This is a genomic window from Colwellia ponticola (assembly GCF_005885605.1).
In the GTDB taxonomy this organism is placed as follows: Bacteria; Pseudomonadota; Gammaproteobacteria; order Enterobacterales; family Alteromonadaceae; genus Colwellia; species Colwellia ponticola.
Genome location: NZ_SZVP01000014.1, coordinates 1 through 100298, shown reverse-complemented (window position 1 = coordinate 100298; position 100298 = coordinate 1). Strand labels below are relative to the sequence as shown.

The 100298-nt window shown below is 38.4% G+C and carries 90 protein-coding genes, 4 tRNA genes and 1 pseudogene; 54 read left to right on the top strand and 41 right to left on the bottom strand.

The genetic code is table 11. The features are described from left to right. The first annotated feature begins 9 nt into the window (after positions 1-9). The 3 genes from FCS21_RS13205 to FCS21_RS13195 all read left to right on the top strand — a co-directional run bounded on the left by FCS21_RS13205 (position 10) and on the right by FCS21_RS13195 (position 2815). Positions 10-86 (top strand) — tRNA-Asp (locus FCS21_RS13205). A 66-nt stretch (positions 87-152) separates the two neighbouring features. Beyond that, positions 153-229 (top strand) — tRNA-Asp (locus tag FCS21_RS13200). A gap of 765 nt (positions 230-994) precedes the next feature. After that, positions 995-2815, top strand: coding sequence for an acyl-CoA dehydrogenase C-terminal domain-containing protein (locus tag FCS21_RS13195; RefSeq protein WP_138624012.1), 1821 nt, complete (start codon positions 995-997; stop codon positions 2813-2815). Positions 2816-3154: 339 nt separating this feature from the next. On the opposite strand, the gene fadE is transcribed toward FCS21_RS13195, so the two are convergent. Next, entirely contained in the window at positions 3155-5584 is a 2430-nt protein-coding gene (gene fadE, locus FCS21_RS13190) for an acyl-CoA dehydrogenase FadE (RefSeq protein ID WP_138624011.1), read from the bottom strand. 244 nt (positions 5585-5828) lie between these two features. Here fadE and FCS21_RS13185 point away from each other — a divergent pair, with 244 nt between their 5' ends. Next, complete coding sequence (locus tag FCS21_RS13185; RefSeq protein ID WP_138624010.1) at positions 5829-6641, top strand: class II glutamine amidotransferase; 813 nt, start codon at positions 5829-5831, stop codon at positions 6639-6641. A gap of 38 nt (positions 6642-6679) precedes the next feature. Here the strand turns inward: FCS21_RS13185 and rlmF are convergent, their stop codons facing one another. From rlmF to dinG, 4 genes are all read right to left on the bottom strand, one after another. Next, entirely contained in the window at positions 6680-7636 is a 957-nt protein-coding gene (rlmF, locus tag FCS21_RS13180; protein ID WP_138624009.1) for a 23S rRNA (adenine(1618)-N(6))-methyltransferase RlmF, read from the bottom strand. Positions 7637-7719: 83 nt separating this feature from the next. Continuing rightward, positions 7720-8202 carry a DUF2947 domain-containing protein gene (locus FCS21_RS13175; RefSeq protein WP_118056091.1) on the bottom strand — a complete coding sequence of 161 codons (483 nt, stop codon included), beginning with the start codon at positions 8200-8202 and terminating at the stop codon, positions 7720-7722. A 152-nt stretch (positions 8203-8354) separates the two neighbouring features. Continuing rightward, positions 8355-8708 carry a hypothetical protein gene (locus tag FCS21_RS13170; protein WP_138624008.1) on the bottom strand — a complete coding sequence of 118 codons (354 nt, stop codon included), beginning with the start codon at positions 8706-8708 and terminating at the stop codon, positions 8355-8357. A gap of 34 nt (positions 8709-8742) precedes the next feature. Further along, positions 8743-10887, bottom strand: coding sequence for an ATP-dependent DNA helicase DinG (dinG, locus tag FCS21_RS13165; RefSeq protein ID WP_138624007.1), 2145 nt, complete (start codon positions 10885-10887; stop codon positions 8743-8745). 90 nt (positions 10888-10977) lie between these two features. Here dinG and FCS21_RS13160 point away from each other — a divergent pair, with 90 nt between their 5' ends. Together FCS21_RS13160 and FCS21_RS13155 are read left to right on the top strand one after the other, a co-directional pair. Beyond that, positions 10978-13440: a DNA polymerase II gene (locus FCS21_RS13160; RefSeq protein ID WP_138624019.1), complete on the top strand. Its 2463-nt coding sequence runs from the start codon at positions 10978-10980 to the stop codon at positions 13438-13440. Between the two features lie 225 nt (positions 13441-13665). Beyond that, on the top strand, positions 13666-14847 hold the full coding sequence (locus FCS21_RS13155; RefSeq protein WP_138624006.1) for a cystathionine beta-lyase: 1182 nt from the start codon (positions 13666-13668) through the stop codon (positions 14845-14847). A gap of 146 nt (positions 14848-14993) precedes the next feature. Here FCS21_RS13155 and FCS21_RS13150 read toward each other — a convergent pair whose 3' ends face one another. Continuing rightward, complete coding sequence (locus tag FCS21_RS13150; RefSeq protein ID WP_246047243.1) at positions 14994-16313, bottom strand: alkaline phosphatase; 1320 nt, start codon at positions 16311-16313, stop codon at positions 14994-14996. 287 nt (positions 16314-16600) lie between these two features. Then, entirely contained in the window at positions 16601-17683 is a 1083-nt protein-coding gene (locus tag FCS21_RS13145) for a M14 family metallopeptidase (RefSeq protein WP_138624005.1), read from the bottom strand. 232 nt (positions 17684-17915) lie between these two features. Here FCS21_RS13145 and FCS21_RS13140 point away from each other — a divergent pair, with 232 nt between their 5' ends. From FCS21_RS13140 to FCS21_RS13130, 3 genes are all read left to right on the top strand, one after another. After that, on the top strand, positions 17916-18266 hold the full coding sequence (locus FCS21_RS13140; protein WP_138624004.1) for an HIT domain-containing protein: 351 nt from the start codon (positions 17916-17918) through the stop codon (positions 18264-18266). Positions 18267-18378: 112 nt separating this feature from the next. Further along, positions 18379-19455 (top strand): sensor histidine kinase, encoded by a 1077-nt coding sequence (locus FCS21_RS13135; RefSeq protein ID WP_138624003.1) that lies wholly within the window; start codon positions 18379-18381, stop codon positions 19453-19455. A gap of 63 nt (positions 19456-19518) precedes the next feature. After that, on the top strand, positions 19519-20361 hold the full coding sequence (locus FCS21_RS13130) for a LytR/AlgR family response regulator transcription factor (RefSeq protein WP_138624002.1): 843 nt from the start codon (positions 19519-19521) through the stop codon (positions 20359-20361). Positions 20362-20456: 95 nt separating this feature from the next. Here FCS21_RS13130 and pyk read toward each other — a convergent pair whose 3' ends face one another. Next, on the bottom strand, positions 20457-21908 hold the full coding sequence (pyk, locus tag FCS21_RS13125; RefSeq protein WP_138624001.1) for a pyruvate kinase: 1452 nt from the start codon (positions 21906-21908) through the stop codon (positions 20457-20459). A 121-nt stretch (positions 21909-22029) separates the two neighbouring features. Further along, entirely contained in the window at positions 22030-22878 is an 849-nt protein-coding gene (locus FCS21_RS13120; protein ID WP_138624000.1) for a MurR/RpiR family transcriptional regulator, read from the bottom strand. A gap of 469 nt (positions 22879-23347) precedes the next feature. Between FCS21_RS13120 and zwf the strand changes: the two genes are divergently transcribed. Continuing rightward, a complete protein-coding gene (gene zwf / locus FCS21_RS13115; RefSeq protein ID WP_138623999.1) occupies positions 23348-24817 on the top strand; it encodes a glucose-6-phosphate dehydrogenase in 1470 nt (489 codons plus the stop codon). Then, on the top strand, positions 24817-25512 hold the full coding sequence (pgl, locus tag FCS21_RS13110; protein ID WP_138623998.1) for a 6-phosphogluconolactonase: 696 nt from the start codon (positions 24817-24819) through the stop codon (positions 25510-25512). The genes zwf and pgl overlap by 1 nt, the downstream gene beginning before the upstream one ends. A gap of 47 nt (positions 25513-25559) precedes the next feature. Here the strand turns inward: pgl and FCS21_RS13105 are convergent, their stop codons facing one another. Next, positions 25560-25793 (bottom strand): hypothetical protein, encoded by a 234-nt coding sequence (locus FCS21_RS13105; protein ID WP_138623997.1) that lies wholly within the window; start codon positions 25791-25793, stop codon positions 25560-25562. Between FCS21_RS13105 and FCS21_RS13100 the strand changes: the two genes are divergently transcribed. After that, entirely contained in the window at positions 25792-26433 is a 642-nt protein-coding gene (locus FCS21_RS13100; protein ID WP_138624017.1) for a bifunctional 4-hydroxy-2-oxoglutarate aldolase/2-dehydro-3-deoxy-phosphogluconate aldolase, read from the top strand. The genes FCS21_RS13105 and FCS21_RS13100 overlap by 2 nt on opposite strands. A gap of 80 nt (positions 26434-26513) precedes the next feature. Here FCS21_RS13100 and rne read toward each other — a convergent pair whose 3' ends face one another. Continuing rightward, entirely contained in the window at positions 26514-29678 is a 3165-nt protein-coding gene (gene rne, locus FCS21_RS13095; protein ID WP_138623996.1) for a ribonuclease E, read from the bottom strand. A 750-nt stretch (positions 29679-30428) separates the two neighbouring features. Between rne and rluC the strand changes: the two genes are divergently transcribed. Continuing rightward, positions 30429-31529: a 23S rRNA pseudouridine(955/2504/2580) synthase RluC gene (rluC, locus tag FCS21_RS13090; protein ID WP_138623995.1), complete on the top strand. Its 1101-nt coding sequence runs from the start codon at positions 30429-30431 to the stop codon at positions 31527-31529. A gap of 2 nt (positions 31530-31531) precedes the next feature. Next, positions 31532-32200, top strand: coding sequence for an HAD-IA family hydrolase (locus FCS21_RS13085; protein ID WP_138623994.1), 669 nt, complete (start codon positions 31532-31534; stop codon positions 32198-32200). Here the strand turns inward: FCS21_RS13085 and FCS21_RS13080 are convergent. Next, positions 32190-32795, bottom strand: a complete 606-nt coding sequence (locus tag FCS21_RS13080) for a Maf family protein (RefSeq protein WP_138623993.1) — start codon at positions 32793-32795, stop codon at positions 32190-32192. The genes FCS21_RS13085 and FCS21_RS13080 overlap by 11 nt on opposite strands. A gap of 293 nt (positions 32796-33088) precedes the next feature. Between FCS21_RS13080 and yceD the strand changes: the two genes are divergently transcribed. From yceD to FCS21_RS13015, 13 genes are all read left to right on the top strand, one after another. Beyond that, entirely contained in the window at positions 33089-33601 is a 513-nt protein-coding gene (gene yceD / locus FCS21_RS13075) for a 23S rRNA accumulation protein YceD (RefSeq protein ID WP_138623992.1), read from the top strand. A gap of 48 nt (positions 33602-33649) precedes the next feature. Then, the gene (gene rpmF / locus FCS21_RS13070) at positions 33650-33820 is read left to right on the top strand and encodes a 50S ribosomal protein L32 (RefSeq protein ID WP_033094454.1); all 171 of its coding nucleotides are present in this window, start codon (positions 33650-33652) and stop codon (positions 33818-33820) included. Between the two features lie 42 nt (positions 33821-33862). Next, positions 33863-34912, top strand: a complete 1050-nt coding sequence (gene plsX, locus FCS21_RS13065; RefSeq protein WP_138623991.1) for a phosphate acyltransferase PlsX — start codon at positions 33863-33865, stop codon at positions 34910-34912. Positions 34913-35061: 149 nt separating this feature from the next. Continuing rightward, complete coding sequence (fabD, locus tag FCS21_RS13060; protein WP_138623990.1) at positions 35062-36000, top strand: ACP S-malonyltransferase; 939 nt, start codon at positions 35062-35064, stop codon at positions 35998-36000. 117 nt (positions 36001-36117) lie between these two features. Next, positions 36118-36864, top strand: a complete 747-nt coding sequence (gene fabG / locus FCS21_RS13055; protein WP_138623989.1) for a 3-oxoacyl-ACP reductase FabG — start codon at positions 36118-36120, stop codon at positions 36862-36864. Between the two features lie 159 nt (positions 36865-37023). Beyond that, complete coding sequence (gene acpP / locus FCS21_RS13050; protein ID WP_011043112.1) at positions 37024-37257, top strand: acyl carrier protein; 234 nt, start codon at positions 37024-37026, stop codon at positions 37255-37257. Between the two features lie 209 nt (positions 37258-37466). Then, positions 37467-38705, top strand: a complete 1239-nt coding sequence (gene fabF / locus FCS21_RS13045) for a beta-ketoacyl-ACP synthase II (protein WP_138623988.1) — start codon at positions 37467-37469, stop codon at positions 38703-38705. Positions 38706-38909: 204 nt separating this feature from the next. Continuing rightward, positions 38910-39728, top strand: a complete 819-nt coding sequence (gene pabC / locus FCS21_RS13040; RefSeq protein ID WP_138623987.1) for an aminodeoxychorismate lyase — start codon at positions 38910-38912, stop codon at positions 39726-39728. Between the two features lie 66 nt (positions 39729-39794). Next, positions 39795-40799, top strand: coding sequence for an endolytic transglycosylase MltG (gene mltG, locus FCS21_RS13035; protein WP_138623986.1), 1005 nt, complete (start codon positions 39795-39797; stop codon positions 40797-40799). A 68-nt stretch (positions 40800-40867) separates the two neighbouring features. Next, positions 40868-41506, top strand: coding sequence for a dTMP kinase (tmk, locus tag FCS21_RS13030; RefSeq protein WP_138623985.1), 639 nt, complete (start codon positions 40868-40870; stop codon positions 41504-41506). 9 nt (positions 41507-41515) lie between these two features. Continuing rightward, positions 41516-42529, top strand: coding sequence for a DNA polymerase III delta subunit-related protein (locus FCS21_RS13025; protein ID WP_138623984.1), 1014 nt, complete (start codon positions 41516-41518; stop codon positions 42527-42529). 41 nt (positions 42530-42570) lie between these two features. Then, positions 42571-42897: a PilZ domain-containing protein gene (locus FCS21_RS13020; protein ID WP_138623983.1), complete on the top strand. Its 327-nt coding sequence runs from the start codon at positions 42571-42573 to the stop codon at positions 42895-42897. Between the two features lie 114 nt (positions 42898-43011). Beyond that, a complete protein-coding gene (locus FCS21_RS13015) occupies positions 43012-43779 on the top strand; it encodes a TatD family hydrolase (RefSeq protein WP_138623982.1) in 768 nt (255 codons plus the stop codon). 72 nt (positions 43780-43851) lie between these two features. On the opposite strand, the gene FCS21_RS13010 is transcribed toward FCS21_RS13015, so the two are convergent. Beyond that, positions 43852-45423, bottom strand: a complete 1572-nt coding sequence (locus FCS21_RS13010) for a cation:proton antiporter domain-containing protein (RefSeq protein WP_138623981.1) — start codon at positions 45421-45423, stop codon at positions 43852-43854. 457 nt (positions 45424-45880) lie between these two features. Next, a complete protein-coding gene (locus tag FCS21_RS13005) occupies positions 45881-46501 on the bottom strand; it encodes an arylesterase (RefSeq protein WP_138623980.1) in 621 nt (206 codons plus the stop codon). Between FCS21_RS13005 and FCS21_RS13000 the strand changes: the two genes are divergently transcribed. The 3 genes from FCS21_RS13000 (at position 46500) to FCS21_RS12990 (ending at position 51105) form a co-directional block, all read left to right on the top strand. Then, complete coding sequence (locus FCS21_RS13000) at positions 46500-47213, top strand: ABC transporter ATP-binding protein (RefSeq protein ID WP_138623979.1); 714 nt, start codon at positions 46500-46502, stop codon at positions 47211-47213. The two genes, FCS21_RS13005 and FCS21_RS13000, sit on opposite strands and share 2 nt — an antisense overlap. Further along, positions 47203-49716: an ABC transporter permease gene (locus FCS21_RS12995; RefSeq protein ID WP_138623978.1), complete on the top strand. Its 2514-nt coding sequence runs from the start codon at positions 47203-47205 to the stop codon at positions 49714-49716. Before FCS21_RS13000 ends, FCS21_RS12995 begins: the two co-directional genes overlap by 11 nt. Before the next feature lie 309 nt (positions 49717-50025). After that, a complete protein-coding gene (locus FCS21_RS12990) occupies positions 50026-51105 on the top strand; it encodes an AI-2E family transporter (RefSeq protein WP_138623977.1) in 1080 nt (359 codons plus the stop codon). 299 nt (positions 51106-51404) lie between these two features. Here FCS21_RS12990 and FCS21_RS12985 read toward each other — a convergent pair whose 3' ends face one another. The 3 genes from FCS21_RS12985 to FCS21_RS12975 all read right to left on the bottom strand — a co-directional run bounded on the left by FCS21_RS12985 (position 51405) and on the right by FCS21_RS12975 (position 53839). Further along, entirely contained in the window at positions 51405-51836 is a 432-nt protein-coding gene (locus FCS21_RS12985; RefSeq protein ID WP_138623976.1) for a lysozyme inhibitor LprI family protein, read from the bottom strand. Positions 51837-51876: 40 nt separating this feature from the next. Next, positions 51877-52179: a YciI family protein gene (locus FCS21_RS12980; RefSeq protein WP_138623975.1), complete on the bottom strand. Its 303-nt coding sequence runs from the start codon at positions 52177-52179 to the stop codon at positions 51877-51879. Positions 52180-52435: 256 nt separating this feature from the next. Continuing rightward, positions 52436-53839, bottom strand: a complete 1404-nt coding sequence (locus FCS21_RS12975; RefSeq protein ID WP_138623974.1) for a class II fumarate hydratase — start codon at positions 53837-53839, stop codon at positions 52436-52438. A gap of 261 nt (positions 53840-54100) precedes the next feature. On the opposite strand from FCS21_RS12975, the gene katG reads away from it, so the two are divergent. Next, positions 54101-56275, top strand: coding sequence for a catalase/peroxidase HPI (katG, locus tag FCS21_RS12970; RefSeq protein WP_138623973.1), 2175 nt, complete (start codon positions 54101-54103; stop codon positions 56273-56275). A gap of 176 nt (positions 56276-56451) precedes the next feature. Next, positions 56452-56667 (top strand): hypothetical protein, encoded by a 216-nt coding sequence (locus tag FCS21_RS12965; RefSeq protein WP_138623972.1) that lies wholly within the window; start codon positions 56452-56454, stop codon positions 56665-56667. Positions 56668-56776: 109 nt separating this feature from the next. Here the strand turns inward: FCS21_RS12965 and FCS21_RS12960 are convergent, their stop codons facing one another. The 9 genes from FCS21_RS12960 to FCS21_RS12920 form a co-directional block, all read right to left on the bottom strand. Beyond that, complete coding sequence (locus tag FCS21_RS12960; protein ID WP_138623971.1) at positions 56777-56983, bottom strand: YgaP family membrane protein; 207 nt, start codon at positions 56981-56983, stop codon at positions 56777-56779. Between the two features lie 287 nt (positions 56984-57270). Further along, positions 57271-57855 carry a DnaJ domain-containing protein gene (locus FCS21_RS12955; RefSeq protein ID WP_138623970.1) on the bottom strand — a complete coding sequence of 195 codons (585 nt, stop codon included), beginning with the start codon at positions 57853-57855 and terminating at the stop codon, positions 57271-57273. A 183-nt stretch (positions 57856-58038) separates the two neighbouring features. Further along, positions 58039-58737, bottom strand: coding sequence for a VWA domain-containing protein (locus FCS21_RS12950; protein WP_138623969.1), 699 nt, complete (start codon positions 58735-58737; stop codon positions 58039-58041). 1 nt (position 58738) lies between these two features. Then, entirely contained in the window at positions 58739-61492 is a 2754-nt protein-coding gene (gene acnA / locus FCS21_RS12945; RefSeq protein ID WP_138623968.1) for an aconitate hydratase AcnA, read from the bottom strand. Between the two features lie 132 nt (positions 61493-61624). Further along, the gene (locus FCS21_RS12940; protein ID WP_138623967.1) at positions 61625-62530 is read right to left on the bottom strand and encodes a cation diffusion facilitator family transporter; all 906 of its coding nucleotides are present in this window, start codon (positions 62528-62530) and stop codon (positions 61625-61627) included. A 52-nt stretch (positions 62531-62582) separates the two neighbouring features. Next, complete coding sequence (locus FCS21_RS12935) at positions 62583-63302, bottom strand: cytochrome b/b6 domain-containing protein (RefSeq protein WP_138623966.1); 720 nt, start codon at positions 63300-63302, stop codon at positions 62583-62585. A gap of 434 nt (positions 63303-63736) precedes the next feature. Then, positions 63737-64690: a patatin-like phospholipase family protein gene (locus FCS21_RS12930; protein ID WP_138623965.1), complete on the bottom strand. Its 954-nt coding sequence runs from the start codon at positions 64688-64690 to the stop codon at positions 63737-63739. Between the two features lie 185 nt (positions 64691-64875). Further along, positions 64876-65661 (bottom strand): endonuclease/exonuclease/phosphatase family protein, encoded by a 786-nt coding sequence (locus FCS21_RS12925; RefSeq protein ID WP_138624016.1) that lies wholly within the window; start codon positions 65659-65661, stop codon positions 64876-64878. Positions 65662-65775: 114 nt separating this feature from the next. After that, positions 65776-67257, bottom strand: coding sequence for a phospholipase D-like domain-containing protein (locus tag FCS21_RS12920; protein ID WP_138623964.1), 1482 nt, complete (start codon positions 67255-67257; stop codon positions 65776-65778). A 78-nt stretch (positions 67258-67335) separates the two neighbouring features. On the opposite strand from FCS21_RS12920, the gene FCS21_RS12915 reads away from it, so the two are divergent. Beyond that, positions 67336-67833: a hypothetical protein gene (locus tag FCS21_RS12915; protein WP_118056237.1), complete on the top strand. Its 498-nt coding sequence runs from the start codon at positions 67336-67338 to the stop codon at positions 67831-67833. Between the two features lie 257 nt (positions 67834-68090). On the opposite strand, the gene FCS21_RS12910 is transcribed toward FCS21_RS12915, so the two are convergent. Continuing rightward, positions 68091-68999: an OmpA family protein gene (locus FCS21_RS12910; RefSeq protein ID WP_138623963.1), complete on the bottom strand. Its 909-nt coding sequence runs from the start codon at positions 68997-68999 to the stop codon at positions 68091-68093. A 25-nt stretch (positions 69000-69024) separates the two neighbouring features. Here FCS21_RS12910 and FCS21_RS16820 point away from each other — a divergent pair, with 25 nt between their 5' ends. Next, positions 69025-69186, top strand: a complete 162-nt coding sequence (locus FCS21_RS16820; RefSeq protein WP_171035705.1) for a hypothetical protein — start codon at positions 69025-69027, stop codon at positions 69184-69186. Here FCS21_RS16820 and FCS21_RS12905 read toward each other — a convergent pair. From FCS21_RS12905 to FCS21_RS12895, 3 genes are all read right to left on the bottom strand, one after another. Next, positions 69167-69511 (bottom strand): DUF4398 domain-containing protein, encoded by a 345-nt coding sequence (locus FCS21_RS12905; protein WP_138623962.1) that lies wholly within the window; start codon positions 69509-69511, stop codon positions 69167-69169. The genes FCS21_RS16820 and FCS21_RS12905 overlap by 20 nt on opposite strands. 308 nt (positions 69512-69819) lie before the next feature. Then, positions 69820-70059 (bottom strand): CsbD family protein, encoded by a 240-nt coding sequence (locus tag FCS21_RS12900; protein WP_222927971.1) that lies wholly within the window; start codon positions 70057-70059, stop codon positions 69820-69822. Between the two features lie 239 nt (positions 70060-70298). Next, the gene (locus FCS21_RS12895; RefSeq protein ID WP_138623961.1) at positions 70299-70745 is read right to left on the bottom strand and encodes a cytochrome C; all 447 of its coding nucleotides are present in this window, start codon (positions 70743-70745) and stop codon (positions 70299-70301) included. A 426-nt stretch (positions 70746-71171) separates the two neighbouring features. On the opposite strand from FCS21_RS12895, the gene FCS21_RS12890 reads away from it, so the two are divergent. Both FCS21_RS12890 and FCS21_RS12885 read left to right on the top strand, forming a co-directional pair. Then, positions 71172-72125, top strand: a complete 954-nt coding sequence (locus FCS21_RS12890; RefSeq protein ID WP_138623960.1) for a DnaJ C-terminal domain-containing protein — start codon at positions 71172-71174, stop codon at positions 72123-72125. 4 nt (positions 72126-72129) lie between these two features. Further along, positions 72130-72471, top strand: coding sequence for a chaperone modulator CbpM (locus FCS21_RS12885; RefSeq protein WP_138623959.1), 342 nt, complete (start codon positions 72130-72132; stop codon positions 72469-72471). A 178-nt stretch (positions 72472-72649) separates the two neighbouring features. On the opposite strand, the gene yfaE is transcribed toward FCS21_RS12885, so the two are convergent. From yfaE to ubiG, 4 genes are all read right to left on the bottom strand, one after another. Beyond that, positions 72650-72967 (bottom strand): class I ribonucleotide reductase maintenance protein YfaE, encoded by a 318-nt coding sequence (yfaE, locus tag FCS21_RS12880; protein WP_220399255.1) that lies wholly within the window; start codon positions 72965-72967, stop codon positions 72650-72652. A 97-nt stretch (positions 72968-73064) separates the two neighbouring features. After that, complete coding sequence (nrdB, locus tag FCS21_RS12875; protein WP_138623958.1) at positions 73065-74195, bottom strand: class Ia ribonucleoside-diphosphate reductase subunit beta; 1131 nt, start codon at positions 74193-74195, stop codon at positions 73065-73067. A 313-nt stretch (positions 74196-74508) separates the two neighbouring features. Then, entirely contained in the window at positions 74509-76779 is a 2271-nt protein-coding gene (gene nrdA, locus FCS21_RS12870; RefSeq protein WP_138623957.1) for a class 1a ribonucleoside-diphosphate reductase subunit alpha, read from the bottom strand. A 665-nt stretch (positions 76780-77444) separates the two neighbouring features. Then, complete coding sequence (gene ubiG, locus FCS21_RS12865; RefSeq protein WP_138623956.1) at positions 77445-78185, bottom strand: bifunctional 2-polyprenyl-6-hydroxyphenol methylase/3-demethylubiquinol 3-O-methyltransferase UbiG; 741 nt, start codon at positions 78183-78185, stop codon at positions 77445-77447. Positions 78186-78556: 371 nt separating this feature from the next. Here ubiG and gyrA point away from each other — a divergent pair, with 371 nt between their 5' ends. The 13 genes from gyrA (at position 78557) to FCS21_RS12800 (ending at position 93430) form a co-directional block, all read left to right on the top strand. Then, on the top strand, positions 78557-81271 hold the full coding sequence (gyrA, locus tag FCS21_RS12860; RefSeq protein ID WP_138623955.1) for a DNA topoisomerase (ATP-hydrolyzing) subunit A: 2715 nt from the start codon (positions 78557-78559) through the stop codon (positions 81269-81271). Positions 81272-81410: 139 nt separating this feature from the next. Next, positions 81411-82496, top strand: coding sequence for a 3-phosphoserine/phosphohydroxythreonine transaminase (gene serC, locus FCS21_RS12855; RefSeq protein WP_138623954.1), 1086 nt, complete (start codon positions 81411-81413; stop codon positions 82494-82496). Between the two features lies 1 nt (position 82497). Then, positions 82498-83778: a 3-phosphoshikimate 1-carboxyvinyltransferase gene (gene aroA / locus FCS21_RS12850; RefSeq protein ID WP_138623953.1), complete on the top strand. Its 1281-nt coding sequence runs from the start codon at positions 82498-82500 to the stop codon at positions 83776-83778. A 111-nt stretch (positions 83779-83889) separates the two neighbouring features. After that, positions 83890-84570: a (d)CMP kinase gene (gene cmk, locus FCS21_RS12845; RefSeq protein ID WP_138623952.1), complete on the top strand. Its 681-nt coding sequence runs from the start codon at positions 83890-83892 to the stop codon at positions 84568-84570. Positions 84571-84718: 148 nt separating this feature from the next. Beyond that, the gene (gene rpsA, locus FCS21_RS12840; RefSeq protein ID WP_138623951.1) at positions 84719-86380 is read left to right on the top strand and encodes a 30S ribosomal protein S1; all 1662 of its coding nucleotides are present in this window, start codon (positions 84719-84721) and stop codon (positions 86378-86380) included. A 190-nt stretch (positions 86381-86570) separates the two neighbouring features. Next, complete coding sequence (gene ihfB / locus FCS21_RS12835) at positions 86571-86858, top strand: integration host factor subunit beta (RefSeq protein WP_138623950.1); 288 nt, start codon at positions 86571-86573, stop codon at positions 86856-86858. A gap of 88 nt (positions 86859-86946) precedes the next feature. After that, on the top strand, positions 86947-87192 hold the full coding sequence (locus FCS21_RS12830) for a lipopolysaccharide assembly protein LapA domain-containing protein (protein ID WP_138623949.1): 246 nt from the start codon (positions 86947-86949) through the stop codon (positions 87190-87192). Between the two features lie 67 nt (positions 87193-87259). Next, positions 87260-88429, top strand: a complete 1170-nt coding sequence (gene lapB / locus FCS21_RS12825; protein WP_138623948.1) for a lipopolysaccharide assembly protein LapB — start codon at positions 87260-87262, stop codon at positions 88427-88429. Between the two features lie 225 nt (positions 88430-88654). Next, positions 88655-89350 (top strand): orotidine-5'-phosphate decarboxylase, encoded by a 696-nt coding sequence (pyrF, locus tag FCS21_RS12820; RefSeq protein WP_138623947.1) that lies wholly within the window; start codon positions 88655-88657, stop codon positions 89348-89350. Positions 89351-89458: 108 nt separating this feature from the next. Next, positions 89459-91015: an NADP-dependent phosphogluconate dehydrogenase gene (gene gnd / locus FCS21_RS12815; RefSeq protein WP_138623946.1), complete on the top strand. Its 1557-nt coding sequence runs from the start codon at positions 89459-89461 to the stop codon at positions 91013-91015. After that, a complete protein-coding gene (gene msrB, locus FCS21_RS12810; RefSeq protein ID WP_138623945.1) occupies positions 91015-91392 on the top strand; it encodes a peptide-methionine (R)-S-oxide reductase MsrB in 378 nt (125 codons plus the stop codon). Before gnd ends, msrB begins: the two co-directional genes overlap by 1 nt. A 221-nt stretch (positions 91393-91613) precedes the next feature. Continuing rightward, positions 91614-93065, top strand: coding sequence for a glyceraldehyde-3-phosphate dehydrogenase (locus FCS21_RS12805; RefSeq protein ID WP_138623944.1), 1452 nt, complete (start codon positions 91614-91616; stop codon positions 93063-93065). Positions 93066-93217: 152 nt separating this feature from the next. Continuing rightward, positions 93218-93430, top strand: a complete 213-nt coding sequence (locus FCS21_RS12800) for a hypothetical protein (protein ID WP_222927970.1) — start codon at positions 93218-93220, stop codon at positions 93428-93430. A 54-nt stretch (positions 93431-93484) separates the two neighbouring features. On the opposite strand, the gene FCS21_RS12795 is transcribed toward FCS21_RS12800, so the two are convergent. The 6 genes from FCS21_RS12795 to FCS21_RS12770 form a co-directional block, all read right to left on the bottom strand. Beyond that, positions 93485-93823, bottom strand: a complete 339-nt coding sequence (locus tag FCS21_RS12795) for a TusE/DsrC/DsvC family sulfur relay protein (RefSeq protein WP_138623943.1) — start codon at positions 93821-93823, stop codon at positions 93485-93487. Next, positions 93814-94110: a sulfurtransferase complex subunit TusB gene (gene tusB / locus FCS21_RS12790; RefSeq protein WP_138623942.1), complete on the bottom strand. Its 297-nt coding sequence runs from the start codon at positions 94108-94110 to the stop codon at positions 93814-93816. The genes FCS21_RS12795 and tusB overlap by 10 nt, the downstream gene beginning before the upstream one ends. 43 nt (positions 94111-94153) lie before the next feature. Continuing rightward, positions 94154-94564, bottom strand: coding sequence for a sulfurtransferase complex subunit TusC (tusC, locus tag FCS21_RS12785; RefSeq protein ID WP_246047239.1), 411 nt, complete (start codon positions 94562-94564; stop codon positions 94154-94156). After that, on the bottom strand, positions 94564-94932 hold the full coding sequence (gene tusD, locus FCS21_RS12780) for a sulfurtransferase complex subunit TusD (RefSeq protein ID WP_138623941.1): 369 nt from the start codon (positions 94930-94932) through the stop codon (positions 94564-94566). Before tusD ends, tusC begins: the two co-directional genes overlap by 1 nt. A gap of 141 nt (positions 94933-95073) precedes the next feature. Beyond that, positions 95074-95742, bottom strand: a complete 669-nt coding sequence (locus tag FCS21_RS12775) for a Bax inhibitor-1/YccA family protein (protein WP_138623940.1) — start codon at positions 95740-95742, stop codon at positions 95074-95076. Between the two features lie 303 nt (positions 95743-96045). Then, entirely contained in the window at positions 96046-96657 is a 612-nt protein-coding gene (locus FCS21_RS12770) for a DNA-3-methyladenine glycosylase I (RefSeq protein WP_138623939.1), read from the bottom strand. A 183-nt stretch (positions 96658-96840) separates the two neighbouring features. Here FCS21_RS12770 and FCS21_RS12765 point away from each other — a divergent pair. The 5 genes from FCS21_RS12765 (at position 96841) to FCS21_RS12745 (ending at position 99612) form a co-directional block, all read left to right on the top strand. Next, a tRNA-Ser gene (locus tag FCS21_RS12765) sits at positions 96841-96931 on the top strand. Between the two features lie 280 nt (positions 96932-97211). Then, positions 97212-97302: transfer RNA gene (locus tag FCS21_RS12760), tRNA-Ser, on the top strand. A 745-nt stretch (positions 97303-98047) separates the two neighbouring features. Next, positions 98048-98662: a LysE family translocator gene (locus FCS21_RS12755; protein WP_138623938.1), complete on the top strand. Its 615-nt coding sequence runs from the start codon at positions 98048-98050 to the stop codon at positions 98660-98662. Positions 98663-98770: 108 nt separating this feature from the next. After that, positions 98771-99238, top strand: coding sequence for a hypothetical protein (locus tag FCS21_RS12750; RefSeq protein ID WP_138623937.1), 468 nt, complete (start codon positions 98771-98773; stop codon positions 99236-99238). A 101-nt stretch (positions 99239-99339) separates the two neighbouring features. Then, on the top strand, positions 99340-99612 hold the full coding sequence (locus tag FCS21_RS12745) for a hypothetical protein (protein ID WP_138623936.1): 273 nt from the start codon (positions 99340-99342) through the stop codon (positions 99610-99612). 347 nt (positions 99613-99959) lie between these two features. Here the strand turns inward: FCS21_RS12745 and FCS21_RS12740 are convergent. Then, positions 99960-100157, bottom strand: a pseudogene (locus tag FCS21_RS12740) (IS110 family transposase); the annotation flags it as partial. Positions 100158-100298 lie beyond the last annotated feature (141 nt).

Here is a 100298-nt window from a genome sequence, read left to right as displayed (position 1 = left end):
AAAAACAGCGGAGTGGTAGTTCAGTTGGTTAGAATACCGGCCTGTCACGCCGGGGGTCGCGGGTTCGAGTCCCGTCCACTCCGCCAATTTTGTTAACATCATCATAATTGATGCGATTTGATACTCGTAAAAATATCACAGCAAAAAACAGCGGAGTGGTAGTTCAGTTGGTTAGAATACCGGCCTGTCACGCCGGGGGTCGCGGGTTCGAGTCCCGTCCACTCCGCCAATTTTGTTAATATTTACAGTAGCAATACTATAAATACATCTATTAGATAAATCCTAAAAATCCTAAAAATCCTAAAAATCCTAAAAATCCTAAAAATCCTAAAAATCCTAAAAATCCTAAAAATCCTAAAAATCCTAAAAATCCTAAAATCCTAAAACAAAATAGCTATTTACCATTATACCTTTCAGCACCTTGCTAATATTAGTTATACCAATGCATTAATTAGCTGAACATTTCTGCTGCTTACTATAAAAGTCCCTACGGTGTTATTTATTTACTCATTAACACGACACGTATGCAGCTTAGTAGACAATGCCGCAGTGAATTGCCTAGAACAACTCATTATAAAAATAAAAGCCTTGAATTTGATCACTTCTACTGGGTAAAACAACCAACCATAGAATTCATCAGTAAATAGATTAGAACTATTTTTCGAGTGACAAGCATTTGAATCACCGTGAATAGGAAATCGCCTAGTCATGCGAGATAAATAATATGAGTTCGGTTTCAGAGCTCACTTAAGTAACTGATAACTAAAAATTACATATATTATATTACGCTAACTTTATGGTGTTGTTCAATTAAAGGCAACTTCATGTATCTGATCCCAACAAAAAATAAAAAATAAAAAACCTATAATATTAATGGCTTACATTATTTTTTTACCGTATCTAATGAGTAGAACAAAAAACAACTTGTATAGTGGTACGACCAGTGTTTTAATCAAGGTATATAAATATAACGCACACGTTGTTGGAGAGAGTAATGCTAAGTTATAAAGCACCTATCGCAGATATAAAATTTTTGATTGAAGATGTTTTTAAATATTATGATCATTATAAAAAATATGCTGAGTTTGAAGAAGCTAGCCCAGATTTAATTGATGCTATTATGCAAGAGTGCGCCAAGTTTTGTGAAAATGAATTATTACCTTTATATCAAAGTGGTGATAAAGAAGGTTGTCAATTTGATAATGGTAAAGTCACTACACCCAAAGGCTTTAAAAAAGCGTATAAACAATATGTTGATGGTGGCTGGTCAGCATTATCACATCCTGTAGAACATGGCGGGCAGGGTTTACCACCGTCTTTAGGTTTAGTGCAATCAGAAATGGTAGGCACAGCTAACTGGTCTTGGGCAATGTATCCAGGTCTTAGTCATGGTGCTATGAATACTATTAATGCTCATGGTAATAATAAGCAAAAAGAATTATATTTAACACGCTTAATTGAAGGGACTTGGACAGGTACTATGTGCTTAACTGAGCCGCAATGTGGTACTGATTTAGGGCAAGTGACTACCAAAGCAGAGCCTAACGGTGATGGTACTTATAACCTGACCGGAACTAAGATATTCATCTCTGCTGGAGAGCATGACTTAACGGATAATATTATTCATATTGTATTAGCAAGATTACCGGATGCGCCAAAAGGTACTCGCGGCATTTCACTTTTTATCGTACCAAAAGTTAAAACCAGTCAAGACGGTACACTAGGCGATGCAAACAATGTTGTTTGTGGCTCTATAGAAGATAAAATGGGGATTAAAGCTTCAGCAACTGCCGTACTTAACTTTGATAATGCCGTAGGTGAACTTATTGGGCCTGAAAATAAAGGCTTAGAATGTATGTTTACTTTTATGAATACAGCCCGACTTGGTACCGCATTACAAGGTGTGTGTTCAGCAGAGCTTGCCTTTCAAAACTCGTTAATTTATGCAAAAGAACGTTTATCTATGCGTTCGTTAACCGGTAAAAAACATCCTGAAAAAGTAGCTGATCCTATTATAGTGCACCCTGATGTACGTAAAATGTTGATGACTCAAAAAGCTATTTCAGAAGGCGGTAGAGCGATGATTTATTACACCGCCAAAATCGTTGATGATATCTCAATGGCGAAAACTGAAAAAGAACGCCAAGCAGCAGATGACCGTTTAGGTTTTATCACTCCCATCTTAAAAGCTTTTTTAACAGAGTTAGGCTCTGAAAGTGCTAACCATGGCTTGCAAATATTTGGCGGTCACGGTTTTATCAAAGAGTGGGGTATGGAGCAAATAGTTCGTGATGCAAGAATAGCGACGCTTTATGAAGGCACTACAGGGATACAAGCACTTGATTTATTAGGTCGTAAGATATTACTAACGCGTGGTAAGTCGTTAAATGATTTCTCTAAAGAAGTCCTTGTTTTTTGTAAGAACCATAGTCTAATTTCGAGTAACCCGCATAAGCGTCAAATGAATCGTTTTATTTGGCCACTAAGTAAGTCTATCGCTAACTGGCAACAATACACGGTACGTTTAGGACTTAAAGCGAAATCAAATAGAGATATTGTTGGTTCAGCATCAGTAGATTTTTTAATGTATTCAGGTTATGTGGTCATGGCCTATTTCTGGGCACAAATGGCACAATCTGCTTATGAAAAATTAGCTGAAGGTGTTGAAAATCGTGATTTTTATCGTGCAAAAATTAAAACGGCAGAGTTTTATTTTGAACGTATGCTACCAAGAACTAAGTCGTTGGCGAAAACTATGATGGCAGATCCAAAAACGTTAATGCAACTTGATCAAGAACTGATGTCTTTTTTATAAGTTAGTTCAATAGCTCAGGTTAAGTAGATAACAAAGCACAGCATTCGCTGTGCTTTGTTGTCTATAATCATGCTATAAAATCCATGCCTTGCCTCTAAGTCTTTAAACTTTCCTCTCTAAGTCTTTAAACTTTCCTAAGAGAGCACTTTCTTATACTGATTGTTATAAAATAACTTTATGTGCGTAGAATCATAGCTGAAAACACATAAAGCTATGTACGCTCAGGTAGATATGCAAGCTTGTATTAGTTAATTCAATATCGCTTAGTGGTAAGGGCTTTGTGGTAGTCCTTATGTCAATTTATATTAACTTGCCATAAGGACTATAATTTACAGAGGGTTAGTGAGCGGGGTTAGATGCGGTTAATGCTTTACTGTCAAAATCATCAACGTCAATGACCCATTTTCGACCCACTTCAGCATTGGTTAATAGCTCAGCTTCAGCGGCAGAAATAATATTATTGCTAAGACCAAGCTCTGCTACCTCGTTTAAACGATAAAAAGGTAACTTCTTATTCAAAGCACTACATACTTTGTCATAGATAGGCTCACAAGCAAGAATATCTTCAAGCACCTGCTCTAATCGACCAAAAATATTACGACCGTCACGGGTTAAGTATTGTCCTTGACCTAATCGTGTACGAGAAGGGTTTGGACTTTGTAGTAACTGCGCGACTTTATGTGCTAATTCATCACTGGGTTTACTTAACCAGGTTCCTAGTGGAAAAATTATTACCCTGAGCAACTTGGCAACGACTCTGTTAGGGAAGTTACTGATCAGCTCATCAATAGCATGTTGCATATCGTATAGGCAGTTTTCCACAGCAAATTGAACGAAAGGAAGATCTGCGGTGTTTCTTCCTTCATCGTTATAACGTTTTAAGGTAGCACTAGCTAAATACAAGTTACTTAAAATATCACCTAGTCTTGCTGAAATACGTTCTTTTCTTTTTAAATCAGCACCTAATGATAACATAGCAATATCTGAAAGCATCGCTAAGTTGGCACTAAAACGGGTGAGTAATTGATAATAGCGTTTAGTGTCATCATTATATGGACTACCTAAAAAGCGTGAACCGGTAAGTGAGCACCATAAACTGCGGCTTATATTACTGATACTAAAACCAATATGACCAAAAAGAGCATGATCAAAATCATCAAGTGCTTGGTCATGATCACTGTTATTGGCGGCAGCTAATTCTGCTAAGACGTAAGGGTGACAGCGAATCGCGCCTTGACCATAAATAATCATACTGCGGGTTAGAATATTAGCGCCTTCTACGGTTACTGCAATAGGAGCACCTTGATAGCCACGTGCTAGATAGTTATTTGGTCCCATGCATATACCTTTACCACCATGAATATCCATAGCGTCAATAATAGATGAACGCATTTTTTCAGTAAGATGGTATTTAGCGATGGCTGAAATAACAGAAGGTTTTTCACCTAAATCAATAGCGCCGGTTGACATTGTTGTTACTGCATCCATTAAATAGGCGTTAGCACCTATACGCGCTAACGGCTCTTCAATACCTTCCATTTTACCAATAGGCATTTTAAATTGACGTCTAATACGGCTGTAAGCACCTGTTGCTAAAGCAGCGGTTTTAATACCACCAGCACTATTTGACGGTAAGGTGATAGCTCGACCTACTGAAAGACATTCAACCAACATCCGCCAGCCTTGACCAGCCATATCAGCACCACCAATAATAAAGTCTAGGGGGACAAAAACTTCATCACCTTGTGTTGGACCATTTTGAAAAGGCACATTAAGTGGAAAATGTCTTCTACCAATAGTGATACCTGGTAAATCCGTTGGAATAAGCGCACAAGTAATACCTAAATCTTCTTGCTCTGAAAGTAGCTTGTCAGGGTCTTGTAACTTAAAAGCTAAGCCTAATACTGTCGCTATAGGCGCAAGGGTGATGTAACGTTTATCCCATGTTAGTTTCATGCCCAATACTTCTTTACCATCAAACTGGCCGTGACAAATAATACCAAAATCAGGAATAGAACCAGCGTCAGATCCTGCTTCTGGACTTGTCAGTGCAAAGCAGGGAATTTCTTCACCAGAAGCTAAACGAGGTAAATAGTAATCTTGTTGTGCTTTAGTACCATATTCTTGTAATAACTCGCCTGGACCTAACGAGTTTGGAACACCTACGGTACTAGCAAGTACTGAGCTAGCGCCGGTCAGTTTTTGTAATACCCGAGATTGTGCATAGGCTGAGAACTCTAAACCACCGAATTGCTTTTTAATGATCATGGCAAAGAATTTTTTTTCTTTTAAAAACTGCCATATTTGTGGTGGTAGATCAGCGATTTCATGTGTAATATGCCAATCATTAACCATGGCACAAACTTCTTCTACAGGACCATCTAAAAAGGCTTGTTCCTCAGTACTTAACCGTGGTTTAGGGTAGTTGTGAAGTTTTTTCCAATCAGGATCACCGCGAAATAAATCTGCATCAAACCAAGTAGTGCCAGCGTCTATAGCTTCTTGCTCAGTTGAGGACATTTGTGGCATTATTTTTTTAAATAGCGCCAATAAAGGCATACTAATAAACTGTTGACGAATATTATTTATATTCAGTGGTAATGCTATAACAGCAAATAGCAGCCAAGAAACAAAGCCAATGAGGTTGGAAAAGGTGCCTAGTGCCATCAACACGGCAAAGCTTAGGGTATAACTTGATAATGAAGCTCTAGAATAGCTCATAAACCAAGTTAACGATATTGCGACAAGTAGCCAAATAATCATATCCACAAAGATTCCTTTAAAGTATTTTAGGTGAAGTTAATAATACCAAGTTGATTAAATTTATTCACTAGTCAATAACTTAATTAACTTTTTATAAACTAAAGAGCAGTTTTTAAGATAAAAGTAATTGAATTTAAATAATTTTTAGTCAATTTTTTAGTCAATGATATACTCTACTTATAGAGTATATTGTCGGTTTAGCCAAGCATATTTTATGTTTAAGTGCTTGTTTTTTTGAAGAGGTCAAACAATGTGTGAATTATTAGCAATGAGCGCCAATGTGCCAACAGATATTTGCTTTAGTTTTAGTGGTTTAATGCAACGTGGTGGGAATACTGGTCCACACAGTGACGGTTGGGGTGTTACCTTTTATGAAGGCAAGGGTTGTCGTAGCTTTAAAGACCCTATGCCGAGCGCACATTCTCCCATTGCTGAGCTTGTGACTAAGTACCCAATGAAAAGTGAAGCGGTTATTTGTCATATTCGCCAAGCTAATTCAGGCGAAGTTTGCCTTGAAAATACTCATCCTTTTGTTAGGCAAATGTGGGGAAGAAATTGGACCTATGCACATAATGGTCAATTAAAAGATTTTGAGCGTGAATTACCCATTGAATTTCATTTACCTATTGGTACCACTGATAGTGAACATGCTTTTTGCTGGATACTCGATCAACTTCACCTTGAGTTTGGTACTAAGGAAGTTGAGGCAAAACATATTTTTACCTTTATTGCTTCACTTGCAGCAAAAATCGATGTGCTAGGAGTGGCTAATATAATCATCACTAATGGTGAATATTTATTCGCTTATTGCTCTAATAACTTACATTGGTTAACGCGAAAAGCTCCTTTTGGGCAAGCGAGTTTAATTGATGCTGAAATGGCTGTCGATTTCCAAAAAGAAACCACCAGTAATGATATTGTCACGGTAATTGCGACAAAACCATTAACTGATAATGAAACCTGGCATAAAATGCAAGCAGGGCAATGGCAACTATTTTGCTTAGGTGAACTTGTTTTTGGTGATTTAGTACAAGTACAAACAGCGCAAGAAACGCATGTTTAAATGACTCATTGAAAGCTAATTATGTCATAAGCGCAGCACTAATTGACTTGATAAAAGCTCCAGGCAATAAAGCGACTGATTTTATGTCCTTGAGCCATGTTAATCACTTTAATCTGCTTTGCATGCGCCTTTTTTAAAGTCAGCTTAAGCTTAGATAAGTGATCTTTTTTTGAAACCAAGCAGGTAAACCAAAGTACTTGTTTTTGATAAACTTTACTTTCATTAATCATGTTACTAATAAAAGCTAATTCACCACCTGGGCACCAAAGCTCAGCTTTTTGACCGCCAAAGTTAAGTATTTTTTCAGGCGGAGACGCCGCTGTTTTAGCACTTTTAACATACGTGCTATTTAGCTTATCTTTATTTAAATTCTTTAGCTTTCTGGTTGTCCCTTGACTCGCTTCAGTTAATGAACGATGAAAGGGAGGATTACATACCGTTAAGTGATAAAATTCATCACTGGCGATTATGCCGTTAAAGATGTTATTGCTATTGGACTGTAAGCGGCAATTAATGTTTTTACTTAATGACTTATCCGATGAAATAATTTGTTTTGCTATCTTTATTGACACAGGATCAATATCTGAAGCAACAAAGTGCCAACCATATTCTCTTTGACCTAAAATAGGGTAAATACAACTTGCTCCTGTACCAATATCAAGTACAGTTATAGGCTTATTAGCTGGTATATTCGCTGATACTTCAGAGGGTAATGTTCTTGTTGTGTTTGCTAGCAGTTCATGTAGATGATGAATATAGTCAACTCTACCAGGGATAGCTGGGCACAAGTAGCCGTTGGGGATATCCCAAAAAGTAATATTATAGTCACTTTTTAATAAAGAATAATTAAGCGCTTTAACGGCTAAAGGATCAGAAAAATCTATGGTATCTTGACCATTAAATTTATTTTTTATAATAAAAGCGGATAACGCTGGATTAGCTTTTATCAAGTTAGCAAAGTTATAGCCTTGTTTGTGGCGATTATTTTTATGCAAAGTAGTACCGTTGTAACATAGGTGATAAGGGAAGAGGTGAGTGAATAGCTATTTTTTAATAACTAACTTTACCCTAGCGATTACTAATTAGTTGCTGGCTTTTGGCCTACTTTGAAATAACCATTACTGGTAAATTGTACGGTTTGCTGGCGTTTTTTACCGACTAAAATTGGCCCGTCATCAATAAATAAAAAGTTCTTCCAACAGCGGGTAAACACTAGCCAGCTTGTTTCTATGACATTATCTCGAGAGCTACAGTAATAGACGACCGTGTTTTGATCCCAATCTAAATGTTTTGTAATCAATTCAGGTAATGCAGGTTCATTACTGTCCCACAGACCTTCCCACTTACCTTGCTCTAACCAATTATTTTTATCGGCAGGCCAATCACCTTTTTTGAAAAAGTCTGGATGGTCTACTTGGCGAGAAATAAAGGTATCCCATACGATATTTGCGCGCTCGACACTCATGGGTTTTATTTTACTGAGGTCTTTTTCTGCAATAGGTAAACTTTTGTGCTTAAATATCCAAGCATTTTTTAAACTTTCTAACGGTAAGTAATTCATTCATATTGCTCTACAAGGGAAACCACTTAATTATACGCAGCTATAGCTAAATAAAAAAGCGCTAGATAAATTAAGCCATTAGTTTGAACAGAAAAATAGAAAAACAGGTCACGTAAGTTACTTAATTACGTTGTGCTTATTGTTCGGTCAAGTTATTTATCCACTAGGTGGTTAATTTTGTTATTGGCAATTCTATAGGCGTCAACCGCAGCAACAAGCCAAATAGCAACGAGTAGATAACTAAGGGTAGTCAAGTGTGCGTTTTCTAACGCGCCTTGCTCTATTAATGCTTGGCGAATCGCCGATAGTTCAATAGCGACTTTACCGCTGAGTATCTGAGTATATAACGGATGGATTTTATCAGATATTTCATTAATCAAGCTTAACAATAAATAAGCAAAGCTAGCAAAAAAGCCTAACGCTAAGACATACTTTTTTAACGCTAAATGACCAACACCAGGAAAAACTAATAGAGATAACAGGGTAACTTGGATGGTTTTTTTCATGATTTTATCGCTAGTAATGTAAGTAAAATACAGGTTATTTTTCAAATACGCGGTTAAAAGGCGGTAATGAATCCAGTAATTGCTTACCATAGCGTTTAGTGACCACGCGTTTATCTAATAAAGTGATCACCCCTTCATCTTTTTCATTGCGCAGTAATCGACCACAAGCTTGGACTAACTTTTTTGAGGTATCAGGTACAGATAACGTCATAAATGGATTTCCACCTTTTGCGGTAACATATTCTGCTTGTGCTTGCTCAACAGGTGAGGTTGGCACTGAAAAAGGCAACTTTGTAATAATTAAGTTATTAAGGTAATCGCCAGGTAAGTCTAAACCTTCAGAAAAACTTTGTGTGCCAAAAATAATACTTACCTTGTTATTATCACAACGTTTTTTATGTTGCTCTATGATTTGTTGACGCGATAACTCACCTTGTACCATGATATCAATGTCGCTATTAGCGCGCAAAGCTTCGGCAACCTTGTTCATTTGCCAATAAGAAGAGAACAACACCAAACTAGCACTACCTTGCTCAAGATAGTGCGGTAATTTAGTAATTATTTCGTCAGTAAAGGCTGGTGCACTGGCTTCATTGACCATGTTCGCCACTACTAATTGAGCGTTGTTTTGATAATCAAAAGGGGAATCTACTTGTTGATATTGGGTGCCATCATTATCTTTTAAACCGACTTGGAAACGGAAATGGTCAAAAGAGTTTAACGCGCGTAAGGTTGCTGAGCACAATACGGCGCCTTCGCATTGGCTCCATAGCATATTTTCTAAGGTAAAGCCCACTTCAATGGGTGAAGCGCTGATAAGGTAATCTTGGCGTTTATGGTGTGTTTTCTCTAGCCAGCGGGCCATTGGCGCGCCTTTGTCACTGTCTGTTTTGGCATACATAAACCACAGTGCTTGTAAATTCTCTAGACGCTGTAACATAAAACCTGCTTCTGCAAGTAATGGCTCAGCCAAATACATTTGCGTATCACCATCTTTAACCGCTTCAATAAGACCGTTATAAAGCTTATTTAAGTGGCTTATTAATTTTTTACTGAGGCTATGTAAATCTTCAGCCCAGTTTTTTAACGTTTGCGGAATAATACCATTTTCAAATCGATAAACCTGTGAGTCTTGCGAAGATTTCTTGGTAAAATTGTTGCCTTGTCCTGACGTTGATAAGTCATGGTCGAGAAAATAAACATTGGCATTAGCTTCAACAAAAGTAAGTACCTTTTGCATTTCCAGTAATAAATCTTGGCAATCATCACCTAGTTTTAAGGCGGATGATATTGTATTACGTGATTTAATCAACGCAGACATTTTATCACCAGTATCTCTAAGCTTTGTTAACCACTCAATTGACCCTTTTAAGGTAACACTGGCACTGGAAAAATCGCGGGTTACTTTGGGAAGGTGATGAGCCTCGTCAATAATATAAATAGTATCTTCAGGCGGTGACAGTATTCTACCGCCACCGAGCTCAAGATCAGCCAATAATAAGCTGTGGTTAATCACTAAGACATGGGCTTGATCCATAGTGTCTCGCGCTTTATGAAACGGGCAATGCGTGTGCTCTGATAAGTTTTTTAAGCAGCTGTGTTTATCGCTTTGTACTTGCTGCCAAATATGCGTGGGTAAATGGTTTTCCCATGAATCTATATCACCTAGCCAACTACCGTCGAGTAACGCTTTGTGCATAGCGTTTAACGTACGTACATCTTTAGCATCGGGTTTTTCTGCAAAGGTAAAACCTACTTGTGTTGGTTCATCGCCTGAACTGCTTGTAACTGCTTGGGTAAGCTTTTGACGACAAACGTAGCGTTGCCTACCTTTAACTAAGGTAAAGTTAAAATCTATCCCCGCGTACTGTTTTAAAAAGGGTAGGTCTTTATCGACTAATTGCTCTTGCAGCGCAACGGTAGCGGTGGAAATACAAACCTTTTTATCACGCGCTAGCGCTAGTGGAATAGCACCTAAGCAATAAGCTAGTGATTTACCTGTACCTGTACCTGCTTCGATAGTAATTATTTTTCTATCGTTGTCGTATTCGCCCGCCAAGGTCTTTGCTATTTCAGCAATCAGTAGGGCTTGCTGTTTACGCGGATTAAAATGCGTTAAATTTTCACCAATAGCTTTATAAGCTTGGCGAATAGCGTGTTTTAACTTGTCAGAGAGCATGGGTACTAGTTTCCAAAAAACAGGATATCGGTTACACTGCTGTATATATTAACAGGTTTGGTCGTGTTGCACGAAAAATTTAACGATAAAATGAAAAATTTTAACACAGCAGATATTGGTGAGGGCTTTTTACTAACACGACAAGTGCAAGACACCGCCCAAGGCTTGCAAATAACCTTATGGCTAAAAAGCGATTCAGGCGTTATTAAATTACAAGTGGAGAATGAATTAGCGGTGTTTTTTATTGAGCATCAGTATTTATCAATAGCCGAGCAGCTATTGATTGACCAAGGTATTCCACTTAAAAAATCTCAACAGTTATCATTAAAGAACTTTGCCCAAAAAACAGTAGCCGCTTTGTATTTCACTTCGATGCGTAGTTTTTACCGAGCAAGAGAGGTATTGAAAAGCCACCAAATAAAATGTTATGAAGATGATATTCGCCCAGATGATCGCTTTTTGATGGAGCGTCATATTACGGCTGATATCAGCTATGTTGGCGAGCAGCCTTATTTACACAATGACCAGCAAGGCTATCAATTAGTAAAGCAAGCCAAGTGCAAACGCGCTGATAAGCAACATCATAACAATCTCACCATGCTATCCATTGATATAGAGTGCTCTATGCAAGGTGAGCTCTTTTCCATTGGTTTATATGCGTTTAACCATAACACGCAGCATAAAAATAAAGAATTTAAACGCGTGTTAATGATTGGTGAGCCACAAACTGGGTGTGAGTCTTATATTCATTGGCACACTGATGAAAGGCAACTATTACTGCACTTTATTGATGAAATTAATGTATTTGATGCTGATATTCTTATTGGTTGGAATGTGATTAACTTTGATTTTAAGTTACTGCAAAAGCGTTGCGATCTTCATGGTATTCGTTTTTCCATAGGACGCGATGGCGCTGTGCCTTACTGGCGTAAAAATGCTAATAACCCAGAACAAAATTTTATTGAAATAGCAGGGCGTGTTGTACTTGATGGCATTGACTTACTTAAAACCGCTACTTATAACTTTACGAGTTTCTCACTGGACAATGTCGCGCATAGTTTACTGGGGCGTGGTAAGAAAGTGGTTGATGTTGACAACAGAATACAAGAAATAGTCGATAATTTTGCGCATAATAAGCCGGCATTAGCGGCCTATAATTTAGAAGATTGTCGTTTAGTATGGCTTATTTTTGAAAAAACGCAGTTACTTGCTTTTGCGCAATTAAGATCGCAACTTACCGGTCTTGCCATCGATAGAGTAGGTGGCTCAGTAGCTGCATTTACCAATCTTTACTTACCCAAACTACACCGTAGCGGCTATATAGCGCCTAATATGGGCGATGGTGTTTCGGGGCTAATATCCCCCGGTGGTTATGTTATGGACTCGGTTCCGGGCTTATATGACAATGTATTAGTATTGGATTTTAAATCGTTGTATCCCAGTATTATTCGTACCTTCAAAGTAGACCCTATGGGGTTGATTGAAGGTTTATTAACGGTTAAGGCTAATGACTCGGTTAGTGTTGATAATAGGGATTATGTGATTAGCGGCTTTGATGGCGCATATTTTTCGCGTGAAGCGCATTTTTTACCCGATATTATTGAATCGCTTTGGTTAGAGCGTGACAAAGCTAAACAACAGAAAAATGCCGCTTTGTCACAAGCGATAAAAATTATTATGAACAGTTTTTATGGTGTATTGGGTTCAACGGGTTGTCGTTTTTTTGACCCTCGCCTTTCAGGCTCTATTACTAAGCGTAGTCATCAGATTTTAAAACAGACCAGTCATTGGATTGAAAAGAAAGGCTTTAAAGTGATTTATGGCGATACCGATTCTATTTTTGTTGTTATCGGCGCTGATAAATCAACGCAGCAGGCAAGTGAGTTAGGGGTTGAATTACAAAACTTTATTAATGATAAGTGGCAACTTACCTTAGCGACAGACTTTAAAATAATCAGTCAATTAGAAATTGAATTTGAAACGCACTTTACTAAATTTTTAATGCCAAAAATACGAGGTATTAATCCTAGTAAAGATCAAAAGGTGGTTGGCACCAAAAAACGCTACGCTGGTTTGTCAAAAGGGGTGATTACGTTTAAAGGCTTAGAGACGGTGCGCAGCGATTGGACTGAATTAAGTAAAGACTTTCAACAAGAATTATATAGATTAGTCTTTAATGATAAGCCGGTTGATGACTACATTAAAAATATTGTCGACGCATTAAAACAAGGTTGTTACGACGATAAATTAATTTATCAAAAAAGAATTCAACGTAAGTTAACTGACTATGTTAATACACCACCGCATATTAAAGCGGCTTTAATTGCTAATGCCAAGTTAAAAGCGCAGGGTGTTCAACAAAAATATCAACACCGAAGCACCATTCGCTATGTTATCACCCTTGATGGCGTACAACCGGTAGACTTTAACGAAAGTATCCTCGATTATGATTTTTATGTTGAGAAACAACTTAAGCCAATAGCGGATGATATTTTACCTTTCATAGGTAAAGATTTTCAGTCAATTACCGGCGATCAAATGGGACTTTTTTAATGAGCACTATCTATACAAGGTATGAAATATAGACTAATAAAAAATAATAGCCTTAGCATTTTTTATTAACAGCCCCTAGCCAGCTCAGCTTATTCAGGTTATAACTACAGATAAATATTTTAGATGGCTAGATAGCTGAAAAAGATAGTTGTAATTGATAACAAAACACAAGGCTATCTGTTAACTCTCACCGCTAAAATTAACGCGACTTAATGGAAAATAACGATGAAACAAGATACTAAAATAATCAATGCTGGCCGTAGTGCAAAATGGACTAATGGCGTGGTTAACCCACCAATAACTCGTGCATCGACTGTGGTATTTAATAGCGTTGCTGAAATGAATAATGCTGTCGCTAATCGCCATAATCAAACAATGGTGTATGGCCGTCGCGGTACGACTACCGCTTTTGCTTTTAGTGAGGCAATGACTGAATTAGAAGGTGGTGCAGGGTGTGCCTTGTATCCATCAGGTACCGCCGCAATTACCAATGCTATTTTGGCGTTTGTGAAGCAAGGCGATCACGTATTAATGGTTGATAGTGCTTATGAGCCTACTCGTGATTATTGTGAAAAAATATTAACTAAAATGGGCGTTGCTACCACTTATTATGATCCTATGATAGGTGCAGGTATTGAAGCCTTGATTCAAGATAACACGGTACTTGTTTTTTTAGAGTCTCCTGGCTCTATCACTATGGAAGTACAAGACGTGCCGACTATTAGCGCTATTGCTCATCAACATGATTGTATTGTTATGCTTGACAATACTTGGGGGGCAGGCATTAACTTTAAACCGTTTGATTATGGCGTTGATGTCAGTGTGCAAGCGGCCACTAAATATATTGTTGGTCACTCTGATGTGATGTTAGGTACGGCAACGGCGGTAGAAAAGTATTGGCCGCAACTGCGTGATTACAGCTATTTAATGGGGCAATGTACCTCACCTGATGATTTATATTTAGCATTACGCGGTATTCGTACGCTTGGCATAAGATTAAAGCAGCATCAGCAAAGTGCGATTAAGGTCGCACAATGGTTACAACAACGTCCAGAAGTCGCTAAAATATTACACCCCGCGTTTGAGTCTTGTCCTGGACATGAATTTTTCAAGCGAGACTTTAACGGCTCTAACGGTTTATTCTCGTTTGTCTTTAATTGTGGCAATAAAGCGGCATTAACGGCCTTTTTAGATGGTTTACATCATTTTAAAATGGGCTATTCGTGGGGTGGTTTTGAAAGTTTAATTTTGGGTATTACTAATGTAAATTCAATTCGTAGTGCAACCACCTTTGATTGTGAGTTCCCATTAATTCGTCTGCATATCGGTTTAGAGGATGTTGACGATTTAATTGATGATCTATCAAAAGGCTTTGAACGCTATAATCAGGTACTTGCAAACTCATAAGTGATAGTCGATAGTCGATAGCTTTTTATTTAGATAGTAAGTGCTAAGCGCAACATAGTAATGCATTTATTGTAGTGCATAGTATTAGCGCGCTTAGCTACACAGTTGCCCAACAGTAACGCAGCAATAACACTACATCGGTGATGTTACTTACCTAATAAACTGAAAATTTTATTGGCAATATCAGTATTATCTAACTGACCACTAAATTGCTCACTATGTTTACCAAAGGCAAATACCGGTACGTCAATAGCAGTATGACCTGATGTTGTCCAACCGGTGTTTGTGCGCTTATCAATAATACTAAGCAGCGCTCGGCGGTAGCTATTTTTTAATGATGGTGGGCTTTGCTGTTCTTTTAAGCGTTTATCAAGTAACGCATAGTGTTGTGTTTGCGCGTGAAATAATGGTTCAACTTGTTGTAGTTGCTCAATCTCTGTCGTGCTTAAGGGAAAGTTTAACCACTGGCTTATTTGATCGCCTTTTATTGGTCGCTTTAGTTGAGTATTTGCTTGATGACTTGCGGCATCATTAAGTTTATCTTGGGCGATAATTTTTTCAGCAATAGTCGTGATTGAATGCTTCATACTACGTAACACTTGCGGCTCCCATCGATAATCTTTATTAGCTGCTAAGGTAAAACCTCCAGTGCTATGATCCGCGGTTAGGACTACTAAGGTATCGGGGTTTTGTGCAACAAAAGATTCTAGATATAACATCACGTTAGCTAAGTCATCCATTTCATGCATTGCTGCGGCAATATCATTATCATGACCACCCCAATCAATTTGACTTGCTTCAACCAACATAAAAAAGCCTGCCTGGTTTGTTAATTGTTTTATTGCGGTTTGCGTTAAAGGTGTTAGCCTATGCTTGTTACTGTCATCAAGTGCCCAAGGCAAACTGGTTTTGGCAAATAAACCTAATACTGGTTGATTGGCTTTCAAGGTATTTAATTGTGAATAACGGTCAATGTATTGAAAGCCGGCTTGGGTAAATTCCGCTACGATATTACGATCGTCTCGGATATAGTTTTTCCAGCCGCCACCAAAATATACATCCGCTTGAATACCATTATCAATATAGCTGTTAGCAAGTTCATTGTAGTTTTTACGACTCTCATTGTGAGATAAATACGATGCTGGCGTTGCATGGTTTATGCGAGAGGTAACTACCACACCTGTTTTCTTACCTTGTTGCTTTGCCCATTGAAGCACGGTAAGTAAAGGTTTTTTATCCACATCAACACTAATAGCGCCATTATAGGTTTTAATCCCTGTTGCTAATGCCGTCGCTGCAGCAGCAGAGTCAGTAACATAGCCTGAGATGGCCTCAGGGTAAGTACTCGATAAGCCTTTTAAGTGTCTTTCAAAAACAGTTTGTTCTATTTCAACGGTAGTCGGATCATCATTAAAGTAGCGATAAGCAGAAGTGTAGGCTGGCCCCATGCCATCAGCAACAACCATAATAATGTTTTTAGGTAAATCTTGTTGGCTAACAACAGTCTGTTTATTTACATCGATAGTGGCTGCACAACTATACGTTGAAAGGCTAATGCCGTTAAAAATAATCAGTGTTGAAAAGAGCGTTGTCGTTAATTTAGAAATAAACATAAGATGCTCGATAAGGTGAAAGTCGCGTAATTCTAAAGAGTGACTATTACTTTGTCTACCTAATGACAATCGCTACGCTATATTTGATGGCGATAAAGCGATATATCTTCATATGAGGCTTAAGAGGGTTGTTAACTTCGTTAGCATAGTGCATTTTGTCCCATATAAGCATAAGGCAACTTAACCACATAAAAAAGACAGTCATTAGTAGCGGTATCTTTATGAGTTGTTGCTTTAAATAATCGTAGGTTATATCGACAAACTAGTTGGTTTTCACGGGCATAAAAATAATCATGCAGTACATTTTTACCACTCTTATCAACAAGTGTTAAATTATCAAGACCATTACCGTCAAGCCAACCAAGCATTTCATCTTGGTGAGCACTACCAAAATTAAAGCACTCAATATTGTTTTTCAAGGTGACGCCTGCATAGCCTTCATCATGTTGTGCGTATGATAGTGCAATGTTGTCTTTTAATTGTAGTCGTAAAGGGCGGTGCATAACTTCTACGGTTTTTTCTGGTTGCATGTAAGCAATATTTTGACATTGAGCAACCTTAGAAATACCTGCAAAAGCAATTTCATGGGCTTGTTCATCTTGACTACCACCACATTCAATGGTGATAAATGGACAGTGAAAGCTTTGTTCTATAATTGAACCCATGGTTAAATCAGACAACACTAAGGTCTGGCAAAATAATGAAGCAAGGGCTAAGGTTTCAGTGGTTATCACTGCACTTATCGCAAAGGTTGGTGTTGGGCTAGCAGTATTGTGAAGATCGATCACCATTTCAGGGTTAACCTCTCTGATCGCTTGCTCAATTAAAAATGCTCGTTGGCAATAGCCTCGTTGACCATCGTTACAGTCAAATGAACATTGCTTACCAAAAAAACGATTGAGATCCATACCACCGTCAACAAAGCGCTTGCTAAATAAGGGTTTACTCGCGGCAGCTTCTACTGAGCAGATTATAAAACGCATATTAGTACAAGGGGGTTTTTGTGTTAACACCTCGGTTAAGTAGCGGTGTATGGCTATTAAACCAGAGGGTTCATTACCATGTAGTAAGGTAGTAAACACACGAAATTTTGTCTCATCGCTACCTGAAATATCAATCACGGTAGGGCCCGTCATGGATAAAAGAAACTGTTCGTAATCAGCATGTAAGTCCTGCCATTTGGGATCTTTTAAATAGTTGATTTCACTAAAGTCTATATCCATAAGTGTTACCTAGTCATTGTAGTTGTTATGCGTATCTTTCATGTTTGTTAAGCATGTCACAGTTGTAGCCACTGGCATGTTGATTAAGGTCAATAAATTGCAGTAAATAGATGATTTATATTTATTTAGCGGTAAACTAGTCGTCCATGTGCACTAATACCATTTGCATAAATTCTGGTTAAGAGATCACGGTCTTATACGGATTGTTATAAACTTATATAGAGGTACTGTTATGAATGAAGAAACCATTTTTTCTAAAATTATTCGTCAAGAAATTCCTACGCCACTGTTGTATCAAGATGACTTAGTGACCGCCTTTAGAGATATTAGCCCTCGTGTTGATAGTCATATTTTAATTGTGCCTAATAAACATATCGCCACCATTAATGATGTAACCCATGACGATGAACTCACCCTGGGTCGTATGATTACTGTTGCTAAAAAACTTGCTAAAGAAGAAGGTATTGATGAAAAAGGGTACCGATTAATTATTAATTGTAATCAAGATGGCGGCCAAGAAGTGTATCATATTCATATGCATTTATTAGGCGGCCAGCCATTAGGCGCTATGTTGTCTTTGTAAAAAAAACACACGGGTTAAGTAGGTAAGTATGCGATAAGCCGCTGTATTCCTAAGGCAAAAGACAATGTAATCATTTAATGATTAGCGCATAATTTGTTATAGCATTCCTTAAATGGTTATTTTTGTGAACTGGAAAGACTTATTAGAAAATAGAAATCGCTTATTCTGGCTAGCCCATACAGTGGGCTGGTTCGGTTTTGCTTTTGTGCATTACCTTGGTTCACTGCAACTTGATTTACGTGATATTTTTGTCATTATTATTTTTCTTAATGCTTATGCAGGCTGGTTGCTTACCGCACCACTGCGTTATATTTATCGAAAAGCATGGAACCTCCCACCTATTAAAATAGCCTTGGTCGTTATTTTAACGTCCTATTTTACTGGTGTATTGTGGCAAATTGTTAAAAATATTAATTATTGGGAAATATATAAGCATGGCTATCAACCTGAGTTTTGGTATATGTACACCCAATCTACTTTAGGATCTTTTTATATTATTTTAAGCTGGAGCGGTTTATATTTTGGTAGTAAATACTATCAAATGTTAGAGATTGAAAAGCAAAATGTGTTAAAAGCGAATGCAGTTGCCCATCAAGCACAATTAAAAATGCTACGTTATCAGCTCAATCCGCATTTTTTATTTAATACCCTTAATGCTATCTCGACCCTTATTTTGATAGAAGAAAATAAAATCGCTAATACTATGGTGACTAAACTCAGTGAATTTTTACGTTATTCACTTGATAAAGATCCGATGAAAAAAGTCACCTTAGAATCTGAAATTCAGGCATTGCAACTTTACTTATCAATAGAGAAAGTTCGCTTTGAAGACAGGTTAGACCTTAATTTTAAGGTCAGTGACAATTGCCAACACGCATTAGTCCCTAGTATGATTTTACAACCTTTAGCAGAAAACGCGATAAAACATGCTATTGCAGTACAAGAGCAGGGCGGTAGTATTACCATTGTAGTTAATCGTTTTGCCGATGATTTACTTATTGAAGTGGCAGATAACGGCCCAGGCGCTGATATTATAGAAGGGAATTTACATCGAGAAAGTGGCGTTGGTTTAGTGAATACTCGCGAGCGATTACAAGCATTATATAATGGAAAATTTTCATTAGTTGTTGCCCATAACCAGCCATCAGGTGTTAAAGTGAATCTACGTTTACCATTTCAGGTAAGCTAATGAAAAAATTATTATCTGTAGGCATCTCTGCTGCTTATCAATATCAATTATTTAGGAATTTTTATGTCACTATCAACCCTAATCGTTGATGATGAACCACTGGCTCGCAAAGGCTTAGCAATTCGATTAAAAGCTCATAATGATATTAACGTGATTGAGCAATGCTGCAACGGTAGAGAAGCATTAGCAGCAATAAAGGCTTATCAGATAGATGTTATGTTTCTTGATATTCAAATGCCAGGACTTAATGGATTTGAGGTGTTAGAGCATATAATCGAACAAGGTTTGGCTATGCCAGTCGTGGTCTTTGTGACCGCCTTTGATCACTATGCATTAAAAGCATTTGAAGTACATGCATTAGATTATTTATTAAAGCCTGCCGATGAAGAACGTTTAGCTCAATCCATTGATAAAATTAGACATTATTTTAAAACTAATGCGGATAGCGCTCATAAATCGAAGTTAGTGCGTTTAGTAAGTGATGTTACGGGTAATGATTATCAGCAAATTTTAACGGAATTAGACAATGACCAAGAGTTAACGCTATCGAGCTACTCTGACGTATTAGCGATTAAAGATGCTGGTGAAGTTAATCGTGTACCGGTAAAGGATATACTTTGGATTGATGCAGCGGGCGATTATATGTGTGTACATACCTTATCAGACAAACACCAGAGTAATGAGGTAAGTACCCATATTTTAAGAAAAACAATGAAAGAGCTCGAGGCGTGTTTAGATCCCAAAACATTTATTCGCAATCATAGATCAACGATAGTTAACAAACACGTTATCGATAAGTTTTGCAGCCAAGTTAATGGTGAATATATTTTAGTGTTAACAAATGGTAAAGAATTAAAAGTAAGTCGTAGTTATAAAGATAAAGTAAAACAGGCAGTTAATAGTTAACGAGTGGCTTTTTTATTTTTATTAATAAAAATAAAAAAGCCATATATCAATAATATATGGCTTTTAAGTAGAGACATTACAAAATGAAATATCAGTTATTTAAGGTGTTTCTTAGTTATCGTTAAAATTTTCAAGATATTTGAAGCACCAACAGTTTCCATCATATCACCATGGGTTAATATGATCTTATCACCTATTACTAAATCAAGTTTACTGCGGACTACTTTTACCATTTCATCAGATAAGTTGTCATTATTAATAGGCAGTGAATCAAACTCAATCGGATAAACACCACGGTATATTGCGGTTTTAGTTAATGTCTTCAGATGGCGAGATAACGAGAATATAGGTAAACCTGAGGTAATGCGTGACATTAACTTACTGGTTTGGCCTGATTCGGTTAACGATATAATCGCTTTAACACCTTCTAAGTGATTTGCTGCGTACATAGCTGATAGTGCTATAGTTTCTGACACTTCACTAAAGGTAAGTTCCATTCTATGGTTAGAAATATTAACAGAGCTATGCTGCTCAGCACCGACACAGACATTAGCCATAGCAGTCACAGTTTCAACCGGGTATTTACCCGCGGCAGTTTCTGCCGATAACATTACCGCATCAGTACCATCTAATACGGCGTTGGCAACATCCATAACTTCAGCACGTGTTGGCATAGGTTGCTCAATCATGGTTTCCATCATTTGAGTTGCTGTGATCACCACACGATTTAATTGGCGAGAGCGGTTAATAATATGTTTTTGCTTGCCTACCAGTGCGGCATCACCAATTTCAACGCCTAAATCACCACGGGCAACCATGACAACATCAGAAGCTAAAATAATACCGTCAAGAATTTTGTCATCGTTTACTGCTTCTGCACGTTCAATTTTAGACACTAAACGGGCATCACAGCCAGCTTCTTGTGCCAGTAAGCGTGCTTCACGCATATCTGCTGCATCACGAGGAAATGAAACCGCTAGAAAATCAACATCAATTTCTGCTGCAAGTTTAATGTCTTCTTTATCTTTAGCTGTTAACGCAGGCGCTGTTAAACCCCCACCTTGGCGATTAATACCTTTGTTATTTGATAACGGACCACCAACAGTCACTATCGTAAAGACTGAGTTGTCAGAAGTTGATAGTACTTTCAATTGTACGCGACCATCGTCGAGCAATAAAATATCACCTGTGTTAACATCCTGTACTAATTTTTTATAATCAATCCCTATTTTTTCTTGATAGCCTTGACCTTTTTCCAAGGTAGCATCTAACTCAAATTTATCACCAATAGCTAATTTGATTGGGCCGTCTTTAAAGGTAGAAATACGGATTTTAGGACCTTGTAAATCCCCTAATATACCCACATAAATACCGAGCTCTTTGGCTATTTTTCTAACATTGTTGGCTCTATCAATATGATCTTGTGGTATACCGTGCGAAAAGTTAAGCCTAACAACATTAACCCCTGCGGCTAATACTTTTCTTAATACTTCTATATCATCGGTTGCTGGGCCTAAGGTGGCAACAATTTTAGTTCTTCTAGACATTATAATCCTCTTACTTTTTTAGTGTCGTATTTAACGCCGCGTTCGTGATTTTACTAGGCAGGCATCAAATAAGTTCATCCGTTATTTTTAGCTAATATGAGTAATATTTATGGTGTCATCATTACTCATTTTTATCAAAGCGTGAGCTTTTTAAACTATCTTTTACTTTTTTCAAATTATCTATAAATTTACTACCGCGACGTAAAGTAAAGCCGGTCGCTAGCACATCAATAAGCACCAGCTGGGCAATGCGTGACGACATGGGCATATAAAGATCAGTATCTTCACTTACATCGACTGATAGTACAATACTACATTCTTTAGCCAAGGGTGAATCTGTGGTGGTAATGCCGATAACAGTAGCATCATTTTCTTTTGCTAAACTAGCGACCTCAACCAGTGATTTTGTGCGTCCTGTATGAGATATAAGTACAACTACATCACCTTGGCAGCTATTTATAGCACTCATACGTTGCATTAATATGTCATCAAAATAAACCACGGGCACATTAAAGCGAAAAAACTTATTTTGCGCATCATGCGCGACAATAGCTGATGCACCTAAACCAAAAAAAGAGATTTTATTCGCTTGTGTTAACACATCAACAGCACGATTAATATCATAGCTATCTAAACTTTTACGCGTCACCTCAAGACTTGCCATGGTTGATTCAAATATTTTTGAGGTATATTGATCAGCAGTATCACTCTCATCAACATGGCGGTTAACGTAGGGTGTGCCATTGGCTAAGCTTTGCGCTAAATGTAATTTAAAATCAGGATAACCTTTAGTATTTAAGCGACGGCAAAAACGATTAACGGTTGGTTCACTGATGTTAGCTTGTTTAGCAAGTGCGGCAATACTTAAGTGAATAACGGTACTTGGTGATGCTAGAATAACTTCAGCGACTTTTCGTTCTGATTTACTCAGTATATCAAGTTCGTTAGTGATCTTTTCTAATATATTCATTGTGTTCTGATCCTAGATCATTTTATCTATGATTAAAATAGAGGATAAAGCTATATTTCAACCACTTTGCTTATACTGTAATTTATTTTCGTTCTAAGCAACAGAAAAAGTGAAATATTATTTCATGATGTAGTATTAACAGTATAAAAACTATCAAGCGAGGTTAGTGAAGTCATTTAGCTGTCTATAACCCTTAACGAAGTGATAGTGCTATTAAGCCAGCAGTTAGGCTATTAATTATCGACCAAAGTGATATATTTGTTCGAGTTAAAATACGTTTAAATCCTTGGAAAGACGATGGGATCTTGCTCATTAACTATCCGCGTAATATTAATAATACCCTGTGTAATAAAGTTACAAAGTAATCTTTACTCATCATTAAATAAACGCTAAATTAGCATTGTGTGTCATATTCCACTTAGTTTATTAAAGGATAAAGCGCAATACATTTTTATATAAGAGAAACGCTATGAGTAATGTAGATTATCAATCCGTAAATGACATTGTTATTTTTGGCGCTTTAGGTGATTTATCTCACCGTAAGTTAATTCCCGCATTATATCAACTAGACGTTCTAGGTCTAATTAATAAAGGCAGTCGTATTGTCGGGGTAGCAAGAAAAACCCTCAGTGTTGATGAATTTAAACACTTTGTTGTCGACAGTTTAGATAGTTTTGTTAACGAATCTATCGATGACGTTGTCCTAGCGCGTTTTATTAATCGATTAATTTACCAAGCACTCGATTTTCAAGCGTATAGCACCTTTGATCAGTTAGCTACACTCCTTTCAAATCAACAAAATATACGGGTATATTATTTTTCTACGCCCGCGGCTATTTATGGTGATATTTGTAAAGGCTTGAATCATGCCAAGTTAATTAGTGATGTTGACCGAGTAGTTATAGAAAAACCCATTGGTCACTCTCTTGAATCCTCTATTGAAATAAATAATCAAGTATCAAAATACTTTCAAGAAAAACAAACTTACCGTATTGATCATTATTTAGGTAAAGAAACCGTATTAAACCTATTAGTATTACGTTTTGCGAATTCATTATTTACTAATAATTGGGATCGTAACTGCATTGATCATGTACAAATTACCGTGGCAGAAAGTGTTGGTATTGAAGGTCGTTGGGGCTTTTATGATGATGCAGGGCAAATGCGTGATATGGTACAAAATCATTTATTGCAAATATTATCACTGTTGGCGATGGAGCCACCGGCTGATTTAAGTGCGACAAGCGTGCGAGCAGAAAAACTTAAAGTTGTTAAAGCATTAAAACCAATTAACCGAGAAAACATTAAAGAGAAAACTGTTCGTGGTCAGTATACTGACGGTTTTTTAAATGGTGTTGCTGTTTCTGGTTATGTTAATGAAAAAGATGCCAACGCGAAGAGCAATACTGAAACGTTTGTTGCGATAAAAGCTGAAATTGATAACTGGCGTTGGAAAGGTGTGCCATTTTATCTTCGCACAGGTAAACGTATGCCTAAAAAACATAGTGAAATAGTGGTGCATTTTAAGCCCCAACCCCACAATATTTTTCAAGAAAGCCACAGTGACTTACCAGCCAATAAATTAACGATACGTTTACAACCCGATGAAGGTGTTGAATTACAAATCATGAATAAGATACCGGGTATCGCGTCACAAATGCTTATTCAAGAAAATAAATTAGATTTAAGTTTTTCAGATACTTACCACAATGAACGTGTTGTTGATGCGTATGAACGCTTAATGTTAGAAATTTTAAATGGTAATCAATCATTATTTGTTAGTCGACATGAAGTTGAAGCCGCTTGGGTTTGGGCTGATAGCATCATCGCCGCGTGGCAAACAACGAATGAAGCACCTAAACCTTATGCAGCAGGTTCTTGGGGCCCCGTATCCTCTATTGCTTTAATCGCTCGTGATGATCGCCAGTGGGTTGAATAATGCAACAATTAACAACATTCTCAACACGTAACAAGTTAGATATTTGTTTAGCTGAGTCCGTAAGTAAGCTCCTTGAGCAAGCGATTAACCTTAAAGGGCAAGCCAGTATTGCAGTTTCAGGCGGTTCAACGCCCCAAGGTTTTTTTAAACTGTTATCACACTGTGATATTCAATGGTCAAAAGTCACGATTACCTTAGCTGATGAGCGCTGGGTAGCTATTGACAGTAAAGACAGTAATACCCGCTTAGTTTATGAAAATTTACTACAAAATAAAGCGTCAGCGGCACATTTTTTTCATTTAAAGCAAGGTGAATCACTTAATGATAAAACGCTCAATGAATTAAATATCGCCGTTAATAAGGGCTTATTACCGTTAGATGTGTTGATTTTGGGGATGGGGGAAGATGGTCATACCGCTTCTCTTTTTCCTTGTAGCGAGCAAATATCACAAGGCTTAGCCAGCGATAATAACAATGCGCTATTAAGTGTATTACCCAAAACAGCACCTTATCAACGCATTAGCTTTAGTTTCTCAGCATTAAGTCAAAGTAAGCATATTTTTTTACATTTGTGTGGCGAGCAAAAGCAGCAGGTATTAACCAAAGCCTTACAAGGCAATGATGTATTTACTATGCCTATTAGAGCCTTCTTACACCATGACACAGTCAAGACGCAAGTTTACTGGGCCCCTTAATCTTTTTATGAAGCATGATGAGTTGATCGTGTTGGTTTATCGTGTCGTCATTTAACGCATGGTTTTTCAGCTTGTGTATCAGAGACGATAAAAATGATTAACGCTTTACACAAGCTACTGACTAAGAGTGCAATTATGTAAGCATATAATAACATGCTCATTGCTCGCCAATCATGCTCAACCATAACCATAACCATAACCATAACTATAACCATGACAAAGGCGTGATACTTATTACAAGGTAAGGCTCGCCATATTTGATGAAGAAAATTTATGACCATATCAAAACCTTGGCAGATTATGCCCAAAGATCTTTTTAACATGGGGCCCATTGTGCCGGTCCTAGTACTTAACCAGGTTGAAGAAGCATTACCTGTTGCAGAAGCGTTATTGACTGGTGGTATTAAGGTATTAGAAGTGACCTTACGTACACCTGCGGCACTTGATATTATCAGTGTTATTGCTAAAGAGTTCCCTGAAGCCATTGTTGGCTCAGGCACTGTTATTAATCGTCAGTTGATACAACAATCGTATGATGCAGGAGCAAAATTTGCCATTAGTCCAGGAGTAACAACCGATTTATTACAGGCGGGGAATAGTAGTAATATCGCATTGATCCCTGGTGTATCGTCTATTTCTGATATTATGAAGTGTGCTGATCATGGTTATGATCACTTGAAGTTTTTCCCAGCAGAAGTCTCTGGCGGGGTGAATGCGATTAAAGCGATGAGTGGGCCTTTCCCTCAAGTGCGTTTTTGTCCAACAGGGGGCATTAATTTAACTAATATTCGCGATTATTTAGCGTTAGCTAATGTGACTTGCTGTGGTGGATCATGGTTGGTATCAAGTGACATTGTTCAGTTTAAACATTGGTCTGAAATCACTCGCTTAGCCAAGCAAGTGTTAACACAGGTTAATTAGTCGTTATATCCACTAGGCAAAAAAAAACCAGTTATAAACATTATAACTGGTTTTTTTACGCGTAACGTTAAGCTACGACTTTACTGAGGCTTAGTCGCTGGTGCGCTACTACGGCTAATGACATCTGCAATGATGGCGGTTTTCCCTGATGACTGATGAGCGTGACGCTCACTATCTGCCATAAACTTTGTTGGGAGTGCGTTCATTGTGGTGATTGTTTCCGTTTTTGTCATCGGCGCTGTTGCATGACCAGACAGGTTATTAGCTTTCTTAATTTGTCTTGCTAATTTTTTATCCTTCGGTACTGCCTTTTTAGCTGCAGGTGCCGGCTTTTTAGTTTGTTTCGCTTTCGCCTTAACATCAACTTTCGCTTGTTGCTCCTTGCTAGTCTCATTATCAGTGTCAACATCGGTTTTAACGTCAGTATTAACTGGGTCAATCGCTTTAGCTTTTTGTTGTTTTACCGGTTTAGTCGCTTCAGTAGTCACTTCAGGCGTTACCTTTGTTTCAACATCCGATTTTTTCACAACGTCTTTAGCTTTCTTCTGAACATCCTTTTTAACGACTTCAGGAGCGATGTCAGTAGAAGCTTTAGTTGTCGTAGCAGGCTCGTCTGTTTGCGCTAACGGCATCGGTTGTTGCGTTTTTGTCACTGTCGGCGTTACTGCTTGAGTTACTGGTTCAGCAATATTAGTTGTTCCAGCATCATTCTTAGCTTGTTGCGCATCTACCGCGATGGCTTTTTCTGACGGTGCTTCAACTTTTTCTTCAATAGGCGCTTTAACAGCTGGTTTTTCAACGGGCACGTTAACTGGTGCAGCTTCACTTGTTTCAACAACATTTGTAGTAACGTCTTTCGTTACTACTTTGTCTTTGTCTAAAGAAGGTGCAACATTATTGTGCTCGCTGTTATTAGCAGCGACAGTCTCAGCAGAGCTAGGGTAACGAGCGGCTACAGACTCATCAACAACATTTTCACTTGTTACTGTTTGCGTTGTCGCTTCAGTACCATTGTTGTTACGACGACGTCGTTGACCGTTAGCTCTTAAGTGTCTAGGAGAACGTCTATTACGTGGTTTGTCATCATTTTGCGCCACGGTATCAACAACAGGGCTATCTACTACTGTTTCACTGTCAACCGCTTTGGCAACTACAGAGGCTTCAGCTGCTTTACTACTCGTATTGCTTTGGGTATTAGCCACTTTATCTGTTGATTTAATACGTACGGTTTTGCGTTTAGCTCTACGTTGACGACGTTCAACAACTTTGTCTTCTTTAACAACTTTGTCTTTATCTACATTTACATTGTTGTCATTTTTACGAGGTTGTCTTTTAGGTTTGTTTGCTTCTTCATCACGTGGAGTGCGATTAGCCGTGTCTTCACTAGTATGACGACTAGTATTGCCATTACGATTACCATTACGGTTGTTACGACGTTTGGCTTGTTGGTTTCTTGATCTTTCTTGTGGACGTCTAGGTTTTTGTTGCGTAGTGTCTTCTTTATTTTCTTCTTTACTCGTTTCAACAACTTTTTCTTCTGTAACAAATAAGCTTTTTAACCAGCCAAAGAAGCCACTAGGTTTAGTTTGTGTTGCTACGACCGATACTGTGTTTGCACTTGATACTTCAGCTTTTGGAGCACGTGCTGGTGATGTCATACCTTGAATTAATGGTTCGTCAGGTTTGTTTATCACTTTATCGAATTTAGGCATTTTAGCTTCTTCAAGTTCCGCTTGTTTTACCGGTAATTCATAACTTGCTTCTTCAACCGTTTCATCATTTTTAACGCGTACCACTTCATATTGTGGCGTATCCATATGTGGATTAGGAATGATTAACACTCTGACATTATGATGTTTTTCAATATGCATAACAGAGCGACGTTTTTCATTCAGTAGATAAGTGGCAACAGGTACTGGCACTTGTGCTTGTACATGTAGAGTATTATCTTTTATTGCTTCTTCTTCCATTAAACGCAAGATAGATAGAGCAAGAGATTCAACACCACGTACATGGCCCGTACCACTACAACGTGGACAAACACCTTGGCTTGTTTCACCAATAGAAGGACGTAAACGTTGGCGAGACATTTCTAGCAAGCCAAAACGAGAGATTTTACCCAGTTGAATACGGGCTCTATCTTGGTGAACTGAATCACGCATTCTGTTTTCAACTTCACGTTGATGACGCACAGGTGTCATATCAATAAAATCGATAACAACTAAACCACCTAAGTCACGTAAACGTAATTGGCGAGCAATCTCTTCAGCTGCTTCTAAGTTGGTATTAAAAGCAGTTTCTTCAATGTCGCTACCTTTAGTTGCTCGTGCTGAGTTAATATCAATGGAGGTTAACGCTTCAGTAGGGTCAATAACGATGGAACCACCAGAAGGTAAGCGTACTTCACGTTGAAAGGCCGTTTCAATTTGCGTTTCAATTTGATAATGCGTAAATAAAGGCACGTCGCTGTTATACAGTTTTATTTTACTTAAAAAGTCAGGACGAACGACTTCAATGTGCTTTTTAACACTTTCAAAAGTTTTAGGACGGTCAATTAATACTTCGCCAATATCACGACGTAAATAGTCACGAATTGCACGTAAAATTAGGTTGGTTTCTTGATGAATTAAGAAAGGAGCAGGGCGGCTTTTTCCCGCATCTGTAATAGCTTGCCAATGATGTAAAAGAACACTTAAATCCCACTTTAGTTCATCATAATCTTTGCCAACTCCGGCAGTTCTTACAATTAAACCCATGCCTTTAGGTAAATCTAATTTACTCAATGAGGCTTTTAAATCAGTGCGTTCATCACCTTCAATACGGCGAGAAATACCACCAGCACGAGGATTATTAGGCATTAACACTAAATAACTGCCTGCAAGGCTAATAAAAGTAGTTAATGCGGCACCTTTTTGACCTCGTTCTTCTTTATCAATTTGAACGATAACTTCTTGGCCTTCGTGCAACACTTCTTTAATGTTAGGTCGACCTTGGAAGGTGTAGCCTTTAGGAAAGTATTCACGGGCAATTTCTTTCATTGGTAAAAAACCATGGCGATCTGCACCATAGTCAACAAAAGCAGCTTCTAAAGAAGGTTCAATACGAGTGATTTTTGCTTTGTAAATATTAGATTTTTTTTGTTCATGACCAGGGCTTTCAATGTCTAGATCGTAAAGCTTTTGGCCATCTACTAGTGCTACGCGCAATTCTTCTGATTGGGTAGCGTTAATTAACATACGTTTCATAGTTTGTCGGACTCATTTTAGTCACAACACAACGCTTGCTTAGTACACAAAGCAATCTGTTTTTCTGGTAACAGCAATTTGTCAACCTCACGGTTGTCATGGTTAACCTGCCATAAAATCAGGTTAAGCTATTATAAGTTCGGATTGTTTTTTATATCATCGCCTTTAATCATTAAGGTAGGCAATGTTAAGTTATTTCTTTATGTGCTCAGCGGATGTGCTGTGCAAAATACCAGCGTATATGCGGTGGTATTATTTTTTATAATAATTGCTTTATGGTGCTGGACTGATAACAGATTAAAATCAAAATGTTAAAACTGTTTATGCTTTGTTAACAAGCTACAATGAGTAAACCATCAATAAGGGTGATTTACTGTGTTAACAAATACAATAGGCCGTACTATCACTATGTCTTTTTTTTAGGTAAACACGCTAAAATGAGCAGTTCATTACATAAAATATCGCATAGGGATGTGGCCGCAGTTTGCCTCTTACGTCTCTCTTTAAAGCATCTAGGGTTAAATTGTTACGTTGATTAGCCGTGTATGAATTATTAATATGACTTATTCATATACCTTCATACTTGTTTATATATCTTCATATACACTGCATCATTAAGTAGTTAGCTAAGCAGTTAGCGTTAAATATCAACTAATAACCTCCATATTATCCCACTATCTTTATCATTTAGCCAACAAAAAAGCAGCTTAATTGCATTATTAGCTAAATAAAGTGTGTTAAACTCTGGCCATGAAAGAAATTAACACCAAAAAAGCCAATCACGTGCCTAAAATTAAATTAAAGAGCCAATCCCGCATTGTTGGGAAAAACAGTCAACCGAAAAAAGTTACGCCAAAAAAAGTTGTGCTAGAGAAAAAGCCTATTGAGCCGGCGATCGAGCCCGCGTTAGAAAAAGCGAAAGTACGCTTTATTACTATCGATAGTGAAGATGCAGGGCAACGCATTGACAACTTCTTATTAAGAACGCTAAAAGGTGTACCTAAAAGCCACCTTTACCGTTTATTGCGCAAGGGTGAAATTAGAGTTAATAAAAAGCGCATTAAACCTGTGTATAAATTAGTTATCAACGATGAATTACGTATTGCGCCTATTCGCGTGTCAGAAGATAAAGACACCGTCTCTACGGGGTTAAATGTTGTTGCTAGTTTAGAAAAGCAAATTTTGTTTGAAGATGATCGATTAATCGTTATTAATAAACCGTCTGGCATGGCAGTTCATGGGGGTAGTGGTTTAAGTTTTGGTTTAATTGAAGCATTACGTGCCTTAAGACCTGAAGCGAGAATGTTAGAGTTGGTGCACCGTTTAGACAGAGATACTTCAGGTTGTTTACTGGTGGCTAAAAAGCGTTCTACGTTACGTCATTTACATGAACAGTTTCGTGAAAAAAACGTGCAAAAATTTTATCATGCATTGGTTAAAGGCCATTGGCCTAGTAAATTGACCAAAGTAACCGCTGCACTTAAGAAAAACGATTTAAAATCAGGTGAACGCGTTGTTATTGTTGATAACCAGCTTGGTAAAGAGTCTGAAACTCGCTTTAGAGTATTAGAGCGTTATCGCGGCGCTACCTTAGTGAGAGCTTTTCCTGTCACAGGTCGCACTCATCAAATACGTGTACATTGTCAAACCAGTGGTCACTCAATTGCTATGGATGCAAAGTATGGTCATGAAGAATTTGACGAGCAAATGAAAAGCAAAGGCTTAAAAAGGCTGTTCTTACATGCGGCTAGTATTGAGTTTACTCACCCACACACAGAACAGCGCTTAAAAATTGAAGCGCCACTAGAAGCAAGTTTAGAGAAACTGTTAACTAAGTTGGTAAAAGAATAACGATGAACTATAAATTAGTTATTTTTGATTGGGATGGCACCCTGATGGACTCTATTGCTCGCATTGTTTCCTCAATACAGGCTTCAGCACAGTATTGCCAATTAACGATACCGACAGTACAAAGCGTCAAAGATATTATTGGTTTAAGTTTACCCAAGGCGCTTAATATCTTATTTCCAGGTGCTTCTCAAACGGATATGGCTGTGTTGCGTGAGCAATATAAATATCACTATGTGGAAGCCGATTTAACGCCTTCACCTTTATTTGAACATGCCTTAACGTTATTAAAAGCACTGAAGGATGAGGATAAATTATTAGCGGTAGCGACTGGCAAAGGCCGAGAAGGTTTACAGCGGGTTTTTTCAGCGACACAAACAGAGCATTTTTTCCATGCCTCACGTTGTGCCGATGAAGCGCGCTCTAAGCCTGATCCGCAAATGTTATTAAGCTTAATTGCAGAGTTAGGGGTTAGTGCTGAACAAGCGGTGATGATTGGTGATACTAGTCACGATATGAAAATGGCGCAAGCAGCGGGTATTGATAGCATAGGTATTACTCTAGGTGTACACGACAGAGAAATATTAACGCAATACCAACCCGTTGCGATTGTTGATTCATTGGCGCAATTACAACAATTACTATTGCCTAGTCGGGTTTTAGCTAAGGCTTAGTCAGTTTGCCTTGCTCGGCTAATACATCGAGACCATGTTGCTTTAATAGCGAAACAAGTTTAATTAATGGTAGCCCGATCAAGGTATTAGGATCATCACCTTCAAGCTTACTAAATAAACAAATACCTAAACCTTCACTTTTAAAACTACCCGCACAGTTATAAGGTTGCTCTGCATGCAGGTAGTTTTGTATTTCTTCTATACTGAGTTGGTTAAAGTGTACGGTAAAAGGTTCAACCAAGGCAGTCGCCTTATCTTTTTCACTGTCATAAACACATAAGCCGGTGTAGAAGGTAATGCTTTTGCCACTAAATTTAGTTAATTGAAGCACGCCGTTCTCAAAATTATGAGGTTTTCCTAGTATTTCACCCTCACATACCGCCACCTGATCTGAGCCGATGATTAACGCGTTGGGGTAGTGTGCTTTAACCGCTTTAGCTTTTTCTATGGCAAGACGTTCAACTAAAGCTTGCGGAGATTCTCCTGCTTTTTCTGTTTCATCAATATCAGGTTTTGCACAATCAAAAGGCAGTTGTAGCTTTTCTAAAATAGATTTACGAAATGGGGAGGTAGAGCCTAATACTAAGGTTTTCATAAGGAGCCTTTTTTGTGATGATATTTTATAGGCAGACTGACATAGCTATATTAAGTCTATCTTTATAAAATCTGTCTATATAATTTTTTTCATTGAATAATATAAGATTATTGTAAAGTCCTATAACTATCAATAGCGATAGCTAACTGGACTTTTATTAACGGTATGATTGTTGTCAAAATAAGCAATTAATCAACGATTACTATTAATATTGGGACTATCTTGGGCTTTTAAACAAAATAGTGCAATTTTCTTTTGACACTTGCCTGTAGGAAATATAATATGCGCGCCTTATGCAGAATCTTAAACTTCCAGTAACAATTAGCCCATCACGTAGCGCGCAACGCAGACTCGTGTGCGAAGGTGTGTTTAAATTGTCTGATATGACTAGATTGCTTGCTGAATGCGAAAGCAGAAGCGAGTATGTTCAAGTTAGTGTGAAGTTTGATGTCGATGAGCTTGGTTTGACAGTTATGTCAGGGTCAAGTTCGACATTAGTTGCATTAACTTGTCAGCGGTGTAACGAAAGTTTTGATAAGGCACTTGAAGTAGATTTTACTTTTAGTCCGGCCAAAAATGAGGAAGCCGCTGAGAAAATACCGTCATATTATGACGTAGTCGAATTAGATGAAAATGGCGAAGTAAACTTGCGTGAATTAGTGGAGGAAGAGTTAATGCTTGCTATCCCGTTAATTCCACGGCACAACATTCAAGATTGTTCAGCTGATGCTGATTCAGTTTGGGGTGAATTGCCAGAAGAGCTTGAGAAGCCAAATCCATTTGATTTATTAAAACAACTCAAATAGTTGATAGGCATAAAGTCTTTTAACTTATAACCTGTTCAGGAGTAACTCATGGCAGTACAAAAAAGTAAAAAATCTCGTTCAAGACGTGGCATGCGCCGTTCACATGATGCATTAACAGTAGAAAACTTATCAGTAGATCCAGTATCTGGTGAAACGCATCGTCGTCACCATGTTACCGCTGATGGTTTTTACAAAGGCGTTAAAGTAATCGCTAAATAAGCGGTTACTTCGTTATTGTAAAATAGTTTAGGCTTACGTAGTTTGAGCTTAAATAGTGATCTAACCATAGTGTTAGATGTTATGGGGGGCGACCATGGCCCCTCTATAACAATTTCTGCAGCAATAATGGCTATTAAAAAACAGCCTAACTTGCACCTTATTCTTTGTGGTGATGCAGACATCATTACAAAAAACCTCGCTCGTTTAAAAATCTCCCCAGAACAATTAGCTAATCATAAACAGTTAAGTATTTTTCCGACCACAGAAGTTGTTTTAATGTCGGATAAACCTATTGTTGCTTTGAGAAACAAAAAAGACTCATCGATGCGCAAAGCGCTTGACCTTGTTAATGAAGGACGAGCACAAGCTTGTGTAAGCGCGGGTAATACGGGTGCATTATTTTCAATGGCACACTTTGTCTTAAAGAATATACCCGGGGTAGAGCGTCCAGCGCTTATTTCTTCTTTACCTACTCACGACGCTAAAAAACGCGTATTTATGCTTGATTTAGGCGCAAACGTTTTTTGTGATTCACATGTGTTATATCAATTTGGTGTAATGGGCTCAGTGATGGCCGAGCAGGTTGATGGTATTACTAAGCCGCGTATTGCTCTACTTAACATGGGTGAAGAAGCCATTAAAGGTAGCGACCATATAAAAATGGCGGCACTTGAACTAAGTGAGAATAAAGATATTAACTATGTAGGCTTTATTGAAGGCTGTGATATCTTTTCTAATAAAGCTGATGTTATTGTTTGTGATGGTTTTGTTGGCAATGTGGCATTAAAAACCTGTGAGGGTGTGGCACGCTTAGTCTATCAAAAATCTAAAACCGCCTTCAGTGCGAGCTTATTAGCTAAATTATTTGGTTCATTGATTAAACCAAGCTTTAAAAAACTCTTCAAAACCATGAACCCCGACCAGTATAACGGCGCAAGTTTGATAGGATTACGCGGTATAGTGGTTAAGAGTCATGGTAATGCAAATGCGAGTGCTTTTTTATCTGCCATAGAAGAGGCGATAAAGGAAGTTGAAAGGCAGGTTCCTGAGAAAATTAAAAATTCATTTGAACATAATTTTACCGTTCGATAATTACTTTTCCCGTTACACTTATAGAGTAAATAAACTAAATTACTTATTTTTTCAGCGACTTAATATTAACGTATTATCCATAAAAATTTAATTTGAACTTACTATAGACTTTACATAAAACCTAAACAGAACTTAAATAGAGTATCAATATGCACAATAAATTAGCATTCGTTTTTCCAGGACAAGGATCACAAACTGTTGCCATGCTCAGTGACTTTGCAGAGCACAGTATCGTACAAGATACTTTTAAAGAAGCATCAGCAGCGCTAGGTTATGACTTATGGCAATTAGTTGCTCAAGGTCCAGCAGAAAAACTTAATCAAACTAATTTTACTCAACCCGCTTTATTAACGGCCAGTGTTGCTTTATGGCGCGTGTGGCAAGCAGAATCGACAGTAATGCCTGATGTCATGGCAGGTCACAGTTTAGGTGAGTACTCAGCGCTAGTCTGTGCTGGCGTTTTCTCGTTAAGTGACGCCGTTGTTTTAGTTGAAAAGCGTGGTGAGTTTATGCAAGCTTGCGTGCCTGCAGGTGTTGGCGCGATGGCCGCTATTATTGGTTTAGACGATGATAAAATTATTAGCGCTTGTGAAAGTGCCAAGCAAGAGCAAGTGGTCTCAGCGGTGAATTTTAACTCGCCTGGTCAGGTAGTTATTGCCGGTCACAAAGAAGCCGTTGAACGTGCTGGAGAACTATGTAAAGCCGCTGGAGCTAAACGAGTACTACCATTACCGGTAAGCGTACCATCACATTGTGCGTTAATGAGCGATGCTGCTGATAAATTAGCTGTTGAGTTAGATAAAGTTACCTTTAATACACCTGTTATTAGTGTTATTAATAATGTTGATGTGGTTAGTGAAACAACCAGCACAGCAATAAAATCTGCACTAGTTAAGCAACTTTATTCACCCGTACGTTGGAGTGAAACCATTACTATCTTAGCTCAGCAAGGCATTGAAAAAGTTGTTGAAGTTGGTCCAGGTAAAGTTTTACAAGGGTTAAATAAGCGTATAGATAAATCATTACGCAGTGTCAGTTTTAATACTACAGACTCGTTACAACAAACCAAAGACTTAATGGACAGCTAATATTAATGTTACTTATGTTAATAAGCGATTAAAATTAATATTATCAAATACATATAAATAATGCGTTACTTTGAATTAGCAGGCTAACGCTATAAAATAAAAATAGTGAGTAAAAATATGTTTTCTTTAGAAGGTAAGGTCGCTTTAGTGACAGGTGCAAGCCGTGGTATTGGTAAAGCAATAGCCAAACAATTACAGTCACTTGGTGCAACTGTCATTGGTACGGCCACATCAGAAAAAGGTGCTAATCAAATAGCAGAGTACTTAACTGCTCAAAGTGGTACCGGTATGGGCTTAGTACTTAACGTGACCAATGATGAGTCTATTGCTGATATGTTCACTGCAATTAAAGAGGCACACGGCGCTATTGATATTTTAGTCAATAATGCCGGTATTACGCGCGATAACTTGTTTATGCGTATGAAAGAAGATGAATGGTCAGACATTATTGAGACTAACCTAACGTCAGTTTTCAAAGTAAGTAAAGCAGCTATTCGCCCAATGATGAAAAAACGTACTGGTCGTATTATCAACATCGGTTCAGTTGTTGGCACTATGGGGAACGCCGGTCAAGTCAATTATGCTACCGCTAAAGCAGGCTTACTTGGCTTTACTAAAGCATTAGCGCGTGAAGTTGCTTCTCGCGGTATTACCGTTAACACCGTTTCTCCAGGCTTTATCGATACCGATATGACCAAAGAGCTAACCGATGAGCAAAAAGAAGCGATTTTCTCACAAGTACCGGCTAACCGTTTAGGTAAACCAGAAGAAATTGCATCAACAGTCGCCTTTTTAGCGTCAGATGCTGCAGCTTATATTACTGGTGAAACTATCCATGTTAACGGTGGTATGTATATGGTGTAAGCCTTTATTATTATGGCTTACACGTTTTTTTGTAATATTTTTCAATAGTTCAACAGGTTAGACCAGAATAAAAAATTGAATTAGATGCTTGCATGGCAGGCTATTGGCGAATACACTACACACAATTTGAAAAAATGAACTTTCAGTAAAGGAAATAAAATGAGTAATATCGAAGAACGCGTAAAGAAAATTACAGTTGAACAATTAGGTGTTAGTGAAGCAGAAGTAAAAATTGATTCATCATTCGTTGATGACTTAGGTGCTGACTCATTAGACACTGTTGAATTAGTTATGGCGTTAGAAGAAGAATTTGATACTGAAATTCCTGACGAAGAAGCTGAGAAAATTACTACAGTTCAAGCAGCAATCGATTACGTTACTGCTAATCAGTAATTGTTAATAAGTTCGATTTTATCGGGCTTAATAAAATAATAAAAGCGGTATACTTCATTGTAAGTGACCGCTTTTTTTTTATCTTTAACATAACGATATACTCATTACCGTACAAAATGCAGTGCATACATATGCTGCTTACTTGGTAACGAGTGTATACGCAATGGTATAATTGAGTCATACCTTTAATTTTCAGAGGCAACGCTATTATGAGACGTGTAGTCGTTACTGGCATGGGCATGCTTAGCCCACTAGCCAACACAGCAGAAGAAACATGGCAAAACCTACTACTTGGTAAAAGTGGTATAGGCAGTATTGATCATTTTGATACCTCCGATTATCCTACTAAATTTGCTGGCTTAGTTAAAAACTTTGATGCCCAAAATTATATGGAACGAAAAGAAGCCAAAAAAATGGATCTTTTTATTCAATATGGTATTGCTGCTGGTGTGCAAGCTTTCAAAGATTCAGGTCTTGAAGTGACCGAGCAAAATGCTCCGCGTATTGGCGTAGCTATTGGCTCAGGTATTGGTGGTTTAGGCTTAATTGAAGAAAATCATCAAAAGTTACTACAAGCGGGTGGTAATCCACGTAAGTTATCACCTTTTTTTGTGCCTTCAACCATCATTAACATGATCGCGGGTAATTTATCTATTATGTTTGGTTTGCAAGGGCCTAACATTGCTATTACTACAGCTTGTACTAGTGGCGTTCATAACATTGGTCATGCCGCACGTATGATTGCTTACGGCGATGCTGATGCTGTTGTTGCTGGTGGCGCTGAAAAAGCGTCAACAACACTGGGTATGGGTGGTTTTGGTGCTGCGCGTGCGCTATCTCGTCGTAATGACGACCCTCAAGCTGCTTCTCGTCCTTGGGATAAAGACCGTGATGGTTTTGTACTGGGTGACGGCGCCGGTGTTATTGTGGTTGAAGAATATGAACACGCAAAAGCGCGTGGGGCAAAAATTTATGCTGAGCTTGTAGGCTTTGGTATGAGTGGCGATGCTTATCATATGACGTCACCGCCTGAAAATGGTGATGGCGCTGCGCGTGCTATGCAAAATGCGATTAATGATGCCAAAGTAGATGTTAGCAAAATTGGTTATATCAATGCTCATGGTACCTCAACACCAGCAGGTGATATTGCAGAAACCAATGCTGTAAAAACGGTGTTTGGTGATAGTGCACAAAATGTCATGATGGGCTCTACTAAGTCTATGACAGGGCATTTATTAGGCGCAGCAGGCTCTGTTGAAGCTATTTTTAGCATTCAAGCACTGATGAACAACCAAGTACCACCAACAATCAACCTAGATAACCCAGGCGCGGGTTGTGACCTTGATTACATTGCGGGTGCAGCACGTGATGTTGAGCTTGAGTATGTACTGTGTAATTCATTTGGTTTTGGCGGTACTAATGGCTCGTTAATCTTTAAAAAGATTTAAGCTGTAAAAGGCTTATCACTTTAAAAGTGCGGTCTTAATAAAGTTATTCGAGCACATTAACCGTCTCAGTAATTAGCCATAACGTTAGATAATAGAGAAGCCTGAATACTCAGCTCATTATTGAGTTGGTGTTCAGGCTTTTTTATAATCGAGCTTTAATAATATTATTTTACTTATTACTTTTAACTATTAGCGTAGCCTCTGATGAAATATTGCTCTGTAAATGGTCAACAACAAACTACAATAGCCCTAACCGATAGGGGTTTAGCCTATGGTGATGGTTTATTTACTACCGCTAAAATTGTCAATGGTCAGGTGATATTATTAGCTAAGCATATTGAACGCTTGGTCGTTGGTTGTCAGCGATTAAAGCTTCCTTTAGCGTTTATTCAGCATTTACATACCCAGTTAAGCCAACAATTACCCAACGTTGCTAGTACTTTTTCGTTAGCGGTATTAAAAGTTATGATAACTACGGGTAGTGGCGGCAGAGGCTATTCTAGAATAGGGCTTAATGATAATGCGATGAATATTATTATTACGGTGTCTGATTTTCCTGAGCATTACCCTGAACTCGCGCAAAAAGGTATTACCCTTGGCGATAGCGAGCAACAACTTGGCACCAGTACTATGCTGGCAGGGCTTAAGCACCTAAATAGGCTTGAGCAAGTATTATTAAGAGCGGAACTTGATGAGCGTATCGAAGATGATCTCGTGGTGACGAATAACCAAGGTTATGTAGTCGAGGCGACGAGTGCTAATGTGTTTTATTGGTTAGATGATCAACTGTCTACCCCTGATCTATCAATGTCAGGCGTTAATGGTATTATTCGACAAACTATTATCGCGCAAAATCCAAAGATAAAAATATGTCAAAGTAAGCTAAGTGACTTAAAAGAAGTTCAAGGTATGTTTATCTGTAATGCGTTAATGGGTATTATACCGGTCAAAACATATAATAATCGTCACCTTGCTGTTGAAGCTGTGCAACAAATTCAGCAGCGAATGCAAGGTATGATCTAAATTAGCTCATTGAGTTAAACAATCGAAGTAAAGCAAGCTGCCATTTATTAGCCTTAAGGGAAATTTGTGCTCAAAAAATTTATTATTATTATATTATTATTATCGCTCGGCTGTGTTAGTGCTGTCGTTTATCAATTTGATCAAGCGTTAAAAGCGCCACTAGTGATTGAAAAAAATAACTTTATAACAATAAAACCAGGTAGCTCTATTAGCTCCTTTGCTAAACAATTAGTACAAATGCAATGGATACCAACGTATTTTTGGCTAAGAAATTACGGGCGATTATTACCTGAAAAAGCTAATATTAAAGCGGGTACGTACCAAATCACAAAAGGGACTACGTTAGCGCAATTATTAACTCAGCTTGTTGAAGGTAAAGAGCACCAGTTTTCTATTACCTTTATTGAAGGAACACGCTTTGAAGATGCTTTAGCGATAGTCGCTGAGCATCCTTATATTAAGCACAGTATTGCTGATGTAGGGGTCAGTGAGGTGGCAGCTCGTCTAGGTATTCATTATGAAAACCCAGAAGGGTGGTTATTTCCTGATACCTACGCTTTTACTGCCAATACGCAAGATATTACACTGTTGAAGCGCGCTTATGCCAATATGCAAAGTACATTAACGGACTTATGGCAAAATAGAGCCGAAAATTTGCCTTATAAAACACCTTATCAAGCGTTAATTATGGCCTCGATTATTGAAAAAGAAACCAGTTATATTGCTGAGCAACCTCTTATCTCTTCAGTATTTGTTAACCGTTTACGTAAAAGAATGCGTTTACAAACCGATCCAACAGTGATTTATGGCTTAGGTAAACGTTATCAAGGTGATATTACCCGTGCACATTTACGTGAAAAAACAGCTTACAATACTTATAGAATTAATGGTCTACCGCCAACACCTATTGCCTTAACCGGTTTATCTGCGCTCGAAGCAACGCTAAAACCAGCGACGAGTGATTACTATTATTTTGTCAGTGGTGGTGATGGCAAACATGTATTTAGTAAAACGCTAGCTGAGCATAATCTGGCGGTAAAACGTTATTTAGCAAAGCAAAGACAAAAATAGCAAGCATATATAACCAATACAATTGATTATATAGCACGAAATCACTGATAAAAGGTCAAATATTAACTATGTCTACAGGTAAGTTTATCGTCATTGAGGGTATGGAAGGCGCAGGAAAGTCTTCAGCCATCACTGTCATTGAAAATATTTTAATTGAGCAAGGTATCGATTATGTTAATACCAGAGAGCCTGGCGGTACGCCTTTAGCTGAAGCGTTACGTGATATGGTCAAATCAGTAGACCATCAAGAAAAACTCACCGTCGAAACAGAGTTATTATTGATGTATGCGAGTCGTAGCCAGTTATTGGCCAATAAAATATTACCCACTTTAGCTGCTGGAAAATGGGTAATAGGCGATCGCCATGATTTAAGCTCGCGTGCCTATCAAGGTGGTGGTCGAGGTTTTGACGAAGCAACCATGAATACGATTAGAGAAATTACCTTAAAAGGTTTTTGTCCTGATATCACCATTTATTTAGATATAGACCCGCATATTGGCTTATCACGTGCGCAAGCTCGTGGTGATTTAGATCGTATAGAGTTAGAGAAAATGGATTTTTTTATGCGTGTCCATGATAAATATCGAGAATTAGCAGCACAAGATACCACTATTATTACCGTTGATGCCGCGCAGCCTATGTTAAAAGTACATCAGGATATAGCGACGACTGTCAGTGAATTTATCGCTAAAGCAACCGTGGATTAGAAAGCAAATATGTTACCCATTTGCCGTGAAAAACAACGACAATTAAGTCGACAGTTTCAACAAAAAAGCTTAGCTCATGCCATTATTATCCAAGGTATTGAAGGCTCTGGTAAAGGTGTTTTAGCACAGTGGTTAATTGCCTTGTTAATTTGTCAACAGCCCTTAGCAAGTCAAGATTCGTCTGAATCGGAGACTATTAATCATGCCTGCGGACAATGCAAAGCCTGTTTATTAAGAAAAAGTAATAATTATCCCGATCACCTATTATTGGACAGCGACAATAAAACCTTAGGGGTTGACGACATTCGCCGTGGTAATGCCTTTTTAGAAAAAACGGCTCATTTAGGTAAAGTCAAAACGATATATATTCCACAAGCACAACGAATGACAGTAGCGGCCGCTAACGCTTTATTAAAAACGTTAGAAGAGCCAAGCCCTAATAGCTATATTGTGCTCACAACCGAGGATATTGAAAGCTTATTACCCACCATTATCAGTCGCTGCGCTGTTTACATTATTAGACCTAAGATCGGTGCCGCTTTGTTAGCGCAACTTAGCTCATCAAATGCTTCGTTAACCTCTATGGATAATGACGTGCGATCACCAGATAACGCAATGATAACGGAAACGCTTAACGAACATGCTTTTGTTAATTTATCGCACTTAGCAGAGTTAACGGACGAGGATGTTTTTCAGCAATGTAAAGTGTTTACCCAGCACGTTATTAATTATATTTATAACGGTCAAAATGAAGGTGAGTTACTTAGCCAACTTGTTGATAATAAACATGGCTTGCGTTGGTTAGAAAAAATAACGGCTAACCTGATGAGACAGCATTACCTCGCTAACCAAGAACAGCAAGCGGCACTAAACGCTCAGCGTAAAATACCGGCAGCAGTGCTTAACCAACTGTATCAAGCTATCATCAGTAGTAATAAACTGATAAAATCGTATAGTCAAACGAATAGACAATTAGCTGTTGAGCAGCTACTGATGACGATAGATTGCATCGTTAGACCATAACGATAAATAAATCGTTAGACTATCAAAATAGGGGGCGCATCTTGGTACCATTAACGGTAGAGTTTCATTCAGAGCGTGATTTATATCTTGCTTTTATGCCCTTTCTTAACAAAGGCGGTGTTTTTGTTCGAACGCCACGCCAATATGAACTCGGTGACAATGTTGAGTTAAAAATATTATTACCTGATGCGTTAGAGGAATCGATTGTTCATGGTCAGGTGTGTTGGTTAACCCCTATTGGCGCACAAAATGGTACACCGCCAGGTGTGGGTATTAACTTTGTTAAAGACCCCGATAAAGTACGCTATCAAATTGAACAAATTATTGCTCGACAATTAAACTCTTCAGAGCCAACATTGACCATGTAAAGTGCTTTGTTTAGATGTGGTAAGCATTTGTGCTTTATATTTATGCGCGCCATTTCTTATCACTTATTCACATTCTTTTTAATCAATCAACTAGTTAAGTACAGGAGCTCCTCGTTGTTTATAGATTCTCATTGCCATTTAGACCGCCTTAACTTATCGCTTTATGATAATAGCCTCGATAATGTTATTGATGCCGCCCAAGCGGCAAAAGTAGATAAACTGCTTTGTGTTAGCGTCACTTTAGCCGACTTTCCTGCCATGGCAGAAAAAACGACCCATTATGATAATGTGTTTTTAACTTGTGGCGCTCATCCACTAAACCAAGACGATGAAATTATTCCTGAGCAATTATTAACGTTAAGTCGCCATGAGCGTGTTATTGCTATTGGTGAAACTGGACTTGATTATCATTACGCACCTGAAACTAAAGCACTGCAACTGGACTCCTTTAAAAAGCATATTCAGGTTGCTAAACAATTAAATAAACCACTTATTATTCATACTCGCGCCGCACAAGAAGATACCTTATCGTTATTGCGTAGTGAAGGGGCAGATCAAGTTGGCGGTATTCTGCATTGTTTTACTGAAAGTTGGGAGATGGCAGAGCAGGCAATAGCGTTAGGCTTTTATATTTCTTTTTCAGGTATTGTTACTTTTAAAAATGCCCATGAGTTAAGAGAAGTAGCAGCACTAGTGCCAGATGATAAATTTTTGATTGAAACCGATGCACCTTACCTTGCACCTGTGCCGCATCGCGGTAAAGAGAATCAACCGGCTTATGTGGTCGAAGTTGCTAAGCATTTAGCCAGCATTCGTGGTCAGTCAGTTGAAGAAATTGCGAAACTTTCAACGGATAACTTTAATCGATTATTTAAACTTTAAATATTGATGGCAATAAAGCCCAACCCTGAGTTTGGGCTTTATTATTAGCTAAAGCGCTGAGCTATTTGCTCATTATGCCGGTTTAGGAATTAATGCTAAACTTTCCTCGGCAAAACCAACCCCAGCTTCAGTATAGAAGTTAAATACTTTATCAATACCAAATTCTTCAAGTTGCACTCGTTCATCGTCAAAGCGAGCAACAGCGGCAATTCTTCCTTTATAATTAGCGGCATTTAATTGCGTGGTAATAGAAATAGCATCTTGAACTGAAGGTAGTGTAAGTAGTACCAATTCCAGTTTAGAAAGATCTAAGCTTTCCCAAAAATGTATGTCTTCGGCATCGCCATAGTAGGCATCTATGCCTTGCTCAGCCAGCGAGGTGATTTTTTCTTTATCGGCATCTAAGCCCCAAGCCAAGTCACCGCTATGACTATTGATAGCACGATAAGCACCCATACCAACGCGACCCATACCAATAATAACAATCGGTCGCTGTTCAGGTTGCGCGAAAATATCTTCTTCGAGTTTTTCTTGTCGTTCAAAGCGAGATAAAAAATCCCTATGTTTGGCGAACAAGGTATGGGCAAAACGATAAATAATATTGGTAAATATAAAAGATACTGCCATGGTTAATGCCAAAATCACTAACCAATCATTACTTAACCAACCCGCGGCAACACATAGCGCACCGACAATTAACCCAAATTCACTAAAGTTACTTAATGATAAAGCACTAAGAAAGGCACTACGACAACGTACTTTTAGTAAGGTAAAAATACCATAGAACATGGCAAACTTAACAGGAATTAACAATACTAACAATGTGGCTAAACCGAGCATCTCAAAGGTGGGTATCGCAGTAAAACCAATAGAGAGGAAAAAGCCAATTAAGAAAATATCTTTAAAGCTCATTAACGCTTTATTAATTTCAGTCGCTTTAGTGTGAGAAGCGAGGAGCATACCGACAAGTAGCGCACCTAAATCACCTTTAATATTGACTAACTCAAATAACTCATAGCTACCCAATGCCAAGAAAAAGCCAATTAAAGGGATTAATTCACCGTGACCAACATGATTAATCAATTTATTAATCAGTGGCTTTATTAGGAATAAACCAAGTAGGGCAAATGCCCAAACTGAAGGGACTTTACCGGTTGCCGCGACTAAAAAAGCAACGGCAATAATATCTTGAATAACCAGAATGCTTACCGCTAATTTACCATGGCGAGTACGCATTTCACCATTTTCTTCAAGTAACTTTATCACGCAAACCGTACTACTAAAACTTAACGCAAAAGCGATTAAGGTTGCGGTCATTAAGTCTAAATCACTGAAATAGTTTACCGACATCAGCGCGAGTATCTTAACAAAGGTTATCGTGACAATAATCCACAGTAGGGTATGCAAAGAGCAGCCTAGCCAAACTTCTGTTTTAAATAGGTTAGTTATATTTAGCTTTAAGCCGATGGTAAATAACATGATGGTAATACCCAGATTACTTAATAAGCTTAAGCTTGCATCTGCTTGATAACCAGCAATATTAAGAATAAACCCTGCGGCTAGAAACCCAATGGATGGTGGAAGTGATATTTTTTTTGCAGCTAAACCACAGGTAAAAGCGAAAAGTATCCAGATAAAGTCCATAGTATTACTCTAATTTACGTTGATTTATTAAATAGATAGGAGTATTGCTGTCGCAATAAAGTGATGAAGATAGCGCTCATTTTGATAGTGATAACGGTGAACAGTTACTTAGTATAATGGTAAATATAACCGTAGTAGAACGTATTTTATTCCAATATGTTATAACAATATTACCCATGTTATCCTAACTTTATCTCAATGTTATCCTAACTTTATCTCCATGTTATACCGATAACCCCCTCACAGTAAACTAACGGTATCAGAAAAAAGTTCACATTAAAAACAATCTCTTATACTAATTAAGTAAATAATGCAGTGGTAATGATTAGATAAAATGGTATTGAATAATCTATTTGGTCAGAAATAGCACAAAATAGGTAAACTTTTTGTGCTCAATCACGTATAACACGATAGGTAAGTTAATTATCTATCGTGTGTTTTCAGTATAAATAAGCCATTACTCTTGTAACCATTTATCAATTTCTTTTGCCATAAAATCACGAATCATTGGCTGTGCTTTGGCATTAGGGTGTAAGTTATCATCGAACATGAGGGAGGGAACAATGGCAATGTCAGCCATAAAAAATGGCATAAGATAAGCGCCAGTTTTTTTGGCAACCTTGTGATAACTATCGGTAAACATTTTACTATACCGTGGGCCCAAGTTGGGTGGTATGCTAATTTCCATTAAAGCAACCTTTGCACCGTACTGCTGGCTTATAGTCACTAGTTGGCTTAAATGTTTTTGTAGTAACTTAACAGGAAAGCCTCTAATACCATCATTACCACCAAGCTCAATTAATACGTGGCTTGGCTGATGTGCTGCTAACCAAGCATCAATTTTTAATAATGCGTTATCAGTAGTTTGACCATTAATAGCGGTATTAACCAACGTAATGGCTTTGTTAGTGTCACGGTATTTATTTTGCAATAGTACTACCCATGTTTGTGCTTGCTCCAGGCCATAGCCAGCACTTAAACTATCACCAATAAGTAATACTTTATCTTGTGCATTACTGGTAAATGATAAATTTGCCAATGTGAAGATAATAATAATTTTTAGGAAAAAACGTGTCATGTCAGTACTTTCTCAGTTAAATGTTATTCAAGTATCAGGGCTTACTAAGCGGGTTAGTACCCTTGAAGGAGGCCTCACTATCCTTAGCGATATTAACTTCTCTGTCAAGTCAGGCGAATCGGTAGCGATTGTTGGCGCATCAGGCTCAGGTAAATCAACGTTATTAAGTTTATTAGCTGGATTAGATGTTGCGAGTGAAGGTGATGTCCACCTTGATGGTGAAGCGTTAAGTACACTGGATGAAGAAGCGCGTGCGCGAGTAAGAGCAGAAAAAATTGGTTTTGTTTTTCAATCTTTTATGTTGGTACAGAGTTTAACCGCGCTTGAAAATGTGATGTTACCAGCAGAGCTTGCTGGCGCGAGTGATGCTAGAGCACAAGCCATTGCCTTACTAGAAAAAGTAGGGCTTTCACATCGACTTGAGCACTATCCTTCTCAATTATCAGGCGGAGAGCAACAACGCGTAGCGATTGCACGTGCTTTTATTGGCTCACCTAAAATATTGTTTGCTGATGAGCCATCGGCAAACCTTGATAGTAAAAATGGTCAGTTAATTGAAACCTTATTGTTTGATTTAAATAAACTCAATGGTACAACGTTAGTCTTAGTCACACACGATGAACAGTTAGCACAACAGTGCCAGCGTATTATTCATATTGAAGGTGGTCAGCTTGAAAAAATCAGCGAAGGGAGGGTAACTCATGTGGGTTAAACTCGCTTTTAAACTCTTCTCTCGAGAGTTTCGCCGTGGTGAATTAACGATTATTTTTGCAGCAATAGCATTGGCCGTGCTTACCGTTTTTAGCTTATCGTCAATTACTGAAAGAATTGGTTTAAATATTGCCCAAAAAAGTAGTGACTTTATTGCAGCGGATCGTCGTTTATCGAGTAATCACGCTTTTGAACCGAGCTTATTAACTCAAGCACAAGGCTTTGGTCTTAAAACGGCAACGATGCTTTATTTTGACTCTATGTTATTTGCCAATGATGAACTGGTGTTAGGTGCTGTTAAAGCAACCACTGAGGATTATCCGCTGCGCGGAAAAATAGCAATCAAAGATAGCTTAAGCAGTCAAAGTTATGAGGTTGATAGTGGGCCTAAAGCAGGCGAGGCCTGGCTCAGTGAAGGACTTTTTTATACCCTTAATGTCAATATCGGCGATAACGTTGAATTGGGTGCAGGGGTTTTTAAGGTGAGTAAAGTCTTAGTCAAAGAGCCTGATGCACCATTTTTTTCATTATCGGGTAATAAACGTGTGTTAATAAGCTATGCTGACATTGCTAAAACCCAAGCAGTTCAACAAGGTAGTCGGGTATTTCATCGTTTACTTTTTGCTGGTAATGAACAACAACTTAACGATTATTACACTTGGCTTAAGCCGCAATTAAAAAGTAATCAAACTTGGCAAGGCATTAAAGATAAACAATCGCCTTTGGGTAATAATTTAGATCGCGCAGAGCGTTTTTTATTACTTGCCGGTTTATTTGGCATTATGCTCGCTGCGGTCGCCATGGCAGTATCGGCAAAGCGTTATTGTGAACGCCAATACGATCCCGTTGCCATGATGAAAACGTTAGGTGGAAGTCGTCAAATTATCCGTAATATTTTTCTTCTACACTTAACGTTAGTGACGGTGTTTTCTATTGTTGCTGGCTTATTAATAGGTTTTATTCTACAAACCATTGGCGCAGATTATTTAGCGACGTTTATGGGAACAGACTTACCGCAAGCCGGCATACGACCTTGGTTATTGTCGAGCTTTATTGGCCTTATTTGCGCCATGATGTTCTCCCTTAAACCGTTACTTGATCTCTTTGATATTCCGCCACTGCGTGTTTTACGTCGCCATTTGGGCGATACCTTAGCGATAAGTCGGCTTCATCTTGCTTTATCATTTATGACTATTTTTGTTTTAATGTGGCTTTTTAGTGGCGAGCTTATGACCACGTTAATTTTATTTGTCTCAACACTGGTAGTTATTGTTATTCTATTTGTTGTTTCTCGATTATTATTTGCTGCGGGTCGCCGTTTAGGTCTTAGACCCGGCACTAGTTGGTCTTTAGCCATCGCAACATTACAAAAACGAGCTAACGCTAATGCTATCCAACTGATCAGTTTCGCTTTAGCTATTAAGCTGATGCTATTTTTAGTGGTGTTAAAAAATGATATTATTAGCGATTGGCAAATGCAAGTACCACCCGGTGCGCCTAATATGTTTATCATTAATATTGCAGAGCAAGACGTTGCGCCTATTGAGCAATTCTTTAACGATAATAATATTCCCCATGAAGCTTTTTATCCGGTTTTTAATGGCCGGGTTGATGCGGTTAATGGTGAAGCATTTGCGCGCAGAGTATCAAAGCAAGAGGGCGAAAAAAGAGATGAAAACGCGCGAGCAGGTGTTAATAGAGAGCCTAATTTAACCTGGTTAACCACCTTACCTGAAGGTAATAAAATAACCCAAGGGCAATGGTTCTCTGACGGTGTTATGACTAGTGATATTATTGAAGTGTCTGTCTTTGATGGCTGGCAAAAGGCCCTTGACCTTAAGCTCGGTGATACTATTACCTTATTAGTTAATGAGCAGCCAATAAACGCTAAAGTGACTAGCTTTAGAAAGGTAGATTGGGGCTCACTTAAACCTAATTTTGTTATGATTTTAAGCCCTAATATGGCAGGTAAAGTACCCGTTACTTACTTTAGTGCCGCGCAACTACAAGACAAAGATACTAAAGATATTAGCCAGCTCTTACAGCGTTACCCAACTATCAGTATGATCGATATCAAATCTCGTATTGAACAAGCTCAAGCAATTATTGCACAAGTGTCTTTAGCCATTGGTTTTGTGTTGTCGATTGTTTTGGTTAGCGGCGCCTTAGTACTTATTTCTCAGGTACAAGCAAGTTTGGCTGAACGCATGCAGGAAGTCGTTATTTTACGTACTCTAGGCGCTAAAGGGCGTTTAATTAAGTTGGCAACCTTGTATGAATTTATATTATTGGGCGCTATTGCAGGGCTAGTTGCTGCCATTGTTAGTGATGTTGCTTTACTTGTTATTCAACAGCAACTCTTTAATATTGATGGTCGACTGCATTTTTATATTTGGCTGTTAGGACCATTGAGTGGCGCGGTGTTTGTTGCCAGTATTGGTTATTTTATGGTAGCAAGAACCATGAGGCAAAATACTCAACACTTATTAAGAAAACTTGCCTAGCTAAGTTGACGTAATACCATTGTGCACCCTTAAATAAATTTTGTGTCGTTATGATGGTGTCAATATGTTCCCAAAGGGGCAGTAACTAATAAAAGGTAAAGGTCTATACGCATTGGCATAAACGCTACACACAGAACAATGAGAGTTTCAATGGGGAAAACCCCAAGAGCAGGTAAAATAATGGCAAAAAAGCATGATAAACTCTTGGCTTGTAATGCAAAGCCAACGCAAGTAGTTTTGAATCACATATGAATAACTATCCACAGGTGTGCTGGGTAACGTATTAAAATCTAAGGAACAACAACCAATATGAACCCTTCTAAGCAGGCAACGCCTTACCTAGTCGCAGCGGCATCAATTATTATCATTATTGCGGGTTTAAAGGTAGCTGCACCTCTGTTAGTGCAGCTGCTAATGGCATTTTTTATTGCCATTATATGTATGCCTTCAATTCGTTGGATGGAAGATCGTAAAGTTCCACGTTCACTGGCTATTGTCATTGTACTCGCGGTCATTTTAGCATTCGTTTATGCTGTTGTTGCCTTAGTAGGTGACTCAATCAACGCTTTTAATGCCAACAAAGAGCTTTACATGGAACAGCTAAGTTCTCGTGTTAGGGCTATATCACAGTGGCTTACTTCACATGGTATGGCAATGGAAAATGTCAACATGACAGCCGCTTTTGAAAAAGCTGACATAATGTCATTAGTGACAATGGTGTTAGGTGGTGTCGGGAATATATTCAGTGATTTCTTTTTGATTTTTCTGTGTGTTATTTTTATTTTAGCAGAAACCACCAGTTTCCCTGCCAAGTTTTCTAGAGCATTTTCTAATGCTCAAGATAAAATGGTACATGTAAATAACATTTTAAGTAAAATTCGCCATTATTTGGCAATTAAAGCGGCAACAAGTCTTTTAACAGGTATTTTAGCAGCACTAGCATTGTTGTTTATAGGTGTGGATTACCCCTTTTTGTGGGGAATGTTAGCCTTCCTTTTAAATTTTATTCCAAATTTAGGTTCGCTTCTTGCGGCGATACCTCCCGTTATTCTAGCGTTAATTCAATTAGGTCCTATAGGCGTTATGTGGACAGGAATAAGTTTCTTTGCCATAAACAACCTTGTTGGAAACTACTTAGAGCCTAAGTTAATGGGGAAAATGTTAGGCTTATCAGCCTTTGTTGTTTTTCTGTCGTTAATCTTGTGGGGATATATATTTGGCATTGTTGGAATGTTCCTGTCAATTCCGCTTACCATGATGATAAAAATTGCATTAGATACTCATGAAAAAACGCGTTGGTTAGGCATTTTACTGGGTCCAGAAGAGGAGGCTGAAATAAAGGTTCTGCCAGACAATGGCAATGAAAATCAAAACCAACCCGAACTCTAAATTAGCTACCTTTCAGAGAGGTATATGTTTTTCAAGCTATGCTTTCATTTGATAAATGGCGGGCTCAGTACGGCGCCATGGATGACTCATCGATGGTAAGAATGAGGCGCTAGAAGATGAAATTGTCTTTTAAAACAGATGTGTACTAAAGAACGATTAAACGTCATGGTATCAGTATCAACCTTACTGTCCATTGTCGAGTAGTGATAATGAACTTCTTACTGAGTTATCGCCTGAGACAATAAATATTTGTCGCTTTAACTCAGTAAGGCTTAAACCTACTTAACAGTACACTATGGTTATTCATTGCCTGTTATTGCCTCTGCTGTACTCAGCATGGCTATTCTACTTTTACTGAGTAAAACGTAACAGGTTTTATAGGCCAAATCTGCTCCAGTATTCGGTAATATAGCTAAATATTGCCACCGACAATCATTTTCTCTATAAGTAATAAAACTACTTTGTGAGCGCTTAAATATTTTTAATGCGGCATTAGGGCCATGAATAAGCGCTTTTTCTTCTAAATTAAAACTATGTAAATTTATCCAAGTTTGCAATTCTCTATCAACAAAAGCGATAACACTATCTAAACAGCGAGACATGGCTGCTGAAGATGATTGTTCAGGCACTTGTGTTTGGCATTCCTCAATAGTTTTTGCCGCCTGCACAGGCAACGTTATGAGTAAAGAGCAAAGTAGAGCAAAAGAAAATAGTTTTTTATTACGGATCATACGACAATTTATACTCTGATAATGGCAGTACACATACTAACTATGCAGGTAATACTTTTTTATAAGGTTTTACCGTTACTTTTTTGTAAACGCCGGCTGCAATATAAGGGTCTTGATCTGCCCAATGTTGTGCCGCTGTTAAGCTATCAAATTCAGCGATAATTAATGAGCCAGTAAAGCCTGCCTCACCGGGATCCTCACTATCAATGGCCGGGCAAGGACCTGCTACTAATAACTTGTCTTGCGCTTGTAAGTCTTTTAATCGCGCAAGGTGTTTATCACGAACACTAAGGCGTAAGCTCAGCGAATTGTCAATATCTTCGCTGTATATCATATAAAACATGGTGGGTATTCCTTAAAAAATGTGATTGGCAGACTTGATAATAAAAAGCTATCAAGCACTATTTTATTGTATTTATTACGCATTTAGCGTGCTATTTTCAAGCGGCTAACAAATAAACCTTTTAGTTCACCGCTATTATTAATCTTTATCAACGAACAGGCGTTAGGTAATTGTACTTTTATAACGGACAAGGTACTTTAGCGTCAAGTTTAATTGATATAATGTTTTATTTACCACGACAACCGTTAACACACCACTATTTTACTGATGTTCCTATTAGCTGCTTAGGATCTAATAGTGTTGTCAGCTCTGTTTCGCTAATATTAGTTAACTCCATAGCAACAGCCAACACAGTCCTATTTTCTGCATAAGCCTTTTTAGCAATCTGGGCACTTTTATCGTAACCAATTAACTTAGTTAATGCGGTTACTAGCATAGGATTTTTGGCTAAATTATCCTTAATCTTGGCATGGTTTATTAGCATATCGTTAATGACTTTATCGGCCAATGCGGTACTGCTTGAACTTAATAGCTCAATACTTTGCACTAAGGTATGGGCAATTAAAGGTAGCATAGTGTTCAATTGAAAACTGCCAGACTGTCCGGCCAAGGTAATGGTGGTGTCATTACCTATTACTTGCGTACAAGCCATTAACACGGCTTCAGGGATCACCGGGTTGACCTTACCAGGCATAATACTACTACCTTTTTGCAACTCAGGCAGTTGTATTTCATTTAAGCCATTTAAAGGACCACTACTTAACCAACGAATATCATTACTGATTTTAGTTAAACTGACCGCGATAGTTTTGAGTGTACCACTAACATCTACTGCGGTGTCTTGAGCACTAATCGCTCTAAAATAATTATCAGCGGGCGTAAAAACTAAGCCAGTGCGCTGCGTTAAGACGCGCGTTACAGTAGCGGCAAAGTCGGTGTGTGTATTAATACCAGTACCAATGGCGGTACCACCTATCGCTAATTTATATAAACTCGCTAAGCTATTGTTAAGTTGGCTATAGGCATAATCAACTTGCGCGCGCCAACCACTGATTTCTTGAGCAAAGCTCAACGGCATAGCATCCATTAAATGGGTGCGACCGGTTTTAATCGTGTCATGATGTTCACTCGCCTTTTTAGTTAAGGCATCACTTAAGTGCTTTAGCGAAGGTAGTAATTGTGCCGAGATAAGCTTAGCGGCACTTAAATGAATACATGAAGGGATAACGTCGTTAGAGCTTTGCCCCATATTTACATCATCATTGGGGTGAAGGTTAATGGTATTGTTACTGTTTATCTTAACTAACGCGGTGATCACTTCGTTAGCATTCATATTAGTACTAGTGCCAGATCCCGTTTGAAAGACATCAACGGGAAATTGATTATCGTGTAAGCCGTCAGCAATTTCTTTAGCAGCCAACTGAATAGCGACAGACTTATCCGCATGAAGCAAACCTAACTCTTGATTGGCTTGCGCACAAGCGCTTTTTACTGTGGCTAATGCCCAAAGAAAAGCGCGCGGCATTTTGAGATCGCTAAGGGTAAAGTTAGTGAGTGCTTTACTTGTTTCGCTACCGTATAAAATCGTGGTAGTGGTTTTACTCTTTGATGTAGCGTTCTCGACAGTTTGTGACTTGTTTGCTTTTCTTAACTGAGGCATGTCGTACTCCTTATCGGTGTAAAAATCATTTAATACCAGTTTCATTAATTAAGCAGGCTATTTTAACTTGTAGCAACGTTCTCATTATTAATCAGTTTACTAAGTACAAAGTAACACACACAGTACTCATTAACTTAAAATGCCCCATCTTTTGTTCAAGCGCTTTATTTTTATTCTATTTTTCGTTGTGCTATGTTAAGTGATGCTTTGATTATCAAGCACCACCTATAAAGATTCTACTCTAACGAAAGGAAACTGAATATGTCTAAGAATAACACAACCACCCGTGGAAAATGTCCTGTGATGCACGGCGGTGCAACACAGAGTTCAATGACAAGTATGCAATGGTGGCCCAAAGCACTTAATCTCGATATTCTTCACCAACATGACAGTAAAACTAATCCGATGGGCGCGAATTTTAATTATCGTGAAACTGTTAAAAACCTAGATATAGCTGAACTTAACAAAGATTTGCAGGCACTGATGACTGACAGTCAAGATTGGTGGCCTGCGGATTGGGGGCATTATGGCGGCTTGATGATTCGTATGTCTTGGCATGCAGCTGGCACTTATCGTATTGCCGATGGTCGAGGCGGCGCCGCGACTGGCAATCAGCGTTTTACGCCAATAAACTCTTGGCCTGATAACGCCAACTTAGATAAAGCACGGCGTTTACTTTGGCCTATTAAAAAGAAATACGGAAATAAACTTAGCTGGGCAGATTTAATTGTTTATGCAGGCACAGTTGCCTATCAATCGATGGGCTTAAAAACTTTTGGTTTTGGTTTTGGCCGTGAAGATATCTGGCACCCAGAAAAAGACACCTATTGGGGAGCTGAAAAAGAATGGTTAGCTCCAAGTGATAGTGAAAACAGTCGTTATTCGGGCGAACGAAAGTTAGACAACCCATTGGCTGCGGTAATGATGGGGTTGATTTACGTTAACCCTGAAGGCGTTGATGGTAAGCCAGACCCACTGAAAACCGCTCATGATATTCGTGTCACCTTTGAACGCATGGCAATGAATGATGAAGAAACAGCAGCGTTAACCGCAGGGGGGCATACGGTAGGGAAATGTCACGGTAATGGTGATGCTTCACTTCTAGGTAAAGAGCCTGCCGCAGCTGATATAGCAGAGCAGGGTACGGGCTGGAATAATAAATCAAAACGTGGTGTTGGTCGTGATACCGTAACTAGTGGTATTGAAGGCGCGTGGACCACGCATCCTACGCAGTGGGATAATGGTTATTTTTCTATGCTACTTAAGCACGAATGGGAGCTAAAAAAGAGCCCAGCAGGTGCTTGGCAGTGGCAACCTGTTAACATTAAAGAACAAGACAAACCGATTGACGTTGAAGACCCTTCTAAACGCACTATGCCGATTATGACCGATGCCGATATGGCGATGAAAATGGATCCCGACTATCGCAAAATTATTGAACGATTCGCTAACGATGCGGACTATTTCTCTGAGGTATTTGCCCGTGCTTGGTTTAAATTAACTCATCGTGATATGGGACCTAAAGTACGCTATATCGGCACTCAAGTACCCCAAGAAACACTTATTTGGCAAGACCCAGTACCTCAAGGTAGCAGCGATTATACTATTGAATCGGTAAAAGAAAAAATAACAGCGAGCGGTTTGAGCATTAGTGACATGGTTACCACCGCTTGGGATAGCGCGAGAACTTACCGCGACTCGGACAAACGCGGCGGTGCTAACGGAGCACGTATTCGTCTTGCGCCGCAAAAAGATTGGCAAGGTAATGAGCCTGTGCGTTTGGCAAAAGTGTTAACTACACTTGGAGCTATAGCAAAAGAGACTGGCGTTAGTATCGCTGATGTTATTGTCTTAGCGGGTAATGTCGGCATTGAGCAATCGGCAAAGGCTGCTGGTGTTGAAATTAGCGTGCCGTTTGCTCCTGGTCGTGGTGATGCTACCGATGAAATGACCGATGTAGCCTCTTTTGATGTATTAGAGCCGCTTCATGATGCGTATCGTAATTGGCTCAAGGATGATTATAGTGTCAGCGCTGAAGAGTTAATGCTCGATCGCACACAATTAATGGGTTTAACCGCCCATGAAATGACGGTACTCATTGGCGGTATGCGTATGCTAGGTACTAATTACGGTGGTACTAAGCATGGCGTTTTTACCGACCATGAAGGCGTGTTGTCGAACGACTACTTCGTCAACTTAACGGATATGAACTACACTTGGCAAGCGGTAGATGATAATTTATATGAAATTCGTGAACGCAAATCAAATAACGTTAAATGGACAGCAACGCGGGTTGATCTTATCTTTGGTTCGAACTCGATTCTTCGTAGCTATAGTGAAGTGTATGCGCAGGATGATAATAAAGAAAAGTTCATTCATGATTTTGTTGCCGCATGGACGAAAGTGATGAATGCTGATCGTTTTGACTTAGCTTAAGTATTTAGCCTAATTATTAAGCTAAGTAGTTAACTAAATATTAATGGTATAAGTACGATGCCTCTGCGACTACTTTAGGTGCAGGGGCTCAAACATTAGCCAGATAAACAATTAACAGATATAAGTAGCTTACATAATTAACGAATAACTAATGAATAATTAATGGAGTAGAACTAATGGAAGCTAATAATACAGATGACAATAAACACGGTATTGGTCACTTTGAGGGCTTGAAAACCGCCATAGTCAATGGTGAAGAAGAGTTGGTAAAAGAGTTACTGTCAGACGAACCAATGCTAGAGATTGAAAGAAGTTACCTTATTGACTTAGCTTATTTAAATAAACACCACACTATTATCAAGTTACTCAAAGCTATTCCGGTAAAGGAATAGCTTCTTACTTTACTCTCTAGTAGCACTAATCAACATTGGCGAACCCTGTGCTGCTCAGATCCCCCGTTCAAGCATGATAGCTGCATAGTGTTTCTGATACCTTAGCATGCTATCGTTTAGATTCAGCGTTTGTCACCGGACAGCTGTTAATACCTAGTAATGAGTAAAGAGGGCATAGGCCAACTGCGCCGGTCAGCAGTGGCACAACGCCGATATAACCCCATACACCTACTGTTTCAGTAATGGCTAGTCCGATAAGAGCCAAACCTATGATTACACGTAATGTGCGATCTAGCGCACCTTCATTTTTCTTCATGGTATTTCTCCTTTATTAAGACTCTAGGCCAATATTTTTTGTCATTCGATCACATAATACTAGCACACGATACCTAACATAAATCATAAATAGGTACAGCGTCTGTTCGACAGAACACACTCGATAATGCTTAAGGGTGAGCAAAATGATTGTTCACTTGTGCAGGTTAAAATATTCCATGTCAGCGCTGCTCTCAATCCCAATAGCGAGCTACTGCTCAATCAAGCGCCTTGCCCTGATTTATTTTTCCTATACACAACAAGATCACAAACTTACTGGGATTGGTATTACTTACCCTTGCCGCTCACAAGTAAATCCTTCGCCTGATTTATTTTTGCTGCTAGGTAATTGCTGCCTCCTCGATCTGGATGGAGCTTTAGTATTAGTTTGTGGTGGGCAGCGATGATTTCTTCTTCTGTTGCATTTTGAGCTAGACCTAACACAGCATAAGCTTCACTTGCCGCCATCTCACCATTATCGCTGGTGCGAGATTTTTGTTGACTCTCTCCAGAATCAGAGTGATTTCTGGCATTGGCAGCTTCGCGCCAGTCATCGCCATGATTACGATCAAGATAAGTAGCCAAGACTTCGATAGAATCCGGATATTGCTTTTCTGCTAAGCTATACAGAGAGATTAATTCAGACAAACTCAATTCCGATAGATATTTTCCCTGACTATCAGTCGCTAGTAATTCACCATCTAAATTACCGCTGTCGTGTTCAAGGGTCATTTTGAGCAAGCTAGTTTCAATTGTAGAGCGTTGCGCTGCCCCAGAGCTTTTTGCAGCATTTGCTTTCATGGCGTCAATATAATATCGCACTGTGGTATAGCCGATGATGATGATCGCTACTAAAATGACAAGTCTGAACATAGCAAATTCACTTATTTGAACTATCAGTTAAGGTCAAGTTTACCACCCTTTATTTTTCGGTGTTGGTATTTTCGAGGGAACAATTACATTGTTCTGACTAAGCGACACACTACTCGCCGCGACTAAAATGATTTTCGCTCGAACAACGTTTAACCGTAAACGGTCAATAAGCCCTCATAAGTGCTACGTTATTTGCTGTAATAACCGCTGTACATTGGTATTGTTACTCAATAAATTATTTTGCAAAGCAGGTTTACCGCCTGCGGCATATACTGCAACTGCGGCTAACAACTGACCTAATTCTTTGGCACTGCCTTCATCAAACTGGCAATGTGCGCCTCCGCTCAAGCTTGCTAGCTGTGAGAATATACGGGCAACTTTTCGACTTTTACCTTCTTGAAAAATAAATAAAGGTAGGTTTAGTATTCGTAACTGACCAGCCAAGACGTTGAGTGAATCTGGATTTTCTTCAACACAATCACCGACAAATACCAGTGCGTTGACTTTGCTTGTGCGAGTTTCATTCAATGCATGTACTAACACTTTGCCAATCTGGGTTTTTCCAGCTAAGCAGCGTACCGAAAGTAAGGCTTGTTTTATTGCATCGGCGCCTTGTGTCCAGGGAAGCGCCTTAAATTCTGCAAAACCTCGGTAATAACAAAGCTGCACACTCAGGGCACTTACTTTATCTGCTTCGACAAACATAGCCGCATGTTGATGACTAGCCATATCCCAGCAGTGCTCACGACTTGCGGTGGCATCCATTGCAAATATCAATCTGCCCTTATTTAGGCTAGGAACCAGCGGAGCATTGTGGACTTTACCAATAAATGCCTGAATATCTTGAGCGTTTGATTTTTTATCAGGGAGCTTTGAAGTCATGTTATATTCCAGTTTTTGCTAAATTACGCAACACATAATGCAATATACCGCCGTGCTGGTAATAACTAAACTCGTTGGGTGTATCAATGCGAATATTTGCTTCAAATGAAAATTCACTGCCATCTTTAACGTTGACCGATACTCTCACCGTTTTTTGCCCCTTATTCACGGCAGGAATACTAAATTGTTCTTCACCGGTAAGTTGTAATGAATCGGCACTATCACCGGACATAAACTGTAACGGTAATATTCCCATGCCCACCAGGTTCGAACGATGAATACGCTCATAGCTTTGTGCTATCACCGCTTTAACGCCCAATAAGGCTGGCCCTTTAGCGGCCCAATCACGAGAGCTGCCGGTACCATACTCTTTTCCGGCTAATACAATGCAAGCAACCTTTTGTTGTTGATAGTCCATAGCAGCATCAAAAACACTCATTTTTTCACCCGAGGGCATCATTCGAGTCCAACATCCCTCGGTGCCCGGTGCTAATAAGTTACGTAAACGCACATTGGCAAAGGTGCCACGCATCATTACCTCATGATTACCTCGCCTGGAGCCATAAGAGTTAAAATATTTGGCAGAGACGCCTTCACTTTGTAAATATTGCGCTGCTGGGCTATCTAGCGCAATTGAGCCGGCAGGTGATATATGATCGGTGGTAACACTATCACCGAGTTTTAATAAACATCGGGCATTTTCAATCGGGCTAATGTCGGGTATTTTTGCAGTGATATTGTCAAAAAATGGCGGTAGTTTAACGTAAGTGGAATCTGGCCAATCATATTTTTGACTTTGTACTATAGCCAATCCTTGCCAATCTTCATTACCACTATAAACATCACTATAACGGGAGATAAACATAGTGCTGTCGATAACTTTGTCGATAACTTGTTTAATTTCCTGTCCGTCTGGCCAGATGTCATGCAAATAAACCGGTTTACCTAAAGTATCTTCACCCAAAGGCTCCGTGGTGATATCAATTTTCATCGTACCCGCCAATGCATAAGCAACCACCAGCGGAGGGGAGGCTAAATAATTAGCTTGTACTTCGGGATGAATGCGTCCTTCAAAGTTACGGTTACCGGATAAAACCGAGGTAATCGATAAATCACCTTGATGAATAGCTTCACTGACTTCGATAGGCAAAGGACCTGAATTACCAATACAGGTAGTACAACCGTAACCCACTAGCTGAAAGCCAAGGGCATCTAAATCTTCATTTAGGCCGGATTTACGTAAATAGTCGGTTACTACTTGTGAGCCGGGTGCAAAACTGGTTTTTACCCAAGGTTTTACATTGAGTCCCCGTTGCCTAGCATTTCTGGCTAACAAACCAGCGGCAATTAATACCGATGGATTTGAGGTGTTTGTACAACTGGTAATTGCCGCGATAACCACTGAACCATGCTTTAAGATAAACTCTTCGCCGTTATACTGACAAGGCACGCCAGCATCACCATTACTTGTTGTTAGTAGCGGTGAAGGGGAGCCTCCTTCACTTTCAAAACCACTTTCATCCATACTTGATTTTTGGTTAGAGTCAGGTTGATTAACGCCGTGTTGTAAAGCTGACCAGTCACGGTAGGCAAGACCTGCCTGGTCTAATGAAATTCTGTCCTGTGGACGTTTCGGGCCAGCAATAGAAGGCACCACTTCTTCAAGTTGCAACGATAACTGGCTGTGATAAACCGCATTTTGTTGAGAGTCTGTACCCCACATATCCATGGTTTTCAAATAAGACTCTATACGCTCAATATGCTCACTGTTTCGTCCAGTGAGTTTTAAGTAATCGGTTGTTTGATGATCGATGGGAAAAATCCCGCAAGTCGCACCATACTCAGGCGCCATATTGGCAATAGTTGCTCTATCGGCTAAGGTTAGTTCACTCACCCCAGAGCCAAAAAATTCGACAAACTTACCTACCACGCCAGCAGCGCGCAATTGTTCAGTCACTGTCAAGACTAAGTCAGTCGCTGTGGTACCTGCAGGTAACTTACCGGTTAATTCAAAGCCGACAATTTCTGGTAATAACATGGTGACAGGTTGGCCTAACATAGCTGCTTCGGCTTCGATACCACCAACCCCCCAACCGAGCACACCTAAACCATTAATCATGGTGGTATGTGAATCGGTGCCGACCAAAGTATCTGGGTAAAGCAAGTTATCTTCATGTGGCTTTTTGAAGATCACTCTGGCTAAGTATTCAAGGTTAACTTGATGGACAATACCACGACCTGGAGGGACTACTTTAAAGTTATCAAAACTTTGTTGCCCCCAGCGTAAAAACTGGTAACGTTCACGGTTACGTTGAAACTCAATAGCGGTGTTTTGTTCCATCGCATCGGCTTGACCGAATACGTCTACCATCACCGAATGATCGATGACCAGTTCAACAGGGTTTAACGGGTTAATTTTCTCTGCTTTACCGCCCATTTTGACAATGGCATCACGCATCGCTGCTAAGTCAACCACGGCCGGTACGCCAGTGAAATCTTGTAATATTACGCGGGAAGGAACAAAAGCAATTTCAGTATCCTGCCAGTTGTCTACATCCCATTTAGCTAAGGTTTCAATATCCGCTTGCTGAACAAAATCCTTATTCGCGTGACGTAATAAATTTTCTAAGAGAATTTTGGCAGCAAAGGGTAAACGTGAAAGATCATACTTATCTGCTAAACCATCAAAACTGTAGTAGTGACAAATTTCACCATTAATTTCAAGCTGCTTCAAACATTGTATCGACTTGGCCATGGGTAGTTCTCCATTAAAATAAAGACATTACGTTAAGCTTATACATCTACATTAGTACATCTACACTAGCATATCCGGGGCGAAATTTAATAGGGCAAGCATAAAACAGTTTACATAACAGTCTTGGTATATTTATATACCATCTCTGCATTGCTCATCCGAAAATTCTAACTCTATAGTCGTATGGACAAATGTAAAGGTTGCTAGTTCTTCTTGAAGTTGATTCTTAAGCGCTTTCATTTGCGAGATGGTAACCTCATTCCTTAAGACTAAGTGTACTGTCATCACACTATGTTCGCCGTCTAATGACCAAATATGAAAATGATGTAATTTGTTTACTTCGGGTTTAGACAACAGTAGGTTACGTACTTCTTTATCTTGTTTTTCATTTGGCGTGGCTTGTAAAAACAGCAATACGGTCTCTTTCAAATTACGAGCAACATTAAATAAAATGTATAAGGTGAAAGCAATTGATAATATTGGGTCTAATATTGGCCAAGGTTTAAACAATAGTACGATTGAGACAATTAAAACCGCTACCCAGCCCAATACATCTTCGAGTAAGTGCCAGTTGAGAACACGCTCATTTAATGATTCGCCAGCACTTAATTTGTAGGCGGCAAATCCGTTGACGGCAATACCAAATATTGACAAGAGTAGCATTCCTTCAGCTTGTGGCATTTGGGGCGCTGCTAGTCTTGGAATAGCTTCAAGTAAAATCCAGATTGAACCGGTGATGAGTACTAAACCGTTAATTAGAGCGCCGAGTAATGAAAAGCGCTTATAGCCATAAGAGAATGTATTATCAGCCTTTTTATCACTCAGCTTATTTAATATCCATGCGCTACCAATAGATAAACTATCACCCAAGTCATGCACCGCATCGGCCATAATAGCGGTACTATTAGTTAACCAACCGCCAATAAATTCGATGATAGTAAATATAACATTAAGAAAGAATGCCCAACCAATACGTTTTGAGGCGTTATCACTTGTCCCATGATGACTGTGACTGTGACAGTGACTGTGACTGTGCATACTTAATTCTCGCTATAATCGTATTGTGGCTTAGTACCAGCCATATAAAAAGCTACTCGTCTGAACGCTCTTTTTTAGGAAGATATTTATAACCATTTATCATTGAGGACACTAGCGCCGTTTTTTCTCGACGCTCACCAATAATAACACCGATAATATGTAATGGAATTAACAGTAGTAGTGCATAAAAGGCATAAACATGTGCGGTGATAAAAGGCTTTCTAATTTTACGCATTGCTTGGTAGGCTTGTTCATCAACATTTTCTTTAGAATAAGGCTTAATGACTGCGATTTTACTGCTATCAATCGCAATACTTTTAGCAAAGTATTGTCCTAATGGCGGGTAGTAAATATCAGTCCCCGCTATAACTAAACCGCTAATCATTTGAACAGACATAGATAGTAATAATGCTGCTACCATTAACTTACCTAGTGGATTGTGTCCTTTGTATGCTTTATGGGGTTGCTGTTTAAAGTCGGTTAATTCTTTAGTAAAGCCTTTAGCAAAAGGTAAAGTTTTACCCCAGCGTTCGTAACCTTGACCGAAAAATCCCATTACAATTCTTACCAGTAAATTGGCCGCAAAACCATACCCAGTGATGACATGAATAGTTTTAAGTAAAATTTTACCATCAACGCTTACGCCTAACGTTTTCGCATTAAAAATAATTAAACCTAACACTAATAGTATCGTTATTGCTAAGACATTAATCCAGTGGAATAATCTTAAATATTTACTCCATACATAGACTTGTTGAAATTGAATGTTCATGGTCACCTCGGGGATTTAGTAAGTTAGTACGCTATCTTATGAACATACAGCATAACGCATAACGCTATTTGATATATTGATCCTAATAGCAATTTGCTTAAATTTTTCCTTATTCAAAGCTACATTAGCGAGTTTAAAACAAGTAAATGGGGTAAATATAGTTAGTCTATGTTATATTTTTCGCTATTATCAGTTTACTAATAAGCGCTTAAAGAGCAAAAAAGCCAAATACCTAATAAAAGGTAAAGGTTTACATGCTGTGTTATTTATCGTGACAAAGACGCTGAATAGTAGATTTAGATAAGGCAAAATTTCACACTATTGAGTCACTACTCTTTTAATTAATTGCTTGTTGCTAATATTTTAAACTCTTGTTAAATGGGCAATAACTTAATCAAGTGATCGCAGCTAACTAAGACTTTATTTGTCATCTATTAGCTCTGCAAAAAATCATTCCCTGCAGTGAACCCTGCATGATAATCATGTTGTAAATCAGTATTAGTACTATTTAACAGCTTACATTGAAGATTATTTTTTGCAAAAATTTGAATGATTTCTAAATCTGGAGGTGGCTCAGCTATAAAGTCGAGTGCTTGCTGGTAAGCTTGCTCATGCTGAACTAAGTAATCAATTGTTTTTGGACAATATTTAGAAGTGACAATCCATGACTTTAATTTATGTGCCCAAGCAAACTGGCTATGAAAGTCTTCATTAACTGTTCGAATAACGACAATTTTTCGAGCACCACGACGATAGGCTTCACGCACCGGTAACGGCGCAGCAAGTCCACCGTCAAGGTAAAAATCGGCTTGAGTCTGATCACGTTTTGTTGCTGACTGACTCATTGGACTAATCGTAGACGAAGGTGCGATCTTAACGCCTTGCTTATATAAAAATGGCAGTGCACTAGAAGCTTTAAGTAATTGACGCCAATGATCGTTATCACCGTTTGGGCTTAAAAAATAACCTTGCCTATCGCGAGAATTCGTTGCGGTGATCAATAATTCGCGTTGCCCCAATGATTTCCTTGCCGTGGTAAGGTCTAAGGCAAAGTTACCTTTGAGGGTTTTATCAAAGTACCAATCCAAATCAACAATATTTTCTCCTCTTAATCCACGGCCTAGTTGGTAAAAACGTTTACGACGAGATAGCCCACTGATTAATTTCTTAGCATAGCCTTGTTGACGAGATAAAAAGCTAGTTAGGTTCTGTGAACCGGCCGATGTTCCTATAAATAAATCGAAGGGGTCAAAATCATGCTCTAACCATGCATCTAATACGCCAGCGGTAAAGATCCCTCGTTGACCGCCACCTTCGGCAATAAGCGCCATTTTGATGTGTGAAGCTTTACTATGATTAATAATTGGTGTTGGTGATAAGTCGTGCATGGAAAGCCTTTTTTAACTAGCGGAACTAAAATCGCTATCTTTGAGGTTTAAAATGTAAAAGTATGCCATTCACACGATGACAGTTAGACTACACATAAATGCATCCTACGTCTGTTCGTTAACACACACTCGACAATATGTCGAGATGACAAAATCACGTGAAGACGAGAAACAGCCCTTGAACTTTATTTGATTACCGCCGGCGTTAACGTAGATAACGATAAGCTAATTGGGTAGTGATCAGAAGAGTGAATATGGGTATGTACCTGTGAGTCCACTATGGTTAAGCCGCGACAATAAATATGGTCAAGATGGCGTAATAAATGATTAAACCTTGGCTGGCGCACCATTTTCACTTCGTTGAGTGAAAAAGTTGTCGCCATTTTTTGAAAATAGTTTAGTCGTTTACTATTCCAGGTATTGAAGTCACCGGCTAATAATATCGGGCCGTCATGATGTTCTAGGGCTTGAAAAACTTGATCTAAGTGTGCGCAAAACTTATTAAAAGCAACAAAATTGATCAGGTGAGTGTTGACGACCAGTAATGACTGCTCAACCCTATGGTCAAACGTTTGCATAGGGTAAACGGTAGCCAGTAACATCTTTTTAGTTTGTGATAGCGGCTCTTGATGTTGTGAGGCCGCGTAATAATGTTTTTTTGCGCTAACGGTTGAGCCGGTTTTAACACCTGTTTCTATATTGGTTTTTATATTTCTAAAACTGCGTGCCATGATCCACTGATGCTGCGTTGATTTTTTAAAAAAGCGGTCAAAGGGGCAATTAACGATAGCCTCTTGCAGTAGCACTAGATCTTTATCACTTGTTAATGCGATAAAGTCATCTTGCCAACCTTTCTTTTTACATTTGAAAACGTTCCACAGTAGCACGTCAATGTGTGGTCCTAATGCTGTTGTTGAAGCGCGCCCCATGATTTTTAGTGATTCAAGGTTGTTGTATCGACGTTTAATCATGTTTATATTCATATTGATGCTCATAGCGACCTTGTTACCTGGCGATGCTGTTTTATATTATGAAAGCAATACAAGTGAGTCTATTAACGTCAGACGATTAACCTAGCACTAGTATTACAGATAGGGGGAAAACAAGCGAAATAAGTTGTTCCGAATTTTTTTGTAAGTAGGTAAACCATGAATGTCGTCGTTAATAACCAGAGCAGAACCTTTCTTTTTTAAAGCAAAAAACTTGCTGAGTTTGCTGTTAAGCTCAGTATCAAAACACTCAAGGTTAATCTCAAAGTTAAACTCTAAGCTTCTAGCATCCCAGTTGGTTGAGCCAATAAATGACCAAATATCATCTATCAACACAATTTTACTGTGATCAAAGGGTCTTTTATTTTTATAAATCTTAATACCGTGTTCAATTATCCGTGAATAATTTGCTGCCATTACCCAATCAACAAATAAAATATTACTGTGCTGAGGCACAATGATTTCAATAGAAACACCGCGCATTGCTGCAGCGTGCAAAGACGTCATCAGCGTTTGGTCGGGAATAAAGTAGGGCGTCATAATCTTTACACTTTTTTTAGCGCAAACCAAAGCATTAATTAATGTCCAGCGTATTCTATTGTGATGCTCATCAGGTCCGTCTTGAATAACGCGTGCAACCACAGGGTTTACATGGCGTTGTGTCGTTTTAGTGTTTAACTGATCGGGGTTACTGGTCTTGACAATATAATGAGGAAATTGAATTAACTTACGCGTCGCAAAAAACCAATCTTCTATAAATACCTGACTAATTTGATCAATGACCGGACCGGTTACTTTAAAGTGCACATCATCAATGGGGTGTTTTGCCGATTTAATCACATTATTTTCGCTAATATTCATACCTCCAATATAAGCGACTTCGCCATCTACGCAGAGTATTTTTCTATGATTTCTAAGGTTAATAAAACGAATGCTGGTAAAGGAAATAGCAGGTAAAAAGCGTGCCGTTTTTACCCCCAGCTTGTTTAATGCTCGGTCTGATTTGTGCCAACTATAACCAACGCCGATACCATCAAGTAATACGTTTACAATAACACCACGTTGATGTGCTTGCGCTAATGCGGTAATAAATTGTCGCCCAATGGTGTCATAATCAAAAATGTAACTCGATAACACAATATGATGTTTGGCGCCGTTAATTGAATCAATCATCGCTGGATAGGCGTCATCGCCATTAATAAGCGGCTCTATTTTGTTACAGGCAAGATAATTGATGGGATTAATAGCATGACCGGCTATGAGGGCTGCATGCCAATTTGTTGGCAATTGATGAAAGTTTATCGGCTTTTTTTTATAACGAAAGTTTTTCTTTAGCGTTTGCGGATGCTCTTTTTGTGCGGAGCGCTTAATACGGTTTATACCAAATAACCAATAAAATAAGCTACCTACCACGGGAGAAAATATGACTAGACCAATCCAAGCAAGTGAGGTACGTTCATTTTCTTTAAACAAAAGTACGTGTACCGATGTTAACAAAGATAAGCTAAGATGGAAAATAACGATGATGGTGACCCAATAAAGGGTGAGCCAGTTAACTAACGCTTCAACTAGGTACATAAAAACTCAACTTAACGTAACAAATAGCGATGAAATAACGCTATTTGATTAATCTATTTAATTAGCCATGGAAAAAAAGTGCTTAAAGAATATTACAATAACATTGCCACGTATTTAATGGATACTTTCGGTGCCAATTTTATCTTATTAATCATCCTATTTTCGACAGTGATGTTAATCGTGTATTTTATAATGATAAGTTACCTTATTACCCAACTAGATACACGATACTTTATCGATAAAAATTTAAGTAATAAAACAGACAATGAGATAAAGAATGAAACAAAATCGGTTAATAATAACCGTGCGCGCCCTCACTTAATACTAATGAATGGCAGTGTTAGCCTTGTTGTTAATACCTTAAAAATTTTCGTGGGGGTAGTGTTATTGTTGTGTGGTATTGCCATGCTAGTGTTACCAGGGCAAGGATTATTGACGATATTAATCGGCTTGAGCTTAATACCCTTTCCAGGTAAAAAAAAGATTGAACAAAATATTCTTGCGCGAAAGTCAGTAAGGTTTTCTCTGAACTGGATTCGAACTAAAGCTAAGAAGGAGCCTTTTATTTTTGATTAAATGACCAGCTACATTTGCCCCCCTTAACGAAGTCTGAGTAAGATAACTGACAGAGCAACCGTAAATAACACCTTATAATCATGTCATTAAGATTAATTTAATAACGTTGGTTGGCTTTGCTTTATGGGAGGGCTAATGTTTTTTGTCGCTTGCAAAGATAATTGGGAGCTATTCAGTGTATTGAGTAGATCCACAGTATTATCTACAACTCATGTTTATCATTAATGTGACGGCTGTTTTTTATAAATACATTCAGCTTATTTATTAATTATTAATATCTCAACTCGTCTGTTTTCTGCGCGACCTACTGCCGTTTCATTTGATGCCACTGGCTTACTTTTACCAAAACCATTCGAAGTAACTTTATGCTCAGCAATAAGTCCTACTTGGGTAATAAAATTAGCAACGGTTTTTGCTCGGGCTTTCGATAGCGACATATTCAATGCTTCACTACCGACATTATCGGTATGTCCTGAAACCATGATGTCAGCATCTGGAAAGCTTTTGATAGCGGTAATGATTTTATTCAACAAAACAAAATTACTTGACTCTATTTCACTGCTACCTGATTTAAAGGCAAAACCTTGGGCACGAATAAGCACGTTATCTAATTGACGATATACATTGGCCTCTTCAGGGGTATACAGGGCTTGCACTTTAGCAAAACGTTCAGCATCAGCTCTATCTTGTGCTTGCTCTTGTTCAAACCCCATTTTAGCTTGTTCTGTATCTTTTACTAACTGAGTTTGTTTTGTTTCAGCTGATTGTATTCCCATCAACAAGGTTTTACGTTCTTGGACGACATCTGCCAGCGCTTGATGTAAGCTATTGATTACTTTTTTGTTTGGTAAATTGAAATCAACATCAGTGTCAATAGCGGCAACTACTTGGCTAATTTGTTCCTGATACCAGAGAATTTTTTTCTCTTCATCAAAGTCGGCATTTTTAAACTTAGTCGCAATATCTACGATGCCGGTCGCTCTTTGCACTAACCATATTGCTTGGTTAGCATGAATATTGGCTTTTTGAGTCGCAGTTCGATCTGCTTCTAATGTAGCCAAAGCCAGACGGTACTCATCTTCTGCCATTGCTATAGTTTTAGGGGCAATTTTTTTAACATCATTTTTCTTAGCGTTAGCTAACGCTTTTTCAGCAACACTGAGCATATTACGCTTTAACGACTTTAGCTCTATGTCTAAATATTTATTACGTAGCGCATTGATATCACGCTTTGCTTTTTCATCATCGCCAATTTCAAGTAGAGCTAATATGCTTGCTAACTCAGTTTCAGCATTTTCAAAAGCTTCTGGTGTAGCTGAACTCGCCTTTACTTTTATTGCTCTCTGGCATTAAAAACCTCTTCAAAGATATATTTTGCCTTTACGGCTTGTTTCTCAGCGGCTTCAACGTTTGCTATAACTTGGTGAGCACTATTATCTGCTTTGGGATCATTATTTTGGGCTTGCCTAAGTGCTTCCTTATAAGAGTTCTCTGCACTTTTTAGTTGAACGGGTGCGTAAAGTGCTAAGTTGCCTTGTGCTGCAAGCTCAATGCTTTTTTTGGCCTGAGCCAGAGCGGGATTACTTTCGAACATTTCCTGTTCCGTCAGTACTTTTTGTGTGGCACAACCGCTCAATGTGGCGATAAGTAAAGCGATTGTCATATATTTTAGTTTCATCGAATTATCCTTTAATCATAAATTGATTGGTGTGTATTTATGTGTACAGCATGACAGTATCAGACATAACAAAGACAACCCTGTGGTTCTCTTATGTTAAGAGAGGTAAAATTAACAGTAAGTGCGTTTTAGCAAAGCGTCTGTGCGCTAGCTCACTAACGTTTAATTATTTTGCTCAAAGCAAATTAACATAAATGAAGTGGCGCGTTCTAACAAGGTGAGGCTAAGTATGACTAGTTGTTTAGGCGATTTTTTCTGGCAAGTAAAATAAGTACCAATCCATGCTAAAATAATATGAAAAAAATCAACTAAAAATTGTTAAAAAAATCTTTGACTTGTTTTTCGGCCTTACTACGTGAAATGTCATAGCGCTTTTCAATTAGACTCGCGAGTTTATGTTGGTGACCGTCAACTCTTATCAGCTCATTTTCAGTGATTTTCCCCCAAATATTTTTGGCGGCACTAATTTGTTGCTTCCAGCTTTTTTCTGTTTTGCTAACACTCGGTGCATCGTCTTGATAGTTGTGTTGCTGTTGTTTCAACTTCATCCTATTTATTTCCTTAAGTGTTGAGTCACTATTTTTACTATAATTGTTAAATAAAATTGATATTTGTTATTGATAGTCAACGGGTGTCCTCTGAAAACGTCACACTTTTCGCCATGTAAAAGGCATTAGTGGTAGAGCCTTTTAGCTAGAGGTTACAGTCTTTGCTGAGCTTTTTTTATTCGTTTGCAATGACAATATTTTGAGTATAGCTTGCGCTTAAAAATTAACGTGGTTTGAGATTATTGTGGGTAATATTGATATTTTGTTGGTTGATAGGGAACTAATGTATAGTTCGACTGTAAAAAAGAAACCAAATTAATAAGTTCGGTTATGGTCATTACCTCGTTAAAAATTTTCATTTTTGATTCTCCTTCAGCGGTTTGTGACATAGCTGAATATGGCTTAGAAAACTTATGAGAAGGATTAATTATCGAGGTGACTAATTGAGCATAGGTGATTATTTGGCTTTTATCACCGCCAAGGGGAACTAGAATATCCTGATTTTTTTCAACACTTATATCTTCAGTGCCTTGAAGTGTATGGCAAGCTAAACATTGGTATTTTATAAACACTATTTTCCCTGTGTCAATATCGCCATGAGGAAGGTTAAAGCCTCGTGGGGAATCAACCCCTTCGTTACAGCTGACTAACATTAATGATATGAGGATAAGTAAAGAGTATTTCATTGCTATTCCTTGGTAAAAATCTGACATAACAATTAAGTGTCTTGCTTGTAATTAATAAATCACACAACGCTATATACTTACTCTGTCCTGAATACAAAAATACATCTGTACGGTGTCGCACATAACTTAATTATATCAGTACTATTTTTTGTCGACGTTGATCAGAGGAGTAGCTTATATATTCGTGCAACGATATAGTGTTAAGTATTTGTATTTAAAATCATTTATTGTTTTTCCTATAGGGTGATAATGGTTGTTCGTGCGCTGAACAGTGATGGGGCGCATCGGTTAGTTGTCATTATTGAGCTATCAAAATAGACATACTGACTATATATATTAGTGAGGTAGGGCAACGATATTAAAGCTGTTTAATATACTATAGATGGTGTACTTTATATTTTAAGAGGATCTTCGCTGGAGCTATTTGTGGATTTTAAAAATTATTATCAAATATTAGATGTTGCTAGAGATGCTACTTTAGAAGAGATTAAACGCTCCTATAAAAAATTGGCTAGAAAATATCATCCAGATGTGAGTAAAGAAGCTGATGCTGAAATTCGCTTTAAAGAAGTAGGTGAAGCTTATGCGGTACTCAAAGAGCCAGATAAGCGTGCCGCCTATGATCAATTGGGTAATGACTGGCAATCAGGACAAGATTTTAATCCACCACCAGACTGGGATGCTGGGTTTGAATTTACAGGTGAGCGTACTGCAGGAGCTAGTCAGGCAGATTTTAGTGATTTTTTTGAGTCGTTGTTTGGTCAAGGGTTTGGCTCACAACATTCAGGAGGACAATATCGAACGGCTAATAAAGCACGCGGTGAAGATCATCACGCCAAAGTTTTAATTGATCTGGAAGACGCATATAAAGGTGCAACGCGCAGTATTGTGCTTCACTCTCCAGCGTTGGATAAACAAGGGCGCATGGTAAATAAACAGCGTACTTTAAACGTTAAAATACCTAAAGGTGTTAAACAAGGTCAGCGGATCAGGCTCTGTGGTCAAGGTACTCCTAGTTTTGGAGTCGGTCCTGCAGGTGATCTTTATCTTGAGCTAGCATTCAACACGCACGCTATTTATCGTGTCGAGCAACACGATGTCTATCTCGATTTACCAGTGACTCCGTGGGAAGCGGCACTGGGCGCAACTATTAAAGTACCAACACCAGGTGGTCCAGTTGATTTAAAGATTGCACCCTCAACAAAAAATGGCCAGAAACTTCGTTTAAAAGCTCGTGGTATTCCGGCCAAGACACCAGGAGACTTATACGTTGTGGCTCAAATTGTTTTACCACCAGCTGATACCGACGCTGCCAAAGCCATCTACATAAAAATGCAAGAGGAATTAGCCTTTAATCCACGAAGCCAGTTAGGAGTATAAACTAATGAATGATCTTATATTGCAGGGTGTACTGCTTGATGAAGAAGCCGAACTGTCTCTTGAAGAATTGTGTTATGCCTGTTCAAGCTCTACTAAATGGATTATAGCTTTAGTTGAAGTAGGGGTATTAGACCCTGTTAATTATCAACAAACGCCGGTAGAACAACAGACTTTGTGGAAGTTCTCAGCTTATAGTCTAAAACGGGCACGTACAGCGATGAGGCTTCAACGAGACCTAGGGGTAAATGAGGCGGGTGTTGCCTTAGTTTTAGATTTACTCGAAGAGATTGAAACATTAGAAGCAAGGTTAAACCGTTATAAAGCACCAATGATTAATCACTCATAAAAGTATTAGCCTACTTTTTAGATAACGGTGTAAGCAACAGTAAAGCTTACTCAATGAAGCCTTTACTTCCATTCGCTATTATTACTCATATGTTACGTCGATTTAAGTTTAACCAGTTATGCTTTGTTGTAACCATGGCGGTGGTTACTTTAGTAGACTCTCCTGCGACTAGTATAGGTTATTCATCTATACGTAAACTAATATCGGTTACTGGCACGCAACAGCAGGGCAGTATTTCGTTGTCACCAACGTAAGCTAAAGGCTCGCCTGCTGGGTAGTGAATTTGACCCTCTACTAGGGTAACTCGACAGGCACCACAAAAACCATCACGGCAATGGTAATGTACTTCAACATCAGCTAACTCTAAACAATCAAGTAAGGTTTGTGCTTTATTATTATAAAGCACCACTTTACCTTGCACGTTAATTTTAGGCTGTAATTTTAACGTGTTTATCATATTGTCAGCGGCGTTTTTGGCTTTTATAGTGATAGTCATCGTTTATTTCATAACCTATGTATAGATAACTAAAAGCACGGTATTCGCGCTTTTAGCGTAACTTATAATTAAGTATCTTTAATAAATTTTCAATGGGTTATAAGTCAAAGTCATCAAAGTCGTCAGCATCTACAGATGAGTCAACCTGACCTACTAAATAGCTTGATATTTCAGTTTCTTGCGGAGCAACTTGTACGTTGTCACTAACAAGGTATGCATTCATCCAAGGTAACGGATTACTCTTTATGTTATAAGGCGCGGCAAAACCAATAGCAGTTAAACGCTGATTAGAAATATATTCAATATATTGATTTAAAATATCGGCATTAAGGCCAATCATTGAGCCATCTTTAAATAAGTATTGCGCCCATTCTTTTTCTTGCTCAACAACATCTAAGAAAATTTGCAAACCTTCGTCACGAAGTTCTTCACTAATAATTTTCATTTCAGGATCATCTTTACCTGATCGCCAGTTATTAAGAATATGCTGCGTACCGGTTAAGTGTAATGCTTCATCACGGGCAATAAGCTTGATAATTTTAGCATTACCTTCAAGTAATTCTCGTTCTGCAAAAGCGAATGAGCAAGCAAAGCTAACATAAAAGCGAATAGCTTCTAGTGCGTTAACAGAGCACACAGCAAGATATAAACGCTCTTTAAGCTTTCTTGTTGTTACTTCAATGGTTTTACCTTCAATGTCATAGGTACCTTCACCTTGAGATTGGAGTAATTGTGTGGTGAGAATAACCTCATCAAAGTATTTCGAGATGCTTGAAGCACGCTTTAAAATAGCGGGGTTAACGATAATATCATCGAATATTTCCCCAGGGGCAGTAAATAAATTACGTAGAATATGGGTATAAGAGCGTGAGTGAATAGTTTCACTAAACGCCCACGTTTCTATCCACGTCTCTACTTCAGGTAAAGAGACTAAGGGTAAAAACACGGCATTAACAGAGCGCGCAGCCATTGAATCTAGCAATGTTTGATATTTTAGGTTTGAGATAAAAATATGTTTTTCAGAGTCGGTTAAACTTTGCCAATCAGCCCTATCTTTAGAGACATCCACTTCTTCTGGACGCCAAAAAAATGATAATTGTTTTTCAATTAACTTTTCAAAAGCAATATAACGTTGTTGATCGTAACGAGAAACGTTAACGCTATTACCTAAAAACATTGGCTCTAACAGCGCGTCATTAGGTGTTTGATTAAACGTGGTATACGTCATTTTTTTATTCCTTTGGGACTACCAAGTAGTCATAGTTAAAGCCTAGTCTTAACTAAGCTCTATCGTGTTCTATTATGTTTAATGCTTGTTAGCGCTGAGGTGCAATACAGTGATGTTCAGTACTTTCAGTCTTAGTGCCTAGGTACTGTGCTCTCAGTGCATCAGTGTAAGTCATGTCAACTAGATGACTTACACGATATAACTTAAGCTACGTTATTTAACGCAATTTAGATCGCCTTAAATTGAGAACATTTTAACTTGTGCTGTTATTAAGTTATGATTAAATGTTCGTTAAGGCTTGGTTAAGCTCTGGCTATATTTTACAAGCACCATCAGCACAGCTATCGTCTTCAGCTTCAAAATCATCATTAGCACCATCACGGGTATTATGGTAATAAAGCGTTTTAACACCTAGCTTATAGGCTGTTAGCATATCTTGTAATATTTGTTTAACCGGTACTTTACCTGCCGCAAATTTATTTGGATCATAGTTTGTGTTCGCTGAAATCGCTTGATCAACAAACTTTTGCATTATACCCACTAGCTCTAAATAGCCTTGGTTATTGGGAATGTTCCACAGTAACTCGTAGTTGCCTTTTAGTCGTTCATATTCAGGAACAACTTGCTTTAAAATGCCATCTTTACTTGCTTTAATGCTGATCAAACCACGCGGTGGCTCAATACCGTTAGTGGCATTTGAGATTTGTGACGAGGTTTCTGATGGCATTAACGCCGATACTGTTGAATTTCTTACACCATGTTGTTTAATACTTTCGCGTAAGGTCTCCCAATCAAGATGCAATGGCTCACCCGTAATGTCATCAATCGATTTTTTATAAGTATCAATAGGTAAGATACCTTGCGCTAAGCGTGTTTCGTTAAACTTAGGGCACGGGCCTTGCTCTTTGGCTAATTCATTAGTCGCTTTAAGTAAATAATACTGAATCGCTTCAAAAGTACGATGTGTTAAGTTATTAGCACTACCGTTTGAATAGTAAAGGCCATTTTTAGCCAAGTAGTAAGCATAGTTTATAACACCTATACCTAACGTTCTACGCGCCATACTAGCACTTTGTGCAGCCGGAATAGGGTAGTCTTGATAATCTAATAAGCTATCTAAAGCGCGTACGGCTAAATCAGCTAAGCCTTCTAGCTCATCTAATGAATCAATAGCACCTAAGTTAAAGGCAGACAGCGTACACAGTGCTATTTCGCCATTTTCATCGTTAATATCGTTCATTGGTTTAGTCGGTAGCGCAATTTCTAAACACAAATTACTTTGACGAATTGCCGCTTTTGTCGGCTCAAAAGGACTATGGGTATTACAGTGATCAACATTTTGTAAGTAAATTCGACCAGTGCTGGCGCGCTCTTGGGCAAATAACGTAAATAATTCAATTGCTTTAATACGTTTTTTGCGAATAGACTCATCATTTTCATATTGCACGTACAAACGCTCAAATTTTTCTTGATCTTCAAAGAAGGCGTCATAAAGTCCTGGTACATCACTAGGACTAAATAAAGTAATATAGCCGCCTTTAATTAAGCGTTGATACATAAGCTTATTAAATTGCACGCCATAGTCTAAATGACGAACACGATTTTCTTCAACACCTCGGTTATTTTTAAGTACCAGTAAGCTTTCTACTTCAAGATGCCATAATGGATAAAACAAGGTCGCTGCACCGCCGCGAACGCCACCTTGCGAACAACTTTTTACAGCGGTTTGAAAGTGTTTAAAGAACGGAATACAACCAGTATGAAAAGCTTCACCATTTCTTATCGTGCTACCTAAAGCGCGAATACGTCCGGCATTAACGCCAATACCTGCACGTTGTGATACGTATTTAACAATAGCACTTGATGTGGCGTTAATAGAATCTAAACTGTCACCACACTCAATCAATACACACGATGAAAATTGACGTGTTGGCGTACGAACGCCGGCCATTATTGGCGTAGGTAACGATATTTTAAAGGTTGAGATGGCGTGGTAGAAGTTTTCTACGTAAGTTAAACGTGACTCAGTAGGGTATTTAGCAAATAAACAGGCCGCCACTAACACATATAAAAATTGCGCACTTTCGTAAATTTCACCACTAACACGGTTCTGTACTAAGTATTTACCTTCAAGTTGCTTAACGGCGGCATAGCTGAAGTTTAGATCACGGCTATGATCCATAAAACTGGCCATATGATCAAAATCTTCTTTGCTGTAGTCAGCTAATAAATGCTGATCATATTTACCTGCTTCTACTAACTTGACTACGTGCTGATAAAGAGCCGGTGGCTCAAATTTTCCGTAGGCTTTTTTACGTAAATGAAATACCGCTAAACGCGCAGCTAGATATTGATAATCAGGAGTTTCTTCAGAGATTAAATCAGCCGCAGCTTTAATAATTGTTTCATGAATATCTTCAGTTTTAATACCATCGTAAAACTGAATATGTGATTTTAACTCAACCTGAGAAACAGAAACATGCTCTAAGCCATCGGCAGCCCAAGCAATTACGCGGTGAATTTTTTCTAAATCAATGTTTTCTTTCTTACCATTTCGTTTAGTTACAAAGAGGCTGTTAGTCATGAAATACCTGTCAAGCAAATTATGGTGAATGTTTATATCCTTTAATATCAACAGAATTGATGTATCAAAGGAATTAAAATTGTTACTAATAAAAAGTCCATTACTGATTTAAATAGCAAGGCTAATTAGACATTATTTAATACGTATATTAAATAAGCCATTGAACATCAAATGCACAATATCTAGGGCTTTTTAAAATTATAGGCACAAGATAGTGAGGTTTGACCTCTTTTGCAAGTGATAAAATAGGTTGATCTTTGGCGTTATTTTTGCCGTAATTATAGGGGTTAGTGGTGACTAACCTAGTAAGACTATTTCATTTTGGAATTTACTAAAAGCAACGATTATTTACGTCTTTTAAAATATAATAATTTTCATCAATTATTTTTGTTAAATTTTTATTATCTTTATAGTGAATTAATCTAAAGAAAATAAAATATAATAATTTCAATGCTTTATGGAGTAATGGTGTGCTGGCTTAATGTTTGAACAACTTGCTTGTTTATACAACAATGCTTAAATCAAAGCCTCAAACAATGATCAACATTAGCTTAAATCATTGTTTGAGGCTTTAAGTCGTTATTTACTTGCTATTTTTTACGTCATCTTAACGGTTATTTAGCTTCACCGTTTAGTTGTTAACACAAAGATCAACACGAAGGCGACTAAAGCTTACGACAACACAATATATAGTTAACATCGAGTGAATTATCGAGCTTATGGTTGCCCGTTATCGGGTTGTAATGAATACCACTGGTATCAATACATTTTAAACCATGCGCCTCTGCCCAACCAATAAGCTGGGAAGGGCGAATAAATTTATCATGGTCATGGGTACCATCAGGCACTATTTTTAGTAGTTTTTCTGCTGCGAGTATTGCCAATAAATACGACTTGATACTTTTATTGAGGGTTGAAAAGAACACCAAGCCGCCAGGCTTTACTAACGACGCACACGCGTTAATCACAGATTCAGGCTCTGGTACATGCTCAAGCATTTCCATACAAGTAACCACGTCAAAAGCTTCCGGGTCTTGCAAGGCTTTTTCTTCTGCAGTTATTTTTTGATAATTAATTGACAGGCTTGATTCTAACGCATGTAATTTAGCGACATTAAGTGGCTCTGTACCCATATCAATACCCATCACTTGAGCACCTAATTTGGCTAATGACTCAGACAATATGCCACCACCACAACCCACATCAATCATTTTTTTATTATAAAAACCGTTATTGGTGTCATCGCTGTTAAGCGCCGAGGCAATATGTTGGCTAATAAAATTTACTCTTAAGGGGTTAATTTGATGTAATGGTTTAAAATCACCGGTTAAATCCCACCATTGACTAGCAATTTGCTCAAATTTGGCAATTTCATCTTCATTTACGTTAAGCGGTTTGGCTGACATAGTTGACTACTTTAAATTAATTTTTAATGGTTTTATTCTAAACGAAAGTTATTTTTAAGCAAAGGAGATAGATCAAACATATGCTTTTACGGTGTTTTTTTAAGCTGTTCATAATACTTATAAAAACCTTTAATAAAACCAGTATGGCATCAAACATTTTTATGCTAGTATGCTGCGCTAATTACTATTATTATTGACTAGAAATAACCACTAGAAAAGCCTAATAGAAATACCGAATAGAAATGTCTAATAGTGTTGTCTGTTAGATAACAATAAAAACATTTAAAATATCGTTTTTCCATACAAGATAATACTCTTACTATCTACAGTATTGTTAAACAAAAGAATTAGTTAAGGGATACCATCGATTTATGTCCGACCTGGCCAAACAAATAGTTCCAGTTAATATTGAAGATGAACTAAAAAACTCCTATTTAGATTATGCTATGAGCGTAATAGTTGGGCGTGCATTGCCTGATGTTCGTGACGGCTTAAAACCAGTACATCGCAGGGTGTTATTTGCCATGGATGTCCTTGGTAATGATTGGAATAAAGCCTATAAAAAATCTGCCCGTGTGGTTGGTGATGTTATAGGTAAGTATCACCCACATGGTGATACAGCTGTTTACGATACCATCGTTCGTATGGCACAACCATTTTCCTTACGTTACATGCTTGTCGATGGACAAGGTAACTTTGGTTCTGTTGATGGTGATAGCGCGGCGGCAATGCGTTATACCGAAATTAGAATGTCTAAAATCGCCCACGCTATTCTTGCTGATTTAGATAAAGAAACCGTTGATTTTGTACCTAACTATGACGGTACTGAGCATATTCCAGCGGTGATGCCAACGCGTATACCTAACTTACTGGTTAACGGCACTTCAGGTATTGCCGTTGGTATGGCAACCAATATCCCACCACATAACTTAACTGAAGTCATTAATGCGTGTTTAGCGCTTATCGACAACAGTGACCTCACGTTTGAAGAAATATTACAGCATATCCCTGGTCCTGACTTTCCAACAGCAGGTATCATCAGTGGTCGTGCGGGTATTGAAGAAGCTTACCGAACGGGTCGTGGTAAAATAAAAATTCGTGCGCGTGCTGACATTGAAGTCCATGAAACTACGGGCAAAGAAACCATTATAGTGCACGAGCTGCCTTATCAAGTTAACAAAGCACGCCTGATAGAAAAAATGGCTGAGCTGGTTAAAGAAAAACGTCTTGAGGGTATTTCTGCTTTACGTGACGAGTCTGATAAAGACGGTATGCGTATGGTTATTGAAATCAAACGTGGTGACGTAGGTGAAGTTGTTTTAAATAACCTATACAAACTTACGCAAATGCAAGTGTCTTTTGGTTTAAATATGGTGGCCTTAACCAATGGTCAACCAAAAATATTTAACATTAAAGAAATGCTAGAAGCGTTTATTCTACATCGCCGTGAAGTGGTTACCCGTCGTACTATTTTCGAATTAAGAAAAGCGCGTGAACGTGCGCATATCTTAGAAGGTTTATCGATTGCATTAGCCAATATTGACCCTATTATTGAACTTATTAAAAATTCAAACAATAGAAAAGAGTCAGAAGAAAAACTTATCGCTCAAGGTTGGTCTCTTGGTAATGTGGCACATATGCTTAGCGAAGCGGGCAATGATGCCGCGCGCCCTGAGTGGCTAGAGCCAGAATACGGTATCCGTGATGGTTTATATTATTTAACCGCAGAGCAAGCAAAAGCCATTGTTGACTTACAGTTATACAAACTGTCTGGCATGGAACACGATAAGATTTTAAGTGAGTACAAAACGCTCTTAGACCTTATTGCTGAATTAATGCATATTTTAGCGACACCTGAGCGCTTAATGGAAGTTATTTGTGAAGAGCTTATTGCTATTCGTGATGAGTTTGGCGACGAACGTCGAACTGAAATCACCAATGCGTCACATGACTTATCATTAGAAGACTTAATCACTGAAGAAGACGTGGTGGTTACCTTATCCCATGAAGGTTATGTTAAATACCAAGTGTTAAGCGATTACGAAGCTCAGCGTCGTGGTGGTAAAGGTAAAGCCGCTACTAAGATGAAAGAAGAAGACTTCATCGAGCGTTTATTAGTGGCTAATACTCATGATACGATTTTATGTTTCTCAGATCGTGGTAAATTATACTGGTTGAAAGTGTATCAGTTGCCATTAGCAAGTCGTACCGCCAGAGGCAGACCTATTGTTAATATTCTGCCGTTAGAAAGTGATGAACGCATCACCGCTATTTTACCGGTACGTGATTACGCCGATGATAAATATATTGTGATGGCAACGGCGTCAGGTACAGTGAAGAAAACGCGTTTAGATGCTTATTCAAATCAACGTGCTAATGGTATTATTGCCTTAAACCTTCGTGATGACGATACCCTAATTGGTGTTGATATTACCGATGGTAATAACGATATTATGTTGTTCTCTGATGCTGGTAAAGTAGTGCGCTTTAATGAAAAAGTACGCGACAGTGAAACGGGTGAAATTAAGCTTGACCCTGAAACAGGTGAACAACGCTGGGCATTAAAACCTATCGGTCGTACAGGTACTGGTGTTCGCGGTATGAAACTTGAAGGCGAGCAAAAAGTTGTTTCACTTATTGTACCTAAAAATGACGGGCCTATATTAACTATTACTGAAAACGGTTTTGGTAAGCGCACCGACTTAGCTGAATATCCAGCTAAGAGTAGAGCAACTAAAGGTGTTGTGTCTATTAAAGTGAGTGAACGTAATGGCCCAGTTGTCGGTGCAGTTCAGGTTGAAGAACTTGATGAAATAATGCTTATTACCGACAGTGGCACCTTGGTTCGAACGCGCGTTAATGAAGTGAGCGTGATAGGTCGTAATACTCAAGGGGTACGCTTAATTCGTACTGCTGATGATGAACATGTTGTTGCATTACAACGTATAGATGAAATTGAAGTCGCAGAAGAACTTGAACAAGCTACTGATGTTGATGAAAACCTTGTAGCAAGTGTTGAAGAAGCCGCTGAGCCTAGCGAGCAAAAAGATATTGCTGATGGTCTAGAAGGTGACAATCAAGAATAAGTGCAATTGAAACATTAAAAAGGGCGGCTAATAACCGCCTTTTTTACTATGCGGATGAATATTTTACACCGTAAATAATTAAACCGCAGATAATTAAACCATAGATAATTACAGCTAAGTTAATTAAGTAGGAAAGATAATGTCAGAAGTTTTTAATTTTTGTGCTGGCCCAGCCATGCTACCAACAACGGTTATGGCTAAAGCACAACAAGAGTTTATTAATTGGCAAAACACTGGTAGTTCTGTGATGGAACTAAGCCATCGTAGTGATATTTTTATGGCAATGGCTGCTAAAGCCGAAGCTGATTTACGTGAGCTTATGGCGATTCCTGATAATTATAAGGTGTTGTTCTGTCATGGTGGCGGTCGTGGTCAATTCTCTGCCGTACCACTTAACTTATTGCCACAAGGTAAGTCTGCTGACTACGTCGTGTCAGGTTCATGGTCTAAAGCCGCAGCGATTGAAGCTAAAAACTTTGGTGACGTTAATATCATTAACATTAATCAAGACACTGATACGCAATTAAGCTTAGTTGACAGTAAAGACTGGCCATTAAACCCTGATGCGGCCTATGTACATTATTGCCCAAATGAAACGGTTAATGGTATTGAAATAAACGCTATCCCAGACACTAATGGCGTGCCTTTAGTTGCCGATATGTCTTCAACCATATTATCGCATCAGATAGATGTCAGTAAATTTGGTTTGATTTATGCTGGTGCCCAAAAAAATATTGGTCCATCAGGCTTAACTATCGTTATCGTAAGAGAAGATTTACTAGGCCATGCTCATACAGCAACGCCTTGTATCATGAATTACAAAACATCTGCTGATAATGACTCTATGTACAACACACCACCGACTTATGCTTGGTATCTTGCCGGCCTTGTTTTTACATGGCTGAAAGAGTTGGGTGGCGTTAAAGAAATTGAAAAAGTCAACCAAGAAAAAGCAGCGTTACTTTATCAAGCTATTGATAACAGCAGCTTTTACCTTAACGCTATTGACCCTCAATACCGTAGTAAAATGAATATTCCTTTTTGGTTAAAAGATGAAAGCTTAAATCAACAATTTTTAGACGAATCAGAAGCTGCCGGTTTAACGGCGCTACAAGGTCACAGAATTGTTGGTGGTATGCGGGCTAGCATTTATAATGCCATGCCACTTGAAGGTGTAAAAGCGCTGATTGCGTTTATGGAAAAATTTGAAAAGAAGGTTAACTAAAGTGGAACAATTAACGTTAGATCCAATTACTAAAGTCAATGGTGAAGTGTTTTTACCTGGCTCAAAAAGTTTATCTAACCGTGCATTGTTAATTGCTGCCTTAGCTAACGGTGTCACTAAAATCACTAATTTACTCGTCAGTGATGACATTAAGCATATGTTAAACGCCTTAGCTAGCTTAGGCGTTAATTATACTTTAAGTGATTGTGGTACACAGTGTACTGTCGTGGGTAATAACGGTTTTTTTAAGACAGCAAAGCCACTTGAATTATACCTAGGTAATGCCGGTACGGCTATGCGACCATTATGTGCAGCACTTGCAGCAAGTGAAGGGGAGTTTACCTTAACGGGCGAGCCAAGGATGAAAGAAAGACCCATTGGTCACCTCGTTGATGCCTTAGCGCAGTTAAACGCCGATATAGAGTACCTAGAAAATAAAGACTATCCGCCAGTAAAAATAATAGGTAAAGCATTAACGGGTAAGACAGTGCGTATTGATGGCTCTATTTCAAGCCAGTTTTTAACGGCTATTTTAATGGTAGCGCCCTTATTACAAACAGACACCCGTATTGATATTGAAGGCGAGTTAGTGTCTAAACCTTATATTGATATTACGTTAGATATCATGTCTCGATTTGGCGTTAAGGTCACTAACAATGCTTATCAATCGTTTACGGTTAAAGGCGGTCAATGCTATCAAGGTGTTGAAAAGTATATGGTAGAAGGCGACGCGTCTTCAGCATCATACTTTTTAGCCGCAGGTGCTATTAAAGGCGGCGAAGTAACGGTACATGGCGTAGGTAAACTCAGTGTTCAGGGGGATAAATACTTTGCTGATGTGCTTGAAAAGATGGGCGCAGAGGTTACGTGGCATGATGAATCTATTACTGTGGTGGGTAAACCATTAACAGCGATAGATATGGATATGAATCATATCCCTGATGCGGCAATGACAATTGCGACAACAGCGCTTTTTGCCAAAGGCACTACCACCATTCGTAATATCTATAACTGGCGGGTAAAAGAAACAGATCGTTTGTCTGCTATGGCAACAGAGCTGAGAAAAGTGGGCGCGGAGGTGGTTGAAGGGCAAGATTATATTGCTATTACCCCACCTGAGCAATTAATTCATGCAGCTATTGATACCTATGATGATCACCGAGTTGCTATGTGTTTTTCTCTGGTTGCGTTAAGTAATACACCGGTAACGATTAATGATCCTAAGTGTACTTCAAAAACATTCCCTGACTATTTCGACAAGTTAGCAGATATCTCTTGTTGATCAACGGCTAACTCATTAAACCGTATAGCCTAGATAAGAGAAATGTATTTATAGAGTCTATCGTGTTAACACGACTCGATTCGCCACTATTTAAAATTAGGAGAAAAATATATGCAGGAAAGCATTCCAGTGATTACCATTGATGGTCCAAGCGGTGCAGGAAAAGGCACTGTCGCTAGAATAGTTGCCGACCAATTAGGCTGGCATTTACTTGATAGCGGTGCTATTTATCGTGTATTAGCGGTCGCCATTGAACATCACCAATTGGCTTTAGATGACGAAGAACACATTATCCCTATGGCTGCGCATTTAGATGTGCAATTTGAAATTAGCAGTAAAGGCGAAGGCAAAGTTATTTTAGAAGGCGAGAATGTTACCGATATTATTCGTACTGAAGAAATCGGTGAGCTAGCCTCTAAAGTGGCTGCTTTTCCACGTGTTAGAGAAGCGCTACTGAGAAGACAACGTGCTTTTAGTGTCAGCCCAGGGCTTATTGCTGATGGTCGTGATATGGGGACGGTTGTTTTTAAGCAAGCGCCAGTGAAAATATTCTTAACTGCCAGCGCAGAAGAGCGCGCAGAGCGAAGATTTAATCAGTTGAAAGAAAAGGGGATTGATGTTAACATCCCACGCCTTTTGCATGATATACGTCAGCGAGATGAGCGTGATGAAAACCGCAAGGTTGCTCCACTTATCCCAGCAGAAGATGCGTTAATTATTGATTCTACTGGTATTTCTATTATGGAAGTAGTCAATAAAATCATGACTTATGCCAATGGCAAATTAACGTAACACATACACCTTTAAGCTAGTAAGTGTAAATTTCCTAGTATTAAAGAACTTTTAATAGAAAGCCTACTGTACGGACACACGGGGCATACTTAACCACCCCATGAAACAATGATGTTGAATGGATTAATAGCTGAGTTTATAACAAGTTATGACTGAAAATTTTGCGCAACTTTTTGAAGAAAGTTTAAAAGAAATCGAAACACGTCCAGGATCAATCATCCGTGGAACAATCGTTAAAGTTAACAAAGACAATGTAATTGTTGATGCTGGCCTTAAATCTGAGAGTGTTATCTCAATTGATCAATTTAAAAACGCTGCTGGTGAAGTAGAAGTAGTTGTTGGTGATGAAATTGACGTAGCCTTAGATGCAACAGATGATGGTTTCGGTGAAACGATTCTTTCTCGTGAAAAAGCAAAACGTCACGAAGCATGGCAAGTGCTTGAAAAAGCATACGAAGAAAAAGAAACTGTTATCGGTGTTATTAACGGTAAAGTTAAAGGTGGTTTCACGGTTGAAGTTAGCGATATTCGTGCCTTCTTACCGGGTTCACTAGTTGATGTACGTCCAGTACGTGACACTGCTCACCTTGAAGGTAAGCCTCTAGAATTTAAAGTTATTAAGCTTGATCAAAAGCGTAATAACGTAGTTGTTTCACGTCGTGCTGTAATCGAAGCAGAAGGCAGTGCAGAACGTGATGAATTACTTGAGTCATTAGCAGAAGGCCAAGAAGTTAAAGGTATCGTTAAGAACCTTACTGACTACGGTGCATTCGTAGACTTAGGCGGCATTGACGGTCTACTTCACATCACAGATATGGCTTGGAAACGTGTTAAGCACCCAAGCGAAATCGTAAATGTTGGTGATGAAATCCAAGTTAAAGTATTGAAATTCGATCGTGAGCGTACTCGCGTATCACTAGGTATGAAGCAGTTAGGCGAAGATCCATGGGTAGCTATTGCTAACCGTTACCCAGAAGGTTCTAAACTTTCTGGTCGCGTAACTAACTTAACTGACTACGGTTGTTTCGTTGAAATCCAAGAAGGCGTTGAAGGTTTAGTTCACGTTTCTGAAATGGATTGGACTAACAAAAACATCCACCCATCTAAAGTTGTTAACTTAGGTGACACAGTTGAAGTACTAGTATTAGAAATTGACGAAGAACGTCGTCGTATTTCTCTAGGTCTTAAACAGTGTATTGCTAACCCTTGGGAAGAGTTTGCTAAAAACTTCAACAAAGGCGACAAAGTATCAGGTAAGATCAAGTCTATTACTGACTTCGGTATCTTCATCGGTCTTGACGGCGGCATTGATGGTTTAGTTCACTTATCTGATATTTCATGGGCTGGCGGTGAAGAAGCTGTTCGTGATTATAAGAAAGGCGATGAAATCGATGCTATCGTTCTTCAAGTTGACCCAGAACGTGAGCGTATCTCGTTAGGCGTTAAACAAGCTGAAGACGACCCGTTCAATATGTATCTGACAGATAAGAAGAAAGGTGCTATTGTTAACGGTAAGGTAACTGAAGTTGATGCTAAAGGCGCAACAGTTGAGTTAGCTGAAAGTGTTGAAGGTTACCTACGTGTTAGCGACATTTCTGTAGAGCGTATCGAAGATGCTTCTACAGTATTAAAAGTTGGTGATGACGTTGAAGCTAGGTTTATGGGTGTGGATCGTAAGAACCGTACTATTAGCTTATCTATCAAAGCAAAAGATCAAGCTGATGAACGTGAAGCAATGGATAACCTAAACCAAGTAGAAGATACTGGTTTAAGTGCTATGGCTGCAGCGTTTAAAAACGCTAAAAACTAATATCCCTTAACGGGACATAGTTTTACTTTGCAATGGTGCTGTAACTAATACAGCAGGTGAAAAGAGTATTTATCACTAGTGTGGTGATACTCTTTTCTTATTTTTAACGCCATTGGCGGAGCCAACATTTACTAATATTTATACTCATTAGTAAAGTTGCGCGGTGCTAGGTAAATACTGAGAGGTCAACATGACTAAGTCAGAACTTATTGAGAAATTAGCCGATAAATTAAGTCATTTATCCGCTAAAGAAGTGGAAAAATCTATAAAAGAAATCTTAGAATTAATGGCGCAATCCTTATCGCAAGGTGAGCGTATTGAGATTCGTGGTTTTGGTAGTTTTTCATTACACTATCGCGCCCCACGAGTTGGTAGAAACCCAAAAACTGGTGAGTCAGTTGAGTTAAACGGTAAATATGTTCCTCACTTTAAACCAGGTAAAGAGTTACGTGAAAGAGTTAATCTTTCAGTCGCATAAATTGCAAAGCTAACTAAAAAATTAGATAATAAACGGCATGTTAACCATGCCGTTTTTTTTTGGCAAAATTTGATAAGGCCTGATAATAATGCGATTATATTTAACACTTTTTTTTATTCTTGTTTTACTTGCGCTAGCATTTATTTTTGGGAGCCAAAACGAACAAGTACTTACTTTAAATTACTTAATCGCCCGCACAGAAATAACCGTTGCAGCAGCAGTAAGCTTATTTACCGGTTTGGGTTTTGTGTTAGGTTTATTAGTAACGATTCTTTGGCGTATAATACGAAGAAGTAAAAAAGCCTTAGCCAATAGAAAATCTCAAGAAACTTAATAACCTAGTACTCATACGTTTGGTATAAGCTATGTTACATTCACTATAATCTATCCCAAGAGATCTAATGATTGAATTACTCTTTTTATTATTACCCGTTGCCATGGCTTATGGTTGGTTTATGGGTCGTAATAGCATTAAACAAAACCAACAAATTGCCAAACAAGATTTATCGATAAAATATTCAACCGGATTAAATTATTTATTATCTAATCAACAAGATAAAGCTATTGATTCACTGCTTGATGCCCTAAAGGTTGAAGATGACAGTGTTGAAGCGCATTTTGCTATGGCTAACTTATTTCGTAAACGTGGTGAGTTAGACCGTGCCTTAAAAGTACATGAGCATTTAGTAAGGCTTAATCACCTGCCAACAAAAGATAAACAACAAGCCGTATTTGAATTAGGTAAAGATTTTCTTAGTGCCGGTTTATACGATCGCGCTGAAACCATGTTTACTAAACTTTTAAAATCTCAAGACTATGGTTTAAAGTCGTTAACGTATTTATTAAAAATATTTCAATCAACCAAAGATTGGCAAAGCGGTATAGCGCAACAAAAACTAATCGTAAAATATAACGATAAACGATCACTACATACCTTGGCGAATTTTTACTGTGAATTAGCAACAAGCGCTTTTGAACAAGATAAATTTATTGAAGTGATTGAGCTATTGGATCAAGCCTTGTTACTCGATCCTAATTCATGTCGTGCTAATTGGCTGTTAGCTAGAATCTATGAAAAGAATGAACAAGATGAATTAGCAGCCAAATGTTACCAGGCGATTTATCATCAAGATAGCGAGTTTTTCCCTGATGTTATCGATCAAATGTTAGCTTGTTATAGCCGCTTAGATGAATTAAATGACTTTTATGCCTTTATTAAAAAGGTTTATGACGAAACCGCCAGTTCCAGTGCACTAATTTGTTATCTTAGTCATGTAGAAAATAAACATGGTAAGAAAAAGGCGCTTGAATTTATTTTGTCGGCATTAAAGCGTAGGCCGACTATTCGTGGTTTTGAACACTTTGTTAATATGCAAATGACAGCCACTGATACTGAGGTGAGTACCACCAGTTTAGATTTAATTAAAGAACTAATTAGTGAGTACTTAAATGTTAAGCATAGATACAGTTGCCGTACCTGTGGTTTTGATAGCTCAACTCATTATTGGTCTTGTCCATCTTGTCACGAATGGGAACAATTGAAACCAGTTAGAGGCCTAGAAGGCGAATAATACTCCCTTTCTTTGTTGTGAAGCTCAATAACATGCATCGAATGTACTCACTGACTATCGTCAGCTCCGTGCAATCTCTTTGTTCTTGAACTGCACAACGTCGAAACGAATTATGATTATGTTAATCAAATAAAGAAAAATTATTGTCATCCCTAACTGCTCATGTGAAAAGTTTTCATGTGAAAAGTTTTCAGGGATCTATTGTATTAAAAAATAGGAACCCCCATGAACGATCCAAAAGTTGTTGTCGCCTTAGACTTTGATAAAAAACAAGATGCCTTATCTTTTGTTGATAAAATTCAACCTACCGATGCGCGCTTAAAAGTGGGCAAAGAAATGTTTACCTATTTCGGTCCTGAGTTTGTTAAACAGCTTACCGGTAAAGGTTTCGATGTTTTTCTTGATCTTAAATTTCACGATATTCCTAATACGGTAGCAAAAGCAGTAACTGCGGCGGCAGACCTAGGTGTTTGGATGGTTAATGTTCATGCTAGCGGTGGTAGTCAAATGATGACTAAAGCTAAGCAAGCATTAGATAGCTATGGCAAGGATGCACCATTACTCATCGCGGTAACGGTCTTAACCAGTATGGGTCAAGAAGATCTTCATGGTTTAGGCATTAATAAAACGCCAGCAGAGCAGGTTAATTTTTTAGCTAATTTAACCAAACAAAGCGGGTTAGATGGTGTGGTGTGTTCGGCATGGGAAGCTGAGCAGTTAAAGTTAGATTTAGGTAAAGAATTTAAACTCATAACGCCAGGTATTAGACCTGCGGGCTCTGCACAGGATGATCAGCAACGCATTATGACGCCAAAGCAAGCGATTGATGTTGGCGTAGACTATTTGGTGATCGGACGCCCAATTACTAAAGCCGTTGATCCACAAGCAATATTACAACAAATTAATAGCTCCATTAGCTAATAAATATTCACAGTAATCAAGTTATTGTCCAGAGTTATGTAATGCTCGTTAAGTAGTCAATAACTTCATGGACATGGTATAAATTACCTCTGAAAAGGATGTATAGGGATGACTCTAACGCGTAAATTGTCTGATATTGGCTTTATTGGCCTAGGTGTGATGGGGCAAAACCTAGTACTGAACTTAGCAGACAATGGCTACACTATTGCCGCATTTGATCTAAATAATGATAAAGTACAAGCCGTTGTCGCACAAGATAGCCTCGAAAATGTCACGAATATATCGAATACACCACGAGTTTATGGTTGTTCATCCTATACGGAGTTATTGTCACAACTCAAAGCTCCGCACCTTATTATCCTCAGTGTGCCAGCAGGCTCTGCTGTTGATGAAGTTTGTCAACATCTTATTAATGCCGGTATTGAGTCAGATGATATTATCATTGATACCGGTAATAGCCTGTGGCTTGATACCGTCGCCAGAGAAAAAAAATATAAAAGTAACTTTGTCTTCTTTTCTTCAGCTGTCTCAGGAGGAGAAGTCGGCGCACGTTTTGGCCCCTCATTAATGCCCAGTGGCTCAGTAGATGCTTGGGCTCGTATTAAACCTATTTGGCAAGCTATTGCTGCTAAAGTTGATGCAAGCACAGGTAAACCAATAACGCGCACTCAGCCCGGACAAGTTATTACCGAGGGGGAAGCATGTACTGACTACATTGGTCCTGCGGGATCAGGCCACTATGTTAAAATGGTGCACAATGGTATTGAATATGCTGATATGCAAATTATTTGTGAAGCCTATCATGTATTAAAATCAACTTTACAACTAACTTGTCATGACATTGCTGATATTTTTTCAACCTGGAATGACGGGCCATTAAATAGTTATTTAATGGAAATATCAGTAGAAGTATTACGTCATCAATCAACAGATACCAATACACCCTTAGTTGAGTTGATTTTAGACAAAGCCGAGCAAAAAGGTACCGGTCTTTGGACAGCCGTAAGTAGTTTAGAAGTAGGCTGCCCGGCACCAACTATTGCGCAAGCGGTTTATGCGCGCTCTATATCTTCGTTTAAAGCGCTAAGAACTCAAGCATCTACCTTACTTGCAGCGCCACAACAAGTCAGTTTATCGCCTAATGATCAGCAAGCACTTATTGAACAATTACACGATGCCATGTATTGCGCTAAAATTTGTGCTTATGCACAAGGTTTTCAGTTAATGAAACTAGCGGCTAGAGAGCAAGAGTGGGCATTAAACTTTGCTAGCATTGCTAAAATTTGGCGTGCAGGTTGTATTATTCGTGCGGTATTTTTACAATCAATAAGCCAAGCTTATGAGCGTAATGACAAACTAGCTAATTTATTAGTCGATGATTTTTTTAGTAAAGAGCTTAATGCTCGCCAAGAAAACTGGCGTAAAGCGATTTGTCATGCAACGATGCAAGGTGTGCCTGTAGGGGCTTTATCTGCTTCGCTTGCTTATTATGATGCGATGCGCAGTGAAACCTTGCCTGCCAATTTATTACAAGCTCAACGCGATTTTTTTGGTGCGCACACTTTTGAGCGTATTGATAAAGCACCAGGGGAAAAATACCATGTACAGTGGTCAAGCAAAGCTCGCGCAACAGTATTAGTGAATGAAGGCTTAAGGAGTGATTGATGAGTAACAACGATATTTATAAAGACAAGTTAAGTGAGGCAGCTTATAAAGTTTGTCGATTAGCCGCAACCGAGCAACCTTTTAGTGGTATTTATAACGATCACTGGGAGCAGGGCGTGTATCATTGCGCTTGTTGCGAGCAACCACTATTTAGCAGTGAAAGTAAATTTAACGCGGGTTGCGGGTGGCCTAGTTTTTTTGCCGCTATTGACACTAAGGTTGCTTATAAAACTGATAACACACACGGTATGCAACGGGTAGAAATTGTCTGTCAACAGTGCCAATCCCACCTTGGTCATGTTTTTGATGATGGCCCAAAACCAACGGGTAAGCGCTATTGTGTTAATTCACTCAGCTTAACGTTTACGCCAAGCTAGTATTTGCTGATTACTATAAAAAGCTAAGATAAAAGTTAAGATCAAAATTAGGCTCAAAAATAATGACAAAAAGGTTAAGATTTTTTTTGTCTCCTATAGAGAAATATTTGATACTCCATTACAATATGCGGTAAATGGACTATCACGTAGCTATAATCGTATTTTCGTCTTAATATGATGTAGCTTAATCTTTAATTGACTGAAATAATAAGGTTTAAGTAATGACTTCTCATCTTGAGGAAAAATATCAAGCAAGTTGGCAAGAGCGTCAAACGTTCGCTGAAAATATGCAACCCATTATCGGACAGCTTTTTCGTAACAAAGGCATTGAAATCTTAATATACGGTCGCCCGTTATTAAATGCTTCTTCTATCGATATCATTAAAGCACACAAATCTGTTGCGCTTCATGAAGAAAGCAAATTACGTGTACGTGAAAGTTTCCCTTTCGTAGAAGCCATTAATAAAATGGACTTAACGCCTGCACGTATTGATGTAGGTAAGTTAGCTTATAGCTACTTATACCTTGGTAAAGGTAATGATCTTTCTATTGAACAATACCTAGAACAAGAATTGTCTGCAGAAAGCCGCGAAAATTCAGATCAAGCAAGTCAAGACGTAGTACTTTACGGTTTTGGTAGAATCGGTCGCCTTTTAGCGCGTTTATTAATAGAACGTGCTGGTCCTAATGCTAAATTAAACCTTCGTGCTATTGTTTTACGCCCAAGTAAAGGCGGTGACGATTTAGAAAAACGTGCTAGTTTATTACGTCGTGACTCTGTTCATGGTGCTTTTAACGGTAGCATTACAGTCGATAAAGAAAATAACGTTATCAAAGCTAACGGTGCTTTTATTAAAGTTATTTATGCAAAATCACCTGCAGAAGTTGATTACACTGAGCACGGCATTGATAATGCGTTAGTGGTAGATAACACCGGTATTTGGACAGATGAAGATGGTTTAGGCCAGCATTTACAATCTAAAGGTGTTGCGAAAGTATTACTAACAGCACCAGCAAAAGGTGATATCAAAAACATCGTTTATGGTGTTAACCACGAGATGATTTTAGCGACTGATAAAATTGTTTCCGCAGCAAGTTGTACGACTAATGCGATTACGCCGGTATTAAAAGCATTAAATGATGAGTATGGTATTCGCAACGGCCATGTTGAAACGATTCATTCATATACTAACGATCAAAACCTAATTGATAACTACCACCCAGCACCACGCCGTGGTCGTAGTGCCCCATTAAATATGGTTATCAGTACTACAGGTGCAGCAAAAGCAGTTGCTAAAGCCTTACCTGAGCTTGCTGGTTTATTAACAGGTAACGCAATTCGTGTTCCTACGCCTAACGTATCAATGGCGATCATGAACTTGAACTTGAAAAAAGCGACTGATAAAGAAACGTTAAATGATTATTTACGTGATATTTCATTAAACTCACCACTGCAAAATCAAATTGATTACACAGCCTCTACTGAGATTGTTTCTACCGATTTAGTGGGTTCACGTTACGCAGGTGTTGTTGATTCACAAGCAACGATTGTTGATGGTGATCGCGCCGTATTATACGTATGGTATGACAACGAGTTTGGTTATAGCTGTCAGGTTATTCAAGTGATGCTTGAAATGGCAGGTATTACCGTACCGAGCTTACCGCTTAAATAAGTTTTTTAAACTTGTTAAGGCACAAAAAAAGCGTGTGTTAGTAAATAACATACGCTTTTTTTATCTGTTTTATTTGCTAAAGTTATTAACTAACGAGCCGATAAAGTAGGTAACTCTAGTATTTAACCCCAATTCAATGAAAAGTGAATGTTATGTCTATAACCGTAGGTCAAAGTGGCTCTGTTGCCGCACAATCAACTTCAACTCAATCAAGCTCTGGCGCTGAATTACTTACCGCAGCACTATCTAAAAAGCAGCAAGAAGCAGAAGGCCAAATGGCATTACAGCTTATTCAATCAGCCAGCGCTGCTAACGTGCCTGCACCAAGTGGTAACAGCGGCTTTCAAGTTAATATTAAAGTGTAACTAATAGTTGTTAAATTGAATTATCAACGCGCGTTAACCTTTATATTTCACTGGTTAGATGCAACGAGCAGGCTTAGGTAAACCAGCATATTTAGTTGCTTGCTTTGCTGGTCCCTCAGGAAATAATTTGTACAAATAACGACTACTGGCTTTTGCTTCACCAAATTCTGCCTTCATCGCTTTAGTTAACGCACGTATTGCCGGTGAGGTGTTGTAGGTGAGATAAAACTGCCTGACAAAATTTATCACTTCCCAATGCGCATCACTGAGCTCAAAATCATCCTGCTTTGCCATCACAAGCGCTAGCTCTTTATGCCACAATGTATGGTCTAGTAAATAACCTTGTTTATCGGTTGCAACGATACTGCCTTCAAATGTTAAAACTACTGCCATGTGATCACTTTATTATGGTTAAAGGTTAATTCCACTACATCAGCCATGGTTATTTGGCTAATGCCAGCCATCACTTCAACGGCTCTTGCTTGTGCATGCGTTGAAATAACCTTGATGCTAACTTTATTGTTATCTTTTTTAAGTAAACTAGCCATCAACGGATGCTTAAGGTTATAACAGCCATCATCCATTAAGACTAACGAGTCTTGTTCAGCTAGTACGCTAATACATTGCTCAAAATCATTACGGCTAAAAGCCGACTGCCTTACTAAATGTAATGTGCTCATATTCTTCTCAAATTATTATGCTTATGCTGTTTACTAAAGAGCATTAAAAACGTAAAACGTGTTTATGCTTGCTAAGTGCTACAGCAAAAGCTTTATTGGTTAATACCTGCACGTTATCAATATGAAATGTCTTACTAAGTTGGCGCTCAATGAGTGATTGCTGACAAACATAAACATCTTCAATATCATAAAATTCAAACGCGGAAAATGTTTTTAAATAATCTTTAATGGCTAGTAAACTGCCATCTTGATTGGCTATTAATTGATAAACACCGTCACCCTGAAAAAATAACGATACTTTTTGTTCAAACGATCCAAACAGTAACGCGACATCAAGAGCATCTTTACCGGCATTGCTACTAAAAGGCGCTTTACTATTGATAATGGCTACACCCAATGCTGTCGATGCATCAGTTAGTTGGGGTTGTGTTTCAGATTGCATGATTGATGTCATTAAAATTGTACCAAGCGTGAGGCTTTTGTGGCTAGCTCAACAAGCTCTCCTAAGCCAGAAACGGTGAATGCTTCATTAACTATTTCATTATCTATACTACCCATAACAACACCGCGTTTTTCAGCTGCGGTAATACACACATGCAAGGGTAGTTTATATTGTTGATGCAATTGTTGCCAGTGGGCTATGCTCTGATATTCATCACTGGCGATGCTAATATCTTTATTGGCATGCATGGCACCATCTTGATAAAAAAACACCCCAACAACATCAATACCAGCCACTAAGGCTGCTTCGACATACGTTAATGCGGTTATGGTTAAATGGCTATAAGGGGGAGTCGTTACTACTACAGCAAGAGTATTCACAATACATCCAAACTATCAAAGGTATAAAAGGGTTTTAAATAATAAAAAAGCCCCGCAATTGCGAGGCTTTTTTGATTATAAATGATTATAAATGATTATAAAAATTTTTAACGCTATATTTAACGTAAATCTTTAGCGATATTAATCGTCGCTATTAAATACACCTAATAAGTGTAGTAAATGTACAAAAATATTATAAATATTTAAGTATAAAGAAATCGTTGCGCGAATGTAGTTACGCTCACCACCATTAATTATACGGCTAGTATCATATAAAATTAAACCAGACATAATCATAATAACCGCTGCACTTACTGCTAACGACAGCGCTGGTATTTGAAAGAAGATATTAGCAAGACTTGCTACTACCACCACAATCAAACCAACCATCAAAAAACCACCCATAAAAGAGAAGTCTTTTTTACTTGTTAGCGCATAACCTGATAAAGCGAAAAATATTAACGCTGTACCACCAAGGGCTTGCATAATTAATGCGCCGCCATTAGGCATTGCCGCATACGCATTAAGCATTGGACCTAACGAGGCCCCCATTAAACCAGTAAAAGCAAAAATCCAATAAATACCACTGGCTGAATCTGCTTTTTTATTAACAACAAACATTAAACCGAAGGCGACTAACGTCATAATAAGCGCAGCACCGTGTGGTAGGTTCATCGCCATTGAAATGCCTGCTGTTACTGCACTAAATGCTAGTGTCATTGATAACAACATGTAAGTATTTTTTAATACTTTATTGATTTCTAGCGCCGAACTTTTACTCGCCGTTTGAAAACTCATATTAGATTGCATAAAACTTCCTTAATAATTTAATTCTAATTACCTGTTATAAACTACTTGTTATAAGCTTAGATAAGGTCATTTTAGATAAGTTCAAGTTTTCATATGTTTATACCGCATATGCTTTGTTAACTGACTTACACTAACTTAGTGCCTTATGACATATTATGGCATGGTGATTTTGAAAATACTATGTTTTGCTGTCTTTAAAGCGACCTATATTTTGTTTTCTTTTGTAACGGCTATTTTGGTCAATTTTAGTAGGTTATTTACACTAATTAACGCCAGTACAATATAAAAATTAATAAGTTAGCATTAGCGCCACGCTAACCCTAACGCTGGGTAGCTATTGATAATGGCTTGTTTTCGTATACAAGTATTGCTGTGATCGTTAATCAATCCCGATGCTTGTAAATAAGCGTACATAGTGGTTGAACCAACAAATTTGAAACCTCTTTTTTTTAAGTCCTTACTTAATGCAGCTGACACAGGGGAGGTTGCAGGGTAATCGTTCAAGCCATTAATATGATTTACTTGCACTTTATTATCAACAAACGCCCAAAGGTAGCGACTAAAACTACCAAACTCTTGTTGTATGGTCATAAAACACTTAGCATTGTTAACCGTAGCGGCAATTTTACCTTTATGTCGAATAATATTTGCATCGAGTACTAAGCGCTGTTCATCAGCTAAGGTGTACTGTGCCACTTTACTCACATCAAAGTTGGCAAAAGCGTTTCTATAACCGTCACGGCGCTTTAATATGGTATACCAACTTAAACCTGCTTGGGCTGATTCAAGCACTAGGTTTTCAAATAACTTATTATCATCAAAAACAGGAATACCCCATTCTTCATCATGGTATTGAACATAGTCGGCCTTGGTGGTGTCTAACCAGGGGCAACGACAAATACTTTCTACCGTCATAATTTAATCCTTACTGTTTTTAGTCTTGTTGATGAAAAACAAAGCAAGCTGACTGTTTTTTTACCAAACAAACCTAAAATAGCGATAAATACTTAAATAGTGCTTTACAAGCTACAAGAGAGACTTTAATATCCGCCTCGTTCTCAAGCAAGCATTGTTTTACAAGCTTATTTGTTAACTTCAGGTGAGATGGCTGAGTGGTCGAAAGCACCGGTCTTGAAAACCGGCAAGGGTTTGTAGCCCTTCTAGAGTTCAAATCTCTATCTCACCGCCACATTTAAAAAAATCGCTAAAGTTCTTTATTAGCGATTTTTTATTCTAAGCGCTTAAAATGGCGAATATGAAAAGGGTTTGTAGCGCTAAACCTTGAGTAGAGTTCAAATCTCTATCTCACGCCACATTATAAAGATTGGTCATCCTTTACATTAGGTTGACGGATTTTAATTTAGAAAACCTGTTAATAGTTAAATTAATATTGACCGTTTTTCGTATTTTAGATTTAAAGAGTTTCAGAGTAAAAGTTAGAGCGTGGCTCCTTTTACTTATTAGTTTCAGGTGAGATGGCTGAGTGGTCGAAAGCACCGGTCTTGAAAACCGGCAAGGGTTTGTAGCCCTTCTAGAGTTCAAATCTCTATCTCACCGCCACATTAAAAAAACCGTAACTTTTATAAGTTACGGTTTTTTTTCGTCTTGAATTTGTTAAACATAGGGTTTGTAGCGTAACACCTTAGAGTAGAGTTCAAATCTTTACCTCACCGCCACATAAAGAAACCCCGTTAATTTTATTAATTTAAGGTTAACGGGTTTTTTCGTTTCACAGTGTTGAAAATAAATAAGGGTTTGTAGCATTACACCTTCAAGTAGAGTTCAAATCTCTATCTCACCGCCACATTAAAAAAACCGTAACTTTTATAAGTTACGGTTTTTTTTCGTCTTGAATTTGTTAAACATAGGGTTTGTAGCATTACACCTTCGAGTAGAGTTCAGATCTCTATCTCACCGCCACATAAAGAAAACCCGTTAATTTTATTAATTTAAGGTTAACGGGTTTTTCGTTTCACAGTGTTGAAAATAAATAAGGATTTTTAGCATTACACCTTCGAGTAGAGTTCAAATCTCTATCTCACCGCCACATAAAGAAAGTTCATTAATTATAAATAGCACTGTTTTTTTATACAGAAACTTGCGTTTCCTGCTTTCTACAAGAAAACGTGTCTATTGCCTGCTTTCACTCATCAACCACTTTGGTAATGTTTTTAAATTATTGATTTAGAAATATTAATGTAATAACCTACAGAAATATTAAAAATAGTAAGGAAAAATAATTCCGGTGATAGGAGGATTTTTTCCTGCTAATAAGCTGTTAGGCAACAAGGAGTACTCAAAGGTTATGGAGATTTATTTAGCGATTATTATTTTTGCCGCATCAACTACGGTAACACCAGGCCCAAATAATATAATGATTATGACTTCAGGCCTCAACTACGGAATTAAAAGTAGTATTCCGCATTTATTAGGGATCTGTTTTGGCTTTCCTGCAATGGTAATAATGGTCGGTTTAGGTTTTAGTGTTGTATTTGAAATGTATCCTATATTTCACGAAGCAATAAAGATATTAGGTGTCGCTTATCTATTATATTTAGCTTGGCTTATAGCATCGTCTTCACCGGCTTCACTAGAGGTGGAAAAATCTAAGCCTTTAAGTTTTACTCAAGCTGCGTTGTTTCAGTGGGTAAACCCCAAAGCATGGGTTATGGCCACAGGTGCTGTTTCAGCTTACACTTCTATTTCATCAGATATCTTCTTACAAGTTATTTTTATTGCGTTGGCTTTCTTTATTGTTGCTTTTCCTTGTGTAGGTATTTGGTTATTTTTTGGTGTTGGGCTTAAAAAGTATCTTAATTCGCCAAAGCACCAAAAAATCTTTAATTTATCTATGGCTCTGTTATTAATTGGTTCAGTTGTTCCTGTAGTAAAAGAGTTGGTTGTTCAATATGTTGCCTAACAAGCACTTCAAACGGAACAAAAACAGTTGGTTAGGTTCCGCTTCGCTACACATTTTAACCAACAATTTTTGTCCGCTTAAGTGGGCGTTAGAAGCCTTTGGGAATTTATGGCACGTCGTCGAGAGTTGAAAGGAATCACAATCAATTTTGCCAAACTTTTAAGTGGGCGAAATAATGACTATTTAGGCTACTGGGCAGTAGGTCAATTATTCTTGTTGGCACAAGAGAATAATGTTGAATCTATCACTTTAGATTTATTAAACTTAAACAGTAGTATTAGTTCGTCTCAGCTGTTGGACATGTGCCAGCAAATGAAAATTGAACTAAATAGATTACTTGAGGCACAAAAGATCCCATTCGCTTGGGTTAAATCTGTTTCGGTTGAGTTTAGTTTCAATCAAGAGTATCAAGAAAAATATCATTACTGGCGCTCTGCTTTAGGTAAACATTACTTGGTTGCAGTTAAAGTCGAAACTGACTTAGGTTATATAAATGAGGCATTAAAGGGTGGTAATGTTAATCCTCATGATCCAACCAAAGAGCACCGGAGTAATCGGCTTCTAACAAGCAGTTAAAGCGGGACTAAAAACAGTTTGCTCGGTTTCGCTCCGCTGCACATTTTAGCAAACAAATTTTTAGCCCCTTAACGTGGGCGTTAGCACTAAAAGGAAACTAGATGCACGTATTCAAATATAAACCATATTATCATTACGATGGTCCAACTCGTTCAGATCCATTTCGTGAAGAATTGTCCTCAGAAGAAGCCAATGATCACGTAGAATCATTTTTCTCAGACATAGAACGTTTCTTTGCTGAAGGCTCCGCCAGTTTCAAACAGGAAGATGAGCTAATTGTAATTACTACTGATATCAACGAGACAAATTGCGATGAAATTGTCAAAAAATGTTTAAACAGCTTAGACTTATTCGCACATAAGGTTCGTAATTAGTGCTAACAAGTTGCTTAAACGGAATAAAAACAGTTGGCCATCGCTTCGCGATTATAGCCAACCATTTTTATCCGCTTAGCAAGGCTACATGGACTCCCCGTTGTCAAGCAGCAGCATTCTCTTATAACTAGAAGATCTGACAGCAGCTCTACATTCGGCGTTTAGTTAGCTTTATTACGCTATCGCCCTGATGATTTGCGCTTGAGCAATGCCTCATTCGTTAAACAGTGTTGCGAACACTTCCTTACTAAACAGGCTTTCTTGCTCTCGGTCTGACCGTGTTATCGTCAATTGCTAATGCACAGACTCGGTGGGGTTAACCGTTTAATTAACCTTTGTACGTAAACTTACTTTACATAATCTACCTGATATTCTTTTTCTGAGTGTAACAGTGCCCAAATTAATCGGGCGTTCTTAGCGGCCAATGCCACGGTCGCTCGTTTAAATCCTCGTCGTTCAACAAGGTCTTTTACCCATAGGCTTGTCCGATCTGTCTTGTTTTTACAATTAGCAATAACGGCTCTTGCGCCATGAATAAGAGTACTTATCATGCCACCCATAATAACCTGTCTATATTTCACTCAATACACTAGACTTACTTTACCTTTTCTCACTTAGTTTGGTGATTGTCATGGCGAAGCCTCGTTCACAACAAATTAGTTTATTGGATACGCCTTATTATCATC

Coding starts and splice junctions, on each gene's coding strand:
- katG (WP_138623973.1), top strand. CDS start 54,101: ATGTCTAAGAATAACACAACCACCCGTGGAAAATGTCCTGTGATGCAC.
- FCS21_RS12975 (WP_138623974.1), bottom strand. CDS start 53,839: ATGCCTCAGTTAAGAAAAGCAAACAAGTCACAAACTGTCGAGAACGCT.
- acnA (WP_138623968.1), bottom strand. CDS start 61,492: ATGGCCAAGTCGATACAATGTTTGAAGCAGCTTGAAATTAATGGTGAA.
- lapB (WP_138623948.1), top strand. CDS start 87,260: ATGATTGAATTACTCTTTTTATTATTACCCGTTGCCATGGCTTATGGT.
- FCS21_RS12895 (WP_138623961.1), bottom strand. CDS start 70,745: ATGAAATACTCTTTACTTATCCTCATATCATTAATGTTAGTCAGCTGT.
- FCS21_RS12990 (WP_138623977.1), top strand. CDS start 50,026: ATGAACCCTTCTAAGCAGGCAACGCCTTACCTAGTCGCAGCGGCATCA.
- FCS21_RS13195 (WP_138624012.1), top strand. CDS start 995: ATGCTAAGTTATAAAGCACCTATCGCAGATATAAAATTTTTGATTGAA.
- gyrA (WP_138623955.1), top strand. CDS start 78,557: ATGTCCGACCTGGCCAAACAAATAGTTCCAGTTAATATTGAAGATGAA.
- FCS21_RS13120 (WP_138624000.1), bottom strand. CDS start 22,878: ATGAATATATTAGAAAAGATCACTAACGAACTTGATATACTGAGTAAA.
- ubiG (WP_138623956.1), bottom strand. CDS start 78,185: ATGTCAGCCAAACCGCTTAACGTAAATGAAGATGAAATTGCCAAATTT.
- FCS21_RS12905 (WP_138623962.1), bottom strand. CDS start 69,511: ATGAAACTAAAATATATGACAATCGCTTTACTTATCGCCACATTGAGC.
- FCS21_RS13010 (WP_138623981.1), bottom strand. CDS start 45,423: ATGGACTTTATCTGGATACTTTTCGCTTTTACCTGTGGTTTAGCTGCA.
- FCS21_RS12755 (WP_138623938.1), top strand. CDS start 98,048: ATGGAGATTTATTTAGCGATTATTATTTTTGCCGCATCAACTACGGTA.
- tusB (WP_138623942.1), bottom strand. CDS start 94,110: ATGAGCACATTACATTTAGTAAGGCAGTCGGCTTTTAGCCGTAATGAT.
- serC (WP_138623954.1), top strand. CDS start 81,411: ATGTCAGAAGTTTTTAATTTTTGTGCTGGCCCAGCCATGCTACCAACA.
- FCS21_RS12775 (WP_138623940.1), bottom strand. CDS start 95,742: ATGCAATCTAATATGAGTTTTCAAACGGCGAGTAAAAGTTCGGCGCTA.
- pyrF (WP_138623947.1), top strand. CDS start 88,655: ATGAACGATCCAAAAGTTGTTGTCGCCTTAGACTTTGATAAAAAACAA.
- fabD (WP_138623990.1), top strand. CDS start 35,062: ATGCACAATAAATTAGCATTCGTTTTTCCAGGACAAGGATCACAAACT.
- zwf (WP_138623999.1), top strand. CDS start 23,348: ATGAGTAATGTAGATTATCAATCCGTAAATGACATTGTTATTTTTGGC.
- FCS21_RS13135 (WP_138624003.1), top strand. CDS start 18,379: ATGGTTATTTTTGTGAACTGGAAAGACTTATTAGAAAATAGAAATCGC.
- FCS21_RS12800 (WP_222927970.1), top strand. CDS start 93,218: ATGTCTATAACCGTAGGTCAAAGTGGCTCTGTTGCCGCACAATCAACT.
- FCS21_RS12940 (WP_138623967.1), bottom strand. CDS start 62,530: ATGCACAGTCACAGTCACTGTCACAGTCACAGTCATCATGGGACAAGT.
- FCS21_RS12805 (WP_138623944.1), top strand. CDS start 91,614: ATGACTTCTCATCTTGAGGAAAAATATCAAGCAAGTTGGCAAGAGCGT.
- FCS21_RS12955 (WP_138623970.1), bottom strand. CDS start 57,855: ATGTTCAGACTTGTCATTTTAGTAGCGATCATCATCATCGGCTATACC.
- yceD (WP_138623992.1), top strand. CDS start 33,089: ATGCAGAATCTTAAACTTCCAGTAACAATTAGCCCATCACGTAGCGCG.
- yfaE (WP_220399255.1), bottom strand. CDS start 72,967: ATGACTATCACTATAAAAGCCAAAAACGCCGCTGACAATATGATAAAC.
- FCS21_RS12995 (WP_138623978.1), top strand. CDS start 47,203: ATGTGGGTTAAACTCGCTTTTAAACTCTTCTCTCGAGAGTTTCGCCGT.
- pgl (WP_138623998.1), top strand. CDS start 24,817: ATGCAACAATTAACAACATTCTCAACACGTAACAAGTTAGATATTTGT.
- FCS21_RS13170 (WP_138624008.1), bottom strand. CDS start 8,708: ATGAAAAAAACCATCCAAGTTACCCTGTTATCTCTATTAGTTTTTCCT.
- fabG (WP_138623989.1), top strand. CDS start 36,118: ATGTTTTCTTTAGAAGGTAAGGTCGCTTTAGTGACAGGTGCAAGCCGT.
- FCS21_RS12935 (WP_138623966.1), bottom strand. CDS start 63,302: ATGAACATTCAATTTCAACAAGTCTATGTATGGAGTAAATATTTAAGA.
- FCS21_RS13105 (WP_138623997.1), bottom strand. CDS start 25,793: ATGGTCATAAATTTTCTTCATCAAATATGGCGAGCCTTACCTTGTAAT.
- rluC (WP_138623995.1), top strand. CDS start 30,429: ATGAAAGAAATTAACACCAAAAAAGCCAATCACGTGCCTAAAATTAAA.
- FCS21_RS12900 (WP_222927971.1), bottom strand. CDS start 70,059: ATGAAGTTGAAACAACAGCAACACAACTATCAAGACGATGCACCGAGT.
- tusC (WP_246047239.1), bottom strand. CDS start 94,564: ATGACATCAATCATGCAATCTGAAACACAACCCCAACTAACTGATGCA.
- FCS21_RS13130 (WP_138624002.1), top strand. CDS start 19,519: ATGTCACTATCAACCCTAATCGTTGATGATGAACCACTGGCTCGCAAA.
- FCS21_RS13080 (WP_138623993.1), bottom strand. CDS start 32,795: ATGAAAACCTTAGTATTAGGCTCTACCTCCCCATTTCGTAAATCTATT.
- ihfB (WP_138623950.1), top strand. CDS start 86,571: ATGACTAAGTCAGAACTTATTGAGAAATTAGCCGATAAATTAAGTCAT.
- FCS21_RS13005 (WP_138623980.1), bottom strand. CDS start 46,501: ATGACACGTTTTTTCCTAAAAATTATTATTATCTTCACATTGGCAAAT.
- FCS21_RS12920 (WP_138623964.1), bottom strand. CDS start 67,257: ATGTACCTAGTTGAAGCGTTAGTTAACTGGCTCACCCTTTATTGGGTC.
- pyk (WP_138624001.1), bottom strand. CDS start 21,908: ATGTCTAGAAGAACTAAAATTGTTGCCACCTTAGGCCCAGCAACCGAT.
- FCS21_RS12925 (WP_138624016.1), bottom strand. CDS start 65,661: ATGATTAAACGTCGATACAACAACCTTGAATCACTAAAAATCATGGGG.
- acpP (WP_011043112.1), top strand. CDS start 37,024: ATGAGTAATATCGAAGAACGCGTAAAGAAAATTACAGTTGAACAATTA.
- FCS21_RS12745 (WP_138623936.1), top strand. CDS start 99,340: ATGCACGTATTCAAATATAAACCATATTATCATTACGATGGTCCAACT.
- FCS21_RS12985 (WP_138623976.1), bottom strand. CDS start 51,836: ATGATCCGTAATAAAAAACTATTTTCTTTTGCTCTACTTTGCTCTTTA.
- FCS21_RS12770 (WP_138623939.1), bottom strand. CDS start 96,657: ATGACGGTAGAAAGTATTTGTCGTTGCCCCTGGTTAGACACCACCAAG.
- gnd (WP_138623946.1), top strand. CDS start 89,459: ATGACTCTAACGCGTAAATTGTCTGATATTGGCTTTATTGGCCTAGGT.
- FCS21_RS13085 (WP_138623994.1), top strand. CDS start 31,532: ATGAACTATAAATTAGTTATTTTTGATTGGGATGGCACCCTGATGGAC.
- rpmF (WP_033094454.1), top strand. CDS start 33,650: ATGGCAGTACAAAAAAGTAAAAAATCTCGTTCAAGACGTGGCATGCGC.
- FCS21_RS13175 (WP_118056091.1), bottom strand. CDS start 8,202: ATGAATTACTTACCGTTAGAAAGTTTAAAAAATGCTTGGATATTTAAG.
- FCS21_RS12960 (WP_138623971.1), bottom strand. CDS start 56,983: ATGAAGAAAAATGAAGGTGCGCTAGATCGCACATTACGTGTAATCATA.
- pabC (WP_138623987.1), top strand. CDS start 38,910: ATGAAATATTGCTCTGTAAATGGTCAACAACAAACTACAATAGCCCTA.
- dinG (WP_138624007.1), bottom strand. CDS start 10,887: ATGCTCTCTGACAAGTTAAAACACGCTATTCGCCAAGCTTATAAAGCT.
- FCS21_RS13000 (WP_138623979.1), top strand. CDS start 46,500: ATGTCAGTACTTTCTCAGTTAAATGTTATTCAAGTATCAGGGCTTACT.
- FCS21_RS13140 (WP_138624004.1), top strand. CDS start 17,916: ATGAATGAAGAAACCATTTTTTCTAAAATTATTCGTCAAGAAATTCCT.
- FCS21_RS12965 (WP_138623972.1), top strand. CDS start 56,452: ATGGAAGCTAATAATACAGATGACAATAAACACGGTATTGGTCACTTT.
- FCS21_RS12950 (WP_138623969.1), bottom strand. CDS start 58,737: ATGACTTCAAAGCTCCCTGATAAAAAATCAAACGCTCAAGATATTCAG.
- FCS21_RS12930 (WP_138623965.1), bottom strand. CDS start 64,690: ATGCACGACTTATCACCAACACCAATTATTAATCATAGTAAAGCTTCA.
- FCS21_RS12980 (WP_138623975.1), bottom strand. CDS start 52,179: ATGTTTTATATGATATACAGCGAAGATATTGACAATTCGCTGAGCTTA.
- FCS21_RS12795 (WP_138623943.1), bottom strand. CDS start 93,823: ATGGCAGTAGTTTTAACATTTGAAGGCAGTATCGTTGCAACCGATAAA.
- FCS21_RS16820 (WP_171035705.1), top strand. CDS start 69,025: ATGTCTAAATATTTATTACGTAGCGCATTGATATCACGCTTTGCTTTT.
- cmk (WP_138623952.1), top strand. CDS start 83,890: ATGCAGGAAAGCATTCCAGTGATTACCATTGATGGTCCAAGCGGTGCA.
- FCS21_RS13160 (WP_138624019.1), top strand. CDS start 10,978: ATGAAAAATTTTAACACAGCAGATATTGGTGAGGGCTTTTTACTAACA.
- FCS21_RS13185 (WP_138624010.1), top strand. CDS start 5,829: ATGTGTGAATTATTAGCAATGAGCGCCAATGTGCCAACAGATATTTGC.
- fabF (WP_138623988.1), top strand. CDS start 37,467: ATGAGACGTGTAGTCGTTACTGGCATGGGCATGCTTAGCCCACTAGCC.
- FCS21_RS13145 (WP_138624005.1), bottom strand. CDS start 17,683: ATGGATATAGACTTTAGTGAAATCAACTATTTAAAAGATCCCAAATGG.
- FCS21_RS13025 (WP_138623984.1), top strand. CDS start 41,516: ATGTTACCCATTTGCCGTGAAAAACAACGACAATTAAGTCGACAGTTT.
- tmk (WP_138623985.1), top strand. CDS start 40,868: ATGTCTACAGGTAAGTTTATCGTCATTGAGGGTATGGAAGGCGCAGGA.
- rpsA (WP_138623951.1), top strand. CDS start 84,719: ATGACTGAAAATTTTGCGCAACTTTTTGAAGAAAGTTTAAAAGAAATC.
- rne (WP_138623996.1), bottom strand. CDS start 29,678: ATGAAACGTATGTTAATTAACGCTACCCAATCAGAAGAATTGCGCGTA.
- nrdA (WP_138623957.1), bottom strand. CDS start 76,779: ATGACTAACAGCCTCTTTGTAACTAAACGAAATGGTAAGAAAGAAAAC.
- FCS21_RS12750 (WP_138623937.1), top strand. CDS start 98,771: ATGGCACGTCGTCGAGAGTTGAAAGGAATCACAATCAATTTTGCCAAA.
- nrdB (WP_138623958.1), bottom strand. CDS start 74,195: ATGACGTATACCACGTTTAATCAAACACCTAATGACGCGCTGTTAGAG.
- FCS21_RS13155 (WP_138624006.1), top strand. CDS start 13,666: ATGAAACAAGATACTAAAATAATCAATGCTGGCCGTAGTGCAAAATGG.
- FCS21_RS12910 (WP_138623963.1), bottom strand. CDS start 68,999: ATGCTCAGTGTTGCTGAAAAAGCGTTAGCTAACGCTAAGAAAAATGAT.
- FCS21_RS12885 (WP_138623959.1), top strand. CDS start 72,130: ATGAATGATCTTATATTGCAGGGTGTACTGCTTGATGAAGAAGCCGAA.
- msrB (WP_138623945.1), top strand. CDS start 91,015: ATGAGTAACAACGATATTTATAAAGACAAGTTAAGTGAGGCAGCTTAT.
- FCS21_RS12830 (WP_138623949.1), top strand. CDS start 86,947: ATGCGATTATATTTAACACTTTTTTTTATTCTTGTTTTACTTGCGCTA.
- FCS21_RS13150 (WP_246047243.1), bottom strand. CDS start 16,313: ATGGTTGTTGCTGATGGCATGGGGCCAGCCTACACTTCTGCTTATCGC.